Raw genomic sequence first — 111,112 nt, 5'->3', positions numbered from 1 at the left:
GGCGGGCGCGAACGCGGTTCTGGTCGTGACGCCCTACTACAACAAGCCGACCCAGGAAGGCATGTACCAGCACTTCAAGGCGATCAACGACGCGATCGGGATTCCGATCATCATCTACAACATCCCGCCGCGCTCGGTGATCGACATGTCGGTCGACACCATGGCGCGGCTGTGGGAGCTGAAGAACATCGCCGGCGTCAAGGACGCCACCGCCAGCATGGTCCGCGTCTCGCAGCAGCGCGCGGCGATGGGCGAGGATTTCAACCAGCTCTCGGGCGAGGATGCGACCATCCTCGGTTACATGGCGCATGGCGGCCATGGCTGCATCTCGGTGACCTCGAACGTCGCGCCGCGGCTGTGCTCGGAGTTCCAGGCCGCCTGGGCGAAGGGCGATCATGCCACCGCACTGAAGCTGCACGACAAGCTGATGCCGCTGCACAACAACCTCTTCATCGAGAGCAATCCGGCGCCGATCAAGTACGCGCTGTCGCTGCTCGGCAAGCTGGACGAGACGTTGCGGCTGCCGATGGTGCCGGTCACCGAGCCGACCCGCGTTGCCGTGCGCAGCGCGATGGTTCATGCCGGCCTCATCAACTGACGCGCTAGCCGATCGGGGAGCTTTCATGGCGATCGAGGAAAGAGGCACGCGGATGCTCACGGAGTTCCGCGAGTTCGCCATGAAGGGCAACGTCGTCGACCTCGCGGTCGGCGTCATCATCGGCGCGGCCTTCGGCGCCATCGTGACGTCGCTGGTCGGCGACGTGATCATGCCGATCATCGGCGCGGCCACCGGCGGTCTCGACTTCTCGAACTACTTCACGCCGCTTTCGAGCAAGGTCACCGCCGCAAATCTCGCGGACGCGAAAAAGCAGGGCGCCGTCTTGGCTTGGGGCAACTTCCTCACGCTGACGATCAACTTCATCATCATTGCCTTCGTGCTGTTCCTGGTGATCCGTGCCATGAACAAGTTGAAGCGCAAGGACGAAGCGGAGCCCGCCGCTCCGCCGAAGCCGTCCGCCGAGGTCGAGCTGCTGACCGAGATCCGCGATCTCCTCAAGAAGTCTTGACGCGCTCGCTTCATCCAAACTGCTAGCGTCCTCGCGCATCTCGATCAGGTTTGTCTCCCATGGCCGACAAGAACGAACGTCCGATCAAGGTCATGGCGGAAAATCGCAAGGCCCGCTTCAACTATGCCATCGAGGATACGATCGAGGTCGGCATTGCGCTGACCGGCACCGAGGTCAAGTCGATCCGCAACGGCAAGAGCACGATCGCGGAATCCTACGCCGATTCCAAGGACGGCGAGATCTGGCTGATCAACGCCACCATTCCGGAATATCTTCAGGGCAACCGCTTCAACCACGAGCCCAAGCGGCCGCGAAAACTGCTGCTGCATCGCAAGCAGATCAACAAGCTGATGGGCGCGGTCGACCGCGAAGGCATGACGCTGATCCCGCTCAAGCTTTACTTCAACGAGCGTGGTCGCGCCAAATTGCAGCTCGCGGTTGCAAAGGGCAAGAAGCTGCACGACAAGCGCGAGTCCGAGAAGAAGCGCGACTGGAGCCGGGAGAAGGGCCGCCTGATGCGGGCGAGGGGATAGCGGGATGACTCAGAGAAACCTGCTCGAGGTCGATTGGACCCGGATTCCCGCACCCGCGGACGACGGCGGCGCCGCGCACCTGAAAGGCATGACGCTGCCGCCGGTCAGCCTGCTCGCCACTGACGACACCTCAGTCGCGCTGTCGGCACTGCGTGGCCGGACCGTGGTGTTCGCCTATCCGCGCACCGGCGAGCCCGGCAAGATCGCGCTGGTCGATGATTGGGACATGATCCCGGGCGCGCGCGGCTGCACGCCGCAGAATTGCGCGTTTCGCGATCTGTTCGCCGAGCTGAAGGCCGCCGGCGCCGCGCAGGTGTACGGTCTCTCGACCCAAAGCAACGCATACCAGACCGAGATGGCCTCGCGGCTGCATCTGCCGTTCCCGGTGCTCTCGGACGAAAAGCTGGCGCTGACGCGCGCCCTGAATTTGCCGACGATGGAGGTCGCGGGCCTGACGTTGATCAAGCGCCTCGCGCTGATCATCGACGACGCCAGGATCACGCATGTGTTCTATCCGGTGTTTCCGCCCGACCGGAACGCCGGCGATGTCCTGGACTGGCTGAAGGCCAATCCGGCCAAGGGCTTGTCTAAGGATTAGTCGAGGTCGGCCTTCACCTTCGCGAACACGGAGCGGAACATGTCCGGCGTCAGCACGCGGGTGTTCGTGTTGTAGCGGGAGCAGTGATAGCTGTCGTAGAGCCTGAAAGCGCCGGCCTGATGCACGGCGCCGTGGCCGAAGGGAGCTTGCGATCCCTTCAGGTTCAGCGGCTTGAGCACGGTGTCGTGCGCAATGCGCCCGAGGGCGACGATCGCGCGCAGGTTCGGCATCGTTGCGAGATTCGCCGCGAGGAACTGCCGGCAGGTGTTGATCTCGACCGGCAGCGGCTTGTTCTGCGGCGGCACGCAATGCACCGCATTGGCGATCCGACAGTCGACCAGCTTCAAGCCGTCGTCGGGACGCGCCTGATATTGGCCCTTGGCGAAGCCGTATTCGAGCAGCGTGGCGTAGAGCAGGTCGCCGGCATAATCGCCGGTGAAGGGACGGCCGGTGCGGTTGGCGCCCTGCATCCCCGGCGCAAGGCCGACGATCAGCAGGCGCGCCTTGATGTCGCCGAAGGGCGCAACCGGTGCATTGTGCCACAACGGCTCGCGCGCGCGGTTCGCCTCGCGAAAGGCGACCAGGCGCGGACAGAGCGGACAGTCACGGTCGGGGACGAGGCTGAGAGGCAGGCGGCTTGACCGGGCCGGCTCACTCCTCGAAGTCGTCATCGCCCCTCGCCGGCGCCATCGTGGTCGCGCGCTGGAGGAACTGCGGAGCGTGGTGGCGCGCCTCGCGGTCGCCGCGGTCACGCGGGGCGGGGCGTTCGGACGGGTCGCGACCGAGCTTGGATTGCAGCTCGACGAGGTCGGTGAAGACGTCGGCCTGGCGGCGCAACTCGTCCGCGATCATCGGCGGCTGGCTGGCGATCGTGGAAATCACGGTGACCCGCACGCCGCGGCGCTGAACGGCCTCGACCAGAGAGCGGAAGTCGCCGTCGCCCGAGAACAGCACCATCTGGTCGATGTGCTCGGCGAGCTCCATGGCGTTCACGGCGAGCTCGATGTCCATGTTGCCCTTGACCTTGCGGCGGCCGGAGGCGTCGATGAACTCCTTGGTCGCCTTGGTGACGACGGTGTAGCCGTTGTAGTCGAGCCAGTCGATCAGCGGCCGGATCGAGGAGTACTCCTGATCCTCGATGATCGCGGTGTAGTAGAACGCCCTAAGCAGCGTCCCGCGGCTCTGAAACTCCTTCAGCAGGCGCTTGTAATCGATGTCGAAGCCCAGAGTTTTCGCCGTCGCGTAGAGATTGGCTCCATCGATGAAGAGCGCGATCTTGTCGGTAGAGGAAGGTGACATTCAGTTTGCTCGCGTAGAGTTCGTGATTGATCGTTTATTGTTGGCGCGGCGACAGCAAGCCGCGCACTTCTAAAGTCCCGCCGAAACCCGTCGAAACCGCAAATCCGGAGAAGTCGGGGCAATCAAGGTATAGTTATGGCCAACTTGCACACTCCCGGCGCTGCCGTCGCCGGCAGCCCGGGAAATCACCCGTCCCAGCCCCAATGTGGGGGTAGCAGAGCCGTTTGGCGAGGCCAAATCACAAATTGGCCTTGCGAAACCCTCCCGGCCCCTATAACTACCGGCATTCATCCACATATTTCGTCCCACCCACAACGGAGCGACAGTCGATGGCTCGCGTCACCGTAGAAGATTGTATCGACAAGGTCGACAACCGGTTTGACCTGGTCCTGCTGGCCGCCCACCGGGCCCGCATGATTTCGTCTGGTTCACAACTAACGGTTGACCGCGATAACGACAAGAACCCTGTTGTGTCTTTGCGCGAAATTGCAGAGACCACCATTTCGCCGGAAGACCTCCGCGAGGAGCTGGTGCACTCGCTGCAGAAGTTCGTCGAGGTCGACGAGCCCGAGCCGGACACTGTGCCGCTGATCGGTTCCGCCGGTGCAAGCGTGGATGCAGACGATACCGAAGTCGCGGTTGAGCGCATGACGGAAGAAGAGCTCCTGAAGGGTCTCGAAGGCCTCGCACCGCCCGAGGAGCAGCCCGAGGAAGACGAGTAAATCGTCCCGTCGCTCTCATCGACTTCTTTGTGATCTGATCAAAGGCCCGAACCGTCGTTCGGGCCTTTGCTTTTGTTGGCGTTTTCGTGGTTACCATAGCGTCGTCGGTTCGCGCCTGTCCCTGTCACTGAATTGATCGGACACGCGCGCGATCGGAGCTAAGATGTATACAACGGGCCGTGTCGTGGTCCGTTTGAAGGCAGGACGGCATGGTATATCGACGCCGCACACCAACGCAGATGCAGGCCGCGACCGAATCGGTTGCCGTGGCCCCGACTGCGCCGGTCGCGCGCCCCGCGAAGCCTCGCGCCCGCATGATGCGTCAATATGACCTCGTCGAGCGCGTCAGGTCCTACAATCCCAACACCGACGAAGATCTGCTGAACCGCGCCTATGTCTACGCCATGAAGGCGCACGGCTCGCAGACCCGCGCCTCGGGCGACCCGTACTTCTCCCATCCGCTCGAAGTGGCGGCGATTCTCACCGACCTGAAGCTCGACGACGCCACCATCGTGGCTGCGCTGCTCCACGACACGATCGAGGACACGGAAGCGACGCGGGCCGAGATCGACCAGATCTTCGGGCCCGAGATCGGCGCGCTCGTCGAGGGCCTGACCAAGCTGAAGCGGCTGGAGCTGGTGTCGCGGGAGGCCAAGCAGGCCGAGAATCTGCGCAAATTGTTGCTGGCCATTGCCGACGACGTCCGCGTGCTCCTGGTGAAGCTCGCCGACCGCCTGCACAACATGCGCACGCTGGATTTCGTGCCGACGGAATCGCGACGGCGCATTGCCGAGGAGACGCTCGATATCTATGCGCCGCTGGCCGGGCGCATGGGCATGCAGGAAATGCGCGAGGAGCTGGAGGACCTGTCGTTCCGGACGCTCGACCCGGAAGCCTATTCGGTGGTGATGCAGCGGCTCGATGCGCTGGCCGAGCGCAACCGCAATCTGATCGGCGAAATCGAGGACCAGCTCTCCAACAATCTGCGACACCGGGGTCTTGGGGCGCGGGTCTATGGCCGGCGCAAGAAGCCATTCTCGATCTGGACCAAGATGGAGCGCAAGTCGGTCGGCTTCGAGCAATTGTCCGACATCTTCGGCTTCCGCGTCGTCGTCAACGACATCGAGGCCTGCTACCGCGCGCTCGGCATCGTCCACACAAATTGGCCGGTCGTGCCCGGGCGATTCAAGGACTACATCTCGACGCCGAAGCAGAACGACTACCGCTCGATCCACACCACCGTGATCGGCCCCGGCAACCAGCGGGTCGAGTTGCAAATCCGCACCGAGGCGATGGACCAGATCGCCGAGCGCGGCATCGCCGCGCACGTGTTCTACAAGGAAGGCGTGGGCTCGCCGACCGAATTCCTCAAGCGCGAGTCCAATGCGTTCGCCTGGTTGCGCCACACCATCGGCATCCTCTCGGAGAGCGCCAACCCCGAGGAATTCCTCGAGCACACCAAGCTCGAGCTGTTCCACGACCAGGTGTTCTGCTTCACCCCGAAGGGCAAGCTGATCGCGCTGCCGCGCCATGCCAACGTGATCGACTTCGCCTATGCCGTGCATACCGACGTCGGCAACAGCGCCGTAGGCTGCAAGATCAACGGCCAGTTTGCGCCGCTGTCCTCGGAGCTCCAGAACGGCGACGAGGTCGAGGTGCTGACCTCGGAAGCGCAAGCGGCGCCGCCGTCCGCCTGGGAAACGCTCGCGGTCACCGGCAAGGCGCGCGCCGCGATCCGCCGCGCCACCAGGACTGCGGTGCGCGATCAATATGTCGGCCTCGGCCGGCGCATCGTCGAGCGCCTGTTCGAGCGAGCCAAGATCGAATACGCCGACGACAAGCTCAAGGGCGCGCTGCCGCGACTGGCACGAACCTCGATCGAGGACGTCATGGCGGCTGTGGGACGCGGCGAGATCAAGGCCTCCCACGTCGCGCGTGCGATGTATCCCGACTACAAGGAGGAGCGCATCGCGCGCTACGGCGTCAAGAAGGGGCTTGCCGCCAAGCTCAAGGAGAAGTCGTCCGAACCACCGCGCAGCCCGGTCGCGATCCCGATCCGCGGCATCAATTCCGACCTGCCGGTGAAGTTCGCGCCGAACGGCGGCGCTGTGCCCGGTGACCGCATCGTCGGCATCGTCACGCCGGGCGAGGGCATCACCATCTACCCGATCCAGGCGCCGGCCCTGAAGGATTTCGAGGAAGAGCCGGAGCGCTGGCTCGACGTGCGCTGGGACATCGAGGACTCCGCGCCGCAGCGCTTCCCGGCCCGTATCAAGGTCGAGAACGTCAACGAGCCCGGTGCGTTGGCGCAGATCGCGACCGTGATCGCCGAGCACGACGGCAACATCGACAACATCAGCATGCAGCGCCGCTCACCGGATTTCACGGAGACGACGATCGATCTCGAAGTCTACGATCTCAAGCATTTGAGCGCGATCCTGGCCCAGCTGCGCGCGAAGGCGGTCGTCGCCCGCGCCGAACGTGTTAATGGATAGACGCCTTCCGTCTTGTCTATTCCTATGATTCCGTGAGTCCTGAAATGCCTGCACCTCCGCTCCGCCTCGGCGTCAATGTCGACCATGTCGCGACCCTGCGTAACGCGCGCGGCGGCCGCAATCCCGATCCGGTGCGCGCGGCGCTGCTGGCGATCGAGGCCGGCGCCGACGGCATCACCGCTCATTTGCGCGAGGATCGCCGGCACATCCGCGACGAGGACATGGCGCGGCTGAAAGCCGAGATCTCCAAGCCGCTCAATTTCGAGATGGCGGCGACCGAGGACATGATGCGGATTTCGCTCGCCACCAGGCCGCACGCGGTGTGCCTCGTGCCGGAGCGGCGCCAGGAGGTGACGACCGAAGGCGGGCTCGACGTCGTCGGCCAGCACAATGCGCTGGCGCCTTATATCGCGCGGCTGAACGATGCTGGCATCCGGGTGTCGCTGTTCATCGCGGCCGATCCCGCCCAGATCGAGATGGCAGCGCGGCTGCGCGCGCCTGTGATCGAGATCCACACCGGCGCCTGGTGCGACGCCGTCGTCGACGGTCACGCCGACAAGGCCGAGGCCGAATGGCGGCGGATCGTGGCAGGGGCGAAGCTGGCGAGGGAAGCGGGGCTGGAGGTTCACGCCGGACACGGGTTGGACTACGCGACGGCGGAGACGATCGCCGGCTTGCCGGAGATCATGGAGCTCAACATCGGCTACTACATGATCGGCGAAGCCCTGTTCGTCGGTCTCGCCGAGACGGTTCGCAGCATGCGCGCGGCGATGGACCGCGGCCGGAGCCGGGCATGATCATCGGCATCGGCTCCGATCTGATCGACATCACCCGGGTCGGCAAGGTGATCGATCGCCATGGCGAGCGCTTCCTCGACCGCATCTTCACCGCGGCGGAGCGGGCCAAGGCGGAGCGGCGCGCCAAGAACGAGAAGATGGTGGTGGCAACCTACGCCAAGCGCTTCGCCGCCAAGGAGGCCTGTTCCAAGGCGCTCGGCACCGGCATCAGGCGCGGCGTGTGGTGGCGCGACATGGGGGTGGTCAACCTGCCGGGAGGGCGGCCAACCATGCAATTGACGGGCGGGGCGCTGGCCCGGCTCCAGGCCCTGACGCCGGAAGGGTTCGCGGCGCAGATCGACCTGTCGATCACCGATGACTGGCCGTTGGCACAGGCCTTCGTCATCATTTCCGCCGTGCCGCTGGCCAAACCCTGACGCCACTCCGATCATTTTATAATTCGCATTCAAAATCAAACGCTTATGCAGTTTTGATGCGATCCTTGATTGCGTGGCCTCCGACAACCGTCTAAAAGTCCGCGGACGCAAATCAGGCTGGGCGAATTCGGCTTTACGCCGGAATTGGCCCTCATTATCAGAATCAGGACAATCTCCTTGGGCCGCGAGCGATGGGCTGCTCGCGCGAGGAGGGCGCGCTGTGACCGCCCGCCGGAATTGAGAGAGCAATGAGCGTGACTTCAGGAACGAAAACTGAGAGCGGCGTCGGCGAAACGATCCGGGTCGTGATCCACGCTCTCCTGATTGCGCTGGTGATCCGCACCTTCCTGTTCCAGCCGTTCAACATCCCATCCGGCTCGATGAAGGCGACGCTGCTGGTCGGCGACTATCTGTTCGTCTCGAAATATTCCTACGGCTACAGCCACTACTCGATCCCGTTCTCGCCGCCGCTGTTCTCGGGGCGGATCTGGGGCTCGGACCCGAACCGCGGCGACATCGTCGTGTTCCGCCTGCCGAAGGACGATTCCACCGACTACATCAAGCGCGTGATCGGCCTTCCCGGCGACCGCATCCAGATGCGGGACGGGCTGCTCTACATCAACGACACGCCGGTCGAGCGGCAGCGCATGAGCGAATTTGTCGGCGAGGACCCCTGCGGCGCCGAAGGCAGCGGCGTCTCCCGGGTGAAGCGCTGGAAGGAAACGCTGCCGAACGGCGTGTCCTACGAGACGCTGGACTGTGCCGACAACGGCTACGTGGACAACACCAACGTCTACACTGTGCCGACCGGCCATTTCTTCATGATGGGCGACAACCGCGACAACTCGACCGACAGCCGCTTCCTTGGTCAGGTCGGCTACGTGCCGAAGGAGAATTTGATCGGGCGCGCCCAGATGATCTTCTTCTCGATCGCCGAAGGCGAGCATGCCTGGATGTTCTGGCGCTGGCCGTGGGCGGTGCGCTGGAATCGCTTCTTCAAAATCGTCCGATGAAAGACGAAGCCAAGGACATCGCGACCCTGCCGACCGAGGCGCAAGCGGGCCCCGACGGCGAAGCTGCGACCAAGAGCCTTGAAAGCAAGACGCCTGAAAACAAGACGCCTGCGAAGAAGAAGCGGGTGCGGAGCAGCAAGGTCAGGGGCTCGGATGCGAATGCGGGGCTCGAGGCACGCATCGGCTACAGCTTTGCCGATCCGAACCTCTTGATGCAAGGCATCACGCATGTCTCCGCGCTGAAGTCCGGGCGCAAGCGCGGCGACAGCTATCAGCGGCTGGAATTCCTCGGCGACCACGTGCTCGGGCTCGTCGTCTCCGACATGCTCTATCACACCTTCCCGAACGCCGACGAAGGCGAGCTGTCCAAGCGACTTGCCGAACTGGTGCGCAAGGAGAGCTGCGCCGATGTCGCCAAGTCGCTCGGTCTGCTCGACGACATCAAGCTCGGCTCGGTCGGCTCCAGCGCCGACGCACGCCTGCGCAAGAGCGTGCTAGGCGACATCTGCGAGGCCGTGATCGGCGCCGTCTTCCTCGACGGCGGCTACGCGGCGGCGGCCGATTTCGTCAAGCGCAACTGGACCGAGCGCATGCACAAGCCGCGACGTCCCTTGCGCGATCCCAAGACCGTTCTCCAGGAATGGGCGCAAGGCAAGGGATTGCCGACGCCCGTATATCGCGAAGTCGAGCGCACCGGCCCGCATCATGATCCGCAATTCCGCGTCGCGGTCGATCTTCCGGGACTCGCTCCGGCGGAAGGCATCGGCGGCAGCAAGCGCGCGGCAGAGAAGGTGGCAGCTTCAGTGATGATCGAACGTGAAGGCGTTGGCGGCGGCAATGACGGTTAAAGCAAGCGGCGAGGCGCCCACTGCTACGCGCTGCGGCTTCGTCGCGCTGATCGGCGCGCCCAACGTCGGCAAATCCACGCTGGTCAATGCGCTGGTCGGGGCCAAGGTCACGATCGTCTCGCGCAAGGTGCAGACCACGCGCGCGCTGATCCGCGGCATCGTGATCGAGAACAACGCTCAGATCATCCTGGTCGATACGCCCGGCATCTTCCTGCCCAAGCGCCGGCTCGACCGCGCCATGGTCTCGACCGCCTGGAGCGGCGCGCATGATGCCGATCTCGTCTGCGTGCTACTGGATGCCAAGGCCGGCATCGACGAGGAAGCCGAGGCGATCCTCACCAAGGTCGCCAGCGTCAAGCACGAAAAGATTTTGGTCATCAACAAGGTCGACCTGGTCCAGCGCGAGAAGCTGCTGGCGCTGGCGCAGGCCGCCAACGAGCGCATGGCCTTCGCAAAGACGTTCATGATTGCGGCGATCTCCGGCGACGGCGTCGACGACCTCAGGCATACGCTGGCCGAGATCGTGCCGCCGGGGCCGTTCCTCTATCCCGAAGACCAGATGTCGGACGCGCCGATGCGGCAGCTTGCTGCCGAGATCACCCGCGAGAAGATCTTTCGCAAGCTGCACCAGGAATTGCCCTACCAGTCCACCGTCGAGACCGACAAGTGGGAGGAGCGCAAGGACAAGTCGGTGCGCATCGAGCAGACGATTTTCGTCGAGCGCGAGAGCCAGCGGAAGATCGTGCTCGGCGCGGGCGGCGCCACCATCAAGTCGATCGGCGCGGACTCGCGCAAGGAGATCGGCGAGATCCTGGGCGTGCCGGTGCACCTGTTCCTGTTCGTCAAGGTGCGCGAGAACTGGAGCGACGATCCCGATCGCTACCGCGAGATGGGCCTGGAATTTCCCAAAGAATAACCAAGAAAAGATCGGTTGGCGATGAGCGTACCCAGCAACGTACGGCGCTTCGAAGCGTTGCTCTATGCATCGTTGATGCTGGATGCCTTGTCGATGGCGGTGCAGGACCGCACGCCGAATGCCGAGATGACCGAACAGATGATCATGACGTCGACGCTGCTTGCCGGCGGCATGATCCTGCTGCTGGTCTATTTCGTCCGGCTGGCCGCGCGCGGGCGCAAGAACTGGCCGCGCTGGGTACTGGCTGCAGCACTCGTGCTGTCGGTGATCTCGCTCGGCCAGATCATCGGCCAGAAGGGCATGGAACTCGACAGCGCCATCGAGATCGTCTCCTGCGTGCTGACGGCGATGGGATTGTATTTCTCGTTCCGCGGCGACGCGCAGGGCTGGTTCAACGCGTGAGGCCGTGTCGGGTGGATTGGCGGCGCGCAATTCACCTTCCAGGAGTGCATCCGCGATTGGCCGATTAGGCCTTCGGCCAATCCGCCCTACGATTGAAGACCGGAATCCGCTAGACTTCACCCATGGAATGGACCGACGAAGGCATCGTGCTGGGGGTGCGGCGGCATGGCGAGAGCAGCGCCATCGTCGAGCTGCTGACCCGCGCGCACGGCCGCCATCTCGGTCTCGTCCGCGGCGGCGCCGGCTCGCGGATGCGGCCGCTGCTGCAGCCCGGCAACAGCCTCAGCGTGGTGTGGCGGGCGCGGCTCGATGAGCATCTCGGCACCTATGCCATCGAGGGCCTCAAGCTGCGGGCGGCGACGCTGCTGGGATCATCCCACGGCGTCTACGGCATCACCCATCTCGCCTCGATCGCGCGGTTGCTGCCGGAGCGCGATCCGCACGAAAACCTCCTGGCGCTGCTCGAACATTCGCTGGACGATTTCGACGACATCGGCAGCGCGGCCGTGCACGTGATCCATTTCGAACTGGCAATGCTCACCGAACTCGGCTTCGGGCTGGCGCTGGAAAACTGCGCCGTGACCGGAGAAACGAACGACCTGATCTACGTCTCGCCCAAATCCGGCGGCGCGGTGTCGCGCGGGGCGGGCGAACCGTGGCGCGACCGCCTGTTGCGGCTGCCGCCGTTCCTGCGCCAGGGCGAGGTGCAGGGCGACCTCACCGATCAGGATCTCCAGGACGGCTTTCGACTGACCGGCCTGTTCCTGCTGCGCCACGTGCTGGAGCCGCGCGGGCAGGGCCATTCCGACGCGCGGGCAGGCTTTATCAACGCGCTAATTCGACAGCAGGCAAAGGCCGCCATTCCCGCGCCATGAGCCTGGCGCGGCCCTGCGTTGCCTCAGCGGGCCAGCCATTTGCTGGAACAAAACTGGGTTCCCCGGACTTGCCAATTTGGGTTCCAATCGGGGATAGGCTCATGCTGATCAAGGGACTTGTGATATCGGCAGCGCTGATCGCGCTGGCGCCGGACGCCCTCGCGGGTGAGCAGCCGGGCGTTTTTCGCCGTGCCTCCTGCACCGTCGTCAGGTTCTATGTGGCCAAGTATTCGGCTGCGGCAGCCGAGGCTTGGGCCCGCTCAAAAGGCGCAACGGAGGCCGAGATCGAGACGGCCCGGCGGTGTCTGACCAATGCCCCAGCCACCACCCAGGCCAAAAGCGCCCAACCCACCCAGACCTTCACCGCAGGCTGGGCCGGCCAGTAGGCCGCCCCCGGGGAACCAATCGATCCTTGCCCGATTCGCTTCCACGGTTTAACCGGGCGGCATGGGAAAACGATTGATTCCGCCGGAGGAACCGGCCGAAATTCACGAGGTGCCGCTGCGTGAGGCGCTGGAAGAGCGCTATCTTGCCTACGCGCTCTCCACCATCATGCACCGCGCGCTGCCGGATGCGCGCGACGGCCTGAAGCCGGTGCACCGCCGCATTCTCTATGGCATGCGCCTGCTCCGGCTCGACCCGGGCACGGCGTTCAAGAAATCCGCCAAAATCGTCGGCGATGTGATGGGCTCGTTCCATCCGCACGGCGACCAGGCGATCTACGACGCCATGGTGCGTCTCGCCCAGGATTTCTCCTCGCGCTACCCTCTGGTCGACGGCCAGGGCAATTTCGGCAATATCGACGGCGATAATCCCGCCGCCTACCGCTACACCGAAGCGCGCATGACCGACGTCGCGCGGCTTCTGCTCGACGGCATCGACGAGGACGGGGTCGAATTCCGTCCCAATTACGATGGTCAGTCGAAAGAGCCGATCGTGCTGCCCGGCGGCTTCCCGAACCTGCTCGCCAACGGCGCGCAGGGTATCGCGGTCGGCATGGCGACCTCGATCCCGCCGCACAACGCGGCCGAGCTCTGCGACGCCGCGCTGCATCTGATCGAGAAGCCCGACGCGAAATCCAAGGCGCTGCTGAAATGGGTCAAGGGTCCGGATTTTCCCACCGGCGGCATCTGCGTCGATTCCAAGCAGGCGATCGCTGAAGCCTACACCACCGGCCGCGGCTCGTTCCGCGTCCGCTCCCGATGGGAGCAGGAAGAGGGCGCGCGCGGCACCTGGGTCGTCGTCGTCACCGAGATTCCCTTTCTGGTGCAGAAATCGCGGCTGATCGAGAAGATCGCCGAGCTGCTGGACCAGAAGAAGCTGCCGCTGGTCGGCGATATCAGGGACGAGTCGGCCGAAGACGTCCGCATCGTGATCGAGCCGAAGTCGAAGAACGTCGATCCCGCGCTGATGATGGAATCGCTATTCCGGCTGACCGAGCTCGAAAACAAGATTCCGCTGAACCTCAACGTGCTGATCAAGGGCCGCATTCCCAAGGTCGTGGGGCTGGCGGAATGCTTGCGCGAATGGCTCGACCATCTGCGCGACGTGCTGATCCGTCGCACCAACCATCGCAAGGCCGAGATCGAGCGCCGGCTGGAGATTCTCGGCGGCTTGCTGATTGCCTATCTGAACATCGACGAGGTGATCAGGATCATCCGCAATGAGGACGAGCCGAAGCCGGCGCTGATCAAGGCGTTCAAGCTCACCGAGGTGCAGGCCGAAGCCATCCTCAACATGCGGCTGCGAAGCCTGCGCAAGCTCGAGGAGATGGAGATCCGCAGCGAGGACAAGGATCTTCGCAAGGAGCTGAAGGGCATCGAGGGATTGCTGGCGTCCGAGCCCGAGCAGTGGAAGAAGGTCGGCGAGCAGGTTGGCAAGGTCCGCGACATGTTCGGACCGAAGACCCCGCTCGGCAAGCGCCGCACCACCTTTGCGGACGCGCCCGAGCATGATCTCGCTGCGATCGAGGAGGCCCTGGTCGAGCGCGAGCCAGTGACGGTGGTCGTCTCCGACAAGGGCTGGATCCGCACCCTCAAGGGCCATGTCGAGGATCTCTCGGGGCTGGCCTTCAAGCAGGACGACAAGCTCGGGTTCGCGTTCTTCGCGGAGACGACCTCGAAGCTGCTGCTGTTCGCCACCAACGGCAAGTTCTACTCGCTCGATGTCGCAAAACTTCCGGGCGGCCGCGGTCATGGCGAGCCGATCCGCCAGTTCATCGATCTCGAGCCGGAGGCCGCGCCGGTCACGCTGTTCGTCAACAAGGGCGGGCGCAAATTCCTGGTCGCGAGCCACGAGGGCCAGGGCTTCGTCGTCAACGAGGACGATTGCGTCGGCACCACCAAGAAGGGCAAGCAGGTTCTCAACGTCGACATGCCGAATGAGGCGCGCACGGTCACCGAGGTGCTCGGCGACACCGTCGCGGTCATCGGCGAGAACCGCAAGATGCTGGTGTTCCCGCTCGACCAGGTGCCGGAGATGGCCCGCGGTCGCGGTGTGCGTCTGCAGAAGTACAAGGACGGCGGCCTCTCCGACGTTGCCGTGTTCGACGCCAAGACGGGCCTGACCTGGAAGGACTCCGCCGGCCGCGAATTCTCTGCGACCATGAAGGAGCTCGCCGAGTGGAAAGGCTCCCGCGCCGACGCCGGCCGTCTACCGCCGAAGGGATTCCCGAAGTCCAACAAGTTCGGCAGGGTGATCGGGTAGTCGGGCGACAGTCTGGTTCCGCCGGTGCGCGCGGTCTGATACCGTCCGGCATCCCGGTGTTCTGGAATGTTGAGAAGTAGCCCGATGTACGATGTCATTGTTGTCGGCGGCGGCTCCGCCGGCGCCGCTGTTGCGGCTCGGCTCTCGGAGGATCCCGCACGGCGCGTCCTGCTGCTCGAAGCCGGTCTGGACTGGCGCGCCGACGAGGCGCCTTGGGAAGTGAGGACGCCGAACCCGATCCCGATCATCCACAAGCGCGAGTACCAGCAGAAATGGCAGTGGCCTGATCTTCTGACGCGCCGTGTGGCGGGGCAGGAGCCGCGCTTCTACTGGCGCGGCAAGGGGCTCGGCGGCTCGTCGATGATGAACGGCCAGATCGCCATCCGCGGCGTTGCCGATGCGTTCGACGAATGGGCCGCCAATGGCTGCACCGGCTGGTCCGCCAAGGACGTCATGCCGTTGTTCTCGGTGATCGAGGATGATCTGGAATTCGGCGACGCCGCCGGCCACGGACGCGGTGGACCGCTGCCGGTCTATCGGGCGCCGCCGGACAAATGGGGCCCGATCGATCGCGGCTTGCGCGATGCGGCGCTGGGGAGCGGCTATCCCTGGTGCGCCGACGTCAACGGCCCCGACGGTGAGGGCGTCGCCTGCTATCCCATCAACAGCCGCGACAGCCGCCGCATCACCACCAACGAGGGATATCTGGAGCCCGCGCGCGGCCGCGCCAATCTGGAAATTCGCGGGCATGCGCTGGTCGACCGCGTGCTGATCAGCGACGGCCGGGCGACCGGCCTCCGCGTTCACATCGAGGGGCAGGGCACCAGCGAGATCAGCGCGCGCCAGATCGTGCTGTGCGCCGGCGCCATCCACAGTCCGGCGATCCTGCTGCGCTCGGGCATCGGACCTGCGGATGAGCTGAAGGCGATGGGGATCGCGGTCGAGCGCGACCTGCCGGTCGGCCGTCACTTCTTCGACCACCCGCTGTTTCGCGCCACGATCCAGCTCCACGAAAATCTGCGGCCCACCGATCCGGACACGCGTCATACCAATTGCTGCGTGACCTATTCCTCGGGCCTCGCCGACGGCGGCAAGCGCGACATGATCCTGATCGCCTTCAACCACCGCGGCATCGGTGTGCCGGGCGCGATCGGCGCCGGGCTGTTCAACGCGTATTCTCGTGGCACGCTCAAGCTGACCTCGACCGACCCCGCGATCGATCCGGTCGTCGAGGAAAACATGCTGGCCGATCCCCGCGACATGCTGCGCATGATGGATGCGGTGAGGCGGCTGGCCGTGATCACCTCCCAGCCGGCGCTATCAGGCATCGCCGACTGGATCCGGCTCGCCGACACCGATCTGAGGCTGCAGCAAGCCGCTGCGCTGCCGGAGCATGAACTGGATGCGCTGCTGCGGCGTGAGACCGGCGACATCCAGCATGCCGCCGGTAGTTGCCGGATGACCGGCATCAACGACGCCGACGGCGTGGTCAATCCTGATGGTACGGTGAAGGGCATCGCGGGCCTGCGCGTCGCCGACGCCTCGATCATGCCGTCGGATTGCCGGGCCAACACCCACTTCACGACGGTGGTGATTGGGGAAGCGATTGCGCGGATGATGATGAGGTAGAGCGACAACGACGGTTTCATGCCTCGGCTCGACCGGGGCATCCAGTACGCCGCGGCCTCTCTTCTCGATCGCGACTGTCTCGGAGTACTGGATCGCCCGCCTTCGCGGGCGATGACAGTGAGAATAGGGCTAGGACCTACTGTCGCGCCGATCCACACTTCAAACAGCGGACGAGAGTTCGCGATCTCGCGGCTGCTTCCGCCCGAGTTTTGCGTCGTCGCATTGCCCTTGTTGAGACAAGGGCGCAGGGAAGGCCGGGCGCCGGCTGGCACCCGCAGGTCCGTGCGCAATAGAAATGCACACGGGGTGGACCACAGGTTCGCCGGATCGCCCGGCCTTCCCTGCGCGATGGTTTTAACGTGTCCTTCGTGCTCTCCTCGGGGAGCGATGCACTATTGCCCCCGTCGTCCTGCAGATGACTGATGCGCGCGCCCGGTTGGGCCGCCACATCACTGCAGGACTTGACGCACAGACCCCGGGCGTCAGGACCACACGACTTGTTCGTCCGCGCACGTCTTCGCATGTCGCTTCGAGTGCTGGCGTGTGCTCACACCCGAAGCCATGCCAAGACGCTTTCGGCATCGTGTCGTAGGCACGAAGGCCTTGCTCACAGCCGAAGCCGCCCTGCAATGCCTGTTATGCCCGACGCCGTCGCGTCCATCGCTGCCCAGCCCGCGGTTCGTGACGATCGCGATCCGCCCCTTGTCTCGGGCCAGGGTGTGTCGCTTGTACGTAAAATCCGAATTTCGGTAAAGTGGAATATTTTGCGAGGTGGGCTTGACAGGCGATGTGGCGGAAGTGATCGCGGCTGTTTTGCCCGACGGGCACGGGGAGGTGCTCAAGGACAAATTCCAGATAAGCTCCGTCAAGGCGAATGCAGAGGCAGTCGCCTCGATGCGTTCACATCGCCTTCGCGAGCGCGAACAGCCGGAAATCCTCGAGCGCCGCGTGCCGATGCGGGGCGGCTTCGCGCCGGTAAATCTCGGTGTCGACGATCGAGCGGAAGGTGGCGAAATCGCCGTATTCATTGATCGCCGCTTCGTCCCAGCGTTCGCCTGGCGAGCCGACGAGGCTCGTTAGGACCGGCCCGGAAAACATCCGCACGAGCGGCTTACCGGCCGCGAGACGCCGGAATGCCGGCCTGTAGCGTTCGTGGAAGGCTTCGCGGCCCGAGCAGGGCGCGGCGTCGAATCCGTCCTCGTAACGCGCATACGCGCGGTAGCGCAGCAGATTGAGCATATAAACCGGCTGGCCGGGTGGAATCGCGCGCTCGGCGGCGTCAAGGGCTTGCAGGGTGATTTCGATGGGGTTCATGGGACTTCCCGCGTTTCCAGCGCCGCAGAATGCGGGCTGACGCTTCCTGTCTAGCCGTTCGGGAAGGGCTCTTGTAGTGACCACGCAGCCATGACTATGTGGACTGCATGTCCACAACGACTTTACCTCCCGACCTCTCTCGTCTCCTCGCCTTCGTCCGCGTCGTCGAGGCGGGCTCCTTTGCCGAAGCCGCGCGGCGCGCGGGGACGACCACCTCGGCAATGTCCAAGGCGGTCGCCCGCTTTGAAAAGGCTCGCGGGTTGCGGCTTTTGCATCGCTCCACCCATTCGTTGGCGCTGACCGAAGAAGGCGACAGGCTGATGGCGGCGGGACGCGCGTTGGTCGAAAGTCTCGCCCATGTCCAATCCGCGCTCGGCGAAGTCGCGGGCGACGATGGCGGACGGGTGCGCGTGACCGCCCCCGCCTCGTTCGCGCGCGCCTGCATCCTGCCGCGACTGCCCGCGTTCCTGCGGGAACGGCCGGAAATCGAGATCGAGGTCAAATTCCGCAACGAGATTCTCGATCTCGCGGCGGAAGGCGTCGACGTCGCGATCCGCTCAGGGCCCCTCGACCGCGCGCCCGGCCATCAGGCGCGGCGGCTGTGCACGTTCTCGTGGATCGCTTGCGCCTCGCCTGCCTATCTGAACGCGCGCGGCGCGCCGGCGACTCCATACGAGCTTTCCGCGCACGACCACGTCGGCTTCCGGAATCCCGCGAGCGGTCAGATCCTGACCTGGCGCTTCGCCGACCCGCGCGGCAAAGGACCCATTCGCATCACGCCCAAGCCCAAGCACATTTGCGACGACGCGCACGCTTCGCTCGCCTTGATCGCGAATGGGTTTGGGGTCGGCTGGGGGCCAGCATGGCTCGTCGACGAAGATCTTCGTGCCGGCCGGCTGGTCGAAGTGCTTGCGCCCTGGCGCGCGTCCGGGGAACCCCTATGGATGCTGCGCACCTCCGACCGCCGCCCGCCGCTGCGCACACAGCGCGTCATGTCGTTCCTCGCCACGCTTCCCGCCGCGTTCAGCGACAAGAGGGTGTGAAGCATCGGTCGTCACCGAAATTCAGACGCCAAGAAACTGAGCTCAAGGTCCTGGGGATTCGTAGGGAAGCCCCCCTTGGCCTATAGCCGCCATGCAAACCTGACGGCTTAGTGACGCCTTCCATTGGCAAACCGGGACGCAACGAACCACTGAGTTCGCGTCCTAGATCACCCCCGCCAGCCGCAGCGCCACGCCAGCGGTACACGAGCCGGCGAGCACCGTCAGCATGCCGAGCTTGAAGCGGAAGATCGCGGTTGCGGCAGCGATCGACAGCGCGAGCGCGGGGATATCGACGCTGGTCAGGACCGGCATGTCGAAGGCAAACGGAAACGCGTGCACCGGCACGGTCTCGCGGAACAGCGTGTGCAGCGCAAACCAGATCGAGAGGTTGAGGATCACGCCGACGACGGCAGCGGTGATCGCACTGAGCGCACCGCCAAGGCCCTTGTTGCCGCGCAACCGTTCGACGTAAGGGGCGCCTACGAAAATCCAGAGGAAGCAGGGCGTGAAGGTGACCCAGGTTGCGAGCAATCCGCCGAGCGTAGCCGCGAGCATCGGCGACAGCCCGCTGGCGTCGCGGTAGGCGGCCATGAAGCCCACGAACTGAAGCACCATGATCAAAGGACCGGGCGTGGTCTCGGCCATGCCGAGGCCGTCGAGCATCTCGTGCGGCTTCAGCCAGTGATAGTGCTCGACCGCCTGCTGGGCGACATAGGCCAGCACTGCGTAGGCGCCGCCGAAGGTGACCAGCGCCATTTTTGAGAAGAACAGCGCGATGTGACTGAAGACATTGTCCTGTCCAACAGCGAGCAACAGCGCGATCACCGGCACCAGCCACAGCGCCAGCCACAACGCGCCGACGCGAATCGTGCGCGCGGTGTTGGGGCGGACATGCTCGGGCACAGCGTCGCCGAGCATGCTGTCGATCACGGCGCTGCTGCCGCCAGGGCCGTGACCGGCCGGCGCGAATTCCGGACGGCCCTGTTTGGCGCCGATATATCCAATGACGCCGGCGGCGATGATGATGACCGGGAAGGGGATCGCGAAGAAGAAAATCGCGACAAAGGCGATCGCGGCAAGCGCGATCATGATGCGGTTCTTCAGCGCGCGCTTGCCGACGCGCACCACGGCCTCGACGACGATGGCGAGCACGGCGGCCTTCAGCCCGTAGAACAGCGCCTCGACGAAGCTGACATTACCGAAGGCGGCGTAGACGTAGCTCAGGCCCATGATGGCGATGATGCCGGGCAGGATGAACAGTCCGCCCGCCATCAGCCCGCCGGCGGTGCGGTGCATCAGCCAGCCGATATAGGTCGCCAGCTGCTGCGCCTCCGGGCCCGGCAGCAGCATGCAGTAATTGAGCGCGTGGAGGAAACGGGCTTCCGAGATCCAGTTCTTCTCCTCGACCAGGATGCGATGCATCACCGCAATTTGGCCCGCGGGCCCGCCAAAACTCAGGCAGGCGACACGGAGCCAGACGCGAAAGGCTTCACTGAAGCTGACGCCGTGACCGGCATCAGCTCCTGTTTCGGTCGTACGGGTATCCATCAAGCCTTCGCCTTGTTGGTCGGCCAGTTATGCGTCTCAGACGTCGCGTCGCGGCACCAGCGGTAGAACGCGTCGTAGAGCAACATGCCGGCTTCGAGCTGTTCGAGGTCGTCATCGTACATCCGCGACAGCCCGAGCGAAGCCGCGAGCAGACCGGGGGCCTCCGGCGCCAGGTCAGGCCGCGCGGTGTCGGCGCCGCGCACCAGCGTTGCGAGCCGGAGCAGCGCAGGCGCGGCAATCCCGAACTCCTCGATCATTACATCGAAGGTGCAGAGCTCGCCACGGTGGCTCCAGAACACGTTCTCGATGTCGAACGGGGCTGCGTTGAAGCGTTGCCCGACCGCCACCACTTCCGAAGGCGCCACGAACAGGAAGACGGCCGTGGGATCGACGAAGCGTCGGATCAGCCAGGGGCAGGCGATGCGGTCGACCTTTGGCCGCGCCCGCGTCACCCAGACGGTCCGTCCCTTGGCGTCGCGCGGCGGCAGCTTGCGGGTATCGAGCAGCGGCAGTTTTGCCGCCTTCCAGCCCTCGAAACCGCCCTCCAGCGTCTCGGCTTGCACGCCGAGCTGCCTGAGCCAGGCGGCGGTGCCCTGCGCGAGCTTTTCGCCGCGCAAGCACGAGACGATCGCGGAACGGCCGGCGAATTGGCCGCCCCATTCCGGAACATTGTCGTGGCTGAGCTTGATCGAACCCGGGATCAGTCGCCGGTCGGCGGCAAAATCCTCGTCGGTGCGCACGTCGATCAGGACAGGCGCATTCGCCGTGCCGATCAGTCGTGCCATTTTTTCAGATGATATCGTCGTGTAGGAAGACATGATGCGCCCTCGTAAGAACAAACGGGACGCGATACTTGGGCATGTCGCCTCGTGGGGAGATCGCTCAAATCCCCATGACCTTTATTACATCGAAACGGCACCCGCCTGTCAATCGGCTCGTTTCGCCGATTTTGTCCGAGGACCCCGCAGGTCTATATTGCGGGTCAACGGACCAGACCTTCCGGAGAATTTTCGATGCATTCCCATTCCATCGAACAATGGACCCATGACCACGCCTTTCTGGGCGACAAGCACGACGAGAACGAGCGGCGCACCTGGCTCGTCGTCATCCTGACGCTGGTCATGATGGTCGGCGAGATCGTCGCCGGCTCGCTGTTCGGGTCGATGGCACTGCTCGCCGACGGCTGGCACATGGGCACGCATGCGGCGGCGCTGGGGATTGCGGCGTTCGCGTATCGCTTTGCGCGGCGGCACCTGGGGAGCTCGCATTTCAGCTTCGGCACCGGCAAATTCGGCGATCTCGCCGCCTTCGCCAGCGCGATCATCCTCGGCCTGATCGCGGTCGAGATCGCCTATGAGAGCGTGCTGCGGCTGATCAATCCGGTGCCGATCGTCTATGGCGAGGCCATCGTGGTGGCCGCCCTCGGTCTGTGCGTCAATCTCGCCAGCGCCTGGCTGCTCCGCGGCAGCCACGATCACCACCACCACGGTCATGCGCATGATGATCACGATGATCATGAGCATGATCATCATCACCATCATCACGACAACAATCTCCGCGCCGCCTATGTCCACGTCATGGCGGACGCGGCGACCTCGGTTCTGGCGATCGCCGCGCTGGTGGTCGCCATGTATTCGGGATGGGCCTGGGCCGATCCGGCGGTCGGCCTGATCGGCAGTGCCGTGATCGCGAGCTGGGCGTTCGGCCTGATCAAGACATCGGGCGCGGTGTTGCTCGACGTGCGCGCCGACGAGAAGCTCGAGCGTGTGATCCGGGCGCGTATGGAGACCGGTGATGACCGCGTCACCGATCTGCATCTGTGGCAGGTCGGCCCCGGCCATTGCGCCGTGTTGGTGTCGGTGGTGTCGGACAAGCCGAAGCAGCCGGCCGTCTACAAGAGGCGGCTCGCCGGGTTGAAGGGGCTGAGCCACGTCACCGTCGAGGTCGAGACCTGCCCGCATTGAAGCGGGTTGCGGGAATTCTGCGAACGGACCGGGGTTGATCCTCGGTCACAGCCGACAATGGCTGCAAGGGAGGAACGAATGACGCCAAGGATCACGCCAAGGATCACGCTCGCTCTCGCCGTCGCTGCCCTCGTTCTGTCCTGTCATGCGGCGCTGGCACAGTCCAAAAAGACCGGTGTCGAAAGGCTCTACGTCCTCAATTGCGGCGAGGGCACCGCCGGCGACATCTCGCGCTGGACGCCCGGCCTCAACGAGGGCAAGACGATGGACTTCGTCGACAGCTGCTATCTCATCAAGCACGCCAAGGGCTGGTTCCTGTGGGACACCGGCATCGCCGACGCAGTCGCCGCGATGCCGAACGGCCTCGCGCCCGCCGATCCCAAGGCGGTGAGCTGGCGCCGGCCGAAGACGCTTGCCGCCCAGCTCGAACAGCTCGGCCTCAAGCCCGGTGACGTCAAGATGATGGCCGTCTCGCACACCCATCCCGACCACACCGGCAATGTCGAGCTGTTCCCGCAGGCCATGCTCTACGTGCAGAAGGCCGAGTATGACTGGCCCGGCGCCAACAACGAGCCGCGATTCAAGCCGTCACATCCGGTCGAGCTGCTTGCGGGCGACAAGGACGTGTTCGGCGACGGCAGCGTGACCATCCTGTCGACGCCCGGCCATACGCCGGGACACCAATCGCTGCTGGTGAAGCTGCCGAAGACCGGCGCGGTCGTGCTGTCGGGCGATGCAGTGCACTTCAAGGATAATTGGGACAACCGCCGCGTGCCCAGCATGAACGCCAACAAGGACCAGAGCACGGCCTCGATGCAGAAGATCGCCGACACGCTCGGCAAGGAGAAGGCGCAGCTCTGGATCAACCACGACAAGTCCCAGCGCGACAGCCAGAAGATGTCGCCGGAGTTTTACGACTAGCTTCCCGCAACACCCCTGTTGCCACTATGGTGGCAACAGGGACGTGCTAGCGCCCTCGACAAGCTCCGCAACGGGAGACGATTGTGGGTGAGTGGGCCGGGGTTGCGATCGCACTGGCATCGAGCAGCCTTGGCGGCACTGCCGCGGCGATCACCCGCTATCTGGTCGGCGGCGCCGATCCGATCCTGCTCGCGATCCTGCGCTGGGGGATCGGCTCTCTCTGCCTCCTGCCGTGTGCCCTGATGCTCGGCGTGCGCTGGCCGCAGCGGTCCGACTGGCCGGCCGTGGCGCTGCTCGGCATCTGCTTTTTCGGCCTATTCTTCATCCTCTACAACATCGCGGTGTCCTACACGACCGCCGCGCGCGCCAGTCTCGCGCTTGCGACGCTGCCGCTCCACACCATGGTGGTCGGCGCCATCCTCGGCGTCGAGCGGCTGACGTCGCGCAAGGTCATTGGCGTCGGCATCGCGGTGCTCGGCGTGGCGGCGGCGCTGGCCGCGGGCCTGGCGCAAAGCCCGCCCGGCGCCTGGCGCGGCGAGCTGATCATGACCGGTGCCGTGTTCTGCATGGCGTTCTACAACGTGCTGTCGCGGCCGCTGATGCAGCGCTCCAGCCCGCTCGGCTTTCTCACGGTCGGCATGGGTGCGGGCGCCGCCGTGCTGGTGCTCGCGGGTCTGGTGAAAGGCAGTTTCGCAGCGCTCGGGCAGTTCACGACGGCGCATTGGATTGCCGGGATTTATCTGGGCATCGGCGGCGGTGCGCTCGCCTTCATCCTCTGGGTCATGGCGCTGGCGCGCGCGACGCCGACCCGGGTCGCCAATACGATGACGGTCAACCCGATCGCCGCGACCTTGCTCGCCGCGCTGCTGATCGGCGAGCCGATCACGCCAAATCTCCTGATCGGGCTGGTCGCCGTGTTCGCCGGCATCTGGATCGCTACCAGCGAGACGAAGCCGGCTTAGCTGCGCGGCGCCGTGACCGGCGGCGGGCTCGCGTCCGGCATCTTCTTCGGCTTCAGCGAGCCGGCGTAGAAGGAGATCAGCCAGACCAGGATGATGGCGAGGAGATAGACACCCCAGGCCTGAGGCGGCGTGGTCGCCCAGCGCAGGAGGCCTTTGAATGTGCGGGGTGGGCGCGTGTCTTCGGTCATGCTCCGCTTGTGCGCGAAAGCTCCCGCCCGGTCAATCCGGCCGCGGTTGCGCGCGGATCATGAACAGCGCGGCCAGCGCCGAGAGGCTGAGCGCCGAGGAGACGATCAGCACCTTGGCCCCCATGACGTCGATGAGCAGGCCGAAGGCCAGCGGCGCCACCGCCTGCGCCATCCGTGCCGGCGCGCCGATGATGCCGAGGCGATAGCCGAAATCCTTGGGGCCGAAGATCGACAGCGGCAGCGTGCCGCGCGCGATGGTCAGGATGCCGTTGCCGGAGCCGTGGAACAGCGCAAACGCACTGGCCGCGGCGCCGCCGAAGATGGCCACGACCACCGCGCCGATGGGGTGGGTGAGGCAGGCGAGCCGCGTCGACCATAGCGGATGAAAGCGACTGAGGAAGCCTGCTTCCAGAACCCGCGCGGCGACTTGCGCGGGGCCGATCAGCGCTCCGGCCGCGATCGCCTCGACCGGCGTCGCGCCTGTGGTCTCCAGGATGCGCGGAAAATGCGCGGCCATCGCGCCAGTGACAGTCCAGACCGCTGCGAAGACGAACGCGAGCAGGATCATGGTGCGGTCGAGCGGCAGATGCGGCTTCTCTGCTGTCGCCGCGGCCTGCCTGGCGCCCTTGATGGTCGGCAGCAAGAAGAAGTTGAGCGGCAGGCCGATCAGGATATTGGCGGCGGCCCAGGCGAAGCAGGTCTCGCGCCAGCCGATATGGGCAAGGCCCCAGGCGGTGAGCGGCCAGCCGACGGTCGATGCAAAGCCCGCCATCAGCGTGATGCCGGTGATCGGCCTGCGCGCTTCGGTGCCGTAGATGCGGCCGAGCGCGGCGAAGGCAGCGTCGTAAAGCCCCATCGCCATGCCGATGCCGAGCACGAGCCAGGCCATCGCCATCACCGCCACCGATTGCGAGAGGCCGAGCAGAACGAGGCCGGCGGCGATCGTCAGGTTCGACACCGAGAGGACCTGCCGGCCGCCGACCAGATCGATCTGTCGCCCGATGCGCGGGCCGAGCAGCGCCGAGATCACCAGCGAAGCCGAGAACGCGCCAAACACCCAGTTGGAGGAAATGCCGAGATCGCGCGCCATGGGATCGGCGAGCAGGGCCGGCAGATAGTAGCTCGAGGCCCAGGCCAGGGTCTGCGTGGTACCGAGCGCCAGAATGATCGGAAGCTGGCGCTGGCTCATATCCCCGTATTTCTGATCGGCGGTGTCATCATTCGCATTTGCGGCCCGAGGCAGGAGCGCGTCAACAGCGTCCGGGACATATGCGACCTGCCGCGGGTGGGAGCCTTGGCCGCTGGCGGGAGCCTTGGCCGCGAGCTCCGCGCCACGCCTTTCGCTCGTCACGAATGCACGGCATAATGGCGCATGCAATTGACCTCGCGACTTGCGCTGATGAACTGGTTGGCCGGCCAGGGGCTCACCGGCCTGTCCGAACCCGAACTGCTGCGCGGCTTCTGCGAGCGCTGCCGCGCCGAGGGGCTGGAACTCTCGCGTGGGCTTGTCGTGATCGATACGCTGCACCCGATCTACGAGGGACGCGCCTTCCGCTGGAGCGATACGCCGACCAACGAGAGCGACGTGGTCGAATACGGCTCGACGGCCGAGGGCGACGCGGCCAACAATTGGCGCCGGTCGGTGTTCTATCATTTGCTCGAGCATGGTCACGACGAGATGGTGATCGACCTCGCCGACGCGCCTTCGCTCGATTTCTCGCAGATCGGCGAACTCGCCGAAACGGGGCACCGCCATTTCCTGGCCTTTGTGCACCGCTTCGGGGAGACCGGAGCGCTCGGGCAGATGGACTGCCTCTACTCCTCCTGGACAACGCGACGCGACTGCGGCTTCGCCGACGCCGAGCTCGCAGCGCTGCGCGACCTCGTGCCGGTGCTGGGGCTCGCGATCAAGTCGGCGCAGCAGGTCGACATCGCGCGCACGCTCGGCCGCGTCTATCTCGGACGCGACGCGTCAGAGCAGGTCTTGAGCGGACGTATCTCGCGCGGCGTCACCGAGCGCATCAACGCCGTGCTCTGGTATTCGGATCTGCGCGGCTCGACCGGAATCAGCGAGAGCATCGGCCCGGACGAGATCATCCCGTTCCTCAACGACTATGCGCAGGCCGTGATCGATGCGATCCACGACGCCGGCGGCGACGTGCTGAAGCTGATCGGCGACGGCGTGCTCGCGATGTTCACCGGTGAAGACATGGCGCATGCCCGGCGCGCGGCGCTGCGCGCCGAGCATCTATTCCGCAAGAACGTTGCAGCGCTCAATCTGCGGCGGGGCGCCGAGGGCCGTCCCACCACGTCCGCCTATATCGGCCTGCATGTCGGCGAAGTCTTCTACGGCAATATCGGCAGCGAGGACCGGCTTGATTTCACTGTGGTCGGTCCGACCGTGAACGAGGTCAGTCGCATTGCCTCAATGAGCCGTTCGGTCGATCGCGAGCTGCTGGCCTCGGCGGAATTCTACAAGGGCCTCGATGCCGCCGGCCGCCGCTACCTCGTCTCCACCGGCCGCTACGCGCTGCGCGGCATCGGCCGCGCACAGGATCTCTACACGCTCGATCCGGAGGTGGACGCGAGCGAGCCGGTGACGGGGAGCTACGAGCGGTATCTGGCGAGTTAGGTGCCGCTGCTCCCTCAATGTCGTCCTGGCGAAAGCCAGGACCCATAACCACCGACTGTAGTTTTGCGAAGACTCGTAGTTGGCGATTTTTGCCAAACTGCTCCCTGGGGTGATGGGTCCTGGCTTTCGCCAGGACGACGCCACCTAACACCGCGCCGCCGCCTCATCGCCCACCATGTCGGGCTGCCGGTCCAGCGCCACCGCGGGCGAGAGCCAAATGACCAGCGCCTGCACGCCGAACACGGCGGCGGCGAGATAGAGGCACGCTTCCGCGCTCCAGAGGCCGCCGACGATCGCACCCAGTGCCGAGCCGACCGGGCGAGCGCCGTAGCTCATGATGTTGATGGCGGAGACGCGGCCCAAGAGGCGAGGCGGCGTCACTGACTGGCGCAGCGTCGTGGTCGAGATCACCCACAGGATCGGCCCGACGCCGAGCAGGAAGAAGCTCAAGGCCGCAAGCAAGGGCGAGGGGACCAGCACCGTCAGCGCCATCACCATTGCGGCGACGAAGCCGGTGACGGGGCCGAGGCCCACGACCGTGCCGAACGCGATGCGCTTCATCACCCGCGTGGCGAACAGCGCGCCGATCACCATGCCGACGCCGTACATCGTCAGCACGGTGCCGACGCCGACCGCGTTCAGGCCGAGGTGACGTACGGCGTAGGGCACGAACACGGCGATCTGCAGGAACCATCCGGTGTTGAAGATGAACTGGGTGATGAAGACCGGCCGCAGCAGCGGATGATGAAACACGAAGGCCGCGCCCTCGCGGATGTCCTGAAGCGGATGCCGCCGTGGTGCCGACGTGCGGGCGGGCTCGTAGATACCGGAGAGCAGCACGACGGCGATGGCGGAGAGCGCAGCCGCAAAGCCGAAGGCCGGGCTCGCGCCCCACCACCCGACCAGCGCGCCGCCGAGCGCAGGGCCGCTGGCGAAGGCGATGGTGCGTGCGAGCTCGATCCGCGCATTGGCCGCCGGCAACAGGTCCGAACTCACCAGCGAGGGCACCAGCGCCGGCGCGGCCACGCTGTAGACGACGGTGCCGCACACGGCGGCAAAGCCGAGCAGCGCCAGCAGCGGCAGATTGAGCGCGCCGAGCGCGAGCAGCAGCACGATCGCCGCAAGGGCCGCGGCCCGCAGCGCCTCGGCGCCCGCCATCAGCGAACGGCGGGAGATGCGGTCGGCCAGCAAACCGGCCGGGATGGCGAAGAGGACGAAGGGCAGGGTCAGCGCGGTCTGGAGCAGGCCGGTCTGGCCCTCGGCAACGCCGAGCGTCAGCACCGCGACGATGGGGGCCGCGGCCAGCGCGATCTGTTCGGCCGACTGTGCCGCCAGGTTGGACCAGGCGAGGCGGTTGAATGTCTCGGGGAGGTGCGGGGGAATTGACATGGCTCATTTCCTGCAAAGTCGGTTTGGCGCCACTATCCGCCTCCGATGACCGCCAAACCCACCCGCTTCCCGACAGGGGCCGACCGCCGAGGGACCGATGCGGCTAGATGCAGTTGCAAATGAGTTGCAATAAGGCTCGACTTCGGTATTCTCGCCGCATGGATGCTCGCTCTCCCGATCTGACCCGAGACGCCGCCGGTTGGCGCAATAATGCGCCTGCGACCAAGAGCCTTGCCGAGGTGAATGCCTCGGTCGCCCTCCCCATCGCGGGGGTGTGGTGGCGGCGCCTGCTCGCCTTCGTCGGCCCGGGCTATCTGGTCTCGGTGGGGTACATGGACCCCGGCAATTGGGCGACCGATCTCGCCGGAGGGTCCAAGTTCGGCTACACGCTGCTCTCCGTCATCCTGCTCTCGAATTTGATGGCAATCCTGCTGCAATCGCTGGCGGCACGGCTCGGCATCGTCACCGACCGCGATCTCGCGCAGGCCTGCCGCGCGACCTATTCGCCGGCGGTGAACTTCACGCTGTGGCTCGCCTGCGAGGCGGCGATCATCGCCTGCGATCTCGCCGAGGTCATCGGCACGGCGATTGCGCTCAAGCTCCTCTTCGGCATTCCCCTGATCGGCGGCGCGCTGATCGCTGCGCTGGATGCCTTTTTGCTGCTCATCCTGATGAACCGTGGCTTCCGCTTCCTCGAAGCCTTCGTCATCGCATTGCTCGTCGTGATCGCAGTCTGCTTCACGGTCCAGCTTGCCGCGGCAGCACCGCCGGTGGCCGAGATGCTGAAGGGATTTGTGCCGAAGACCGAGATCTTCACCAACCCCGAGATGCTCTACATCGCGATCGGCATCATCGGCGCAACCGTGATGCCGCATAATCTCTATCTGCATTCCTCGATCGTGCAGACGCGCGCCTATGAGCGCAACGACACCGGCCGGCGCGAGGCGATCAAATGGGCGACGACGGACTCGACCATCGCCCTGATGCTGGCGCTGTTCATCAACGCGGCGATCCTCGTCGTCGCTGCCGCAACCTTCCACAAGAGCGGCCATTCCGACGTCGCCGAGATCGGCCAGGCCTTCGAGCTGCTGTCTCCGCTGCTCGGTCTCGGCATCGCCTCGACGCTGTTCGCGGTGGCGCTGCTCGCCTCGGGCCTGAATTCAACGGTGACGGCGACGCTCGCCGGACAGATCGTGATGGAAGGCTTTCTCGACCTGCGCCTGCCGAGCTGGGCGCGCCGGTTGCTGACGCGCGGCATCGCGATCGTTCCCGTGATCGTCGTCACCGCGATCTATGGCGAGCGGGGCACGGCCGATCTGCTGGTGTTCAGCCAGGTGGTGCTGTCGATGCAGCTGCCCTTCGCGGTCATCCCGCTGGTCCGCTTCGTCTCCGACCGCCGCAAGATGGGCAAGTTCGTCATACCGGTGTGGGTCGCGGCGATCGCGTGGATCGTCGCGGGCATCATTGTGATTTTGAACTTGAAGCTGCTCGCAGATACGCTGTTCGGGTGAACACGGCTGTCGTCGTCCGGCTCGACCGGACGACCCAGTATTCCAGAGACAGTTGTGAATGACCCGAGGCGTCGCGGCGTACTGGATACCCGCTTTCGCGTGGCATGACGGAGAGCTAATCCTGCGGCTCGGACGCGGCATCGCCTTGCGCGTCGATGCGCAGCCAGCCTGAGGGCGCGAGGCGCTGCTGCGGCAGGAAGCGGGCCTTGTAGTCCATCTTCTTCGAGCCTTCGATCCAATAGCCGAGATAGACGTAGGGCAATCCCTGCCGGCGGGCGCGGGCAATGTGGTCGAGAATCATGAAGGTGCCCATCGAGCGGCTGACTTCGCCGGGCTCGAAGAACGAATAAACCATCGACAGGCCGTCGCTGAGCACGTCGGTCAGCGCGACCGCGATCAGCTGCTCGCCACGACCGGTGATGCCACTGTCGGGACCACGCTTGCGGTACTCGATGATGCGGGTTTCGACATGGCTGTCCTCGACCATCATGGCGTAGTCGAGCACGGTCATGTCGGCCATGCCGCCATGGCGGTGACGGGAATCGAGATAGGCGCGGAACACCGAATATTGCTCGGAGGTCGGCACTGCGCTGCGCTGCTCGCCGATGATGTCGGCGTTGCGCGAAATCACCTTGCGGAAGTTGCGGGACGGACGGAACTCGTTGGCGATCACCCGGACCGAGACGCAGGCGCGACACTGGTCGCAGGCGGGACGGTAGGCGATCGATTGGCTGCGACGGAAGCCGCCATGGGTCAGGAGGTCGTTGAGATCACCGGCGCGCTCACCTACGAGGTGCGTAAACACCTTGCGCTCGTGCCGGCCCGGCAGATAGGGGCAGGGGGACGGCGCCGTGAGGTAAAATTGTGGGGTGTCGCGCGAGTGCTGGGTCAAGGGACGTCGTGGGCCTCCAAAATGTGCATCAGCATCGCGCTACGAAAGCCGCCGGTCAATCGGTCTACTCGGCAGGTCAGATCGGTCAGCATAGCGGGTCCAGGTTGATAGGTCCTTGATCCGGGTTCGTTGATCAGTAGGTCGTTGATCAATAGGTCCTGGCGCCCTGCGGCACCGGCGCACGAACGGAATTGTTGATCACGACCGTTCCCAGCACGAAATCCTGCAGCAAGCGCCTGCGCCCGTTGAACAGCCCGACCAGCACCACGAAGGGCGACAGGAACGAAACGGTCACCCAGAACAGCACGGCGTGGGTGGCGCCGAGCACGAAATAGCCGGGCGCGCCGTACCAAGTGCGCAACTCAAGATCCATCACGCGCATGCCGATGGTCGCGGACGACGGACCGCCGATGCAGGCGCCGTAATAGACGATGGCCCAGATCACGGAGGCCGGCCACGCCAGCCAGAACAGCGCCCAGCCGATGCCGAGCGTGACCACGCCGAACACCGCGATGAAGAGGTAGCCGAGGATCACCGGCACCGAGATCACGACCATGTCGATCAGGAAGGCGAACACCCGCCGCGTCGCAACGCCGCGGAACAGTTCCGGGTGCAGATAGGGATCGTAAGCATGCGGCTGCGCCCCACCGTCATTGCGCCAGGCATTGCCCGAGTCCGAATACGACATGACCGTTCTCCCGAGGGAAACTCCCGTGGCAGGACTCCCGTGGAAGGACATGGGAACAGGCCGTCCGCGTGCCAAGGGCGCCGACATTAACAAGCCGAAATATTCCGGCGATTCGGGGGCGGGGGAGGTGGGGAGGAACGGTGTCGGCGTGCCAAACCCTCCGTGTCGTCCTGGCGAAAGCCAGGACCCATCACCCCAGGGAGAAATTTGGCGAATACTGGGAGTTGATCCCTTCGCCGGTATCGATACCGCGTGCTCTCAATAGATCACGCGGTATGGGTCCTGGCTTTCGCCAGGACGACGGTGGGGAAGCAGGGTGCCAACCTTCGCCGGGACGATATTCGGGAGGTAGCGTACCTTACCCCTGAGCGCGCAGCTTCTCCGCTGCCTTCGGTGCGAAATAGCTCAGCACACCGTCGGCGCCGGCGCGCTTGAACGCCAGCAGGCTCTCCATCATGGCGCGGTCGCCGTCGAGCCAGCCGTTGTTGGCGGCTGCCGCGATCATCGCGTATTCGCCGGACACCTGGTAGGCGAAGGTCGGCATCGCGAATGTGTCCTTCACGCGACGGACGACGTCGAGATAGGGCATGCCGGGCTTGACCATCACCATGTCGGCGCCCTCGGAAATGTCGAGCTCGACCTCGCGGAGCGCCTCGTCGGTGTTGGCGCTGTCCATCTGGTAGGTGCGCTTGTCGCCGGTGAGCGTCTTGGCCGAGCCGATGGCGTCGCGGAACGGGCCGTAGAAGGCGGAGGCGTATTTTGCGGCATAGGCCATGATCTGCACGTCGAGCAGGCCGGTGCGATCCAGGCCCTCGCGGATCGCGGCGACGCGGCCGTCCATCATGTCGGAGGGCGCGATGATGTCGCAGCCGGCTTCGGCCTGCACCAGCGCCTGACGCACCAGCACGGCGACCGTCTCGTCGTTCAGGATCTTGCCGTCGGAGATCAGGCCGTCATGGCCGTGGCTGGTGAAGGGATCGAGCGCGACGTCGCAGAGAATGCCGATCTCCGGAAACTCCTTCTTGATCGCGCGCACCGCCTGGCAGACCAGGTTGTTCGGGTTGGTGGCTTCCGAGCCCTCCTCGTCGCGCAGGGAGGGGTCGGTGTAGGGAAACAGCGCGAGGCAGGGGATGGTGAGCTTCATCGCGCGCTCGGCGTCGCGCACGGCCTGGTCGACGCTGAGACGCTCAACGCCCGGCATCGAGGCGATCTGCTCGCGCTTGTTGTTGCCATCGATCAGGAACAGCGGCCAGATCAGATCGTCCGTCGTGAGCACGTTCTCGCGCACCATGCGCCGGGCCCATTCGGCCTTGCGGTTGCGGCGCGGGCGGACGGTCAGATCGAGGGCAGGGGAGGCCCCAGTGCCATCCCGGCGCGAGACCTCGCGCAATTCGATCGGACGTCCGTATTTGATCGCCATCACTCTTCCTCCGGCTGGAATTATTCTTATACCAGCTCGCATGGTTCCCGTCACCGCGGCTTGACGTGCCGCAAAAGATGGCAGCCGATTGATTTTGCGGGGCAAAGCAGCCAGAAGGGGGCATGTCCGAGATTTCCACCCGCGATGCGGCCCGCGACAGCACCAGGGACGCCGTCCGAGACAATGCCCGAGACAGTGCAATGTCGGTGGCGGCGATCTCGTCGGAGCGAGCCGAGTCCGACGACAATGTCTGGACGCGCCGGCTCGTGCTGTTCCTGCGAGTCATGGCGCTGCTCTCGATCTTCAAGGGCCTTTATCATTGGGCTCAGGTCACCGGTTTCGTCGGCGGCGAGGACGAGGCCTTCGAGAACCAGTCGATGGCCTGGCAGGCCTCGACCATCTACTTCGCCGTGATCGAACTCGTTGCCGCGGTTGGGCTGTGGCTGGCCACGCCTTGGGGCGCCGTGGTGTGGCTGACGACCGTAGTGTCGATGGCGGTGATCGAGCTGATGTTCCCGGGCATCTACGGCGGCAGCCTGGTCGTGGTCGGGGTCGAAGCCTTCATGCTGGCCGCCTATCTCGCACTCGCCTGGATGGCCGCACGCGAACGGCCGCCATAGGCGAAGTCATTTCAACGTTCTCTCTCTCTCTCTCTCTCTTGCCCCGGACGCTGCGCAGCACGCAGTGATGCGCTGCTGAGCCGGGGCCCATCTCTCCACAAGCGCGTTTGTGGCCCCTCGTGTCCCGGATCTTCGCTGCGCTCGTCCGGGACACGAGGGCGCAGTTGTGCCCGCTTGGTTGACGGTTGGTTGCGTAAAATTCGACGTAAGTTTTCGCTAACCAGCGTGTTCCGCCACAGCTCTTACGCGGCCGTTTCGAAACGGGGCGGGGCTGTTCTGGAATGCGACAATCGGGGCGGACGGAGGGTGAACAGGACCTTGCGAGAGTCAACAGAGAGTTGCGAAAAGTGCTTGTGGCACAGGCTTAATCCGCAATTCACTGTCTTAAATTCATGATCTCTTTATTCTCTTATTTAAGCCGATCTTCAAACGAGCCCCCTTAAGTTGCACCTATCAGACGGGACACAAGTTTCGTCGAATGAGTGTCGATAAAAACGACAACAGGGGAAGTGTCATGATGAAAGCCGTCGCAACTGCGGCAGATACCGCAGAGCGCGTCTCCGGCCAGCAGGGTTCGGTGCAGACGCTCTATCTGGAAGCTTTGACTCTGGTGGAGCGGCTGCATCGCCGGCTGCTCGACGTCATCAAGGACGAGTTCGATCGCCGCGGCCGTGCGGACATCAACTCGGTGCAGGCGCTGCTGCTCTACAACATCGGCGACAAGGAGCTGACCGCGGGCGAACTGCGCACGCGCGGTTATTACCTCGGCTCCAACGTCTCCTACAATCTGAAGAAGCTCGTCGAACTGGGCTTCCTCGATCATCAGCGCTCGCGCGTCGATCGCCGCTCGGTGCGCATCCGCCTGACGCCGCAGGGCCAGGAAGTCCGCCGCATCGTCGACTCGCTCTACCAGAAGCACGTCAAGACGGTCGAGCAGGTCGGTGGCATCTCGGGCGAGGAGTTCTCGACCCTGAACAAGTCGCTGCACCGCCTCGAGCGGTTCTGGACCGACCAGATCCTGTATCGTCTCTGAGTTCTTTTCGACGGGACAAGGCCAAGCCGGCCCACAACAAGACCGGCAAGCCTCCCGAACGTGCCTGAGCTTCCCCAAGCGCGCCGGCCCGGCTCTGCCCGGACCGGTGCGTTTTTCCATTTCGCGGTTGCGAAAAAAATCCCCAACCGCAGGGAACGAGTTCCCGGTTCGGCGCTTATCCTCTTCGATCGGAGGGCGGACGATGCTGGTCGAGCGTGGCGTGGGGGTGATGAACGTGGAACTCGTGAGCGAGGCCTACGCCATCGCCGCGAACTATCTTCGCCGCTCCGGCGCGATCCGGGACACCCTCGTCACCGACGAACGCCTGCTCGAAATCGTCATCAAGCTGCTCCAGCGCGGCGAACTCAACAAGATCAGGCTGGCCAACAAGGCCATCGTCAGGTTCGAGGCGCAGTCCGAGGCCAAAGCGGTTGCCTGATCTCAACTCCCAAACGCGGCAAGAACCAGAGGGTGCCATGGAAGCTGCCATCGACCGGATCATGCATACCTACGATTTGCTCGCCAACCGCACGTCTGCGGCGAGCGCGGAGGCGCGGGAAAAGGTGACGAACTACCTCAACACCTTGATGGAAGCCGGCGAGAAGGACACCCACAGGTTGACGGTTTGCGGCCTCACCTATCTGCGGCAGCTCGACGGCAGTGTGGATCCCGTGAAGGCGGGGTATACCGGGCTTTAGAGGCCGGCCGGACGTCAGCCGGTCGCACCGCGGCGTTTCGAGCGCAAAGCGGACCCTCCCGGGCATGGACGACTGGATGCCGGCCGGTCGTCCAATTTTCCAATCCCACCATATCTTGCATAAATCACAGGTCCGACCCGCAAACCCTTGGCCTGTTGCGGGCGATGTGGTAGATCGCGCTCGCCGCTTCCGATCGCCACACCAGACCCGCCCGTAGCCCACCAAACGGCTGCGGCGGTGGAGATATTCGCAAGATGACCTTCGCCAAAACCGCCTCCGCGCCCGATTCGTTTTTCACCGCCTCGCTCGAGCAGGCTGACCCGGAAATCGCAGCCGCCATCAAGGGCGAGCTCGGCCGCCAGCGTCACGAGGTCGAGCTGATCGCCTCCGAGAACATCGTCAGCCGTGCCGTGCTGGAAGCGCAGGGTTCGGTGATGACCAACAAATATGCGGAAGGCTATCCGGGCGCGCGCTACTACGGCGGTTGTGAGTGGGTCGACGTCGCCGAGAACCTCGCGATCGATCGCGCCAAGAAGCTGTTCGGCGCCAACTTCGCCAATGTGCAGCCGAACTCCGGCAGCCAGATGAACCAGGCAGTGTTTCTGGCGCTGCTTCAGCCCGGCGACACCTTCATGGGCCTCGATCTTGCGGCCGGCGGCCATCTCACCCACGGCTCCCCCGTCAACATGAGCGGCAAGTGGTTCAAGGCCGCGCACTACACCGTGCGCCGCGAGGACCAGATCATCGACATGGACGCCGTCGCCAAGCAGGCCGCGGAGGTCAAGCCGAAGCTGATCGTGGCCGGCGGCTCGGCCTATTCGCGCGCCTGGGACTTCAAGCGCTTCCGCGAGATCGCGGACAGCGTCGGCGCGTACCTGCTGGTCGACATGGCGCACTTCGCCGGTCTCGTCGCCGGCGGCGTGCATGCCTCGCCCGTGCCGTATGCGCACATCACCACCACGACGACGCACAAGTCGCTGCGCGGACCCCGCGGCGGCCTGATGCTATGGAATGACGAGGCGCTGACCAAGAAATTCAACTCGGCGATCTTCCCGGGATTGCAGGGCGGACCCTTGATGCATGTGATCGCGGCGAAGGCGGTCGCCTTTGCCGAGGCGCTGCGGCCGGACTTCAAGGTCTATGCCAAGAACGTCGTCGAGAACGCCAAGGCGCTGGCCGAGGCGATGAAGGGCCACGGCTTCGACATTGTCTCCGGCGGCACCGATAATCATCTGATGCTGGTTGACCTCCGGCCGAAGGGCCTGAAGGGCAACGCCTCGGAGAAGGCGCTGGTTCGCGCCGCCATCACCTGCAACAAGAACGGCATTCCGTTCGACCCCGAGTCACCGTTTGTCACCTCCGGTATTCGTCTGGGCACGCCGGCGGCGACCACCCGCGGGTTCGGCGTTGCCGAATTCCAGCAGGTCGGCGGCATGATCGCCGAAGTCCTCAACGCGATCGCACAATCTTCCGACGGCAAGGCGCCGCTGGTCGAAGCCGCGATCAAGGAACGGGTCAAGGCGCTCACCGACCGTTTCCCGATCTATCAGTAAGGCTCAAGACAACCGGTCAAGGTCAACGGATGCGCTGCCCGAACTGCAACAGTCTCGATACGCAGGTGAAGGACTCGCGTCCGACCGAAGACTCTTCCGTGATCCGCAGGCGGCGCGTGTGCGTCGCCTGCAATTTCCGCTTCACCACCTTCGAGCGGGTGCAGCTGCGCGAGCTCACCGTGATCAAGCGCAACGGCCGCCGCGTGCCGTTCGACCGCGACAAGCTGATGCGCTCGGTGTCGATCAGCTTGCGCAAGCGGCAGGTCGAGCCTGAAAGGGTGGAGAAGATGGTCTCCACCATCGTGCGCGAGCTCGAGACCGGGGGCGAGGCCGAAATCTCCTCGGAGGTGATCGGCGAGACCGTGATGGAGCATCTGCGCACGCTCGACGACGTCGCCTATGTCCGCTTCGCCTCGGTCTACCGCAATTTCCGCGAGGCCAAGGATTTCGCCGACGTGCTTGGCGAGCTCTCCGGTGAGGAGGAAGCGCGGCTCGCCGCGATCCGCAAATGATCTTCCGCATCCTGGAAGATCAATTCGCGCAAAAGGCGCGCGAGTCCAGGGATGCCGACCGGCGCTTCATGGAGCTTGCGCTGGCGCTCGGCAGGCGCGGGCAGGGACGTACCTGGCCCAATCCCGCCGTCGGCGCCGTCATCGTCAAGGACGGCGTGATCGTCGGCCGCGGCTGGACCCAACCAGGCGGACGGCCGCATGGCGAGCCCGAAGCGCTACGGCGTGCGGGCGAGGCCGCGCGCGGCGCCACGCTCTACGTCACGCTGGAGCCGTGCTCGCATGTCGGCAAGTCGCCGCCGTGCGCCGACGCCGTGATCGCCGCCGGCATCACGCGGGTGGTGGCCGCGATCGAGGATCCCAATCCGGAAGTCGCGGGTCAGGGCCATGCGCGCCTGCGCGCCGCCGGAATCACGGTGGATGTGGGTCTGTGCGCGCGCGAAGCCGCCTTTGATCATGCCGGGCATTTCCGTCGCATCAGGGATCACCGCCCGCATGTGATCCTGAAGCTCGCGGTCTCGCCCGACGGCAAGATCGGCGCAGCCGGCGGCAAGCCGGTCGCGATCACCGGCGAGGCGGCGCGCGACCGGGTGCATCTTCTGCGCGCCTCGAGCGACGCCATCCTGGTCGGCATCGGCACGGTGCTGGCGGACGATCCGCAGCTCGACTGCCGCCTGCCGGGCATGGCGGCGCGCTCACCGGTGCGCGTGGTGCTCGATCAGAGCCTGCGCATTCCCGGCGCGAGCAAGCTCGTTGGCTCCGCGCGCGAGATTCCGCTGTGGGTGGTGGGTTCTGAACTCGCGGAGGCCGCGGCCGCCACGCGGCTCGGTGCCGCCGGCGCGCAGGTGATCCGGGTGCCGCCCGGCAACGCCTCGGGTCTCGATCTTGCGGCCGTGCTGCATGCCTTGGCCGGGAAGGGCATCACGCGGCTGATGGTCGAGGGCGGCAGCCGCGTCGCGGCGTCCTTCATCGCCGCCGACCTCGTTGACGAGATCTGGCTGTTCCGCGGCGCGGAGGCGGTGGGCGCCGACGGGGTGGATGCGCTCGCTGCATTGCCGCTGTCGAAAATCACGCAGTCGCAGGCCTACAAGGTTCATGCTAGCGAGACCTTCGATCAGGATACTCTCACCATCTACGAGCGCGCGTAATGTTCACCGGCATTGTCACCGATATCGGCGAGATCGTCGGCTTCACACCGAGGGCGCAGGGCCAGTTGCATCGGCTGCGCATCGCCTGCCGCTACGACCAGACCAGCATTGCCGACGGCGCCTCGATCGCCTGCAATGGCGTCTGCCTGACGGTGGTTGCTTCCGGTGTCGAAGGCGGCAAGGACTCTGCTCAAAGGACCTGGTTCGACGTCGATGCCGCGGCCGAGACGCTGGCGCTGACGACGGCCAAGCACTGGAGGGTCGGCACCAGGCTCAATCTCGAGCGTGCGCTCAAGATCGGCGACGAGCTTGGCGGGCATATCGTCGCCGGCCATGCCGATGGCATCGCGACCCTCGTCAGCCGCGAGGATCTGCCCGACATGGCGCGGTTCGAGCTCTCCACGACGCGGGAGCTGGCGCGGTTCATCGCGACCAAGGGCTCGATCACGCTCGATGGCGTGTCGCTGACGGTTAATACGGTGAAGGACGTGACCTTTTCGGTGCTGATCATCCCGCACACCCTCACGGTCACGACGATCGGCGGCTGGAAGGCGGGGGATGACGTCAATATCGAGGTCGATCTGATGGCCCGCTATGCGGCGCGGCTGACGGAAATGAAGTGACGGCGTCTTTAAACTTGGCTTACCCGCTGGTGGCGACTACATAGCGCCAACCCCTGTGGAACGGATTTGACGATGGCAGACGCGCGGCGCGCACCCCTGAAGGACCAGACCGACATCTCCGGCGCACGCGCGCTGATTGTCGAGGCGCGGTTCTATGACGATCTCCAGGACGCGATGCTCGAAGGCGCGGTGGCAGAGCTGAAGGCGGCCGGTCTGACCCACGATGTCATCACGGTTCCCGGCGCACTGGAGATTCCTGCGGCGATCGCCATCGCGGTTGATGCCGCGGCCGCCAATGGCAAGCCCTATGACGCCGCGATTGCGCTCGGCTGCGTGATCCGTGGCGACACCATCCATTTCGAGATCGTCTCGCAGGAATCCTCGCGCGCGCTGATGGACCTGGCGGTGGCGCGCAAGCTGCCGCTCGGCAACGGCATTCTCACTGTCAACACCGAGGCGCAGGCCTGGGCGCGGGCGCGCGCCAGCGAGCTGAACAAGGGCGGCGATGCCGCGCGGGCCGCGATTGCGATGCTGCGCATAAAGCGCCGGCTGGCGCGGGCTTGATCATGGCCGATAACAACAAGAAGCCGCCGGCTGGCACGGAGAAGAAAGCGAACCGGCGCGGTGCGGCGCGGCTCGCGGCCGTGCAGGCGCTGTATCAGATGGATATCGGCGGCGCCGGCATCAACGACATTTTTGCAGAGTTCGAAAGCCACTGGCTCGGCAACGAGGTCGAGGGCGACACATATCTCCCGGCGGAAGCGGCGTTCTTCCGCGACGTCGTCTCCGGCGTCGTGCGCGACCAGAAGAAGCTCGATCCGCTGATCGACGAGGCGCTGTCGAAGGGCTGGCCGTTGAAGCGCATCGAAGCGATCCTGCGCGCGGTGCTGCGGGCAGGGGCGTACGAATTGGAACACCGCAAGGACGTGCCGGGCCGCGTCGTCGTATCCGAATATGTCGACGTCGCCAATGCCTTCGTCGACCGCGAGGAGACCGGCATGGTCAACGCGGTGCTCGACCAGATTGGCCGCCAGTTTCGCGGTGACGAGTTCGGGCGGGGGTAGACGGCGCGAGGGCGGTGATTTGATGCGATGCGGCTGCCCCATATTCTGCTGTCATCACCCGCGAAGGCGGGTGATCCAGTACGCCGCGGCCTATCGATGTCACACGATCGTCTCTGGAATACTGGATCGCCCGGTCAAGCCGGGCGATGACAGCGATGTGTGTGGCTGACGCTAATGACCAGCCCGCACAACCCCTCCGCCGAAGACTCCCTCATCGCGCGCTATTTCAAGCCGCTGGCGACTGATCCCGGCGCGCTGGGGCTGGTGGACGATGCCGCCATCCTGCAGGCGCTCGGCAGCGACATCGTCGTCACCACCGACGCGGTGGTCGAGGGCGTGCATTATCTTGCCGCCGATCCGCCCGATACCATCGCGCGCAAGGCGCTGCGGGTGAACCTGTCCGATCTCGCCGCCAAGGGGGCCGCGCCGGCCGGCTTCGTGCTGACACTGGCGCTGCGTAGCAAGGAAGACGCCTGGCTCAGGCCGTTCGCGGACGCGCTCGGCGAGGATGCGAAAACCTTCGCCTGTCCGCTGCTCGGCGGCGACACGGTGTCGACGCCGGGGCCGCAGATGATCTCGATTACCGCCTTTGGCCGCGTGCCGCAGGGGCGGATGGTCGGCCGCACCGGCGCGAAGCCGGGCGACCGTATCCTGGTCACGGGAACGATCGGCGACGCCGCGCTTGGCCTCGACGTGCTCAAGGGCGGCGCGGTAGCGGCTGCGCTGGCCTCCGATCCGCACGCGCGCGAGACGCTGATCTCGCGCTATCGCGTGCCGCAGCCGCGCAACGCTCTCGCGCAGGCCGTGCGTGACCATGCGACGGCTGCGATGGATGTCTCCGACGGCCTGGCCGGAGACCTGACCAAGCTCTGTGCGGCGTCAGGCGTCTCGGCCACGATCGACGTGACGAGCGTGCCGCTCTCGGCCGCTGCGGCCGGCCTGATCGCGGGCAACGTCGTTTCCGTCGAGACGCTGCTTGCCGGGGGTGACGATTACGAGGTGCTGTGCACCGTTCCGCCGGCGCAAAGCGACACCCTGATTGCCTTGGGGCGGGCGGCAGGCCTTGCCGTCACGGCCATCGGCACGATCGTCGCGGGCCATGAGCGGCCGCGCTTCCTGGACGGGCAGGGCCAGGAGCTGGTCTTGAAGCGGCTGTCCTACAGCCACTTCTAGGAATTGCTCCAAACCCGCGTCCGGGCTCCCAAGACCGGCTAAATACCTGCCGAGATCGGCTTTTCGGCCTTATCTGGCGTTGCACCCTCAATTTGATTTTGGCAAGGTCGTGACCGACTAGGGCCGCGCCTTCGGGCAAGGGGCGGCCCTTTTCAAATCAAGGCGCCGCACCGCACGACGGAAAAACAAAAGGCGCCGGGGGTACGTTCATCAAGGATCTGAGGCAAAAAATCACATGACAGCATTATGGTTGATTGTGCTCTGCGGAGTGCTTTCCGTCGTCTACGCGATCTGGGCGACGTCTTCGGTTTTGAGCGCGGATGCGGGGTCTCCGCGAATGCAGGAAATCGCGGCAGCGGTGCGCGAAGGCGCACAGGCCTACCTGCGGCGTCAATACACCACGATCGGCATGGTCGGCATCGTCATCTTCGTGCTGCTCGCCTATTTCCTGGGGCTCTATGTCGCGATCGGTTTTGCCATCGGCGCGATCCTGTCGGGGGCGGCCGGCTTCATCGGCATGAACGTCTCGGTCCGCGCCAATGTGCGCACCGCGCAGGCGGCGACGACGTCGCTCGCGGGTGGTCTCGAGCTTGCCTTCAAGGCGGGCGCCATCACCGGCATGCTGGTGGCGGGCCTCGCGCTGCTCGGCGTGACCCTCTATTTCGGCTTCCTGGTCCATTCGCTGAAGCTTGCGCCTGACAGCCGCGTCGTCATCGACGCCATGGTGGCGCTCGGCTTCGGCGCCTCGCTGATCTCGATCTTCGCCCGTCTCGGCGGCGGCATCTTCACGAAGGGTGCGGACGTCGGCGGCGACCTCGTCGGCAAGGTCGAGGCCGGCATTCCCGAGGACGATCCGCGCAACCCGGCCACCATCGCCGACAATGTCGGCGACAATGTCGGCGACTGCGCCGGCATGGCCGCCGACCTGTTCGAGACCTATGCGGTGACCGCGGTTGCCACCATGGTCCTGGCGGCGATCTTCTTCGCCAAGACGCCGATCCTGGCCGACATGATGACGTTGCCGCTCGCCATCGGCGGCATCTGCATCATCACCTCGATCATCGGCACCTTCTTCGTGAAGCTCGGGCCGAGCCAGTCGATCATGGGCGCCCTGTACAAGGGTCTGATCGCAACCGGCGTCCTGTCGCTGGTCGGCATCGCCGGCGTGATCTATTACCTGATCGGCTTCGGCAAGCTCGCCGGCGTCGATTACACCGGCATGGCGCTGTTCGAATGCGGCGTGGTCGGCCTCGCCGTCACCGCGCTGATCATCTGGATCACCGAATACTACACCGGCACCGACTATCGTCCCGTCAAGTCGATCGCCCAGGCCTCGGTGACCGGCCACGGCACCAACGTGATCCAGGGCCTCGCCATCTCGATGGAGTCGACTGCGCTGCCCGCGATCGTCATCATCGCCGGCATCCTGGTCACCCACAGCCTCGCCGGCCTGTTCGGCATCGCGATCGCGACCGCCACGATGCTGGCGCTCGCCGGGATGGTCGTCGCGCTCGACGCGTTCGGTCCGGTGACCGACAACGCCGGCGGCATTGCCGAGATGGCCGGCCTGCCGAAGGAGGTTCGCAAGTCGACCGACGCGCTCGATGCGGTCGGCAACACCACCAAGGCGGTGACCAAGGGCTACGCGATCGGCTCCGCCGGTCTCGGCGCCCTGGTGCTGTTCGCGGCCTACAACGAGGATCTCAAGTTCTTCATTGCGGACTCCGCGCACCACGCCTACTTCGCCGGCGTCAAACCGGACTTCTCGCTCAACAACCCCTACGTCGTGGTGGGCCTGTTGTTCGGCGGTCTCTTGCCCTACCTGTTCGGCGCGATGGGCATGACCGCCGTGGGCCGCGCGGCGAGCGCGATCGTCGAGGAGGTCCGCCGACAATTCCGCGAGAAGCCGGGCATCATGCAAGGCACCGACAAGCCGGATTACGGTAAGGCAGTCGATCTTTTGACGAAGGCGGCGATCAAGGAAATGATCATCCCCTCGCTGCTTCCGGTGCTGTCACCGATCTTCGTCTACTTCGTGATCTATGCAATCGCGGGGGGCGGGGCGGCCGGCAAGTCGGCGGCGTTCTCGGCCGTCGGCGCGATGCTGCTCGGCGTGATCGTGACGGGCCTGTTCGTCGCGATCTCCATGACCTCGGGCGGCGGCGCCTGGGACAACGCCAAGAAGTACATCGAAGACGGTCATTTCGGCGGCAAGGGCAGTGACGCGCACAAGGCGGCCGTCACCGGTGACACCGTCGGCGATCCTTACAAGGACACGGCCGGCCCGGCGGTGAACCCGATGATCAAGATCACCAACATCGTGGCCTTGCTGCTGCTGGCGATCCTGGCGCACTGAGGTAGACGTTGCTGAACGAAGACCCCGCGGCGCAGGCCTGCGGGGTCTTTCTTTGCGTGCGTGGTGCCAGGGGGCGGTGCATCATCTGAACATGAAACCCGCCCGGCGGGACGTGAAACTGCAACAATCCGATCATCAGAGCGATCCATCGATGCCGAGGGCGTAAGCGGCGCGGAAATGTGCATCCTAGGCGTGCGCGCATTTAGGGTTGCTTAACCGGCCGAGCTCTAGAAATACGCGAGATTGTCGGCGGCGTTTTAGCGAGTTCCGCAGCACGCGTCGGGATGCTCCGCGCGAGGCGGCCTCTCGATATGTTCAGGGGTTCGCTGCTTGCCGCCCGCACGAGGGAGGTTTCCGTTGCCTGCACGGCCTGTGAACGAGATTGAGCGGGCATTGATGGCGCATCCGGGCGTGGCGGATGCTTTCTTCAGCGCCGAGCCTGGCCACGGTGGTCAGTCCGAGGTCGCTTTCGTCGCAATTGCCCCCGATCGTCTGAGCGCCGGCAAGGCGAAGCGTCTCCAGGCCGAGACGGATCGCAGAGTTGCGCAATGGCGTCGGGCTTTCGATCAAGCGTATCGCCGTGACGCCGACGGTGTTGTGCCGTCATTCGTCGGTTGGACCAGCAACTTCACCAACAGGCCCATTCCCGAACCCGACATGGTCGATTGGCTGGATCATACGGTCCTGCAAATTCGTGCTCTTGGTGCAAGGCGGGTATTGGAGATCGGATGCGGCGTCGGCTTGCTTGTCGAAAAGCTCGCGCCTGGCTGCGAGGTATATTGCGGGACCGACCTCTCGCCGGTAGCCGTTCAGCGGCTGCGTGCGTTCGCGCAGTCGGAGCCCGAGCTTCGGCATGTCGAATTTCTAGAGCGGGAAGCCGCCGATTTGAGCGGCTTGCCGCTGAATTCGTTCGATGCAGTGGTGCTCAATTCGGTCGTGCAATACTTTCCCGGCATCGAATACCTGCACACAGTCTTGGAGCATGCCGCATGCCTGGTAGCTCCTGGGGGGCACATCTTCGTCGGCGACGTTCGTAACCTCGAGCTCCTGCCGGTCTTCCATCGCGAAGTTCAATCCGCGAAAGTTTCGGGAGCCAGGGATGCCGGGCTCGCGCGAAAGATCTTCCTGTCGATCGCCCAGGAGCGCGAGTTGGTGATCGACCCCCGCTATTTTCACGGCATTTCCGGATCCATCCCGCGGATATCGGGTGCGGAAATCCTGCTCAAGCGCGGATCAAGCTACGAGCTGACCCGCTATCGCTATGACGTGGTGCTGCGTGTCGATCCCGAAGCTGCTTCAGCTGGCAGCGAGAACAGCAGCCTCGTGCCGGACATGAAGCACGGGGCAAGTGAGGGCAGGCCGCTGGCGACCGATCCGATGGCCGCCGCGTTCCTTCAGCATCTCGGCATGGAGCTCGGGGACATGTTGCAGGCCCAGGTTCCGGAGGCGAAATTGCCCGCGGCCGTGATCGCGCTCAACCAGCGAGATTTTGCCGAGATCGTGCAGGCCTCGTCGAGCGCGCCGGGCGATCCCGGCGACAATGAAATGATCGAGGCGTCGGTATGACCGCCCATAATCTGGCGCTGCGTTTCGAAGAGGCCGTTGCGTCCTCGCCGGACGCTGTCGCTCTGTTCTGCGAAGGCGACAGGTTTGCCTTTTCGGAGCTCAACCGGTTGGCAAACCGGTTGGCGCGCTGGTTGGCATCGCGGGGCGTCAACAAGGGCGCCGTGGTGTGCCTCGAATTGCCGAAAATCGTCGAGGCCTATGCGCTCGCGATCGCCTGCATCAAGATCGGAGCACCCTATGCGTTCCTCGATCCTGCGGCTCCCGACGAACGTGCCTGGCTGATGCTGGAGCGATGCCGGCCCGCGCTGATCGTCAGCGTGCGCGATGGATCTGGACCGCGGACATTGATCGGCGATGCGAGTGCCCGAGCTGCCTTGCATCATGCCGCGTCGCAGTTTGAAGATGACAATTTACAGCTGACATCCCTGATCACCGGGGCCGATCCGGCCTATGTCATGTTCACCTCGGGATCGACTGGCGAACCGAAGGGGGTGGTCATCCCCCATCAAGGGGTGCTTCACCTGATCGCCTGGGCGAAGAACGATCTTGGAATTGGACCCGGTGACCGGCTGACGAATGTCAACCCGATCTATTTCGACAATTCGGTCTTTGACATCTATGCCGGCTTGCTGAACGGAGCGGCGGTTGTCGCGCTGGACGCGCTGAAGGGGCGGCCCCCCGCAGAGCTGGTGTCGGAGATCACCAAGCATCAGTGCACATTCTTCTTCGCCGTGCCGACCCTCTTCATGTTCCTGGACTCCATGCATCTTCTGAGCCCGGATTGGCTGCCGAGCATCAGCCGGTTCATGTTCGGCGGTGAGGGGTTTCCGCTGGCCCGGCTTCGCCGCTTCCACGACGCGTTTGCTGGCAAGGCGAAGCTGATCAATTGCTACGGTCCGACCGAGACGAGCTGCATTTGTAGCGGTTTCGAGATCGTCGAATCCGTTTTTGAGACCAAGGACGGATTGGCCCCCCTGGGGCGGCTCAACCCCAATTTCAGCTACCGGATCCTGGATGAAGAGATGAAGCCGGTGCCCGCGGGCACCGCCGGCGAGTTGTGGCTGGGAGGCCCTGGGGTAGGGCTCGGCTACATCAACAACCCGCAAGAGACGGCCCGCCGTTTCTGTCAGGATCCTCTGATCGACGGCTATCGGTCGATCCTCTATCGGAGCGGCGACCTCGTGGAGGCCGACCTTGAAACTGGCGTCCTGCGTTTTCGCGGTCGCGCGGATAATCAGGTCAAGCTTCGGGGGTATCGGGTCGAGCTGGAGGAGATCGACCACGCACTGATGGCGTGCAGGGGAATAACCCGTGCGCTTGCCGTGGTGCAGCACGACGCCAGTGGTGCCAGTCGGCTGCTGGCCGCGTATTCGGGTGCGAGAATGGCAGAGACCGATCTGCGCCTGCACTGCGCGGCGCACCTTCCCGCCTACATGGTGCCGGGCCGGTTCATCTGGATGGAAGACATTCCCATCAATCCCAATGGCAAGGCGGACCGCCGCTCGGTGGCGTCGCTGCTTGGCGAAGCTGTTGCAAGGGCCTCGTAGATGCAACAGCTCGTCGTGATCGCGCGCGTTGTCCGATGAGTGTTGAAAGCCAGTCCTACGGCTACGCGCCATCGGGTCCTCTTGAGAAGCCGTCGTGGCGGTTGATCCCCAGGATCGATCAGGACCCGAGGCTCGTGGCGGGGGTCCAGGACATCGGTGGCCGCGTGCTGCTCTGCTGCGCGGTCGGATTGCTCGCAGTTCTGTTTCGGCAGATAGGTATCGATTTTACAGCGGCGGGACTCGCGCTGATATGCGCCTATGCCGGCCGGTACCGGCGCGTCCTGATCCTGCTCGCAACCTTGCTGCTGCTCTATCGCAGCGGGTTCCTGATCGACCGCGGTTTTCTCGAACGGCTGGCGGTCGACGAAGGCGTCGGCGACCGGATCCATCAGCCGCTGCTGGAAGCGGCAATGCTGGTCGTCGTGGTTGCGCTGTTCGCGGGCCTGCTGATCATGCAAGGAGCAGGGACGATCGTTTTCCGGCGCCCGACGCTCAGCCTGTTGCTGGCGTTCCTGGCACTCGTCGCGCTGACGCAGGCCACGGTGATGGCCGGCCTGCCGCGCGTCTTACTGTGGTCGTTCCTGATGACGGTCCAACCCTATTTGTGGTTCCTTGCCTATGGTCTGGCCGATGCGGGCAGGAAGCGATCTCCGGTGTGGCGGCATCTGAGCGTTTTCCACCCATTCTGGGGATCGTCGCTGACGCCGTTCGGGAAGGGGCTGTCTTATCTCGACCGCTTCGAGGCCAAGACACCCGAGGAGCTTGCTGAAACGCAGCTCAAGGGCGTCAAGCTTGCGGTCTGGATCCTTGTGCTCGCCATCGTCAGGATCTGTCTCGTCGAGCTGGTCCACGCGCGTTTGCAGCTTCCAATGTTCGACGACAACCTGCTGCAATATCTCGCGGGCCATCCCTGGTCGCGTTTCGTCGGATGGGCGAGCCTCGTCAGCTTCTTCGCCGAGGACCTGCTGAGCATGACGGTGTTCGGCGGCGTCATCATTGCCACGGCGCGGCTTGCCGGCTTTCGCCTGCTGCGCAACACCTACCGGCCTCTGGAGTCAACGACGCTCGCGGAATTCTGGAACCGCTACTACTTCTATTACAAGGAACTGCTCGTCGATCATTTCTTCTACCCGACCTTTGTTCGCTGCCTCCGCAGCCATCGCCGCCTTCGCATGTTCTTCGCCACCTTTGCCGCGGCTTGTGTCGGCAACCTGCTGTTTCACTTCATCCGCGATATTCATTTCGTCGGCGAAATGGGCCTTTGGCGGGCCGTGGTCGGTCAGCAATCGCACGCGTTCTACACGTTTGTCCTTGCCATCAGCGTCGGGCTCTCGCAGATGCGCCGCGCCCCACGGGCGCCGCAAGGATGGCTGCGTGGCCGCTTGCTGCCTTGCGTGTGGGTGTCGAGCTTCTTTTGTCTCATTCACGTCTTCGATGCGCCGCTCGACCGCGAGCATTCGCTCGGGCAACGCGCCGAATTCCTGTTCTATCTCCTGGGAGTCTCGACATGACCACGAAAGCCGGCCCTGAAGTCAGATCGCAGATGCGACGCTACATCGTGCAGCGGCTGCTGATGAAGGGCGACAGCGCGCCGCTTGGTGACGATGATCTGTTGTTCACCAGCGGCCGCCTCGATTCGCTCGACGCGGTCGAGCTGATCATGAGCATTGAGACCGACCACGGGATCAATTTCTCCGACATCGGCTTCGATTTGACGCGCCTGGACTCGATTTCGGCGATTGCTGCTTTGGTAGGACAGCCGTCGGCCGAGCTTGCATAGCAACCGATGTGTCGCCACGCGCTCAACCCGAAAGCGCGTCGCGGCGATGCATGTTGGGCCGCCTCCGCGGATGCGAAGGCTACTGCACGTCCATCTGCAGCCCTTCCTTCTGGATGATGCCGGCGAACTTCTTCGTCTCGGCGTCCACGAAGGCGGCAAACTGGTCGGGCGTGCCGTAGTCGGCGCGGGCGCCCATGGCGGTGATGTTCTTCTTGATGTCGTCGCGCTCGAGCATCGCCTTGACCTGGAGATTGAGCGCGTTGAGCACCTCGGGTGAGACGCCTTTCGGCAGGAACACGGAAAACCAGGATGACACGTCGAAAGCCGCAAGCTCCGGCGCGCTCTCACGCATGGTCGGCAGGTTCGGCGCCAGGTCGCTGCGCTCCGTCGTGGTGACGCAGAGGCCGGTGAGGGTGCCGTTCTGCACCTGGGGAAGGCTCGGATAGAGATTGTCGAACAGGATCTGGATGTCGCCGGCGAGCGCCGCCTGGAGCGCGGGACCGGCGCCGCGGAACGGGATGTGCGTCATCTTCAGGCCGGTGAGCTGCAGGAACCAGGCGCCGGTGAGGTGAGGGCTCTGGCCGACGCCGGAGGAGGCGTAGCTGAGCTTGTCCGGATTGGCCTTGAGATAGGCGACCAGCTCGGCGATCGACTTGATGCCGGTCTTGGGATGCGCCGAGACGATGTTCGGGATCCGGATCATGTTGGAGACCGGTTGGAGCTGGTCCGGCTTGTAGGTGAGGTTCTTGAAAATGCTGTAGGCGATCGCGTTCGGACCGGGATTGCCGATCAGGATGGTGTGGCCGTCCGGCTTGGCGCGGACCACCTCGGCCGTGCCGATCGTGCCGCCGCCGCCGGAGCGGTTTTCCACCACGGCCGATTGGCCCCAGGCGGTCTGCAGATGCGCGGCCAGAAGCCGACCCATTACATCGGTCGAACCGCCGGCGGCCGCCGGCACGACGAGGCGGACGTTTTCGGTGGGCTTCCAGTCCGCCAGACTCGATCGCGGCAGGATCGCTGCGGCTGAGATAGCGGCAGCACCGGTGAGCACGCGACGGCGGGACAGCAATTTATTGGGCACGAATCCACTCCCTGCATCTTGTTTTGCAGAGAGCGTATGGAACAGGACGCGCAACGGCAAGCCGCACGAAGCCGCAGGCTGAAGGCTCAGTTAAAGCTGAGCAGCTTGAAGATCGGCGCGAGGTAGCTCATCTCCTGGCCCGACGTCGGCGTGGTCCGGCTGATGAAGTCGAAGATCTTGCCGTCCTGCAGGCCGTAATTCGCAAGGCGGCGCACGCGCCGGTTCTTGTCGAAATAGACCGCGATGACGCGCTGATCGACCACCTTCTGGTTCATGAAGGCGACCATGCGCTCCGAGCGCTGCGAGATGTAATAGAACACTTCGCCGTCCAGGGTTGCCACGGTGGAGGGGGTGCCCATCACGATCAGCACCTGGTCCTGGCTCGCGCCGATCGGAATCTGCTCCAGCGCGCCGGGCGGCAGGATATAACCCTTCTGGAACTGCTCGCCGGTACAGCCCGCAAGCGCAGCGCCAACCAGGGCCGCGGCCGCGAACAGGCGCAAACCGCGCCAACGTGCATGAAGGCCGCGCCGCTTGTCTGCACGCAGGCTGGTCTGGTTCGTTATCGTCATAGCGGAACTGATTCCGTCCCCTTGCGTCGCGCGAGGCGCTGAAGTACCGGGCGGAGGCTCTGAATGCAACACGCGCGCGCCCGCTTGCGGAAACCACAATGCTTTGGCCGTTCAATCACTTCAGGAAACCCCGCCTAGCCTCGCCGGGCACCATTGAAGCCATCTATGGCATGATCGTGACGCAGGCGCGAGAACCCATATTTTACCGCGACTTGGGCGTGCCGGATACCGTTAACGGGCGTTTCGATCTGTTGCTGCTTCACCTCTGGCTGCTGCTGCGCCGCCTGCGCACGGTCCAGAGCGCCACCGAGCTGTCGCAGGCGCTGTTCGACCGCTTCTGCGAGGACATGGACGACAATCTGCGCGAGATGGGGATAGGGGACCAGACCGTGCCGAAGCGGATGCGGGCCTTCGGCGAGGCCTTTTACGGGCGGGTCCAAGCCTACGATCAGGGTATGGACGGCAGCGGCGAGGCGCTGGCATCGGCGATCTGCAAGAATATCTTGAACGGGGCCGGCATGGACCAGGCGCAGCGGCTCGCGGCCTATGCCAGGGCCGCCGAGGCCGACCTCGCCCGGACCGGCGAGGCCGCATTGTTGGCCGCGTCCTTCAAGTTTCCTCCAGCGCTTCCTGAGGATGTCACGCCATGACCCGACCGATACCAGCATCCGGGCCCGATCCCTGGCGGGTGCCCGTCATCGTTGCACAGATCCCGGATACCGGCCTGCATCGCAAGCTCGAGGCCTCGGCCGCCGAGCGGCAGGCCATGGCTGAGACGGCAGGCTTGCGCGAGGTTGTCTCGGTCCAGGCCGATTTCGATGTCGTGCCGAAAAGCGGCAACCGGATCCAGGTCACGGGGCACGTCCGCGCCCGGATCGGCCAGACCTGTGTGGTCACGCTTGACCCGATGGAGAGCGACATCGACGAGGAGGTGGACCTGATATTTGCCCCCGAGGCCGAGGTCCGCCGCCTGGCCGAGCTGATGGAGGAGGGGCACGACGATCAGGAGCAGGTCGCCGACCCGCCGGAGGCGATCGTCAATGGCATTATCGACCTCGGCCGGCTCGCCACCGACGCCCTGTTCCTGGCGGTCGACCCCTATCCGCGGAAGCCGGGGGTCGTGTTTGAGCCCGAGGTCACCGCCCCCGATCCGGAGGACCATCCCTTTGCGGTCCTGAAGGCACTCCAGGACAAGAAGAAAGACCAATAGCTGCCGTCCTACCCGGAGGACCGCTTTGCTACGGGGCGCGAGGTGTTTGCGGTGGTGGTTTGAAAGTTCGAATTATCTGTTTGATTTTGATGTGTTTCTCGTGAATTAGTCCGTCCGCGGCCCGATGCTCCCGAATGCAAAAGGCTGGGGGCAAGAGGTTGTTTCGGGATAACAAAACGCTATTGTCGCGCCCCGGTCCGGGTGCGGCGTGGCGCTTGACCGACCGCCATGTTCGTGGCGAACCCATTTGCGGCCCCGCTCGTTCAAGACCGCACCAGACCAGGTTTCCAGGACTTTTATGCCAAGCAAGGTTCGCATCGCGCTTGACGCCATGGGGGGCGACGCCGGCGCCGCCGTGGTCATTCCAGGCGCCGCCATCTCGCTCGCTAGGCATCGCGAGATCGAATTCCTGCTGATCGGGGACCGCGCCAAGATCGAGCCCGAGCTCGACCGCCACCCCGCGCTGAAGGCGGCCTCGAAGATCGTCCATACCGATGTCGCGGTCAGCGGGGAGGACAAGCCGAGCCAGGCGCTGCGGCGCGGCCGCAGGACCTCCTCCATGTGGCTTGCCATCGATGCGGTGAAAAAGGGCGAGGCGGATGTTGCGGTCTCCGCCGGGAATACCGGCGCGCTGATGGCGATGTCGCGCTTCCACCTGCGCACGCTGCCGGGCGTCGACCGTCCGGCCATTGCCGGCATGTGGCCGACCAGGCGCGGCGATTCCGTCGTCCTCGACCTCGGCGCCAGCATCGGCGGCGATACGCATCATCTGGTGTCGCTCGCCATCATGGGCGCAGCGATGGCCAGCGTGCTGTTCAACAAGAAGCGTCCCACGGTCGGCCTGCTCAATATCGGGGTCGAGGAGATCAAGGGGCACGAGGAGATTCGCGAGGCCGGCGAAATCCTGCGCGCCAGGAACCTGCCCGAGCTCGACTATCTCGGGTTCGTGGAGGGCGACGGCATCGGCAAGGGGGTGGCGGACGTCATCGTCACCGAGGGCTACAGCGGCAACATCGCGCTGAAGGCCGCGGAGGGAACCGCACGGCAGATGGCGGAATTGCTCCGGGACGAGATGAAGCGGAGCTGGCTCTCAAAGCTCGGCTATCTCTTTGCGCGCAACGCCTTCCAGGCCCTGCGCAACAAGATGGATCCGAACAAATCCAACGGCGGCGTGTTGCTGGGGTTGAACGGAATCGTGGTCAAGAGCCATGGCGGAATCGCTGCCGAAGGCTTTGCCTATGCGATCGATGTTGGCTATGAGATGGTCAAATTCGATCTCCTCAACAAGATCAATCAGATGCTCAATCGCGAAGGTGGTGCACTCAGTTCCGTGCAGGCCGCGCAGGAGGCTGTTTCGTGACTCAAATTCGTTCGGTCGTGCTGGGCTGCGGCTCTTATTTGCCGGAGCAGGTGGTGACCAACGCCCAACTGGCGGCGCGCATTGACACGTCCGATGAGTGGATCGTGCAGCGCACCGGCATTCGCGAGCGGCACATCGCGGCCGAGGGCGAGTTCACATCGCATCTGGCGCTCAAGGCGGCGCAGGCTGCGCTCGCCGATGCCGGCGTGGACGCGCAGTCGATCGACCTGATCGTGCTCGCGACCTCGACCCCGGACAACACCTTCCCCGCGAGCGCGGTCGCCGTGCAGCACGGGCTCGGCATCAACCATGGCGCCGCCTTCGACCTTCAGGCGGTGTGCTCGGGGTTCGTGTTCGGGCTCGCCACCGCCGATAATTTCCTGCGCACGGGCGCCTTCAAGCGCGCGCTGGTGATCGGCGCGGAAACCTTCTCGCGCATCCTCGACTGGACCGATCGCGGCACCTGCGTGCTGTTCGGCGACGGCGCCGGCGCCGTGGTGCTGGAGGCGCAGGAGCAGCCGGGCAATGCCGCAACCGACCGCGGGATCGTGACCACGCATCTGCGCTCGGACGGCCGCCACAAGGCGAAGCTGTTCGTCGACGGCGGCCCGTCCTCGACCCAGACCGTCGGCCATCTGCGCATGGAGGGCCGCGAGGTCTTCAAGCACGCGGTCGGCATGATCACCGACGTGATCGTCGACGCCTTCAAGGCGACCGGGCTCAATGCCGACAGCATCGACTGGTTCGTGCCGCACCAGGCCAACAAGCGAATCATCGACGCGTCCGCGCACAAGCTCCATATCGCGCCGGAGAAGGTGGTGCTGACGGTGGACCGTCACGGCAACACCTCGGCGGCCTCGATCCCGCTGGCGCTGTCGGTGGCGCGCAAGGACGGCCGCATCAAGCGTGGTGACCTGGTTCTGCTCGAAGCCATGGGCGGCGGCTTCACCTGGGGCTCCGCGCTGGTGCGCTGGTAAGCCACAGTCGATAAAATTTTGCCCGAATCAGATCGGATTATCGATGCGCCTGCATTGATGAGCGCTGTTGACCGCCGTATCGTAAGCTCATAATTTCAGACAACAATTGTTCGCCGTGATGTGGGGCAGGGCGATGACCGATCAAAGTAAAACCGTAACGCGTGTCGATCTGTGCGAGGCCGTCTACCAGAAGGTGGGGCTATCGCGCACGGAATCGTCCGCCTTCGTGGAACTCGTGCTGAAGGAGATCACCGATTGCCTTGAGAAAGGCGAGACGGTGAAACTGTCCTCGTTCGGCTCCTTCATGGTCCGCAAGAAGGGTCAGCGCATCGGTCGCAATCCCAAGACCGGCACCGAGGTGCCGATCTCGCCGCGCCGGGTCATGGTGTTCAAGCCGTCCGCGATCCTGAAGCAGCGGATCAACGGCCAGCACCGCACCAATGGCGACGCCAGCAAGGCGCAACCCGAGGCGTAATCCGCCCTCCGGATAAGGATTTGGCATTTGGACAAGGCGCCGGATGCGTTCCGAACCATCAGCGAAGTAGCGCAGGAACTCGACATTCCGCAGCACGTGCTGCGGTTCTGGGAGACGCGATTCTCCCAGATCAAGCCGATGAAGCGCAGCGGCGGCCGCCGCTATTACCGCCCGGACGACGTCGACCTGCTCAAGGGCATCCGCCGTCTGCTCTATGGGGAGGGCTACACCATCCGCGGGGTGCAGCGGATCCTGAAAGAACACGGCGTCAAATCAGTGCAGGGCCTCGCCGACAGCGCGGCCGCGGTCTCGTTCGGCGCCATCGAGGACGCCGTCGGTGCGAGCCTGATGGAGCCCGAGGAGGAGACCGGCGTCCGCGGCGCCCGCGACAGCGACGATGACGACTACCAGGGCGAGGAGGAGGAGGGCATCGACTTCCGCTTCTCCGAGACCGACGACGAGGAAATCCTCACCACCTTCCGCAAGGGCGGCACCCCCGCGCCCGCCGGCCCCAGCGCCATCGACCGGGAGCGCCTCGGACGGGTGCTCGCCGAACTGATCGCCTGCCGCGAGATGCTGGATCAGGCGCTGAAGGACGCCTGACACCGCATCTCCTCGGCTTTGGGGCAGTTCCGGTGCCTTTCAACGGTGACACCAAAATGGTGTGACCTCGCCTTGCGCAAACCGGCGATCCTAGCTAATGGAACGACGTTCGGAGCGTGGCGCAGCCCGGTTAGCGCACTAGTCTGGGAGACTAGGGGTCGGAGGTTCAAATCCTCTCGCTCCGACCATTTTTCTCAATAGTATCGGTGCCTCATATGTAGCCCCGCTTGGCGTCTGACGGGTCGAAGGATCATGTAGGCACCAGGTAGGCACTGGACGTCCATCAGATATGACCGTGCCCCCTCAACCAAAAATCTATCACATTCTGCATGAGGATCGACTGCCCAGTATTTTGAGCAGCGGCCAGATTCTTTGCCACGCGAATGTCATAGCATCCGGTTTGGCCGGCACGAATATCGGAATGAACGGGATCAAGCAGCGTAGATTGACGCTTCCTCTCACCTCTCGTCCCGGATTGATGGTGGGCGCTTGCGTGCCTTTTTACTTTTGTCCGCGATCAGTCATGCTGTACTTAATTCACAAAGGGAACCACCCGGAGTTGACGTACGCGGGCGGGCAGGGTCCAATCGTTCATCTTGAAGCAGACCTCCTCAATGTCGTTTCTTGGGCGAACGGAAATAGCGCACGATGGGCATTCGCGCTGTCGAATGCCGGGTCTCACTACTTTGAGGACCGCGCCGATTTGAGTAAGCTCAGTGATATCGACTGGAGTGCTGTTACCGCGCGGCAATGGGCCGGAAGCAGTGTCCCGGCGTCCGTGAAAGAAGGCAAGCAGGCGGAGTTCTTGCTTGAAACATACTTCCCATGGTCCCTAATCGAGAGGATCGGCGTTTTGTCTCAACCGATCGCGCAACGCGTCTCAAATAGTATGCGTAACGCATCTCACCGACCACCCGTGGTGATTCTGCCAGACTGGTACTACTAAGAGACACCGAAATGTTAAGGTTCACGACAGGCGACATCCTAACGGCCCCTGCCGAGGCGCTGGTGAATACTGTCAATTGCGTTGGGGTCATGGGGCGAGGCATCGCTCTACAGTTTAAAAAGGCATATCCGAAGAATTTCCAGCTCTATGAGGCCGCGTGTAACCGTGGAGAAGTCCAGCCAGGGCGGATGTTCGTCACTGAGACGGGAAAATTTTCGCCAAAGTACATCATCAACTTTCCAACGAAACGGCACTGGCGGAGCAGGAGCAGGATCGAAGATATCGAAAGTGGATTGGAGGCGTTGACGACAGAAATTCGCGAACGAAATATTCATTCGATTGCTGTGCCTCCGCTTGGTAGCGGACTTGGCGGTCTAGATTGGGCAGATGTCCGTCCCAAGATCGAAAAAGCGTTACAAGCAATTCCAAACACTGAGGTTATCGTTTTCGAACCGAGTGGTGCTCCCGAGGGTCAAAGAATCGTCTCGTCGAAGGACGTGCCCAACATGACGGCCGGGCGAGCGGCCCTTGTTGTACTGATGCATAGGTATCTTGCGGGACTTTTGGATCCCTTCGTGACATTATTAGAGCTGCACAAGCTGATGTTTTTTATGCAGGAGGCCGGACAGCCTCTGCGTCTGCGCTATACTAAGGCCGCGCGCGGTCCTTACGCAGAAAATCTAAGGCATGTTCTGAACGCAGTTGAAGGCCATTTGCTGGTTGGCTATGCGGACGGTGGTGATGCTCCTGATAAGCAACTGGAGCTTGTTCCCGGCGCCATTGAAGATGCGACCGCATTCCTCGCTGACGACAGGACAACGCGACAACGGTTTGATCGTGTTGCTGCGCTGGTCGACGGGTTTGAAAGTCCATTTGGTTTGGAGCTACTTGCCACGATTTATTGGGTTGTGAAACAGGAGGCTGCCTCGACGGCTTCTGAGGTCATCGAAAAGGTGTACTCTTGGAATGAAAGAAAACGCCGTTTCTCTCCGCGGCAAATTGAGTTGGCTTTGAATGCCCTCAGCAAAAACGGTTGGTTGCCGAAGCCGATACGATAATAGCGCGATATGCTCAGGGCATCTCTATTCTTTCTTGCCACTCCGTGAGACCGCGATCACCTAGGGCATCGCATAGCCATCCCACCGGTCAGTCAGTGCTTCGCGCGGCGGGGAGAGTGTTTAGCCAAGAAGCGATCTGCTGAAAGTGCTCATCTCCGCGGGTGTCTTTCTCTGCCGGGATTCATCTTCCGATTAGCGTTATATGACTGATCTTTTCTTTGGTGCATACGACCTCAAATACCCCACCACCATCCTTGTCGTCTCGTCCACCAGCGTCCTCACGATCTTCTCCGACAGCGTCTCGGCTTGGTTCAGCACCGTGTTGTGCGCGACGGCTTCGATTGCGCTGACGCAGATGAAGGTGGCCGCACTGATGCCGAAGCCGAAGGGGGACGCGCGTGCGATCATTCTGCGAGCGGTGGCTTAAGAGGAAGATGTGATCGTTGTCACAAAGAGCGCCGCCGCAATGGGGTCTGGCGCTGTCGATGCCCGCGCGGAAAGACCATGCGGCCTCCGGGGCGTTTCCTCGTTTTAGTCTTGGTTCGTCGTCTTGGTATCCGTAGTCTTGCGGGGCCTTAGGCGTGGCCCTTGATCTCGTAGTGACCCGGAACGCATTTGTAGCGATCGAGCCGCCAGTTGGCGTGGTAGATCGGATGCTCGCCCATCCATTTCGCCAGGGGTGCCTGTGCGCCGATCGCACACTGCATCATCGACATCTCGGGCGTCATGTTGCTGTCGGTCACGATTTCCTCGATGCAACTGCCTGAGCTGGCTGCACTCAGCCGGCAGAGCACGGCAACGACGGTCACGAACATTCCAGTCACCTCATCGGTAGTTTCTGACCACGAAGAGGATGCAAGCGGAGTGCCAGAGCCTGTGACGCAAACAACACGCTGGCCTGGCCGACTCGACCCAGCGTCCGGACTCCATTTGACAATTCGGATTGTGAAAAAATTGCCCCTAAACCGAAGCCGGGCAAATACGGGGAACCGGCTGGGGTGAGTCGCAGGGATGTCGAATTCCGGGGGCAGCGCCGCGCCGGGGGCGCTTCACAGGCCGCGCGCAGCCGGTAGGCTCGGAAGGACGTGGCCACCCGCCAAAAGAGTGGGGCCGCCACAAGGGATATGGAAACGCGAGGGCAGACCATGAAGGCACGACCGACCGGCGTGATTCCGCCGATGACGACGCCGTTCCGCAAGGATGGCGAGATCGACTACACGCTTGTGGCGCCCCAGGTCGACTGGATGATAGGCGCCGGCGCGCATGGCGTCGCGGCCGGCGGCTCGACCGGCGAGGGGCACACGCTGGATCACGAGGAATATCGCGACCTGATGGAAGCGACGGTCGCGGCGGTGAAGGGGCGCATTCCCGTGATCGCCGGCATCATCGTCGATTCCACGCGCGATGCGATCCGCCGCGGCAAGCTCGTGCGCGACATGAATGTCGCCGCGCTCCAGGTCACGCCGGTGCATTATCTGTTCAAGCCGGACGACGAGGCGATGGTCGCGCATTTCCGCGCCATGGCTGATGAGACCGGCATGCCCATCATCATCTACAACGTGGTGCCGTGGTCGTATCTGTCGCCGGCGCTGCTGACGCGGATCATGACCGAGGTGCCGCTGGTGGTCGGCGTCAAGCAGAGCGCAGGGGACCTGAAGCTGTTCGCGGACCTCATGATGATGGCGCCTGACAAGCTGATCTACAGCGCGGTCGATGCCCTGATGTATCCGTCCTACACATTGGGGGCCCATGGCTCGATCGCCGCGATCCTGACCGCGGCGCCGCACGCCTCGGTCGCGCTGTGGAATGCGGTGAAGGCGGGTGACCATCCGCGCGCGCTCGACCTGCACAAGAAGCTGCTGACGCTGTGGAACGCCGTCATCGCCGACAATCTGCCGGCCTGCACGCGCTATGCGCAGACGCTGCAGGGCCTGCCCAGGACTTATCCGCGCGCACCGATGCCGGAGGCATCGCCCGTGCAGCAGGCGGCGATCCGCAAGGCGTTGGATGGGCTCGGCGCGTTGAACGGGCGGCGCGTCGAGGCGGCCGAATAGTCCACGCCCCGAAATTCCTGATGAGCATGGCAGCGCCGATCCGCTTTTACCTGCGGATGCGGCGCTGCTACATTTTGCGCGCGCTCAGATGCGCGCGGCGCGAGCTGTGAAGAAACATACCGACAAGGGAGGGGCCGAAAGTCCCATGAAGGATTTTGCAGGAAAGATCGCCGTCATCACCGGCGGCGGCACGGGAATGGGACGTGAGCTCGCGCGGCAGCTCGTCGCCGAGGGCTGCAATGTCGCGATGTGCGACGTCTCGGAAGGCGCGATGGCCGAGACCAGGCGGCTGTGCGAGGTCGAGAAGCTGCCGCAGGGCCTGCGCGTCACGACCCATGTCGCCGACGTCTCGATCGAGGATCATCTGAAGCGATTCCGCGACGAGCTCGCCGAGCAGCAGAAGACCGACCGGATCCATCTTCTGTTCAACAACGCCGGCATCGGCGGCGGCGGCAGCCTGTTCACCAATACGCGCGAGCAGTGGGAGCGCACCTTCAACATCTGCTGGGGTGGCGTCTATCTCGGCGTCCGCACCTTCCTGCCGATGCTGGTCGCAGCCGACGAGGCCCACATCGTCAACACCGCGAGCGTCAACGGCTTCTGGGCCTCGATCGGCATGAACCAGTCCCACACCGCCTACAGCTCGGCGAAGTTCGCCGTGAAGGGATTTACCGAAGCGCTGATCAACGACCTCCGCCTGCACGCGCCGCACGTCAAATGCTCGGTGGTGATGCCCGGCCATATCGGCACCTCGATCGTCTCCAATTCGCGCAAGGTGCAGAGCGCCGACGGTTCGGAGCGGCTCAATGCCGACGAGGTCGCGCTGACCCGCAAGCGCATGGTGGCGGCCGGCGTGCCGGATGCCGACAAGATGTCGGACGAGGACATCCAGGCGGCGTTCACCGAGCGCGCCCGCAGCTTCCTCGAGGACGCGCCGACGACGGCGGCGCAGGCCGCCAGGATCATCCTCGACGGGGTCAAGGCGGAGCAATGGCGCATTCTCGTGGGCGAGGACGCAAAGCGCCTCGACGAGCGCGTGCGCGCCACGCCGGAGCAGGCCTACGACCGCGCCTTCTACGAAAGTTTCACGCAGGAGGTCGGCTGGCGGCTCGGCTGAGGCGGCCGCCGAGCGCGCGCCGATATAGGTATGATGCTCATCATGGCAAGAGGTGCGCAGGCAATTTCGCGTGCCACCTCTTGCCAGTTCGCGGTCGGCGTTTCCCGCCAGAGTTGGCCACTCATGACGAATTGGAGTGTCACGCATGCGACACATTCGTTCAAGCGATGGTGATGTCGAACGGCTCTCATTCGGCGCACGGCTGCTTGGTCAGGGAACCAAAATAGTTTAGTCAGTCATGTGTAAGGTGATGACCAGAGCGTAGCTCCCGATGATACCCGCATGCCTCTCCGACGACTGGACCCTTTGCCCGGAGCGAGAGGACATCTCCGCTGAGTTCACGCGGCTCCTGACCGCGGCCCAGGAGGGCGGCGCCACGATCGCGGAATGCCTGATGATCGCGCGGCAGCTGAAGCGGGGCGACGACCAGTCCTGGCATCGCGAGTGGAAGAACCTGGCGCAGGCCAATCGGCTTCGTGCCGAGGCCGCGTTCGCGGAAGGTCACAGGGCGACCGCGCAGCGCAACTGGCTCCGCGCCATGAATTACTACAGCGCGGCGGCGATGCCGCTCGATCAGGCGGACGAGCGCCGCTGGGTCGCAGTCCTCGCGATGCAGGATTGCGCCCGCCGCTTCCTCGCCGCGCGCGATCCGGCCGGCGAAATCATGACGATACCCTGGCTCGACGGCCATTCATTGCAGGGCTATTTCCTGCCCGCGCCGTCGGGACGCGTGCGAGCGCCGACCGTGATCTGCATCGGCGAGCCCGGCCACCGCAAGGAAGAGTTTCTGTTCAAGCTTGCGCCGCATGCGCGCGAGCGTGGCTTCTCGCTGCTGGCGCTGGACCTGTTCGGCGACCAGCGCGACGATTATCTCGACGCGCTGTTGCGGCGCCGGGACCTCGAGAGTGCAATTCCGTGCGTCATGGACTATCTGGAGACGTGCAGCGAGGTCGATTTCGAGCGCGTCGCGATCGTCGCCGATGGCTGGGGGTCGTCCTTCGTGGCGCGCGCGGTGTTGCAGGAGCCGCGGCTCGCCGCCGCCGTCTGTGATGGCGGCCTGTGGGACCTGCACGAGCGAGCCTTCTTTGCCAGCCGATTCGCGATGAGCGACGTCTCCATCGTTCCGGTGCCGCATGCTCCGCTGATGGCCTCCAGCGCCGACTGTCCGGTGCTGATCACGCTCGGTGAGGACGGCTGGCTCAAGGCCGATCGGGCGCGTCAGATCGTGCAGACGTCCCGGCTCGGCAGTTCGGATGTCATGTTGAAGGTATTCACCGCGGCCGAAACCGGCGCGGCGCAGGGCCATGCGGACAATCCGAGCCTTGCCAATGAATACATCTTCGATTGGCTCGAATCCCGGCTTGGCGCCGCGCGGCGCACCTGAGGACGTCGCCTCAGAAGTCGAGGGTCAGGCGGACGCAGGCCTTTTCGAGACGGGTCTTCAGCATCGCGAGCTTGGTGGTGAATTCCGTCAGCTCTTTCTCGTCGAACTCCTGGAAGACGAATTCCTTGATCGTCTTGTACTGCTCGTTGAGGCTCGCCAGGTGCTTCTGCGTCTTCTCGGTCAGGGACAGCCGCACCACCCGTGCGTCGGTCGGCGAGGGACGACGGCGCAACAGGCCCTTCTTCTCGAGCAGCTTGGACTGGGTGGTGACGAACGACGGGTCGACGTGGAGCAGTTTCGAGACGACGTTCACCGGAATGCCGTCGTCCTTGTCGAGGTCGGAGATCGCCATCAGGATCAGCCATTGCGGGCCGCTGATGCCGAGCGTTCTCGCCCAGAACTGACGCAGCTCCTCCAGATACATGTTGATCGACGATATCTCCCAGGTGAAGCGCCTGATGATATCCAGATTGCCGATGGTGCGGAGGCGCGCCCCTTCTTTCCTCGTCGCTGACACAGCGTCACTCCCGTGATCTGATTTGTATGCGGCCGGTGTCGTGCAAGCCATAGTCCACGCAAGCCTGCTCTGACGCAAGTGCAGAGCAGGGTAATTTTGTCACTAAAACTACAAAGATGATCAGCTCACGGAATCGCTTTGCCGGGGTGTTGCGCACGGGGCACAGGTTTAGTGAAACCACAAAGCTTATCAAATAAGGTATTTTGATTAGTGAACGGCGCAGGCATATTGCGTCGTGACGGTGGGGGGTACTCGATCGTCCCGTTGCAGCTGGTTCGCCCACGTCCCTCGCATCGAAAGCGGGTGTGTGCGCAAAGCGGCCGAGCGGATTTGAAAGACGGGGATCTGGGGGGCCTGACGGTCCGGTCTTCGTAACATGAGCAACTTGGAGGTTTTAATATGAAAGTGGTGAAGAGCCTTTTGCTCGGCACTGCGGCGGGTCTGATCGCCGTCAGTGGAGCCCAGGCGGCCGATCTTCCGGTCAAGGCCAAGGCGGTCGAGTACGTCAAGATCTGCTCCCTGTATGGAGCTGGATTCTACTACATGCCGGGCACCGATACCTGCATCAAGCTGGGCGGCTATCTGCGCGCTGACGCGATCCTCGGCGGTGCAGGCGACTATAACTTCCAGCAAGGCGCGAACGCGGGCTCGAACAACCGTCTGACCAACTACTATACCGGCCGCGCTCGTTTCGACTTCAACGTCGACACCCGCACAGCGACCGAGTATGGCGTGGTGCGAACCTACGCCGACGCGGTCTTCACCTACGATTCCGCGACGGTCACCGGCAGCAATCCCTCGACGTTCGCGACTGGCGGCGCCGCCTCGCTCGGCCTCTACCATGCGTTCATCCAGTTCGCTGGCTTCACGTTCGGCCGCACGGTCTCGATCTTCGACGCCCCGTGGCAGAGCTATCCGGCTGGCGGTCCCGACACCATTCCGGGCGGCAGCAACCATACCAACGGTGTGAACCAAGTTGCCTACACGGCCGACTTCGGCCAGGGCATCACCGCTTCGGTCGCGTTGCAGGATGAGACGTCTGCGAACAACGGTCAGTCGAACCTCTGGAACGTGTCCTCGGGTACGGCCGCTCAGTTCGTGACGGGCGTCTACGGTGCCAACTCCTGGGGTGGCACGCGTTCTCCTGACATCATCGGTCAGGTCCGCGTCGACCAGGCCTGGGGTCTGGCCCAGCTCTCGGTTGCCGCGCATGATCTCCATGCCGGCTACTACGGCGCCACGGAAGTTACCGGTCATCCCTCCGACAAGTGGGGTTGGGCTGTGCAGGGCGCTTTGTCGATCAAGAACATCCCGACCGGCGCGGGCGACAACATCAACCTGCAGGCCGTCTACACCGACGGTGCGACCCGTTACAACTTCCAGAGCCTGTTTCCGCAGAGCTTCTTCATGTTCAGCGGTAGCGACACCGCGTATCAGAGCACCGGTTTCGCCGGTCTTTCCGACGGTGTCTTCGGTGCCGGTACCGGCATCGATACCGTCAAGACCTGGGGCTTGCGTGGTGGCTATACCCACAACTGGAGCCCGAACTGGGCGAGCGCCGTCTACGGTGGCTATGCCCAGCTGAAGTACGGCACTGCCGGCAAGGGCCTGATCTGCGGCAACTTCGCTGCAATCGCGCTCGCGGGTGCGACCTGTAATCCGGACTTCAACTTCGCGGTCGTCGGTGTCAACACCGTGTGGACTCCGGTCAAGAACCTGGCGTTCACTGCCGACCTGAGCTGGTCGCGTCTGGACCAGAAGTACTCCGGCTCCATTGCGAGCCCGGGCATTGCCACCGCTGCGAAACCGGCGGCCGTGTACGAGCTGAAGGACCAGAACTCGGTCAGCATGCTGCTGCGCGCCCAGCGCAACTTCTAACATCGGTCTCGCGGATCGATCAGAGAACCCCGGCGGGAAACCGCCGGGGCTTTTTTACAAGAGGGGCGTTCGGAAAATCCGGCAGCCCGTGCGGGCAGCGAAGACGAGCCATGCGATTCGATCTGGCTCAAACTTATTTACTTACCTGAGTTACTAAGCTATATAACTCCCAGCCGATGACGAAAGTTGCGGCTCTGACTTGATGCTAAACCTCCAGAAACCTCCGGCAATGCCCTGCCGGAGGTTTTTCGTTTTGGGACATGGCTCTAGGACATGGCTCCAGGCTATCACTCTAGCCGCGCATGACGCGCGCGCGCGAGTTCGGCCGGTAGGCGAGGCGGCTGTGGCCGGCGCAATAGGACTGGCCGTCGGGTGCGGAGTTGCCGCAGAAGCAGAAATCGTCCGCGCCAGGCGTCGAGATCGGCCAGCGGCAGCGGTTCTCGGCAAGCTCCAGCAGCGAGCAGCGATTGGCGTCGTCGATCGGACCGGCGACCATCGGCGCACCGGTCTCGCCATAGATCGTGGCGAGCATTTCGTATTGCAGCCGCGGCACCGTCCGCGACGTGCGCGAAGGCGCGGAGCCCCTGTCCTGAACCTTGCGGTCGTCGATGGTCCGGCCGCGCGTCAGATTGAGGCGGGACAGCTTGCCGATCACGGCATTGCGGCTGACGCCGATGTCGGCGGCGATCTCGCGGCAGGAGAGGCCGGCCTCGAAGTGCTGCCTCAGCAGTTCGATGCGTTCGTCGGTCCAGGTGGGTGAGAGAACAGGCATGTGTAACGGTCCCAGGTTGCAGATGTCGGCCATCCGCCTCTCGAGATCCGTCCGCCTCACGTTCGGCGCGCGCTCACGTCCTGCCATTGTCGCGAATCGACAAAAGTCCGTCCTTGATGGCGAGACGGATACCTTCCTCGATCAAGGTACGTGCGACGCCGGGAACGCTGGTGCCGTGGGTGCCCTGTCTCACCAGCTTCTCCAGATAGGTGATGGTCGAGAGCGCCAAGGTTACGGGAATGCGGTCAGTCTCGGCTTTTTCGGTGGCCATGCCTAAACGCTAGCCTCATACGCAGGTACATAAAAGTTACGATTAAGACTCTATTTAGGTTTGGAGGCAGAAGTCAAATGCATGCTGCGGCGCTTGTTCAGCCCGTTGGAATCGCGAGGGAAATTAGGCATGACCGGACAAGCCGCGCGGCAGGCAGGCGGCGTGGCTTCGACCGGTCAGGCTTGGGCAGGTCGCCTCAGCCGTGCACGATCGCCTTTTCGATCATGCAATGGATGCCCTTGGAGCCGTTCACGGTCTGGGTCACCCGCAGATCGGCCGCCAGGCTGCACAGCGTATAGGCGTCCTCGCGCGACAAATTGCGCCTCTCGCCGAGCAGCACGATCATGTCGCGCAGCGCCCGCACCACGCACTGGTCGAGATCGGGGTCCATCGCCATGGTCATGTAGTGCGTCGCCGTCTCGCCGCGGGGATAGTCGAGCCTGAGGTCCTTGCGCAGCGTCAGGCGAAAGCGGCCCTGGAGCGCGGTCTCGATCGCGGTGACGCAGACCTCGCCGTCGCCCTGCACGCCATGGCCGTCGCCGCAGGAGAACAGCGCGCCCGGGACGAACACCGGCAGGTACAGCGTCGCACCCGCGCCAAGCTCCTTGTTGTCGAGATTGCCGCCCATGGCGCGCGGGACCAGCGAGGAGATGCGGCCCCAGGCGGGAGGCGGCGAAACTCCCATCACGCCGAAGAACGGCTTGAGCGGCAGGTCGAGCCCCCACGGCATGCGGGCGACCATCCGCGACCGGTCGAGCGGGATGTTCAGGATGCGCGTCTCGTGGAAATCGTCGGGCAGCGTGCCGGACAGCGGCTTGATCATGTTCCAGCCCCAATCCTGCCGGAGCTGGACGTCCAAGATCTCGACCGCGAGCACGTCGCCGGGCTCGGCCCCCTCGACCGCGATCGGGCCGGTGAGGATATGGCCCGGCAGCATGCGCTCGTTCCTGGCGTGAACCTCGTGCATCTCGGGCGGGATGTGAAACTTGCTGGGGTCGGGCAGCATGTCCGGACCGCCGCTGATGGTGTCGATCGTGACCTCGTCACCGCTCGCGATCGTGAGAACGGGCTTGAGCGCAGCCTCGAAGAAGCCCCAATGACAGGTCTCGGGGCTGGAATGCAGGTGGTGATGGGTCATTGGCCGCCTCTGGTCGGTTGTTTCTGAGCTTCCCATGAGCGACGGCCGGGCTTGACCAGGCAATCGATCCTCTTCCAAGAAGCTTTCTGAAGATCGACGGGCGGGTCAAGCCCGCGCGCACCAGGCACGATCATTCCAGCGAGGCTCCCCTGCTTTTTGTCCTGTCCAAGACCCTCGGCGCCGCGGTGCTGCCGATCAACTTGATGATCGAGCTCGGGATCGTCTCGGTTGTCCTGATGGCGACGCGCTTTGCCGCATTCGGTCGCAAGCTCGCCGCGGCCACGCTGATCATGCTGGCACTCGCCGCGTTCTCGCCGCTCGGCAACCTTTTGCTCTATCCGCTGGAGTCGCGTTTTCCGCCGTGGGATCCGTCGCGCGGTGCGCCCGATGGCATCATCGTGCTCGGCGGCTCGATCGACACCGATCTGTCGGCGGCGCACCGCACGCCGATCGTCGCGCACGCGGCCGATCGCCTGTTTGCGCCGGCCGAGCTCGCGCGCCGCTATCCGAACACGCGGGTTGTTTTCACCGGGGGCACCGCGAACCTGGTTTCGACGGACTCCCGCGAGGCCGACTACTCCGCGCCGATCCTGGAGAATCTGGGCATCGCGAAGCAGCGCCTGACCCTCGAGCGGGACTCCCGCAACACCTACGAGAATGCCATCTTCACCAGGCAATTGGTGGCACCCAAACCGGGCGAACGCTGGCTTCTGGTCACCTCGGCCTTTCACATGCCGCGTTCGATGGGGATCTTTCGCAAGGCGGGATTTGAGGTCGAAGCCTATCCGGTGGACTGGCGAATGGGCGGGCGTGACGATCTCTTCTCGTTCACCAATGTCGGCGCGGACGGGCTCGGCCGAACCGAGGTCGCCATGCGCGAATGGATCGGGCTGGTCGCCTACCGCCTGATGGGCCGGACTGGCGAGTTGCTCCCGGGACCGGCCAAGGACTAGAACCGTTCAAGAAACAATAACAACGCCGGCGCGCGACTGCCGGCCGGGAGGACGCCATGCAACAGCAGAGTGCAGACAGCATCGATCTTGCCGGGCTCGTCGCCGATCTCAACGGCCTGCTGCGGCTGAAGACCACGGTGATCGGCATGAAGCTGTTCGCGCGCACCGCGGACATGGAGGCAATCCCGAAAATCCGGCGGCCGAACGCGGTCCACACCACCGACCAGATCGTCAGCATGGCGGCGCGTCTGGGCTGGACCGTCGGCATCACGGCCGACGATCTCGTCGGCGCGCAATGCCGCGCGGTGATCGGCCTTGCACCGCAGGACGAGAAATGGCTCGCCGGCGAAAACTATGTCGGGGTCTGGCACGGCACGGCAGAGGACGCACGCAAGCGCCAGGAGGCGCTGGACGTGGTTCCGTTCGGGCAATATCAGGCGCTCGCGGTCAGTCCGCTGTCGAGCGGCCGGCTCGATCCGCCGGACATCTGTCTCGTCTACGCGACGCCGGGGCAGATGATCATCCTGATCAACGGGCTGCAATACACCGGCTATAAGAAGTTCGAATGGGGCGTGGTCGGCGAGACCGCTTGCGCCGATTCCTGGGGCAGGGCGCTCAAGAGCGGCGAGCCCAGCCTGTCCTTGCCATGCTATGCCGAACGGCGCTATGGCGGCGTGCCGGACGAGGAGATGCTGATGGCCCTGAAGCCGGAACATCTCGCCAAGGCGGTTCTGGGCATGAAGGCGCTGGCGAAGAACGGCCTGCGCTATCCGATCCCGCCCTATGGGATTCAAAGTGACGTCCGTGCCGGCATGGGCGTGAGCTACGCGAAGAAGTAAAGCAAAGGCCGACCATGAGCTCTGCGAAATTCGACATCGTCGTCTATGGCGCGACCGGTTTTACCGGCCAGCTCGTCGCCGAATACCTGACCCAGCATTACAAGAGCGACCATTCGCTCAAATGGGCGATGGCAGGCCGCAGCCTCGGCAAGCTGAAATCGGTGCGCGATGCGATCGGCGCGCCCGGGAATACGGCGCTGATTGTCGCGGATGCGTCGGATGCTGCTTCGCTGAAGGCGATGGCGGAGCAGACGATGTCGGTGATCACCACTGTCGGGCCGTACCAGCTCTACGGCGAGGAATTGCTCGCGGCCTGCGTCGCCACTGGCACGGATTATTTCGATCTCTGCGGCGAGCCGATCTGGATGCGCCAGATGATCGACAAGTACGAGGCGGCTGCAAAAGAGAGCGGCGCGCGGATCGTGTTTTCGTGCGGCTATGATTCCGTGCCGTTCGAGCTCGGTACGTTCTTCGTCCAGGAAGAGGCCAAAAATGTCTTCGGCGCGCCGGCCCCGCGGGTGAAGGGCCGCGTGCGCGACATGCGCGGCACGCTCTCGGGCGGCACCGCCGCGAGCGCGAAGGCGACCTTCGACGCCGTGGCGAAGGATCTCAGCCTTGTCGCCATTCTCAACGATCATTTTGCGCTGACGCCCGGCTTCAGCGGCCCAAAGCAGCCGAAAGGCAACAGGGCCGCCTTCGAGGAGGACCTGCAATCCTGGACGGCGCCGTTCATGATGGCGCTGATCAACACGCGCAACGTTCACCGCTCCAACATGCTGATGGGATTTCCCTACGGCCAGGACTTCGTCTACGACGAGATGGTCCTGACCGGTCCCGGCGAGAAGGGGGAGGCCAACGCCAAGCTCGTGATGGCTGCCAATGCGGGCAAGACCGGCCCCGACGCACCGAAGCCGGGCGAGGGGCCGTCGAAGGAAGAGCGCGAGAACGGTCTATTCGATCTGCTCTATATCGCGATCGCACCTGATGGCCGCATGGTTCGCGCCGGCGTCACCGGCGACCGCGATCCCGGCTACGGCTCGACCTCGAAGATGATCTCCGAATGCGCCATCTGCATGCTGCGTGACACGACCGACGTCGCAGCCGGCTTCTGGACGCCGGGCGCGGCGATGCGGCACAAGCTGATCAAGCGGCTGGTCGAGAACGCGGGGCTGACGTTCGCTGTGGAGGAGTAGCTGTCACCTTCGCCTCTCCCGGGCGGCGAAACCGACCTTTCATCCTCAAGCCGTCTCGCGTGTTGAGCACGAGCAAGGTGATGTTCACAGCTCCTGCGGCAAGCTCGACAGCCTGCACTGCATTGAAGACTGCATCGAGCTCGGCGGCGCTCGCCTTGTGTGCGAGGAACAGTGCGGCCGGGACCAGGACCAGGATGCCATTGCCGGCGATCAGCGGCATTCGCTTGATCTTCGCGCCGACCAGGCCGGCTCGCCGACCCCGTGCCAGCGTAAGGCCCATGCCGCCCGCCGCCGCCAGCGCCGGGACCAGCAAAAGAAAGCCCCATGGTATGGCCGTCTTGACGGTGGTGATGACGGCTTGGGATGCGAAAAGCTCGCTGAGCGCGGTCGACAGCCAAAACGTCGAGATGGTCAGAAGCGCGATGGCGCCAGCGATGGGATGAATCACCCTGATCATAATTGGGTTCCCTTGACCGAGGACGGCTAGCTTGTTCAATGTGACATGATGGTGTCGATATTGATGATGCAAAGAACCATATTGACATGATGGTGTCAATAAATTCATGGTGACAATATGCGCGCTACGAAGCGATCTCCGGCCGGTGATGTCTTGACCGACCTCATTCTCGATCTGTTCAGGGTCAACAACCTGACCGTGACGTGGGGAGACCGACTGGTCGCTCCGCTCGGTCTGACCAGCGCCCGCTGGCAAATTCTGGGGGCGATCGTAACCGCGGACCGCGCCCAGCCGGTCGCGTGGCTCGCCCGCGATCTCGGAGCGAACCGCCAGAACGTTCAGCGCATCGTCAATGACTTGGCGCAGGAAGGGCTCGTTACGTTTGAGCCCAATCCACATCACCGTCGCGCCCACCTTGTGGTGCTGACGGACAAGGGACGGAAGACTTACGATGCTGCCATCCGCCTGTATGACCCCAGGATCAACTCTCTCGTGCAAGGTCTGCCGATGGAAGACCTCAGGACCGCCGGTCGCCTCATGAAGGTGCTGCGCAAGAGGCTTGAAGACCAAGAGAGTGCTACAGAGGCTTGATCAATCGTCGTGCCGACATCGACTATGTGGTGACGCTCTGCGTCCTTCTAGCGCCGCCCGTGCCGAGGCCGAGTACGATTCGACCTGATGCGCTTACACCGCCCGCGCATCGTACGCGTACATGAAATCCATGCCCTTTGCGCCGAGCGGCAGCAGCCATTTCATCATCTGATTGCGGATCCACGCGCCGGTGGCGCTGAACTCGCGCTTGCTGTTGCCGTTGCGGCGGGCCATGGCGACGATCTTTTCCGCGCGCGGGCGCCGCTCGGCCTCGAAGGCCTGGAAGGTGGCGCCGAGCTCCTGGCCTTGCTGCATCAACCGGGCGAGGCGCATCGCATCCTCCAGCGCGAGCGAGGCGCCCTGGCCGGCATGCGGGCTGGTCGCATGGGCGGCATCGCCGATCAGCAGCGAGCGCTTGCGCGACCAGGTCGGCAGGGTGGCGACGTCGAGCGTGTCGGTGACCACGATGTTCCCGGCTGCCTCGATGATGCCAGGGATCGGATCGTGCCAGCCGCGGTGGAAGCCGCGCAGATGCTGCTTCAGCGTTGCATGGTCGAGCGCGCGAAACATCGCCGCGTCCATGCCGTGCGCCGGCTGCGTGCTCCACCACATCACGCCGTCGTCCGGATCGGGGCTGCAATAGCCGTAGCCGAAGAAGCCGCTCTGCCCGAACGTGGTCTCGACGTTCCGGCCGATGGGCCGGCAGTCGAGGACGGCGTGCGGCACGAAGCCGCCGAAGCCGATCAATCCGGTGTCGAACGGCTGCGGCCCGTCCGGCACCACCTGGCGGCGCGCGACCGAGTGTACGCCGTCGGCGCCGATCAGGAAGTCGCCTTCGGCCGTGGTGCCGTCGGCGAAGTAGGCGATGATCGGCTGGTCGCCGCGATCCTCGATCTTGATCAGGCGCTTCTCGAAATAAAGCGAAACGCATGCGCACCAGGCCTTGTCGATCAGCATCTCGTTCAGCGTGGCGCGGCAGACATTGACCGCGGGCTGGCCGAAGCGCCGCGCCATGTCGCGGTTGATCGAGCCGAGCCTCTCTCCGGCTTGCGAATAGAAGTCGAACGATTCCGCGATCGAGCCGCGGCTGATCAGCTCGTTCGAAAGGCCGATCTCGTCCATGACCTGCATGCCGTTCGGCGCGATCTGAAGGCCGCCGCCGATGCCTTTCGAATAGGGCCAGGCCTCGTAGATCGCGGACTCGATGCCGGCGCGGCGCAGCAGGATCGCCGCGACGGGGCCGGCGATGCCGGCGCCGATGATCAGGGCCTTGCGGGGACGATAGGACATCGCTTGCTCCCGACGTTTCCGTGGTGCTAGGAGAATTATGGTCGCTAAATATCTTAGTGACTAAGATATATATCGACTAAGAGATGAGGTCGGCCTTGTCAAGGACGAAGGCGCGCGCTGCGCTGCTGCAGGAGCTCGAGGAGGCGATGCGCAGGTCGTCCGCGCAGGGCGTGCTCTATGGCCAGACCGTTGCGAACGTTGCCGGAATTGCCAATTCCGACCTCGAATGCATGGACATCCTGTATCTCGAAGGCCGCGTCACCGCCGGCCGGCTCGCCGAAGTGACGGGGCTCACGACCGGCGCCATCACCGGGGTGATCGACCGACTCGAAAAGGCAGGCCTGGTGCGTCGTGAGCGCGACGATGCCGATCGTCGCAAGGTTTTCATTGCCGTCGTGCCGGAGGCGATAGAAAGGCTGGGCCAGTTCTACGTGCCGATGCAGCGGGCGATGGAGAAGGTTCTTGGCGGCTATTCCGACCAGGAATTGCGTCTGCTGCTGCGCTTCGCCAATGAGGGCTACAAGGGTGTGCTTGCGGCAACCGCGGCGCTGAAGGGCCTGCTCGACACGCCGCCGGAGAAACGCCCCGATCTCAAGCTGAAGAAACTTCGTCGCCAGCCCTAGACTTGTAGATCTGCGCCGCCGCGATCATGCCCCACATCGCGCCCAGCATCATCCAGAAGTGCCGCCAGTGGTCGGTATCGATCACGAAGCTTTCGCCGACGGTGCCGACGAAGGCGGAGAACACCGCGAGATAAGCGCGCTGCCAGGGCACAGGCACGAAGATGTGCCTGACACCCATGATGACGGTCGTGAAGACCAGCGCGGGATAGCAGATGCCGGACAGCCAGCCGCCCGACATGAAGGCGTTGAGATAGGAGTTGTGGGTGTCCTCGGGAAAGAAGCGGTGGAATTGCAGAGGGCCGATGCCGAACGGCAGGTCGAGTGCCATCTCCGCTCCCAGGATGTGCCGGCCGAACCGGCCGAACCTGCCTTCGTCATAGCTCTGGTCGAAGCTCGCGCGCTGCTTGAACATCTCGGCGGTGGAATCGAACGACATCAACACTGCGATCAGCGCGAGGCCCAGCACCGCCGCCAGGATCGCCATGACGATGATGCGCGAGCGCTGCGCGTTGGTCCGGCTGGTCAGCACCATCAGCGCCAGCATGAAGGCGGATGTCAGCACCAGCCCGCCCCAGGCGGCGCGGGAGAACGCGAGCAGGATCGCCAGCGACATGATGCCGAAGGCGATGACGTTGCGGAACGCCTTGCCGGCCTTGTCGGAGACGACGCTCTGCAGCGAGAACAGCGCCGGCAGGATCAGGAAGGCCCCGAGCACGTTCGGGTCCTTGAAGGTGCCGCGCGCGCGTCCGTACAGCGTGAGGAGGTCGTCGCCGCCGGGAATAAGGTGGAAGTAGCCGGCGACCGCCGAGAGCGAGGCGACCATCGCGCCGACAACGAGCCCGCGGCGGAGCATGTCGAGCCGGGCCGCGGTGTCCTCCGACGTGACCATGGCGAAGAACACGACTGTCACCGCCATGTACCAGGAGGTCGCAATCCAGCTCACGACCTCGGACTGCTCGAACAACGGGATCGCACTGATGGTGTAGCCGATGTTGAGCAGGACCAGCATCAGCACCAGTGGCATCAAAGCGAGCCGCAGACGCAGGCCGGTGGCGAAGAAGGTGACGGTGGCCAGCAGCGTCACGATCTCGTAGGGGCTCGGCTCGATGAAGACGATCGCGCCAGAGGCGCCGACCAGCCATACCAGCGCGCGCTGGAGGGCCAGCACGCCGGGCGCAGCGCGAACCGCTGCATTCATCTCCCCGGCTGTTGCCGCATACGCCATCACACGCTCATTCGTTTACGCAACTGCTACGCGCACAAATACCTCTGTCATCGCCCGGCTTGACCGGGCGATCCAGTATTCCGCGGCAGCGCGGCTGAATCTCAGCGCCGCGGCGTACTGGATGCCCCGCCCCAGTGCGCAACTGCGCACAAGGCGGGGCATGACCACAACTCAATACGCATTCTCGTTTTTGGTCAGCAGCGAGATCGGCGTCTTCAGCAGAATGACGAGATCGAACAGCACCGACCAGTTCTCGATGTAATAGAGGTCGAACTCGACGCGTTTCTGGATCTTCTCTTCATTGTCGATCTCGCCGCGCCAGCCGTTGATCTGGGCCCAGCCGGTGATGCCGGGCTTGACCCGGTGGCGGGCGAAATAGCCGTCGACGGCTTCGTCGAACAGGCGGCTTTGCAGCTTGCCCTGCACCGCATGTGGACGCGGGCCGACCAAAGAGAGATCGCCGGAGAAGACCACGTTGAAGAGCTGCGGCAGCTCGTCGAGGCTGGTCTTGCGGATGAAGCGGCCGACGCGGGTGACGCGCGAGTCGTTCTTGGTCACGACCTTCGAGGCCGTCGGATCGGCTTGATGATGGTACATCGAGCGGAACTTGTAGACGTCGATGCGCTCGTTGTTGAAGCCGAAGCGCTTTTGGCGGAACAGCACGGGGCCGGGGCTGTCGAGCTTCACGGCCAGCGCCACCAATCCCATCACCGGCAAGGCCACGAGCAGCGCGAGGGTGCCGACGACGCGGTCGAACAGCCATTTCATCACCAGGTCCCAGTCGGTGATCGGCGCCTCGAACACGTCCAGCGTCGGCACCTCGCCGATATAGGAATAGGAGCGGGGGCGGAAGCGCAGCTTGTTGGTATGTGCGGAGAGGCGGATGTCCACCGGCAGCACCCAGAGTTTCTTCAGCATCTCCAGGATGCGCGTCTCGGCGGAGATCGGCAGAGCGAACAGCACGAGATCGACGCGGGTGCGGCGGGCGAACTCGACGATGTCGTCGACCTTGCCGAGCTTGCGCGCGCCGGCACAGGTATCGAGCGCGCGGCTGTCGTTGCGGTCGTCGAATACGCCGAGCACGTGGATGTCGGAATCCTCCTGCTCCTTCAGCGCCTCGACCAATTGCTCGCCGTTGCGGTCGGAGCCGACGATGATGGTGCGGCGGTCGAGCCGGCCCTCGCGCCCCCAGGCGCGCACCAGCGAGCGCAGCACCAGACGCTCGCAGAGGAGCGCGCCGAGCCCGAGGACGTAAAAGGCGGCAAGCCACAGCCGCGATATTTCGCTGCCGAATTTGGCGAAGAAGGAGATGCCGGTGAACAGCAGGAAGACGAACGACCAGGACGAGATCATCCGCGTCATCTGCCGGAGCTGACCGCGGAACAGCTGCACCTGATAGATGTCGGCGGCCTGGAAGCAGACCACGGCGGACACCGCGACGGCGATGATCTGCGCGGGATAGATCCAGCTGAAAGAGCCGGCGTGCGGCATCACGTAGCCGAGATAGAGTACGATGCCGACGAGGCTCAGCAGTGCGAAATCGGCGAGGCGTACGAAGCCGGTGATCACGATCGGTGAATAGGCGCGGGCGACCTTCTGGTTGACGACGTCGAGCGCGGCGGGCGAGAGCCGCTGGCGGCGCTCCACAAAGGGCCGGTCAGCCGGCTTCGCCGCGGCGCTGGTCGCGGCATCGAGCATCGAGCGTGCGTTGAGCGGTTCCACGGGCGTCCACGTCCATTCCAAAAACCCGCGGGCCGCGTCCTTGCTGCCCGGGCGAGCATCCCCTGGCCCTCGGATTATCGGACAAATCGGAAGATTCTCTAAAGCGGGTCTTAAGAATGGTTAGTGATTGGTAAATGCGTCGCGATAGCCCGCGAGCACGCCCTCGACCATCGCCTGCTGGGAGAAATGCGCCGAGATGCGCTCGCGAAGGGACGAGGCGCGCTGCGCTGTTCCCAGCGGATTGTCGAGCGCAGCGGCAATCGCCTCGGCCATGGCTTCCGCGTTGCTCGGCGCGAACAGCGCCGGGTTCTCCGCGCCGAAAATCTCGGGAATGCCGCCGATCTTGGACGCAATCATCGGAATGCCGGCGGCGCCGGCCTCGATCACGACGTAGGGCATGGAATCGCCACGCGAGGGAACGACCAGTAGCCGCCCCTTGGAGAAGCCGTAGCGTGCCTTGACGTGACCGATGAAGCGGATGGCGCCGGAGAGGCCGAGCCTCTCGACTTGCGCTTTCAGCGCCGCGGTCTCCTCGCCGTCGCCGCCGAGCGTCAGCGTGACCTTCTTGCCGCCCTCGTGCAGGCGCGCCACCGCTTCGACCAGCAGATCGGCGCCCTTGATGTGCCTGAACTCACCGACATAAGCGAGGTCGGTGGCGTCGTCGGCCATGACGACAGGTTCGAATTCCTCCGGCGTCACGCCGTTGAAGACGCAATGCACCACGCCCTTCGGCTTGCCGACGATGCGTTGATAGGTGTCGCGGGCAAACGCGCTTTCGAACAGGAACAGGTCGGTCGCGTCCATCAGCGCACGCTCGAGCCGCGCGTAAAACTCGCCCTTGAGGGTGTTGAGGGGATAATGCAGCGAGCCGCCATGCGGGGTGTAGATGCGGATGGTGTCGTCGGATCGCCGCCGCATGCGGATGAAGGCGCCGGCCTTGGCGCCGTGGCCATGCATGACGTCGGGCTTGAGCGTGGCGATCAGGCGCCGCAAGCGGAACCAGACCAGAACATCGTCAGGCGACGGTTCGCGGCGGATCGCCATCCGGTGCACGCCAAGCTTCAGCCGCGGTGCGAGCTCGGCAAGGGCCTTGTCGGCGCGCTCACCGCCGGTGAGACTGTCGGCGAGGATGCCGACATGATGGCCACGATCGACCTGGCCGTTGGCGACGTCGAGGATGTGGCGGAAAATGCCGCCGACCGGAGCGCGCACGGCGTGTAGGATACGAAGCGGCTGGTCGGGAGAGGGGGGCATGATCAAAACCAGCGCTCGACGGCGAATGCTCGAACAAACTCACGAAATATCGAGACGGATTAAGAGCCCTCGTGGTTAACAAACGGTGACGGGCGTGCCCGCGCGAGCTGCGGCACGCCACGATTAACCCAGCGGCAACCTTAATGGAGTGTAATCGCCCTGGTTGAGGTAGGTTCGTGGCGTTGCGCCTGCGGGAGTGTTCGATGCGTTTAGCGTTCTGGCGTGCCGGCAAGGACAAGGCGGTGGTCGAGCGGGCTGTCTCGAAGGCCGCAGCCAAGCGGGCCGAACTCGAGCCCCGGGTTGAAGCGAAGCCCGCACCCATTGCTCCGAGGCCGGCGCCAGTCGAATCCGGCGACATCGACCTGCACGCACTCGGCGCGGCATTGGCGCGCAAGCGCGGCTGGATCATCGTGCCGACGGTGCTGGCGCTCGTCGCGTCCGTCGCGATCGTCAATCTGATCACGCCGCGCTACAAGTCTGAATCCCGCATCCTGATCGACGGCCGCGAGAACGTGTTTCTGCGCCCCAACAGCGATCGCGCCGAGGAACGGCAGGCGCTCGACGCCGAAGCCGTCACCAGCCAGGTGCAGCTCGTGCTGTCGCGCGATCTCGCGCGCGAGATCATCAAGAAGAACAAGCTTGCGGAACGGCCCGAGTTTGATCCTGTGCTGCAAGGCATTTCGCCGCTGAAGTCGCTTGCGGCGCTGGTCGGCATCGGCCGCGATCCGTTCTCGATGACGCCGGAAGAGCGGGTGCTGGACGCCTATTACGAGCGCCTCCAGGCCTACGCCGTCGACAAGTCGCGCGTCATCGTCATCGAATTCCAGTCTGCCGATCCCGATCTCGCCGTGCGCGTCGCCAATTCGATCGCCGACGGCTATCTCGTGCTCCAGCAGGATGCGCGCCAGGATCAGGCCCGAAACGCCAGCCAGTGGTATGCCGGCAGGATCGACGAGCTGCGACGGAATGTCTCCGAGGCCGAAGCGAAGGCCGAGGATTTCCGCTCCAAGTCGAGCCTGTTCGTCGGCACCAACAACACGACGCTGTCGAACCAGCAGATGGGCGAGGTCAACACCCAGCTCAACAATGCGCGCGCGCTCAAGGCCGACGCCGAGGCCAAGGCGCGCCTGATCCGCGAGATGATCCAGAGCGGCAAGCCGATCGAATCGTCGGAAGTGCTGAATTCGGAATCGATGCGCACGCCCTCCCAGCAACGCGTGGCGTTGCGGGCGCAGCTGGCCGAGCAATCGTCAACGTTGCTCGGCAACCATCCGCGCATCAAGGAATTGAAGGCGCAGCTCGCCGACCTCGACAGCCAGATCCGCGACGAGGCCGCCAAGCTCGCCCGCACGCTCGAAAACGACGCGCGTGCCGCCAGTGGGCGTGTCCAGGAATTGTCGGCGAGCCTCGAGCAGCTCAAGAAGCAGGCGACGGCCACCAACGGCCAGGACGTACAGCTCCGCGCCCTCGAGCGTGAGGCCAAGGCCCAGCGCGACCTGCTCGAAACCTATCTCGCGAAGTACCGCGAAGCCAACACCCGCGAGACCATCGACACCGCGCCGACGGATGGCCGCATCATCTCGCGCGCCGTGGTCTCGAACACGCCGGCCTATCCGAAGAAGCTGCCGATCGTGCTGATCGCGACGATCGCGACACTGCTGCTCTCGTCCGGCGTCGTCGTCACCGGAGAGTTGTTGCGCCAGACTGCGCCCCGTGCGGTGGCGGTATTCGCGCCAGCGCTGACGCGGGCGTCGGCTCGCCAGGAACAGATCGTCCAACCGGTGGTAGTCGAGCCCTTCGTCGATCCGGTCATCGATCCAGTCATGGCAGAACCCGCGCCGCTGCAGCCGGAGATGACGGCCGATGCCGATGTCACCGAATTCGCGGAGATCGAGCGTCTGGCCGACAGCCTGCGCGCCGCCGGGGCCTTGGCGAAGAAGGTCACGGTGCTCGGCACCGCGAGCGGCGAAGCCATCACGCTGTCGACGCTGACATTGGCCCGGCATCTCGCGCGCGACGCGCGGGTCGTCGTGGTCGATCTCGCCGCGTCCTCGCCGACCATCGCCGCCGTGTCCGTCGATGCCTCGGCGCCCGGCCTTGCCGAACTGATGCAGGGCGAGGCGTCGTTCGCGCAGATCATCACCCGGGACAAGCTCTCGCGGCTGCATCTCGTCATGGCCGGCCGTCCCGGCTTCGATCGCAGCCTGTTGCAGTCGCCCCGCGTGACGCTCGCGATCGACGCGCTGCTGCGCGCCTACGACCACGTGCTGCTCGATGCCGGCACTGCCTCCGACCTTCCCGCCGAGCTCCTGACGGCGAATGCCCGCGCCGTCGTGGTGCCCGACGCGTCGATGACGCCGGATGCACGCGCGCTGATGTGCGAACAGCTCAGCGCCGTCGGCTTCAGCGACGTGACGATGCTGCGCAGGTCCGTGCAGCCGTCGGGTGCAAGGGACGCGCCGCGCGTCGTGGCGGCGTAATGTCCTTGCCATCTCTGTGGGGCCCGAGCGAGCGCCTCGTCCTTCGAGACGACCGCTTCGCGGTCTCCTCAGGATGAGGCTTGGCTAAATCGGAATCCGTTGAAGGTGCTGCCGCGAATTCTCCCCTCATCCTGAGGGCCCGCCAGAGGCGGGCGTCTCGAAGGATGCGCCGCAAGGGAGCGTTTCCCAACCGGGAAATTCTTACCCGAACGCTCGCCGCAGCCGCTGCGCGAGGTCGAACAGCATCTGGTTCTGTTTCACCAGCCGCTTGCCGTGGCTCAGCGAGGACATCGCCATTGCCGCGAATTTCCCGCGTGACGTTAGCGGAACAAAACTGTCGAAGATGTCCTGGTCGTCCTTGCAAAACATCCGCTTGTACTCGTCCGAGCCGATGCCGAGGTCGAGCGAGCGGTAGCCGCGCTCGGCGCAGCGGTCGATGATGTAGCGCATCAGGATCAGCCCGGGGCTGTAGCGGGCGTGCTCGGACATCGTGTAGGTGTTGAACATCATCGAGAAGCGCTGGCCGTCGGCGACGCCGGCGAAGATCGCGATCACCTCGTCGTCGCATTCGAGCGCGTGGATGTCGATGACGCGGCCGTCACCACGTGGCGCAAGGCAGGCGCTGCGGACGAATGGCTCGACGCCGGGCTCGGCGAAGACGTTGGGAAGCTTCTGTTCGGCCATCCGCGCCGGCTTGACGCGGAAGAACCAGTCGAGCAGGCGGGTGATGTCGGCGTCGGTCGTCGCCAGATGATAGCGATAGCCGGCGAGCGCCTGGAGCTTCTTCTCCTTGCTCTTGAGGCGGCGGCGGAAGGAGTTGCTGATCCGCGATGCCGGCGGGCCGCCCGGTTCCATCGTGAGCAGCGGGCAGCCGTTGATCGCGCTCTGGCGTGGCAGGTGCGCGAACGGGTTTTGCTGGTCGTTCCAGTGCAGCGGCTGCTGCGTCAGTGCGAGCACGTCGGCATGTTCGCTAAGCGGTGCAAACAGCGCGTCGAGATCGGCGCTGGCGACCTGCGCCGCAAACCCAGCGTTCCACAAGCCCATGTTGAAGGTCGTATGCTTGCCGCCCATGAAGCAGGCGGTGCGCACGCCATGGTTCTGACGCAGCGAGAGCGGCAGCAGCAGCAGCGGCTGATGCTCGGCGTCGCGGCCAACGACGATGAAAGGGCGGGCGCGTTCGTGCTCGCCGACCAGACGCTGCCAGGGACTGAGCAGATCAAATCGCTGATAGGGCGTGAAGAGGTGACCGGGCTGCTCGAAGCCACGCCAGACGGCCTCGGCCGCGCCGAGATCTGTGACGATATCGACATGCGCGATGCGGCCCGCTTTCGACCCCGCTGGCAATTCTGCCGTCCGGCTTTGCATCGCCGCAGCCATGGTCATTCGCGAACCTGTCGAGAAATCAAAATATGCGTAATTCGGCCTGTGGCCGACCTTTGCAAAGAAATGTCAACAAAGGGTAATGACTATAGGGGGGGAACGGCCGCCGACGGGCGCGAGGTGGGATAGTGGCATCCGACGACAGATGGCTGGAACGGCTGCGCCTTGAGCTGACCTGGCTCACGGGCCAGGCAGCGCTGCGCAGTCGTGGTGCCGGCGCGATCCTGCGCTTTGCGCATGTGCGGCCGCGGCGCGGCGGGTTTCAGCCGCTGCGCGAAAACGAGATCACGCCGCATTTCCTCGATCGCGCCATTCGCGCGCTGAAGCGGTGGAAGTATGATTTTCTCGGCATGGACGAGGTCTGCCGGCGCGCGGTGACGCTGTCCGAACACCGGCGCTTCGTGGCCCTCACCTTCGACGGTGCCGGCAAGGATCTGATCGACTTTGCCTATCCGGTGCTGGCGCGTCACGCCGTGCCCTTCACGATCTACGTGCCCACGGCGTTTCCCGACGGCGTCGGTGAGGCCTGGTGGCTCGGACTCGAACAGGTGATCGCGCGCGAGAGCCGTGTCAGCCTGATGATGGGCGACAAGGAGCAGCGCTTCACGGTTACTGATAACGCCGAGAAGCAGGCGCTGTTTTCGTTCCTCGAGGCCTGGCTGCGCTCGCTGCCGCCGGCGGATGTGTCGGCTGCGATCGCAGACCTCTGCACGCGCTACCGGGTCGACCTTGCCGCGCTCTCGCGCGAGGCATCGATGAAGTGGGAGGATCTGGCGAGGCTTGCGGCCGATCCGCTGGTGACGATCGGCAGTGCGACCGTGAACTATCCCGTTCTCGCCAACATGAAGGATGCGGCGGCGCTGCGCGAGATGACGATGGGCAAGGCGGTGGCGGAAGCGGCCTTCGATCGCGATATCCGGCATCTCGCCTTTCCGTTCGGCGATCGCGCCTCGTTCCGGCGCAGCCATGTCATCATGGCGGAGGAGGCCGGCTTTGCCAGCGCGGTGACGACGATCCCGGGCGTCGTGGATGCGGAAGGGCGCACCAATCTGCGCGCGCTGCCGCGCATTTCCTGGGATGGCCGGGTGCGCTCGCTGCGCATCATGCGGGTGCTGGTGTCGGGGGTTGCTTTTGCGCCGGTGAAACCGACGGGCGGAACTACGAACTAGTTTTCGCCCGGTCCGGCCGCTGCATCCAGCTCACGATCGGCATCGCCGGCAGCACCCAGCCCATGCCGACCACCACGTAATAGATCGCCTGCCGCCAGCCGGATTCGGCGATCCACGGCATCTGCGCCAGCGCCATGCCGAGCAGGGCCCAGACGGTGGCGAGCACCAGGAGCAGGAGGGTGCCGAGGAACTTGCGGGTGCGGATCGTCATGACGGAATATCGCGGCTTTCGCGTAACTTGCGCTGCGGGAGCGGGGGACTATAAGGGGCACGCAGTCCGGTTCAAGCTCTGGTTTTGCCTCGAATGACGACGATTTCCGCCCCGTCCGAACCGCATCGCGCCGTGCGCCGGTGGCTGATCTCAGTGGCTGCGCTGATCGCTCTGATGGTGCTGGTCGGCGGCGCGACGCGGCTGACTGAATCCGGGCTCTCGATCGTCGAATGGAAGCCGGTCACGGGCAGCGTGCCGCCACTCTCGGAAGCGCAGTGGACGGCGGCCTTCGAGGCCTACAAGACGATCCCGCAATATCGCGAACTCAACGCCGGCATGAGTCTGTCCGAGTTCAAGGAGATCTTCTGGTGGGAATGGAGCCATCGGCTACTCGGCCGTTTCATCGGCGTCGCCTATCTGCTGCCGTTCCTGTTCTTCCTCTGGCGCGGCGGCCTGTCCGGTGAGTTGAAGCGGCGGCTATGGCTGTTGTTCGGGCTCGGCGGGCTCCAGGGCGCGGTGGGCTGGTGGATGGTGGCCTCAGGCCTGTCGGGACGCGTCGAGGTCTCGCAATATCGGCTGGCGACGCATCTTGTGCTCGCGCTGTTGATCTTCGCCGGCATCGTCTGGACGGTGCGGCGGCTCGCCGAACGGCCGCAGATCGCAGCATCGTCGCGGCTGCGCTTCACCAGCGCCTTGCTCCTCGTCGTGACCTTTATCCAGATCTATTTCGGTGCGCTGGTTGCGGGTCTGCGCGCCGGTCGCGCCTACAACACCTGGCCGCAGATCGACGGCGCGTTCATTCCCTCAATGGAGCGGCTGTGGTTCGAAACGCCGTGGTGGCGCAACATGTTCGACAATGTGCTGACGGTGCAGTTTGAGCACCGCATGACGGCCTATGCGCTGTTCGCGCTGGCGGCGTTGCACGCGTTGGATGCGGTCCGTTCGCGCGCGGGGGCCGCGGCAAGCGGGGCGCTTTTGCTGTTGGGCGGGGTGAGCCTGCAAGCATTGCTCGGCATCCTCACGCTGCTCAACCAGGTGCCGATCGATCTGGCGCTCGCGCATCAGGCGGTCGCCATCGTGGTGCTGACGCTTGCGGTGATGCAGACAGAGCGGCTCGCTCCACGGCATTCGACCGAGGTGCAGCCACGCGCGGTTCCCGTCGGTCAGCCCGGCTGATCGGATCAGCTCTTCAGCAATAGCCGTAGATGCCGCACGAGTAGGGCAGGCGCCAGAAATAATCGACCTGCGCCCCGCCGTAATACGCGCCCTGATAATCATAGTCCCATGGGCGGCCATAATAGCCCGGCAGCGTGTGGGAGCCGGGCAGCAGCGGCGTACCTGGCAAGTTGCTGACGTAGCTGCCGATGCCGTAGGCCGGCGAGATCAACGCATCCGGATCCTTCTCGACATAGACATGCGGCGGAGCGGCGGCCTGCCGCTTCGGCCTGGCCGGCAAATCGGCGGCCATCGCCGCCGTGACCATCAGCATTGCCGCAAGGGCAGGCACTATCCAGCGCAGCATCTTCGGCTCCGAATCAAAGAGGGCGATCCAGTGACGATGTATGCGGCAGATATGGTTAACGACTGTTAACTGGAGCCGCACTCCGGGGCACACCAAAGCGCCCCGGAATGACGTTGATGCTACGCGCCCAGCGCCTGTTCCAAATCGGCGATCAAGTCTTCCTTGTCCTCGATGCCGATCGAGAGCCGCACCACGTCGGGGCCGGCGCCGGACTTGATCTTGGCGGCGTCGTCGAGCTGGCTGTGCGTGGTCGAGGCCGGATGGATGACGAGCGAGCGGGTGTCGCCGACATTGGCCAGATGCGAGAACAGCTGCAATTTCGACACCAGGCTGACGCCGGCATCGTAGCCGCCCTTCAGGCTGAAGGTGAACACGGCGCCGGCACCCTTCGGCGCGTATTTGCGTGCGAGCTGGTTGTACTTGTCGCTTGCAAGGCCCGCATAATTCACCGCGGCCACCGCCGGATGGCCGGCGAGGAATTCGGCGACCGCCTTCGCATTGTCGCAGTGCTTCTGCATGCGCAGCGGCAATGTCTCGATGCCGGTGAGGATCATGAAGGCGTTGAACGGCGACAGCGCCGGTCCGAGGTCGCGCAGGCCGAGCACGCGGCAGGCGATCGCGAAGGCGAAATTGCCAAACGTCTCCTGGAGCCGGATGCCGTGATATTCGGGCCGCGGCTCGGAGAGCATCGGATATTTGCCGCCGGTCGACCAGTCGAAGGTGCCGGCATCGACGATGATGCCGCCGATCGAATTGCCGTGGCCGCCGAGAAATTTCGTCAGCGAGTGCACGACGATGTCGGCACCGTGATCGATGGGACGGATCAGATAGGGCGAGGCCAGCGTGTTGTCGACGATCAGCGGGACGCCCGCCTTGCGCGCCACCGTCGAGATCGCCTCGATGTCGGTGATGCTGCCGGCCGGATTGGCGATGGACTCGATGAAGATCGCTTTCGTGCGCGGCGTCACCGCGCGCTCGAAGCTCGCAATGTCATCGGGATCGGCCCACACCACGTTCCAGCCGAAGCTCTTGAACGCGTGCGTGAACTGGTTGATCGAGCCGCCATAGAGCTTTCGCGCGGCGATGAACTCGTCGCCGGGCTGGAGCAATTGCTGCAGCACCACGACCTGCGCGGCATGGCCCGAAGCCACCGCAAGCGCGGCCGTACCGCCTTCGAGGGCTGCGACGCGCTCTTCCAGCACCCCGTTGGTGGGATTGCCGATGCGGGTATAGATGTTGCCGAACGCCTGCAGGCCGAACAGAGAGGCGGCATGGTCGGCGTCGTTGAAGACGAACGACGTCGTTTGATAGATCGGAGTCGCGCGCGCACCGGTGGTGGGATCGGGCTGTGCACCGGCATGCACGGCGAGGGTCGAAAATCCCGGAAGGCGATCGCTCATGGAGGGCGTCCTGTTCTCGTGGCCTGAAATCGCGCGGCATGCTGATTGGCGCCGCGGCTGCCGTCAAGGCGCGGCTTCACATCGGAACGATCGTGCTACGCATTGTCGCGTTCGCGAAATGAAACCTTCGCAACTGCGTCAGCTTTGCTCGCTCTTGTTCTTGGCGGCGCGGTCCGATGCCGCGGTGTCGCCGCCGCCGACACTCATCCGATTGAGGGATAAGCGCATGCCCTGCGTCGGCACCGGGGCGCGTTTGGAGCTCAGCGTGCGTGAATTGACGCCCATCCAGGAGATCTCCGACGACAGGCGGCCATATTCGATCTTGGGGCAGCGGTTCATCACCACCTTGATACCGACCGATTCCGCCTTCAGCGCCGCCGCATCGTCGCGCGCCCCCAGCTGCATCCAGATCACCATCGGCAGCGGATCGAGCGTGAGGGCTTCCTCGACCACCGGCATGATGTGACTGGAGTTGCGGAAAATGTCGATCATGTCGACGGGACGGCCGATGTCGGACAGCGAGGCGACGAAGGGGTTTCCGAGCAGCTCCTTGCCGACATGGCCGGGATTGACCGGAATCATGTCGTAGCCGCGCTGGGCCAGATATTTGAACGCGAAATAGCTCGGCCGCACGTTGGCAGGCGAGGCGCCGACCATGGCGATCGTTTTCACGTTGTTGAGAATGCCCCGGATGTAATTGTCGGGATAGGCGTCGTGGTTCATTTTTTTCTTTCGTTCGTCATTCCGGGGCGATGCGCAGCATCGAACCCGGAATCTCGAGATTCCGGGTTCGGCTCTGCGAGCCGCCCCGGAATGACGGTGTAACAAATACAGTCACTCGTCCCGCCATGTCGGCGTGCGTTTCTCGATGAAAGCGCCGATGCCTTCCTCGGCGTCTCGCGCCATCATGTTCTCGGTCATCACCTCTGCCGCATAGCGATAGGCGTCTGCAAGGCTCATCTCGGCCTGGCGATAGAACGCCTCCTTGCCGAGCTTGACGGTATAGGCGGATTTCAGCGCGACCTGTTCGGCCAGCGCAATGGCGGCGTCGCGCTCGGTGCCGGCGGCGACGACACGATTGACGAGCCCGATCTCGCGGGCGCGCGCGGCCGGGATCGGCTCGCCCGTCAGCAGCATCTCCATCGCCTGCTTGCGCGGGACGTTGCGCGATAGCGCCACCATCGGCGTCGAGCAGAACAGGCCGATGTCGACACCGGGAGTGGCGAAGTGTGCTGCTTCCGAGGCGATCGCCAGATCGCAGCTTGCCACGAGCTGGCAGCCCGCGGCGGTGGCGATGCCCTGGACGGATGCGACCACGGGCTTGGGCAGGCGCACGATCGCCTGCATCATCGCGCTGCAGGCGGTCATCATCTCGGCGAAGAAGGCGCGGCCGCGATCCGGGTCGGTGCGGCGCGCGGTCAGCTCCTTCATGTCGTGGCCGGCGGAGAAGGCGGGGCCGTTGGCCGCGATCACGACACCGCGGACGGACTTGTCGTCGCGGATCTCGTTGAGCTCGGCATGCAGGCTTGCGATCATCGTCGCCGACAGGCTGTTGCGGGCGGCCGGGCGGTTGAGGGTGAGGACCGCGATGGGGCCCACGGTCTCGCGCAGCAGGATCGGCGGTTGCGGGGAGGGGACGCGGGCGGCCTGGACGGACATCGAAGCGTTTCCGGTTGGATTATTGCGATTGGATGACGCAGATAACTTAATGTAACAGGGGACGTGAAGCGAGGGTGAGGGGTAGCATGGCGTTAGCGAAAATGAGCGTGGCGGAGCTCGAGCAGTTCCTTCGCAACGAGTTTCCCCAGGCCTTCAGTGGCGACGACATCACCATCGAGAGCGCGGACGGTCAGGCCTGCCTTTTGCGTCAGCGCTACAGCGAAAGGATGCTGCGGCCGGGCGGAACCGTGTCTGGCCCGACCCTGATGGCGCTCGCCGATTTCGCGATGTACGTGGTGCTGTTGTCCGCGATCGGGCCGATCGGGCTCGCCGTGACCACCAATCTCAACATCAACTTCCTGCGCAAGGGGCAACCCGGGCAGGACGTGCTGGCGGAGGCGCGGCTGCTCAAGCTCGGAAAGCGCCTCGCCGTCGGCGAGGTGAAGCTATTGTCCGGTACCTCCCCCGATCCGATTGCGCATGTCACCTCGACCTATTCCATTCCAAACGTTTGATCTTTTTGCAGGTATCTTAATACCATAATTCTAAGCCATTGATCTTGAACGTGTAAATTCCGCCTTTGGGCATTGACCGCAGCGCCGCTGTTCTCTAGAAAACCGCCCAGTCCGGTGCGGTGTTCGCGCCGATGCTCCCCGTCCACGGAAACTCTGACATGAAAACCTTTTCGGCAAAGCCGGCTGAGGTGACGAAGAAGTGGGTACTGATCGACGCCAAGGGTCTGGTCGTCGGCCGTCTCGCCACCATCGTTGCCATGCGCCTGCGCGGCAAGCACCTCCCGACCTACACCCCGCATGTTGATTGCGGCGACAACATCATCATCATCAACGCGCAGTATGCGGTTCTCACCGGCCGCAAGCGCGAGCAGAAGACCTATTACAAGCACACCGGTTATGTCGGCCACGTCAAGGAGCGCACCGCGCGCCAGATCCTCGAGGGCAAGCATCCCGAGCGCGTGCTCGAGAAGGCCGTCGAGCGCATGATCCCGCGTGGCCCGCTCGGTCGCGTCCAGATGGGCAACCTCCGCGTCTATGGCGGCGCCGATCATCCGCACGAGGCCCAGACGCCCGAGAAGATCGACATCGCCAAGTTGAACCGCAAGAACACGAGGGCCGCATAACATGGCCGAATCCATCCAGTCGCTCGACCAGCTCTCGCAGCTCAAGACGGCGGCCGCGCCCGACGCGCCCAAGCACGAGAAGAAGGTCGACAAGTTCAACCGCGCCTACGCCACCGGCAAGCGCAAGGACGCGGTCGCCCGCGTCTGGATCAAGCCCGGCGCCGGCAAGGTCACGGTCAACTCGCGCGAGGTCGAGGTCTATTTCGCCCGTCCCGTGCTGCGCATGATGATCGAGCAGCCGTTCTCCGTGGCCGCGCGGTCCGGCCAGTATGACGTGATCTGCACCGTCGCCGGCGGCGGTCTGTCCGGCCAGGCCGGTGCCGTCCGTCACGGCATCTCCAAGGCGCTGACCTATTTCGAGCCGGAGCTGCGCACCGTGCTCAAGAAGGGTGGCTTCCTCACCCGCGACTCCCGCGTGGTCGAGCGCAAGAAGTACGGCAAGGCCAAGGCCCGCCGGTCCTTCCAGTTCTCGAAGCGTTAATCGCTTCGGTCGCATTCGCCGCGAAAGCGGCTTCAATGAGATGCAAAAGGGCGCTGATTTCAGCGCCCTTTTTGCTGTTCGTTTGTATGCAAATTGATGGCGTGTTTCCTGAAAACTTGGCCCCGCATGAAAACCTGAATGGAACCCGCGGGACATAGCGTCGCATTTGGAAGGGCGCGCAAATCGGTTGAGCCGGTCGCGTAACTGCTATGTCTAGAAGGGGGCCGACATGATGTCGCTCGATAGCATCACGCTCTATTTGGTCGCCACCATGGTCGCCGCATTGCTCGGCGCCATGATGGTGTTTTTCGGAAGGCAGGAGAACAGCGCTGCGCTGAAATGGTGGGGCACTGCCTATCTGCTCGGCGCCGCATCGGTTGCGCTCTGGACGGCGGCGGGCGACAGGCTGGGGCCGCATCTTTACCTTGCGCTGAACGCGGTCGGCTTCGTCGCCTGCGGCATGGTGTGGAACGCGGCGCGCGTCTTCCACGGCCGCAAGCCGAATTGGCCGGGTCTCCTGGTCGGCGCGCTCGCCTGGGCCGCTGCCGCCACGCTGCTCGATCCCACCGCGTCCATGCTGCGCATGATCGTCGGCGCCGGCATCGTCTCGGTCTATGCGGCGCTGACCGCGAGCGAGCTCTGGGTCGAGCGGCGCAAGAGTCTGCAACGGCGCTGGCCGGCCTTCGTGGTCCCGGTGATGCATGGCTGCGTCTTGATGCTGCCGATCCTGCTCGGCAGCTTCCTGCGCCCGAACGATGCCGGCTTCTCCACCAGCATCTGGGTCACCGTGTTCGCGGTCGAACTCGTGCTTTATGCCGTCGGCACGGTGTTCGTGATCTTCATGCTGGTGTCCGAGCGCACCGTCACCGCGCACCGGACCGCCGCGTCCACCGATCCCCTGACCGGCATGCTCAACCGCCGCGGCTTCTCGGAAGCCTGCGGACGCGTGATCGAGCGCGAGGCCAAGGCCGGCCGTCCCGTGACCGCGATGATCTTCGACATCGATCATTTCAAGTCGATCAACGATCGCTTCGGCCATCCCGCCGGCGACGAGATGCTGAAACTGTTCGCGACCGTCGTCGTCAGCAATCTGCGCATCAGCGACATGTCGGGTCGCATCGGCGGCGAGGAGTTCGCCGCCCTCCTGCCGTGTTCGCTCGAGGAGGGCGTGCTGGTCGCCGAGCGCGTGCGCGAAGCCTTCGAGACCTCCGGCGTCGTTGTCGATGACGGCCCGGTCGACACCACCGTCAGCATCGGCGTCGCCGGCGGTCCGGCCGGCACCGAGCTTGAAGTGCTGCTGGCCTCGGCCGACACCGCGCTCTACCAGGCCAAGCGCGGCGGCCGTAACCGCGTCGAGGCGGCGGAGGAGCTGCCATTGTCGCTGGAGAACTGGCGCCGCCAGAGCGCCGCGCGGATCGGTGGGCCCAACACGCCGTCCAAGGCGCAGACGGCGACCGCCTAGGCATAGGAGGCCTTGCGGTAATCCCCTGTTTACCATTCGATCCCTACCATTGCGGTCATGGAATCGATCCGTCGACAGAATCCGCAGGCTGCCCTGATGTCGCTCGAAGCCGCGGCGACTTCGGCACGCGGCGGCTTCGCCTGCTTGTTCTCGACCGCGGACGAATACGAGAGCGCGCTGATCACCGAGCGCCGCGCCCAGGGGCGTTACACGCAAGGCCGCAATTACTGGCCGCTCGCGCTGTTCGCCGGTTGTGCGCTGATGGTGGCGGGCACCGTTGTCCTGCTTGCCTGAGTGATCTGCATTTCTGGACCGGGCAGGGCGCCGTTTCGGCGCCTTTTTCTTTGTCGCGGTCTGCGGTAGACACGCCCATCGAACAAAAATGGGTGGAAACAGATGATCACCGAGATCGCGCAAATCGACGTCAAGCCGGGCAGCGAGAAGGATTTTGAGGCCGCCGTCGCCAAGGCCAAGGCCGCTTTCGGCCGCGCCAACGGTTTTCACGGTTTCGAGCTGCACAAGTCGATCGAGAAGCCGCAGCGCTATCGTCTGATGGTGAAGTGGGAAACGCTCGAGAACCACACCGTCGATTTCCGCGGCTCCGAGAATTTCGCCGAATGGCGCGGCCTCGTCGGCCAGTATTTTGCGGCACCCCCTGAGGTCGAGCACACCGAAACCGTGCTCACCACCTGAGGCGGCTCAGGCCGCCTCCGCCAGAGGCGGTGCTTCATACGTCTTGAAGTGGTCGATCATGACTTTGGCGATGGCGACCAGTGGTAGCGCCAGCGCCAGGCCCCAGATTCCGAACACGACGCCGAGCAGGATCTGGAACGCGAACAGCGTGGCCGGCGGAATGTCCAGTGCCTGCCGCTGGAGGATCGGCGTCAGCACATAGCTCTCCATGGCGTGCACGCCCATGAAGAGGAGAAAGGCCGACAGCGCCGGAATCCATCCCGAGGCGAGGCTCGCCAGCACGACCACGACGCCGGCGATGATGGCGCCGACGGTCGGGATGAAGGCGAGCAGGCCCGCCTGTATCCCCAGGATGAACGAGCCGGGAATGCCGATGAGGACGAGTCCGATCCAGGTCACCACGCCGACCGCAAGCATCACGACGATCTGCGCGATCAGCCAGCGCTCCAGCGTCTCGCCGATGCCGTCGATGATGAGGGTGATGCGGGCCCGATGCCTGGCCGGCGCGAGAAACAACAGGCCGTCATGATAGACGGTGGGCTGCGCGGCGAAGGCAAGCCCCAGGAACAGCACGATGAAGATGTTGCCGACCGCGCTGATGGTGCCGAGCAGCAGCTTGAAGGTCTGGCTCACGATCGCCCCACCGCTCGAGGCCAGCGCGCCAGCGCCCGGCAATCCGCCGTGCGAGCCCGAGTTCGGGGCCGGCGCCGGCGTCACATCGGTGGAGGCAGCGGGTGCGGCGTTGCCGAGATCGAAGAAGCTGGTGTCGATCCCATGGTTTTCGAGGAAGGACCGGACGTTGGTGATCTGCGACCTGATCGTCTTGCTCAGCAGCGAGGCCTGCTCGGCGATGGTGGCGCCGCCGAGATAGGCCACGCCGGCGAGCATCACGGCCAGCGCGGCACAGACGATGGCGAGCCGGACCGCGTGGGGCAGGTGCACGCGGCGGCCAAGCGCGTTGGTCAGCGCATTGAGGCCGACGCCGAGCAGCATTCCGGTGAAGATCAGGAGCAGGGTCGCCGCAAAATACCAGGTGAAGACCAGCATTGCCGTGAACAGCACGATGCCGATGCCCCCGACCGAGATCGCCCAGGCCAGATCGGTGCGGGTCCGGGGTCGTTCATCTGCGGGAATGGTCACATCGGGTCCTTTTCAGCGCGGTGCGCACCGCACTCTTTCGATAAACGCGATCCGGATCAAGACCGCGTCAACGCGCTGGTTTGACGCTGGTGCGTGAACGGTGCAGAGCGATGAGGAAAGAACAGGTGAGGGCGCTTGAGTTTCATCAGCAAGTGGGCCGGTCTGCTCGGCCTTCTCGCCGTGCTCGTGATAGGCGACCAGATCCGGATCAACCGGCCCGGTCACAAATATCGCCTCACGGTCGAGGTGACGACGCCTGACGGGATCAAGACCGGCTCGGGCATTCTGTCCGTCGTGCCCGATCGCGGCTATAGCCGGGGCGGCCGCACCACGATGCGCGGCGAGGCTGTGTTCGTCGACCTTGGCCGGGGAAAGAATGTGGTGGCATTGCTCGCGCATCAGCAGGGCGCGAAGCTCGATCTCGACGACATCAACTATGTCGCGCTCCGCGCTTATGGCGCCGCGCGCGGCAACCGCGTCTCGTTCAACGAGCTCAACCGGCAGACCGGCGTCGTCGCGGTGCAGGGGGACCTAATGCCCGTGCTCGTGAGCTTTGGCGATCCCCTCGACCCTGCAACCGCGCGGCTTGTCACCGGCGACCATGCGGAGGCGGTCCTGGGCGACGGCTATGCACTCCGTGGCCTTACCGCCGAAATCGTGCCCAACGGGCTTTGGCCGATTGATTTCGGTGGCGTGCTCGGGGAGTCCGTGACGCGCGGAATCGAGGCGAAACTGCCCTGGCTGGCCGCGCCGGGCGACGCGGCGGCGACCGCGCTGAAGGCCGCCGGCCTGCCCCTCGGCGGCGCGATCGAGCCCCGGGAGGCATTTGCGCGAAAATAGCATTGCCGTCCCGCGTACCCTTCTGTTGAATTTGTTCCATCCCAGGGGCATGTTTAGAGAATCTTCTTACGGGAGAGGTCTGAACGGGAGATGAGAAAGCCGGTCGTCGGCGTGATCGGGAACGCCCATCGCGTTGAAAATCGATTTCAGGTCCAGATGGTCGGCGAGCGCAATCTGCGCGCGGTGGCCGAGGTGTCCGGCGGCCTGCCGGTGATGTTCGCGGGCTCGCCCGACATCACCGATATCGGCGCGCTGCTCGATACCGTCGATGGCATCGTGCTCACCGGCGCCCGCGCCAACGTGCACCCGACCCGTTTCAACGTCGATCCGTGTGAGGCGCACGAGCCCTACGACATCCACCGCGACGAGGTGGCGCTGGCGCTCTCGGTCGCCTGCGTTGCCCGCGGTATCCCGCTGTTCGGCATCTGCCGGGGCCTCCAGGAGATGAACGTCGCCTTCGGCGGCTCGCTGCATCCCGAGATCCGCGAAATCCCGGGCCGCATGAACCATCGCATGCCGAGGCTCGAGAACGGCGAGATCCATCCCGATCCGACCGTGGTGTTCGCCGATCGCCACGACGTCGATCTGACGCCGGGCGGCGCGTTCGCAGAATTGCTCGGCTGTAACAAGATCAGGGTCAATTCGCTGCACGGCCAGGGCATCCTCGATCCCGGCAAGCGCGTGCTGATCGAGGGCATTGCCGAGGACGGCACCATCGAGGCGATCCGCATCGCGGACGCCAAGGCCTTTGCGCTCGGGGTGCAATGGCACGCCGAATACGACCCGCAGCACAATCCGATCAATCGAAAACTGTTCGAGGCTTTCGGTCAGGCCATGGTGGCGAAGCAGCGCGCGGCGGCGTAGCTGCAGGGCGCGCCGAGGCCTATAACCATCGTCATCGTGAGCGCAGCGAAGCAAATCCAGTCGCTGTCGCGTGACGGCGTGAAGGCGGCCGCGATCTCTCGGGCACAATAAACCAGATATCAAGAATTGGTGCGCGCCGGTTTTCTCGATTCCGATTCGTTCCTTGAGAACGAAGTGGAGTCAGACGCAGAACGAAACGCGAGGACCACAAAAAAAGCGCCCCGAGGGGCGCCTTTCGTGCGTCGTGGTCGGGCCGCTCAGCCCGAATAGTACATTTCGAACTCGACCGGATGCGGGGTCATTTCGAAGCGGGCGACTTCGGTCATCTTCAGCTCGATGTAAGCGTCGATGAAGTCGTCGTCGAACACGCCGCCGTTCTTGAGGAAGCCGCGGTCCTTATCGAGATTTTCCAGCGCCTCGCGCAAGCTGCCGCACACGGTCGGGATCTGCTTCAGCTCTTCCTTCGGCAGATCGTAGAGGTCCTTGTCCATCGCCGGACCCGGATCGATCTTGTTCTTGATGCCGTCGAGGCCGGCCATCAGCATCGCGGCGAAGCCGAGATAGGGATTGGCGAGCGGATCGGGGAAACGCACCTCGACGCGCTTGGCCTTCGGCGAAGCGGTGTAGGGGATGCGGCAGGAGGCCGAGCGGTTGCGCGCGGAATAGGCGAGCAGCACAGGGGCCTCGTAGCCCGGGACCAGACGCTTGTAGGAGTTGGTCGACGGGTTGGTGAAGGCGTTGATCGCCTTGGCGTGCTTGATGATGCCGCCGATGTAATGGAGGCAGGTCTCCGACAGGTCGGCGTATTTGTTGCCGGCGAACACCGGCTTGCCGTCCTTCCAGATCGACTGGTGCACGTGCATGCCCGAGCCGTTGTCGCCGAAGACCGGCTTCGGCATGAAGGTGGCGGTCTTGCCGTAGATGTGCGCGACCTGGTGGATGCAGTATTTGTAGATCTGCATGTGGTCGGCCATCAAGGTCAGCGTGTCGAACTTCATGCCGAGTTCGTGCTGGGCGGAGGCGACTTCGTGATGGTGCTTCTCGACCTTGACGCCCATCTTGGCCATGGCGCCGAGCATCTCCGAGCGCATGTCCTGCACGGAATCCTGCGGCGGCACCGGGAAGTAGCCGCCCTTGGTGCGGACACGATGGCCGAGATTGCCGCCCTCGTATTCGGTGTCGGAGTTGGTCGGCAGCTCCGAAGAGTCGAGGCGGAAGCCGGTGCTGTAGGGGTTGGCGGAGAAGCGCACGTCGTCGAACACGAAGAACTCGGCTTCGGGGCCGACGAACACGGTGTCGCCGACGCCCATCGACTTCACCATCGCCTCGGCCTTCTTGGCGATGCCGCGGGGATCGCGGTTGTAGGGCTCGCCGGTGGTCGGCTCGAGCACGTCGCAGGTGATGACCATGGTGGTCTCGGCGAAGAACGGATCGATCGTCGCGGTCACCGGATCGGGCATCAGGCACATGTCGGACTCGTTGATCGCCTTCCAGCCGGCGATCGAGGAGCCGTCGAACATCGTTCCTTCGGCGAAAATGTCTTCATCGATCATGCTGATGTCGAAGGTGACGTGCTGCCACTTGCCGCGCGGATCGGTGAAGCGCAGGTCGACGTATTTGACGTCGTTGTCCTTGATCGATTTCAGGACGTCTTTGGCGGTCTTCATGCATACCCCTTTTGGCTCTGCGGGTCGGTTTCCAAGCTTCAAGCGACCGTGTTCACGCTTCTTGAGGCGCGCGAGGCACAAACAAAATGAGGCCGCCGAAGCAGCCTATTTCTTGTCAGAATGTCGCAAAATGCGGGATAGCACCCGGCTCAGATAGCGTCCAGCCCGGATTCGCCGGTTCGGATGCGGATCGCCTCTTCGATGTTGGAGACGAAGATCTTGCCGTCACCGATGCGCCCGGTTTGCGCGGCGCGGCGGATTGCGTCGATGGCGCGCTCGACCAGATCGTCGCCGATCACGATCTCGATCTTCACCTTGGGCAGGAAGTCGACGATGTATTCTGCGCCGCGGTACAATTCGGCGTGACCCTTCTGCCGGCCGAAGCCCTTGGCTTCGGTGACGGTGATGCCCTGAAGGCCGACTTCCTGAAGCGCTTCCTTCACCTCGTCGAGCTTGAATGGCTTGATGATGGCTTCGATTTTCTTCACTGCGCGCCTCCCGGCCTTTCGAACAAATAGCAACGTCTTCGTCAGGATGCGCTTTGTTAACGCACGATCTTGTCTTCGCTATGCCGGGATCCCTGACCAGTCCGGCAACAACGGCCGGCCACACCCTGATAAATGCCAGTGAGCACGACGAACCGAAGCGACTTCCGCGAAAGCAGGGTCTATGCCAAGTTGCAAATGCCCTGATTATTGGAGCGTTATCAGCCTTTTAACGTGCAGCTCTGATAGGTGGCGCCGACCCGCACAAAATACCGCAGACTACGAAATAGGCAAACGGTTCAATATCTGTGCAGATCGCTGTTCCGTCGGATGGCCCGGCGCGGAACGTGCCTCTTGAAAAGGCTTTTGGACAGGGAAGTGGCATGGAAGTTCTGACCACCGCCGAAATGCAGCGCGCCGACCAGCTCAGCATTGCGGCAGGCACCCCCGGCTTCAAGCTGATGCTCAGTGCCGGCCAGGCCATCGCCGAGGCCGCCCACGCGCTGGTGGAGGAGGGGCCGATCCTGATCGTGGCCGGCCCGGGCAACAACGGCGGGGACGGTTTTGTCGCAGCCGCCGAGCTCGCCGCGCAAGGCCGCGAGGTCTCGGTGATCCTGATGTGCGAGCGGGACCAGCTCCAGGGCGATGCGGCCTCGGCCGCGCGGGGCTGGAAGCACCCGGTGCTCCCGTTCAACCCGCAGGCGATCGGACGACCGGCGCTGATCATCGATGCGCTGTTCGGCGCGGGCCTCAGCCGTCCGGTCGAGGGCGAGGCGCGTGAGATGATCGAGGCGATCAACGGCAACGGTGCCCCGGTGCTCGCGGTCGACCTGCCGAGCGGCATCAACGGCACCAGCGCGGCCATGCTGGGCGTGGCGGTCAACGCCACCGAGACCGTCACCTTCTTCCGCAAGAAGCCGGCGCATCTGCTGCTGCCGGGGCGCATGCATTGCGGCCACGTGCGTGTCGCCGACATCGGTATCGAGGCACAGGTGCTGGACGAGATCGCGCCGAAGATATTCGAGAACGATCCGGACTTCTGGGGCGCCGCCTTTCCGGTGCCGCGCATCGACGGCCATAAATACGTGCGGGGCCATGTGCTGGCGGTCTCGGGCGATGCGGCCGCGACCGGTGCGGCGCGGCTCGCCGCGCGCGGGGCGCTGCGCGCCGGCGCGGGCCTGGTGACTCTGGCCACACCGCGTGATGCGCTGGCAATCAATGCGGCTGCGCTCACCGCGGTGATGGTTCGCCCCGTCGATACCGCCATCGAGTTCGGCGAGCTGCTCGGCGACAAGCGTTACAACACCTGCATCATCGGTCCCGGCGCGGGTGTCGGCGAGCGCACCTGCGATCTCGTCCACACGGCGCTTAACGCCCAGCGGCGCCTGGTGCTCGATGCGGATGCGCTGACGAGCTTTGCCGCCAATCCCGAACGCCTGTTCGAATCGATCAAGACGTCGCAGGACAAGGCGGTGGTGCTGACACCGCACGAGGGCGAGTTCCCGCGGCTGTTCTCCGACCTTAGCAATAAACATCCGGGGCGCTCGAAGATCGAGCGCGTGCGCGCCGCCGCCGAGCGCTGCGGTGCGGTCGTGCTGCTGAAGGGCCCGGACACTACGATCGCCGCACCCGACGGCCGCGCCACCATCGCCGCCAACGCACCGCCCTGGCTCGCCACCGCGGGCGCCGGCGACGTGCTCGCCGGCATCATCGCAGGCCTCCTTGCGCAAGGCGTCCCGACGTTCGAAGCCGCCAGCATCGCCGTGTGGATGCATGGCGAAGCGGCGAGCGAGGCGGGGCCGGGCCTGATCGCAGAGGATCTCACCGAGACGCTGCCCGCCGTGCACCGACGGATCTATGGTGCGCTGGGGATCGAGTACTAATGCTCAGGCAGCTCGCGCTCACCGAGATGGGCGCGGCGGCGCAGGTTCACCGGGCTGCATTCGACCATGCGATGGCCTGGCTCGTTGGGCTGCATACGCCGGACGAGGACCGCTGGTTCTACCGCGAGCATGTGTTCGCGACGTGCCGCGTGTGGGGCCGCTTCGATGCCGATGTACTGAGCGGGATCATCGCTTTCCGTGACGGCTGGATCGAGCAGCTTTACGTGCTTCCTGCGGTTCAAGGGCGCGGCGTCGGCACCGAACTGCTCGATGTCGCCAAAGGCGCCTGCGAACGTTTGGAGCTCTGGACCTTCCAGCGCAACGCGTTGGCGCGGCACTTCTATGAAGCGCGCGGGTTCACGCTGATCGAGCAGACCAACGGAGCGCGAAACAGCACCAACGGTAATCCGACGCTGAAAACGACTATCGCGGTGATGAAGGCGCTCGGAATCGAACTCACGGCCAAGCCGCACGTCTGATCGGCGCACCTCACTCCACCCCGTACCAGCGCACCAGCCGCGGCGCGGCCCAATCGGTGACGACGGATTCGATCAGCCATCGGCCGGGGCCTCTGGCCTCGAACGCGATGCGCTGGGTCTGGCCGGGTTCGATCGCGAGCGTGTCGAGCCAATAGGGCTTCCAGCCGTCGTCGAGCTTGTCGAGCAGGCGGAAATGGTGGCCGTGGAGATGGAAGACGGTGGCGACGGGGGCGAGGTTCTTGAGGGCCAACACGATGGTGCGGCCGGCCTTGGTGCGAAAGGCGGGGGCGAAGGACGTCGAGAAATTTGCGGACCGTACCCAGCCGGCGTCGGCTGCCCCGAGCGCGACATCGAATCGCAGGGCGCCCCTCAGATCGAGCCGGTCGGGCAGGTCATTCGGAGGAAGCGGCTGCGGCGGCAACAGTGGCGCGCGCCGCTCAAGCTTGCCCGAGACCGTCAGGCGGCCGACCTGGCGCGCCTCCTTGCCGTCATGCAGCAGGAACGGGGCCGATGTGGCCGCATCCACGAAGGCGTCGGCGCGTGCGCCGGGAGCCAGCACCAGCGCGCCGTTGCGAGCCGGGAACGGCTCGGCCGGCTGTCCGTCCAGGGCCATCACCTGGACCTCGTGACTTTCCAATTTGATCGCCAGAACAGAACGTTGGGAGCCGTTGATAAAGCGCAGCCGCAGCCGCTCATTCGCCGCAGCTGAGAGTTCGAATGAAGTCGTTCCGTTGATTGTGTAGAGCGGGGACGTGTCCTTCGAGTCCCGGCCCGGGGCAAGCGCGGTCCCATCCGGCCGCAGCCGCCATTCCTCGATCAAGAGGACCACGTCGCGATCGGCGGCGACCGAGTTGGTTTCGGCGGCGATGATCGGAAGTGGGCGCGCGGGCTGCTTCAGGCCGTCCTCGAACAGCCGGAAGTCGGCCAGCAGGGTTCCCGCGTTTGGCACTGAAACGATTGATGTTTCCGTCGCGTCCGGGGCCGTCGGAGCGCGACCCCGAAGCGGGTCGGCCGCGGCCGGGCCATTGAGGCCGTACCAGACTGGTGCAAGCGGGACAGGCAGGCCGTTGCGGAAGACCACCTCGCAGCGATCGCCACGTTTGAGACGGACATCCCCGAGGTGGCTTACGGCGGCGAGCTCCCAGATGGGTGTAGCCGGCCGCCCGGGCCTCAGAGCCAGCGTTGCCGGCCTTGCCTGAAGGGCGAGCTGGGCGGTCATGGCCGGGACTGCGCCGCCCGCCATCAGCCCGGCCGCAGAGGCTCCAAGTCCGGCGCCAAGTCCGGCTCCAAGTCCGGCCAAAACCTCGCGCCTCGTCGGGTCGAAGATCCGCGTTTTCATCGCCGATCCGGACCACGCCGTGCTGGATAAGTCCAGCCGTCGTGCCTAGTTGAAGCCTGCCTCTATCGGTCCATTTTTTTGCTGCGAACAGGCGGGCACATGCTATAAGCCCGCCGCCCGCGGCATCGCGGCCGGTCTTGATGCAAATTTACGCGGGCGTGGCGGAACTGGTAGACGCGCTGGATTTAGGTTCCAGTGACGAAAGTTGTGGGGGTTCGAGTCCCTCCGCCCGCACCAAGCGCTTTCAGCGTTTGCACGGATTACGCGATCTGCTCCCGCGCGGATGTTTGTCCGCCGGAAGCCGGTCCGATGAACCACCGGCGTTGAGGCGTTCGCCTCGCGCCGGATCGATTAATGACAGCGTCCCGACGCATGCGCGCCGGGACCGAACGAGAAGAAGATTGGACACCATGCAGGTCACAGAAACCCTCTCGGAAGGTTTGAAGCGCGAGTTCAAGATCAGCGTTCCCGCGTCTGATCTCGACGCCAAGGCCGGTGCCAAACTCGTCGACCTCAAGGACAAGGTCCGCATCAACGGCTTCCGACCCGGCAAGGTGCCGGTCACGCACCTCAAGAAGGTCTATGGCCGCTCGGTGATGGCCGAGACCATCGACCAGACGATCCGCGACACCAACACGCAGCTGTTCTCCGAGCGCGGCTTCCGCCTTGCGACCGAACCGAAGATCACCATGCCGACCGAGCAGGCCGAGGTCGAGGAGCTGCTCAACGGCAAGACCGATCTGACCTACACGGTTGCGATCGAGGTGGTGCCGTCGATCGCGCTCGCCGACTTCAAGACCTTCGAGGTCGAGAAGCCCGTCGCCGAAGTCACCGACGCGGACGTCGACGAGGCGATCAAGCGCATCGCCGATTCGAACCGCGGCTATGCCGCGAAAGACGAGGGCGCCAAGGCCGAACCGGGCGATCGCGTCACCGTCGCCTTCAAGGGCACCATCAACGGCGAAGCCTTCGAGGGCGGCACCGGCGAGGGCATCCAGGTCGTGATCGGATCCAACACCTTCATCCCCGGCTTCGAAGAGCAGCTCATCGGCATCGGCGCGGGCGAGACCCGCACGCTGAAGGTGGCGTTCCCCAAGAACTACATGAACGACAAGCTCGCCGGCCAGCCGGCCGAGTTCGAGACCACCGCGACGCTGATCGAGGCGCCGCAGGATCTCGCGATCGACGACGAGTTCGCCAAGACGCTCGGCCTCGAATCGCTGGACAAGCTGAAGGAAGCTGCGCGCGAGCGGCTGGTCGCCGAGTTCGCGACCGCGACGCGCCAGCGCGTCAAGCGCGCGCTGCTCGACCGCCTCGACGAGGCCCATCGCTTCGAGGCTCCGCCCTCGCTGGTCGACGAGGAGTTCAATCTGATGTGGAACTCGGTGAAGGCCGAGATGGACTCCGCCGGCAAGACCTTCGCCGACGAGGACACCACTGAAGACGCCGCCAAGGAAGAGTACCGCAAGATCGCCGACCGCCGCGTGCGGCTCGGCCTCGTGCTCTCCGAGATCGGCGAGAAGAACAAGATCTCCGTGACCGACGACGAGGTCGGCCGCGCCGTGATCGAGCGGGCGCGCTCGATGCCGGGCCGCGAGAAGGAGGTCTGGGACTATTACCGCAGCAACGCCCAAGCGTTGGCCCAGCTTCGTGCACCGATCTATGAGGACAAGGTCGTCGACTTCATCCTCGAGCTCGCCAAGGTGACCGAGAAGAAGGTCTCGCGCGACGATCTCTACAAGGACGACGAGGCGGAAAAGACCGCCGCCTGAGGGCTCCAGAAGACCCTTTAGGAGAGCCTTTGGGATAGGCTTGCATTAAGGATGATCAGCGAAGAGGTCGAGTTAGCCAGGTGGCCGGCTGGGCCTCTTTGTACGAATCAGCTTCAACTCCCTCACGGATTAAGCCTTAATTCGCTCCGCACTTGTCAGGCGCGAATTGGGCTATATCTGTCGCTACGCCTTATGCTTCTACCAAGTTCTTCTACTAAGTTCCTGCATCACGGGACGTCCATCGGCCTTCCGGCAGATCCAGCCCCGACTGGCAGCCGGGCCTGGCGATGTCCGCCTCTTCAAAACCCTAGGTGACTCATGCGCGATCCGGTTGAAACCTACATGAACCTCGTGCCCATGGTGGTCGAGCAGACCAACCGTGGCGAGCGCGCCTACGACATTTTCTCGCGCCTTCTGAAAGAGCGCATCATCTTCCTGACCGGGCCGGTCGAGGACGGCATGTCGACGCTGATCGTCGCGCAGCTGTTGTTCCTCGAGGCGGAAAATCCGAAGAAGGAAATCTCGATGTACATCAACTCGCCGGGCGGCGTGGTGACATCGGGTCTCGCGATCTACGACACCATGCAATTCATTCGCCCGCCGGTCTCGACGCTGTGCACGGGCCAGGCCGCCTCGATGGGCTCGCTGCTGCTCTGCGCCGGCGAGAAGGACATGCGCTTCTCGCTGCCGAACGCGCGCATCATGGTGCATCAGCCGTCCGGCGGCTTCCAGGGCCAGGCCACCGACATCATGCTGCACGCGCAGGAAATCCTGAACCTGAAGAAGCGGCTCAACGAGATCTACGTGAAGCACACCGGCCAGACCTACAAGGCGATCGAGGACGCGCTGGAACGCGACAAGTTCCTCACCGCGAGCGACGCCAAGGAGTTCGGCCTGGTCGATAGGGTCATAGACAAGCGCGCCGAGGAAACCGCGTCGCCGAAGACCCCGTAGCACTACTGCCGGCGATGCCTCTGGGATCGCCGGCACCATCAGGGAGCGTTCACGTTAAGGACACGTGCGCGCGCCGCAAAACGCAGTTTTGCGCCCTGCGACAGGCAGAAAGTTCCGCTTTCGTGCTTGTTTTTCGTGGTAATCCAGCAACGCCGGGGTGATTTCGATCACTTCGCCCGTGCCAAGACCGGAAATCACGGTATTGTCACGGGTAGCCGGCGCCCCCCGATTAGCGAATTCTTGATAGTCGGGTGACAGCATGGTTCGCTACGACTGATCGGCTATGATCGCGGAGAATCGAGTGACCGTGATTCGCACGGCATGCAACGCGTAGGGTCTTTTTTGGTACGGAATTTGCTCTATTTGAAGGACTGTACCGGCTGTCGTGCCGGAATAGGGCGATCGAGCGGACGGGATCGAACCGCGGACGGAGACATGAATGAGTAAGGTCGGCACGAGCGACTCCAAGAACACGCTGTATTGCTCGTTCTGCGGCAAGAGCCAGCACGAAGTTCGCAAACTGATCGCGGGTCCCACGGTCTTCATTTGCGACGAGTGCGTCGAGCTCTGCATGGACATCATTCGCGAGGAGAACAAATCCTCGCTGGTGAAGTCGCGCGACGGGATTCCGACGCCGAAGGAAATCTGCAAGGTGCTGGACGATTACGTGATCGGCCAGAACCATGCGAAGAAGGTCCTCTCGGTCGCGGTGCACAATCACTACAAGCGCCTCAACCACCAGACCAAGCACAACGACGTCGAGCTTGCGAAGTCGAACATCCTGCTGATTGGTCCGACCGGCTCGGGCAAGACGCTGCTCGCGCAGACGCTCGCCCGTATCCTGGACGTGCCGTTCACGATGGCGGATGCGACGACGCTGACCGAAGCCGGCTATGTCGGCGAGGACGTTGAGAACATCATCCTGAAGCTGCTCCAGGCCGCCGACTACAATGTCGAGCGTGCCCAGCGCGGCATCGTCTATATCGACGAAATCGACAAGATCAGCCGCAAGTCCGACAATCCCTCGATCACGCGCGACGTGTCGGGTGAGGGCGTGCAGCAGGCGCTGCTCAAGATCATGGAAGGCACGGTGGCTTCGGTCCCGCCGCAAGGCGGCCGCAAGCATCCTCAGCAGGAATTCCTGCAGGTGGACACCACCAATATCCTGTTCATCTGCGGTGGTGCGTTCTCGGGCCTCGAAAAGATCATCTCGGCACGCGGACGTTCGACCTCGATCGGTTTCGCCGCTCAGGTGCTCGCGCCGGAAGACCGCCGTACCGGCGAAATCTTCCGTCATGTCGAGCCGGAGGATCTCCTGAAGTACGGCTTGATCCCGGAATTCGTCGGCCGTCTGCCCGTCGTGGCGACGCTGGAGGATCTGGACGAGGCTTCGCTCAAGAAGATCCTGGTCGAGCCGAAGAACGCGCTGGTGAAGCAGTACCAGCGGCTGTTCGAGATGGAGAACATCGAGCTGACCTTCGCCGACGAGGCGCTTGGCGCGGTGGCCCGCAGGGCGATCGAGCGCAAGACCGGAGCGCGCGGGCTGCGTTCGATCCTCGAGGCGATCCTGCTCGAGACCATGTTCGACCTGCCGGGCCTCGAAGGTGTGGAAGAAGTCGTGATTTCCCGCGAAGTCGTGGAAGGAACGGCGCGTCCGCTCTACATCTACGCCGATCGGTCCGATCGCGCCGTCGAGAACGCCAGCGCCTGATTTCGGCGCTGGAACGCTCCAATCGTCTCCTCAAGCAAGGGCTGCGGAAAGTATCTCCGCAGCCGGTGTTGCGTCGCTTATTTGCGTGCGTAAGCGCCTGATGGCGCGCGTCTTCAATGACTTGACACCCCCCGGGTCGATAGCCACCTAATGTCGGCGGCGAGCAAAAATTCTCTTCAAGATTCGCCTCAGTTCCGATCCGGCAGGCCGGTCCAACCTCAAAAGGACCGACCGGTTTTGTGGATCACCTCGGCACCTTGTGGCGGTTGCGCATGAGCATGGCGGGCTGCGTGCAAGGGGGCAAAGCAAAAGGAAAAGGCCATGACCAATCCAAAACCCAGGCCAACCATCGTCCATGGCGAAACGCACGCCTATCCCGTGCTGCCCCTGCGCGACATCGTCGTCTTCCCGCACATGATCGTTCCGCTCTTCGTCGGCCGCGAGAAGTCGATCCGCGCGCTCGAAGAGGTGATGAAGAACGACGCGCTGATCATGCTCGCGACCCAGAAGAACGCGTCCGACGATGATCCGGCACCCGATTCCATTTACGAGACCGGTACGCTTGCCAGCGTGCTCCAGCTCTTGAAGCTTCCCGACGGCACCGTGAAGGTGCTGGTCGAAGGGCTCGAGCGGGCGCGCGTGCAGAAGTACACCGATCGCGCCGACTATTACGAAGCAACCGCGATTGCGCTCGCCGACACCGATGCGAAGTCGGTCGAGGCCGAGGCCATGGCGCGCTCGGTCGTGTCCGACTTCGAGAGCTATGTGAAGCTCAACAAGAAGATCTCGGCCGAGGTCGTCGGCGTCGTGCAGGCGATCACCGATTTCGCCAAGCTCGCCGACACCGTCGCCTCGCATCTCGCCGTCAAGATCGCGGATCGCCAGGGCATCCTGGAGACGCTGTCGGTCACGCAGCGCCTGGAGAAGGTGCTGGGCCTGATGGAGAGCGAGATCTCGGTGCTCCAGGTCGAGAAGCGCATCCGCTCGCGCGTCAAGCGCCAGATGGAGAAGACCCAGCGCGAGTACTATCTCAACGAGCAGATGAAGGCGATCCAGAAGGAGCTCGGCGACGACGACGGTCGCGACGAGCTCGCCGATCTCGAAGAGAAGATCTCCAAGACCAAGCTCTCCAAGGAAGCGCGCGAGAAGGCGCAGCATGAATTGAAGAAGCTGCGCCAGATGTCGCCGATGTCCGCGGAAGCGACCGTCGTGCGCAACTATCTGGATTGGCTGCTGTCGATCCCGTGGAACAAGAAGTCCAAGGTGAAGAAGGATCTGGAAGCCGCGCAGGCGGTTCTGGACGCCGATCACTACGGGCTGGAAAAGGTCAAGGACCGCATCGTCGAGTATCTGGCCGTGCAGTCGCGCGCCAACAAGCTCACGGGCCCGATCCTGTGCCTCGTCGGCCCCCCCGGTGTCGGCAAGACCTCGCTCGGCAAGTCGATCGCGAAGGCGACGGGGCGCGAATTCGTGCGCGTCTCGCTCGGTGGCGTGCGTGACGAGGCCGAGATCCGCGGTCATCGCCGCACCTATATCGGCTCGATGCCCGGCAAGATCATCCAGTCAATGCGGAAGGCGAAGTCGTCCAATCCGCTGTTCCTGCTGGACGAGATCGACAAGATGGGCGCCGATTTCCGCGGCGATCCGTCCTCGGCGCTGCTCGAGGTCCTCGACCCCGAGCAGAACGCGACCTTCAACGACCACTATCTCGAAGTCGACTACGATCTCTCCAACGTGATGTTCATCACGACCGCGAATACGCTCAATATTCCCGGGCCGCTGATGGACCGCATGGAGATCATCCGGATCGCGGGCTACACCGAGAACGAGAAGGTCGAGATCGCGCGCAAGCACCTGATCCCGAACGCGGTGTCCAAGCACGGCCTGGATTCCAAGGAGTTCTCGATCGACGACGACGCGCTGCTGCTTCTGATCCGCCGCTACACCCGCGAAGCGGGCGTGCGCAATTTGGAGCGTGAGCTCTCCACACTCGCCCGCAAGGCGGTGAAGGAGCTGATGATCTCCAAGAAGAAGTCGGTCAAGGTCACCGAGAAGACTCTGGAAGAGCTGCTCGGCGTGCCGAAGTACCGCTACGGCGAGATCGAGAGCGAGCCGCAGGTCGGTATCGTCACCGGCCTTGCCTGGACCGATGTCGGCGGCGAACTGCTGACGATCGAAGGCGTCATGATGCCCGGCAAGGGCAAGATGACGGTCACGGGCAATCTGCGTGACGTGATGAAGGAATCGATCTCGGCGGCGGCGTCCTACGTCCGCTCGCGCGCGATCGTCTACGGCATCGAGCCGCCGCTGTTCGACCGCCGCGACATCCATGTGCACGTGCCGGAAGGCGCGACGCCGAAGGACGGTCCGTCGGCGGGCGTGGCGATGGCCACCGCGATCATCTCGGTCATGACCGGCATCCCGGTCCGCCACGATGTCGCGATGACCGGCGAAATCACGCTGCGCGGCCGCGTGCTGCCGATCGGCGGCCTGAAGGAGAAGCTGCTGGCTGCTGCCCGCGGCGGTATCAAGACGGTGCTGATCCCCGAGGACAACGCCAAGGATCTCACGGAGATTTCCGATGCGATCAAGGGCGGCATGGAGATCATCCCGGTCTCGCGCCTCGACGACGTCGTCGCCAAGGCGCTGGTCAAGAAGCCGGTGCCGATCGTCTGGGAAGAGGACACCAAGGTGACGGTGAAGCCGGACGGCGACGAAGCTGCCGGCGGCCTGACCGCTCACTGAGATCGCAGCTCGAAAAGATGATAAAACGGCGCCTTCGGGCGCCGTTTTTGTTGTGGGGCAGCGGATGACGACAATGCACATCGACGGGCAATGCCATTGCGGCGCGATCACCTTTGAAGCGGAGATCGATCCCGAGACGGTGTCGGTCTGCCATTGCCGGGACTGCCAGACCCTAACGGGATCGCCGTTCCGGGTGACGGCGATCTGCACCAAGACCGACGTCAAGCTGACCGCCGGCACGCCCAGGATCTACGGCAAGCGCGGCGACAACGGTCGGATGCGCTTCCAGCATTTTTGCGCCGACTGCGGTTCCCCGCTGTTCACGAGCGGCGAGGGCGACCAGGAGGACGATTGGGGCATTCGCTGGGGCAGCATCCGCCAGCGCGACAAATTGCGGCCCCTCAGGCAGATCTGGTGCCAGTCGGCGGCGGTGTGGATCGACGCGGTGCCGCTGCTGCCGGGGCGGCCGGGGGATTGAGGCCCAGGAATTGGCGTTCCGCGCTTGCCCGTTCGGGGCAGGTGGGGATAAAGAAGCGGCGAGGGGCGGTTAGCTCAGCTGGTTAGAGCATCTCGTTTACACCGAGAGGGTCGGGAGTTCGAATCTCTCACCGCCCACCAGCCTTTGCTCGCTTCGCGAGCTTCGGCTCGGCGAGCCAGCCTCACACGTTATTAGCGCGAAGCGAACGAAGGCTGCCGCGCCGAAGCCGATAGGCGCAGGCGGGCGATACCGAGCCACAGAGGCCTTGATGCAACACCCGAGCGGACACGAATCCAACGCCGATCAGATCGCTTACTGGAATGGCCCCAGCGGGCAGCGCTGGGCCGATCGCCATGCGGCGCAGGACAGGCTGCTTGGACCCATTGCCGATGTGCTGATCGACCGCGCCAGGCTGACGCCGGGAGAGCGCGTCCTCGACGTCGGCTGCGGCTCCGGCGCGACGACGTTCGCGTTCGCGAAGGCTGTCGCGCCTGATGGTTTCGCGCTCGGGCTTGACGTCTCCGAGCCGATGCTGTCGCAGGCGCGTGCGTTTGCGCCAAAAGGCCTGCCGCTCGATTTCGTGCTGGCGGATGCGACGGTCCATCCGTTCGAGCCGACGAGCTTTGACCTGCTGGCCTCGCGGTTCGGCGTGATGTTCTTCGCCGATCCCATCGCGTCCTTCACCAATCTCCGCCGCGCGCTGAAGCCGACGGGCCGACTGGCGTTTGCCTGCTGGCGCGAGCCGAAGGAAAATCCCTGGATGATGGCGCCGCTGATGGCGGTCTACAAACATGTGCCCAAGATGCCGCCGGTCGGGCCGGAAGAGCCGGGCCCGTTTGCCTTTGCATCAGAGGAGCGCGTGACGCGCATCCTGAAAGGCGCGGGCTTTGTCGATGTCGCGATGGAGCCGCACAATCTCGCGATGGATGTTGCGATCGGCGGCGGCCTCGATGCCGCGGTCGAGGGCTCGCTCCAGATCGGCCCGGCCAGCCGCGCGCTGCAGGGCCATCCTCCGGAAACATATGCCGCGGCAAAAGCCTCGATCCGCGAGATTCTGGAGCCGTTCCTGAAGGGTCAGTCGGTGGCGTTGCAGGGCGCGATCTGGATCGTGACGGCGAAGGCGGCGTAGGCACGCCTCTCTCCACCGTCATTGCGAGGAGCTCTTGCGACGAAGCAATCCAGACCGTGTCCGCGGAGGCAGTCTGGATTGCTTCGCTGCGCTCGCAATGACGAGTGTTGGACTGGCGAATCCTACACCACATCATCCGGCGCCAGCGCGCAGCCGTTGTCCGGATGGGTCTCGACCTGAAGGGTGGTGTGGCCGATGCGGTGGGAGCGCTTCAGCATCTGCGCCGTCTCCATCAGGAATGCATCGCCGGCGCCGGTGGGCATGACGAGGTGGCAGGTCAGCGCCGTCTCGGTGGTCGAGATCGGCCAGACGTGGAGATCGTGGATCGCGGACACACCGGGACGTGCCAGCAGGAACACCCTGATCGCAGCAATGTCGGTGCCCCTGGGCGCAGCCGCCATCGACATGTCGATGGAGCCGCGCAGCAGGCTGGTGGTGCTCCAGAGAATGGTGGCGCAGATGACGAGGCTGGTGACGGGATCGAGCCAGAGCCAGCCGGTCCAGATGATCAGCGCCGCCGAAACCACGACGCCGAGCGAGACCGCGGCGTCGGCCGCCATGTGCAGATAGGCCCCTTCGATGTTGATGTCGTCCTTGCGTCCGCGCGCGAACAGCATGGCGGTAAAACCGTTGACGAGGATGCCGATGCCGGCGACCACCATCACGGTGATGCCGGCGACCGGCTCCGGCTCGCGCAGGCGCAAAAACGCTTCCCAGCCGATCGCGCCGGTTGCGACCAGCAGGAACACCGCGTTCGCCAGCGCTGCCAGAATCGTGGAGGCACGCAGGCCATAGGTGAAGCGGCCGCTGGGCGCGCGCCGCGCGGCGATCGATGCGCACCAGGCCACGACCAGGCCGAGCACGTCGCTAAGATTATGGCCCGCGTCCGCGAGCAGGGCGGTGGAGTTGCCGATATAGCCGTAGACGGCCTCGGCCACGACCAGCGCGGTGTTGAGCGCGATGCCGATCGCGAACGCCTTGCCGAAACTGGCGGGCGCATGGACATGCGCGTGGCCAGGACCATGATCATGGCCGTGGCTATGATCATCGTGGTGATGGCCGTGATGTTCGTGGCTGCCCACCTCTAGCGCTCCCCGGAAGCTGCCAAATCAGGCGCCATTGTAGGCGTTTCGGCGGCCCCGTCACGGCGGAACAGCACGTAGAGCGCCGGCAGCACCAGCAGCGTCAGCACGGTCGAGGAGATGATGCCGCCGATTACCACGGTCGCAAGTGGCCGCTGCACCTCGGCCCCGGCGCCGGTGGCAAGGGCCATCGGCACGAAGCCGAGCGAGGCGACGAGGGCCGTCATCAGTACCGGACGCAGGCGTGTCAGCGCGCCCTCGCGCACCGCGTCGGCAACGGGATGGCCCTCGCTGCGCAGCCGCTCGATGAACGCGATGACCACGAGCCCGTTGAGCACGGCCACGCCCGACAGCGCGATGAAGCCGACGCCGGCGCTGATGGACAAGGGAATGCCGCGCAGCAGCAGCGCCATGACGCCGCCGGTCAGTGCCAGAGGCACGCCGGAGAACACGAGCGCCGCATCCCCCGCCGATCCCATGCCCATGAACAGCAGCAAGAACACCAGCAGCAGCGCCACCGGCACCACAAGCGTCAGCCGCTTGGTGGCGGAGACCAATTGCTCGAACTGCCCGCCCCAGCCGATCCAGTAGCCCGGCGGCAGCTTGACCTTCTCTGTGACGGCCGCCTCCGCCTCGGTGACGAAGGAGCCGAGATCGCGCGCGCGAACATTGGCGGTGACGACGATGCGCCGCTTGCCGTTCTCGCGGCTGATCTGGTTGGGGCCGGGAGTTGCATCGACGGTGGCAACCGACGACAGCGGCACATAGCGCATCTGGGCGAGAGGGGAGCCGGACAGTGCCGTCCGGATCGGCACGCCGGATGTGGCTTCCTCACCCGGTGGCAGCGGGATCGGGATCGCCCTGATGGCTTCGAGATTGCCGCGCAGATGTTCCGGCAGGCGCACGACGATGTCGAAGCGGCGATCGCCCTCGAACAGCTTGCCGGCCGACTTGCCGCCCACCGCGGTCTCGACGATGCCCTGCACCTCGCTGATGCTGAGCCCGTACCGGGCGAGTGCCTGGCGGTCGAGCCGAACGGTGAGGATCGGCAGGCCCGAGACCTGCTCGATCTTGACGTCGCTGGCGCCGCGGATGCCGCGGATCGCGGCCTCGACCTGTTTTGCCGCGCCTTGCAGGATATCGAGGTCGTCGCCGAAGATCTTGACGCCGACATCGCTGCGGACGCCGGAGATCAGCTCGTTGACACGGAACTGGATCGGCTGGGAGATTTCATAGGCGCTGCCGGGGATGTCGTCGGCGGCACGGTCGATCGCCTCGATCACGTCCGACTTGGACCTGCCCGGGTCGGGCCATTCGGCGCGCGGCTTCAGCATGATGTAGCCGTCGGTCTGTGCCGGCGACATCGGATCGGTTGCGATCTCCGCGGTGCCGATGCGGGTGAAGAACTCCTTCACCTCCGGAATCTGCTTGATGCGCTTTTCGAGCGCCTTTTGCAGGTCCAGCGACTGGGTCAGGCTGGTGCCGGGAATCCGGATCGAGGCCAGCGCGACGTCGCCTTCGTCCAGGCTCGGAATGAACTCACCGCCCATGCGCGCGGCGGCAACGCAGCTTGCGACCACGATGATGGCGGCCATGATTGCGACGCCGAGGCGATGGTCGATCGCAAGCCGGAGCAGGGGCAGGTAGGCGCGCTTCGCCAGCCGCATGAACAGGTTTTCGTGTTCCGACACCTTGCCGGTGACGAAGATCGCGACCGCCGCCGGCACGAAGGTGATGGAGAACAGCACCGCGGCGCCCAGCGCCATCAGCACCGTCAGCGCCATCGGCGTGAACATCTTGCCTTCGACCCCGGTCAGCGTCAGTACCGGCAGGTAGACCACCGCGATGATCAGCGTTCCGAACAGGCTCGGCTTGATCACCTCGCGCGACCCGCGCCGGATCGCGCGCAGCCGTTCAGAGATCGTGAGCAGCCCGCCTTTCTCGCGCTGGGCCTCGGCCAGCATGCGCAGGCAGTTCTCGACGATGATCACGGCGCCGTCGACGATGATGCCGAAATCGATCGCGCCCAGGCTCATCAGGTTTGCGCTGACCTTGGTCTCGACCATGCCGGTGACCGTCATGGCCATGGACAGCGGAATGACGCAGGCCACCACGAGCGCGGCGCGAATGTTGCCGAGGATCAGGAACAGCACCGCGACGACCAGGGCCGCGCCTTCCAGCAGGTTATTCTCGACCGTGCGGATGGTGGCTTCGACCAGATCGGTGCGGTCGTAGACGGTCCGCGTCACGACGCCGTCGGGCAGCGATTTGGCGATCTCCTCGAGGCGGGCCGCGACACGGCGCGCCACGGTGCGGCTGTTCTCGCCCATCAGCAGCATGGCGGTGCCGAGCACGGTTTCCTCGCCATCGCGCGTCGCAGCTCCCGTGCGCAGGTCGCGGCCTTCGGTGACGGTCGCGATATCCCTGATCCTGACGGGATTGCCGCCGCGCGAGCCGATGACGATGTCCCTGATTTCGCCGACATTGCCGACCTGGCCCGGCGAGCGAACCAGATATTGCTCGCCGTTGCGCTCGATATAGCCGGCGCCGACATTGGCATTGTTGGCGGCGAGCGCCGTCATGACGTCGCGAAAGCCGAGCCGGTAGGCCATCAGCTTGCCGGGATCGGGCAGCACGTGGAATTGCCGCTCGAAGCCGCCGATGGTGTTGACCTCGATCACCCCCGGCACGTTGCGAAGCTGCGGCTTGATGATCCAGTCCTGCACGGTGCGCAAATCGGTCAGTGAATAGTCATGGCCGCCTTGGGTCTTCGCTCCCGCCTTGGCCTCGACGGTGTACATGAAGATCTCGCCGAGCCCGGTCGAGACCGGTCCCATCGCGACCTCGACGCCGGCCGGAAGCTGGTCCTTCACTTGGCTGATCCGTTCGCCGACGAGCTGGCGGGCAAAATAGATGTCGGTGCCGTCCTTG

The 111,112-nt window shown here is 64.4% G+C and carries 110 protein-coding genes and 3 tRNA genes (2 of these 113 running past the window's edge); 78 read left to right on the top strand and 35 right to left on the bottom strand.

Annotated features, from left to right (window positions below):
• The 4 genes in view from dapA to AC0L2F_RS07735 are tightly spaced (at most 59 nt apart) and all read left to right on the top strand, a layout consistent with a single transcriptional unit that may run on beyond the window.
• On the top strand, positions 1 to 598 hold the 3' portion of the coding sequence (gene dapA, locus AC0L2F_RS07750; protein WP_007603384.1) for a 4-hydroxy-tetrahydrodipicolinate synthase. The gene continues 293 nt to the left of window position 1, outside the view; 598 of the gene's 891 nt are visible here — the last part of the coding sequence; its start codon lies beyond the left edge, outside the window; its stop codon occupies positions 596 to 598.
• Between the two features lie 52 nt (positions 599 to 650).
• Entirely contained in the window at positions 651 to 1,067 is a 417-nt protein-coding gene (gene mscL / locus AC0L2F_RS07745) for a large conductance mechanosensitive channel protein MscL (protein ID WP_035975062.1), read from the top strand.
• Positions 1,068 to 1,126: 59 nt separating this feature from the next.
• Entirely contained in the window at positions 1,127 to 1,600 is a 474-nt protein-coding gene (smpB, locus tag AC0L2F_RS07740) for an SsrA-binding protein SmpB (protein WP_007603387.1), read from the top strand.
• Positions 1,601 to 1,604: 4 nt separating this feature from the next.
• Positions 1,605 to 2,198: a peroxiredoxin gene (locus AC0L2F_RS07735; protein ID WP_473248006.1), complete on the top strand. Its 594-nt coding sequence runs from the start codon at positions 1,605 to 1,607 to the stop codon at positions 2,196 to 2,198.
• On the opposite strand, the gene AC0L2F_RS07730 is transcribed toward AC0L2F_RS07735, so the two are convergent.
• Positions 2,195 to 2,869: a uracil-DNA glycosylase gene (locus AC0L2F_RS07730; protein WP_473248005.1), complete on the bottom strand. Its 675-nt coding sequence runs from the start codon at positions 2,867 to 2,869 to the stop codon at positions 2,195 to 2,197. The genes AC0L2F_RS07735 and AC0L2F_RS07730 overlap by 4 nt on opposite strands.
• Positions 2,850 to 3,497 (bottom strand): LabA-like NYN domain-containing protein, encoded by a 648-nt coding sequence (locus AC0L2F_RS07725; protein ID WP_007603390.1) that lies wholly within the window; start codon positions 3,495 to 3,497, stop codon positions 2,850 to 2,852. Before AC0L2F_RS07725 ends, AC0L2F_RS07730 begins: the two co-directional genes overlap by 20 nt.
• A 329-nt stretch (positions 3,498 to 3,826) precedes the next feature.
• Between AC0L2F_RS07725 and rpoZ the strand changes: the two genes are divergently transcribed.
• The 12 genes from rpoZ to AC0L2F_RS07665 all read left to right on the top strand — a co-directional run bounded on the left by rpoZ (position 3,827) and on the right by AC0L2F_RS07665 (position 16,316).
• Complete coding sequence (gene rpoZ, locus AC0L2F_RS07720) at positions 3,827 to 4,219, top strand: DNA-directed RNA polymerase subunit omega (protein WP_007603391.1); 393 nt, start codon at positions 3,827 to 3,829, stop codon at positions 4,217 to 4,219.
• A 209-nt stretch (positions 4,220 to 4,428) separates the two neighbouring features.
• The gene (locus AC0L2F_RS07715) at positions 4,429 to 6,714 is read left to right on the top strand and encodes a RelA/SpoT family protein (protein ID WP_007611189.1); all 2,286 of its coding nucleotides are present in this window, start codon (positions 4,429 to 4,431) and stop codon (positions 6,712 to 6,714) included.
• A 44-nt stretch (positions 6,715 to 6,758) separates the two neighbouring features.
• Positions 6,759 to 7,511, top strand: coding sequence for a pyridoxine 5'-phosphate synthase (locus tag AC0L2F_RS07710; protein WP_007611186.1), 753 nt, complete (start codon positions 6,759 to 6,761; stop codon positions 7,509 to 7,511).
• Positions 7,508 to 7,927, top strand: a complete 420-nt coding sequence (gene acpS, locus AC0L2F_RS07705; protein WP_007611179.1) for a holo-ACP synthase — start codon at positions 7,508 to 7,510, stop codon at positions 7,925 to 7,927. Before AC0L2F_RS07710 ends, acpS begins: the two co-directional genes overlap by 4 nt.
• Before the next feature lie 248 nt (positions 7,928 to 8,175).
• Positions 8,176 to 8,940, top strand: coding sequence for a signal peptidase I (gene lepB, locus AC0L2F_RS07700; RefSeq protein WP_007611177.1), 765 nt, complete (start codon positions 8,176 to 8,178; stop codon positions 8,938 to 8,940).
• Positions 8,937 to 9,788, top strand: coding sequence for a ribonuclease III (gene rnc, locus AC0L2F_RS07695; RefSeq protein WP_007611172.1), 852 nt, complete (start codon positions 8,937 to 8,939; stop codon positions 9,786 to 9,788). The genes lepB and rnc overlap by 4 nt, the downstream gene beginning before the upstream one ends.
• Entirely contained in the window at positions 9,778 to 10,704 is a 927-nt protein-coding gene (era, locus tag AC0L2F_RS07690; protein WP_473248004.1) for a GTPase Era, read from the top strand. Before rnc ends, era begins: the two co-directional genes overlap by 11 nt.
• A gap of 21 nt (positions 10,705 to 10,725) precedes the next feature.
• Complete coding sequence (locus AC0L2F_RS07685; protein WP_007611164.1) at positions 10,726 to 11,106, top strand: hypothetical protein; 381 nt, start codon at positions 10,726 to 10,728, stop codon at positions 11,104 to 11,106.
• 122 nt (positions 11,107 to 11,228) lie between these two features.
• Complete coding sequence (gene recO, locus AC0L2F_RS07680; RefSeq protein WP_007611162.1) at positions 11,229 to 11,981, top strand: DNA repair protein RecO; 753 nt, start codon at positions 11,229 to 11,231, stop codon at positions 11,979 to 11,981.
• Between the two features lie 101 nt (positions 11,982 to 12,082).
• Positions 12,083 to 12,367, top strand: a complete 285-nt coding sequence (locus AC0L2F_RS07675) for a hypothetical protein (RefSeq protein WP_473248003.1) — start codon at positions 12,083 to 12,085, stop codon at positions 12,365 to 12,367.
• 61 nt (positions 12,368 to 12,428) lie between these two features.
• Entirely contained in the window at positions 12,429 to 14,687 is a 2,259-nt protein-coding gene (parC, locus tag AC0L2F_RS07670) for a DNA topoisomerase IV subunit A (protein WP_473248002.1), read from the top strand.
• Positions 14,688 to 14,771: 84 nt separating this feature from the next.
• Positions 14,772 to 16,316: a GMC family oxidoreductase gene (locus tag AC0L2F_RS07665; RefSeq protein WP_473248001.1), complete on the top strand. Its 1,545-nt coding sequence runs from the start codon at positions 14,772 to 14,774 to the stop codon at positions 16,314 to 16,316.
• Positions 16,317 to 17,216: 900 nt separating this feature from the next.
• Here AC0L2F_RS07665 and AC0L2F_RS07660 read toward each other — a convergent pair.
• Complete coding sequence (locus tag AC0L2F_RS07660; RefSeq protein WP_473248000.1) at positions 17,217 to 17,630, bottom strand: hypothetical protein; 414 nt, start codon at positions 17,628 to 17,630, stop codon at positions 17,217 to 17,219.
• A gap of 107 nt (positions 17,631 to 17,737) precedes the next feature.
• Between AC0L2F_RS07660 and AC0L2F_RS07655 the strand changes: the two genes are divergently transcribed.
• Complete coding sequence (locus AC0L2F_RS07655; RefSeq protein WP_007611146.1) at positions 17,738 to 18,673, top strand: LysR family transcriptional regulator; 936 nt, start codon at positions 17,738 to 17,740, stop codon at positions 18,671 to 18,673.
• Between the two features lie 162 nt (positions 18,674 to 18,835).
• Here AC0L2F_RS07655 and chrA read toward each other — a convergent pair whose 3' ends face one another.
• Entirely contained in the window at positions 18,836 to 20,221 is a 1,386-nt protein-coding gene (chrA, locus tag AC0L2F_RS07650; RefSeq protein WP_473247999.1) for a chromate efflux transporter, read from the bottom strand.
• Positions 20,221 to 21,039: a chromate resistance protein ChrB domain-containing protein gene (locus tag AC0L2F_RS07645; protein ID WP_473247998.1), complete on the bottom strand. Its 819-nt coding sequence runs from the start codon at positions 21,037 to 21,039 to the stop codon at positions 20,221 to 20,223. Before AC0L2F_RS07645 ends, chrA begins: the two co-directional genes overlap by 1 nt.
• Positions 21,040 to 21,234: 195 nt before the next feature.
• On the opposite strand from AC0L2F_RS07645, the gene dmeF reads away from it, so the two are divergent.
• The 3 genes from dmeF (at position 21,235) to AC0L2F_RS07630 (ending at position 24,068) form a co-directional block, all read left to right on the top strand.
• Complete coding sequence (dmeF, locus tag AC0L2F_RS07640; protein WP_473247997.1) at positions 21,235 to 22,185, top strand: CDF family Co(II)/Ni(II) efflux transporter DmeF; 951 nt, start codon at positions 21,235 to 21,237, stop codon at positions 22,183 to 22,185.
• A gap of 90 nt (positions 22,186 to 22,275) precedes the next feature.
• Entirely contained in the window at positions 22,276 to 23,106 is an 831-nt protein-coding gene (locus AC0L2F_RS07635) for an N-acyl homoserine lactonase family protein (RefSeq protein WP_063996935.1), read from the top strand.
• Positions 23,107 to 23,189: 83 nt separating this feature from the next.
• Positions 23,190 to 24,068 (top strand): DMT family transporter, encoded by an 879-nt coding sequence (locus AC0L2F_RS07630; protein WP_063996079.1) that lies wholly within the window; start codon positions 23,190 to 23,192, stop codon positions 24,066 to 24,068.
• Here AC0L2F_RS07630 and AC0L2F_RS07625 read toward each other — a convergent pair.
• Complete coding sequence (locus AC0L2F_RS07625) at positions 24,065 to 24,256, bottom strand: hypothetical protein (RefSeq protein WP_007611138.1); 192 nt, start codon at positions 24,254 to 24,256, stop codon at positions 24,065 to 24,067. The two genes, AC0L2F_RS07630 and AC0L2F_RS07625, sit on opposite strands and share 4 nt — an antisense overlap.
• A 31-nt stretch (positions 24,257 to 24,287) precedes the next feature.
• Positions 24,288 to 25,445 carry an MFS transporter gene (locus tag AC0L2F_RS07620; RefSeq protein ID WP_473247996.1) on the bottom strand — a complete coding sequence of 386 codons (1,158 nt, stop codon included), beginning with the start codon at positions 25,443 to 25,445 and terminating at the stop codon, positions 24,288 to 24,290.
• A gap of 183 nt (positions 25,446 to 25,628) precedes the next feature.
• Here AC0L2F_RS07620 and AC0L2F_RS07615 point away from each other — a divergent pair, with 183 nt between their 5' ends.
• Complete coding sequence (locus AC0L2F_RS07615) at positions 25,629 to 26,888, top strand: adenylate/guanylate cyclase domain-containing protein (protein WP_473247995.1); 1,260 nt, start codon at positions 25,629 to 25,631, stop codon at positions 26,886 to 26,888.
• 144 nt (positions 26,889 to 27,032) lie between these two features.
• On the opposite strand, the gene AC0L2F_RS07610 is transcribed toward AC0L2F_RS07615, so the two are convergent.
• Positions 27,033 to 28,277, bottom strand: a complete 1,245-nt coding sequence (locus AC0L2F_RS07610; protein ID WP_007611135.1) for an MFS transporter — start codon at positions 28,275 to 28,277, stop codon at positions 27,033 to 27,035.
• 158 nt (positions 28,278 to 28,435) lie between these two features.
• Here AC0L2F_RS07610 and AC0L2F_RS07605 point away from each other — a divergent pair, with 158 nt between their 5' ends.
• A complete protein-coding gene (locus AC0L2F_RS07605) occupies positions 28,436 to 29,788 on the top strand; it encodes an Nramp family divalent metal transporter (RefSeq protein ID WP_473247994.1) in 1,353 nt (450 codons plus the stop codon).
• A 115-nt stretch (positions 29,789 to 29,903) separates the two neighbouring features.
• Here the strand turns inward: AC0L2F_RS07605 and AC0L2F_RS07600 are convergent, their stop codons facing one another.
• The 3 genes from AC0L2F_RS07600 to hemB form a co-directional block, all read right to left on the bottom strand.
• Entirely contained in the window at positions 29,904 to 30,680 is a 777-nt protein-coding gene (locus AC0L2F_RS07600; RefSeq protein WP_007611125.1) for an arginyltransferase, read from the bottom strand.
• A 148-nt stretch (positions 30,681 to 30,828) separates the two neighbouring features.
• Complete coding sequence (locus AC0L2F_RS07595; protein ID WP_007611123.1) at positions 30,829 to 31,368, bottom strand: RDD family protein; 540 nt, start codon at positions 31,366 to 31,368, stop codon at positions 30,829 to 30,831.
• 358 nt (positions 31,369 to 31,726) lie between these two features.
• Positions 31,727 to 32,788 carry a porphobilinogen synthase gene (gene hemB, locus AC0L2F_RS07590; RefSeq protein WP_007611121.1) on the bottom strand — a complete coding sequence of 354 codons (1,062 nt, stop codon included), beginning with the start codon at positions 32,786 to 32,788 and terminating at the stop codon, positions 31,727 to 31,729.
• Positions 32,789 to 32,910: 122 nt separating this feature from the next.
• Here hemB and AC0L2F_RS07585 point away from each other — a divergent pair, with 122 nt between their 5' ends.
• The 16 genes from AC0L2F_RS07585 (at position 32,911) to AC0L2F_RS07510 (ending at position 48,458) form a co-directional block, all read left to right on the top strand.
• The gene (locus tag AC0L2F_RS07585) at positions 32,911 to 33,408 is read left to right on the top strand and encodes a DUF6163 family protein (protein WP_063996087.1); all 498 of its coding nucleotides are present in this window, start codon (positions 32,911 to 32,913) and stop codon (positions 33,406 to 33,408) included.
• Positions 33,409 to 33,922: 514 nt separating this feature from the next.
• Positions 33,923 to 34,441, top strand: a complete 519-nt coding sequence (gene ldtR, locus AC0L2F_RS07580; protein ID WP_007603420.1) for a transcriptional regulator LdtR — start codon at positions 33,923 to 33,925, stop codon at positions 34,439 to 34,441.
• 202 nt (positions 34,442 to 34,643) lie between these two features.
• Complete coding sequence (locus AC0L2F_RS07575; protein ID WP_007611117.1) at positions 34,644 to 34,880, top strand: hypothetical protein; 237 nt, start codon at positions 34,644 to 34,646, stop codon at positions 34,878 to 34,880.
• A gap of 37 nt (positions 34,881 to 34,917) precedes the next feature.
• Positions 34,918 to 35,139 carry a hypothetical protein gene (locus tag AC0L2F_RS07570; RefSeq protein ID WP_007603423.1) on the top strand — a complete coding sequence of 74 codons (222 nt, stop codon included), beginning with the start codon at positions 34,918 to 34,920 and terminating at the stop codon, positions 35,137 to 35,139.
• A 254-nt stretch (positions 35,140 to 35,393) separates the two neighbouring features.
• Entirely contained in the window at positions 35,394 to 36,692 is a 1,299-nt protein-coding gene (glyA, locus tag AC0L2F_RS07565; protein ID WP_007611109.1) for a serine hydroxymethyltransferase, read from the top strand.
• Positions 36,693 to 36,721: 29 nt separating this feature from the next.
• A complete protein-coding gene (nrdR, locus tag AC0L2F_RS07560; protein WP_007603426.1) occupies positions 36,722 to 37,204 on the top strand; it encodes a transcriptional regulator NrdR in 483 nt (160 codons plus the stop codon).
• Positions 37,201 to 38,349: a bifunctional diaminohydroxyphosphoribosylaminopyrimidine deaminase/5-amino-6-(5-phosphoribosylamino)uracil reductase RibD gene (gene ribD / locus AC0L2F_RS07555; protein ID WP_007611104.1), complete on the top strand. Its 1,149-nt coding sequence runs from the start codon at positions 37,201 to 37,203 to the stop codon at positions 38,347 to 38,349. The genes nrdR and ribD overlap by 4 nt, the downstream gene beginning before the upstream one ends.
• Complete coding sequence (locus tag AC0L2F_RS07550) at positions 38,349 to 38,972, top strand: riboflavin synthase (RefSeq protein ID WP_007611102.1); 624 nt, start codon at positions 38,349 to 38,351, stop codon at positions 38,970 to 38,972. The genes ribD and AC0L2F_RS07550 overlap by 1 nt, the downstream gene beginning before the upstream one ends.
• 72 nt (positions 38,973 to 39,044) lie before the next feature.
• The gene (gene ribH / locus AC0L2F_RS07545) at positions 39,045 to 39,536 is read left to right on the top strand and encodes a 6,7-dimethyl-8-ribityllumazine synthase (RefSeq protein WP_007611095.1); all 492 of its coding nucleotides are present in this window, start codon (positions 39,045 to 39,047) and stop codon (positions 39,534 to 39,536) included.
• 2 nt (positions 39,537 to 39,538) lie between these two features.
• A complete protein-coding gene (gene nusB, locus AC0L2F_RS07540; RefSeq protein ID WP_007611091.1) occupies positions 39,539 to 40,036 on the top strand; it encodes a transcription antitermination factor NusB in 498 nt (165 codons plus the stop codon).
• A gap of 174 nt (positions 40,037 to 40,210) precedes the next feature.
• Complete coding sequence (thiL, locus tag AC0L2F_RS07535) at positions 40,211 to 41,209, top strand: thiamine-phosphate kinase (RefSeq protein ID WP_473247993.1); 999 nt, start codon at positions 40,211 to 40,213, stop codon at positions 41,207 to 41,209.
• A 235-nt stretch (positions 41,210 to 41,444) separates the two neighbouring features.
• Positions 41,445 to 43,565, top strand: a complete 2,121-nt coding sequence (locus AC0L2F_RS07530) for a sodium-translocating pyrophosphatase (RefSeq protein WP_007611089.1) — start codon at positions 41,445 to 41,447, stop codon at positions 43,563 to 43,565.
• Positions 43,566 to 43,922: 357 nt separating this feature from the next.
• Positions 43,923 to 45,131, top strand: a complete 1,209-nt coding sequence (locus AC0L2F_RS07525; RefSeq protein WP_473247992.1) for a class I SAM-dependent methyltransferase — start codon at positions 43,923 to 43,925, stop codon at positions 45,129 to 45,131.
• Positions 45,128 to 46,678, top strand: coding sequence for an amino acid adenylation domain-containing protein (locus tag AC0L2F_RS07520; RefSeq protein WP_473247991.1), 1,551 nt, complete (start codon positions 45,128 to 45,130; stop codon positions 46,676 to 46,678). The genes AC0L2F_RS07525 and AC0L2F_RS07520 overlap by 4 nt, the downstream gene beginning before the upstream one ends.
• Before the next feature lie 35 nt (positions 46,679 to 46,713).
• Positions 46,714 to 48,189 carry a hypothetical protein gene (locus AC0L2F_RS07515; RefSeq protein ID WP_473247990.1) on the top strand — a complete coding sequence of 492 codons (1,476 nt, stop codon included), beginning with the start codon at positions 46,714 to 46,716 and terminating at the stop codon, positions 48,187 to 48,189.
• The gene (locus AC0L2F_RS07510) at positions 48,186 to 48,458 is read left to right on the top strand and encodes an acyl carrier protein (protein ID WP_007603436.1); all 273 of its coding nucleotides are present in this window, start codon (positions 48,186 to 48,188) and stop codon (positions 48,456 to 48,458) included. The genes AC0L2F_RS07515 and AC0L2F_RS07510 overlap by 4 nt, the downstream gene beginning before the upstream one ends.
• Before the next feature lie 79 nt (positions 48,459 to 48,537).
• Here the strand turns inward: AC0L2F_RS07510 and AC0L2F_RS07505 are convergent, their stop codons facing one another.
• Both AC0L2F_RS07505 and AC0L2F_RS07500 read right to left on the bottom strand, forming a co-directional pair.
• On the bottom strand, positions 48,538 to 49,539 hold the full coding sequence (locus AC0L2F_RS07505; RefSeq protein ID WP_007611084.1) for a Bug family tripartite tricarboxylate transporter substrate binding protein: 1,002 nt from the start codon (positions 49,537 to 49,539) through the stop codon (positions 48,538 to 48,540).
• Positions 49,540 to 49,625: 86 nt separating this feature from the next.
• Positions 49,626 to 50,111: an outer membrane protein assembly factor BamE gene (locus tag AC0L2F_RS07500; protein ID WP_007611081.1), complete on the bottom strand. Its 486-nt coding sequence runs from the start codon at positions 50,109 to 50,111 to the stop codon at positions 49,626 to 49,628.
• Between the two features lie 98 nt (positions 50,112 to 50,209).
• On the opposite strand from AC0L2F_RS07500, the gene AC0L2F_RS07495 reads away from it, so the two are divergent.
• The 10 genes from AC0L2F_RS07495 to AC0L2F_RS07450 all read left to right on the top strand — a co-directional run bounded on the left by AC0L2F_RS07495 (position 50,210) and on the right by AC0L2F_RS07450 (position 57,167).
• Positions 50,210 to 50,761, top strand: a complete 552-nt coding sequence (locus AC0L2F_RS07495; RefSeq protein ID WP_007611080.1) for a ubiquinol-cytochrome C chaperone family protein — start codon at positions 50,210 to 50,212, stop codon at positions 50,759 to 50,761.
• Positions 50,758 to 51,321: a YceD family protein gene (locus AC0L2F_RS07490; RefSeq protein ID WP_007611079.1), complete on the top strand. Its 564-nt coding sequence runs from the start codon at positions 50,758 to 50,760 to the stop codon at positions 51,319 to 51,321. Before AC0L2F_RS07495 ends, AC0L2F_RS07490 begins: the two co-directional genes overlap by 4 nt.
• A 298-nt stretch (positions 51,322 to 51,619) precedes the next feature.
• Positions 51,620 to 52,681 (top strand): phosphate acyltransferase PlsX, encoded by a 1,062-nt coding sequence (gene plsX / locus AC0L2F_RS07485; RefSeq protein ID WP_473247989.1) that lies wholly within the window; start codon positions 51,620 to 51,622, stop codon positions 52,679 to 52,681.
• Positions 52,678 to 53,658 carry a beta-ketoacyl-ACP synthase III gene (locus tag AC0L2F_RS07480; RefSeq protein ID WP_473247988.1) on the top strand — a complete coding sequence of 327 codons (981 nt, stop codon included), beginning with the start codon at positions 52,678 to 52,680 and terminating at the stop codon, positions 53,656 to 53,658. Before plsX ends, AC0L2F_RS07480 begins: the two co-directional genes overlap by 4 nt.
• 133 nt (positions 53,659 to 53,791) lie before the next feature.
• Positions 53,792 to 54,133 carry an integration host factor subunit alpha gene (locus tag AC0L2F_RS07475; protein ID WP_179950105.1) on the top strand — a complete coding sequence of 114 codons (342 nt, stop codon included), beginning with the start codon at positions 53,792 to 53,794 and terminating at the stop codon, positions 54,131 to 54,133.
• 27 nt (positions 54,134 to 54,160) lie between these two features.
• Positions 54,161 to 54,736 (top strand): MerR family transcriptional regulator, encoded by a 576-nt coding sequence (locus AC0L2F_RS07470; protein WP_063996100.1) that lies wholly within the window; start codon positions 54,161 to 54,163, stop codon positions 54,734 to 54,736.
• A 110-nt stretch (positions 54,737 to 54,846) separates the two neighbouring features.
• Positions 54,847 to 54,924, top strand: a tRNA-Pro gene (locus AC0L2F_RS07465).
• Positions 54,925 to 55,025: 101 nt separating this feature from the next.
• A complete protein-coding gene (gene darT, locus AC0L2F_RS07460) occupies positions 55,026 to 55,682 on the top strand; it encodes a type II toxin-antitoxin system toxin DNA ADP-ribosyl transferase DarT (RefSeq protein ID WP_473247987.1) in 657 nt (218 codons plus the stop codon).
• Positions 55,683 to 55,693: 11 nt separating this feature from the next.
• Complete coding sequence (gene darG / locus AC0L2F_RS07455; protein WP_473247986.1) at positions 55,694 to 56,740, top strand: type II toxin-antitoxin system antitoxin DNA ADP-ribosyl glycohydrolase DarG; 1,047 nt, start codon at positions 55,694 to 55,696, stop codon at positions 56,738 to 56,740.
• 202 nt (positions 56,741 to 56,942) lie between these two features.
• Positions 56,943 to 57,167 (top strand): hypothetical protein, encoded by a 225-nt coding sequence (locus AC0L2F_RS07450; RefSeq protein ID WP_473247985.1) that lies wholly within the window; start codon positions 56,943 to 56,945, stop codon positions 57,165 to 57,167.
• A 148-nt stretch (positions 57,168 to 57,315) separates the two neighbouring features.
• On the opposite strand, the gene AC0L2F_RS07445 is transcribed toward AC0L2F_RS07450, so the two are convergent.
• Positions 57,316 to 57,555 carry a hypothetical protein gene (locus tag AC0L2F_RS07445; protein ID WP_007611067.1) on the bottom strand — a complete coding sequence of 80 codons (240 nt, stop codon included), beginning with the start codon at positions 57,553 to 57,555 and terminating at the stop codon, positions 57,316 to 57,318.
• A 330-nt stretch (positions 57,556 to 57,885) separates the two neighbouring features.
• Between AC0L2F_RS07445 and AC0L2F_RS07440 the strand changes: the two genes are divergently transcribed.
• From AC0L2F_RS07440 to AC0L2F_RS07430, 3 genes are all read left to right on the top strand, one after another.
• The gene (locus tag AC0L2F_RS07440) at positions 57,886 to 58,794 is read left to right on the top strand and encodes a dihydrodipicolinate synthase family protein (protein WP_473247984.1); all 909 of its coding nucleotides are present in this window, start codon (positions 57,886 to 57,888) and stop codon (positions 58,792 to 58,794) included.
• A 145-nt stretch (positions 58,795 to 58,939) separates the two neighbouring features.
• Complete coding sequence (locus AC0L2F_RS07435) at positions 58,940 to 59,911, top strand: SDR family NAD(P)-dependent oxidoreductase (protein WP_473247983.1); 972 nt, start codon at positions 58,940 to 58,942, stop codon at positions 59,909 to 59,911.
• Positions 59,912 to 60,182: 271 nt separating this feature from the next.
• Positions 60,183 to 61,295 (top strand): alpha/beta hydrolase family protein, encoded by a 1,113-nt coding sequence (locus AC0L2F_RS07430; protein ID WP_473247982.1) that lies wholly within the window; start codon positions 60,183 to 60,185, stop codon positions 61,293 to 61,295.
• Between the two features lie 10 nt (positions 61,296 to 61,305).
• Here the strand turns inward: AC0L2F_RS07430 and AC0L2F_RS07425 are convergent, their stop codons facing one another.
• Positions 61,306 to 61,812 (bottom strand): MarR family winged helix-turn-helix transcriptional regulator, encoded by a 507-nt coding sequence (locus tag AC0L2F_RS07425; RefSeq protein ID WP_007611061.1) that lies wholly within the window; start codon positions 61,810 to 61,812, stop codon positions 61,306 to 61,308.
• A gap of 399 nt (positions 61,813 to 62,211) precedes the next feature.
• On the opposite strand from AC0L2F_RS07425, the gene AC0L2F_RS07420 reads away from it, so the two are divergent.
• Complete coding sequence (locus tag AC0L2F_RS07420; RefSeq protein WP_007611060.1) at positions 62,212 to 63,690, top strand: porin; 1,479 nt, start codon at positions 62,212 to 62,214, stop codon at positions 63,688 to 63,690.
• A 292-nt stretch (positions 63,691 to 63,982) separates the two neighbouring features.
• Here AC0L2F_RS07420 and AC0L2F_RS07415 read toward each other — a convergent pair whose 3' ends face one another.
• From AC0L2F_RS07415 to AC0L2F_RS07405, 3 genes are all read right to left on the bottom strand, one after another.
• Positions 63,983 to 64,462 carry a GcrA family cell cycle regulator gene (locus tag AC0L2F_RS07415; protein WP_035974168.1) on the bottom strand — a complete coding sequence of 160 codons (480 nt, stop codon included), beginning with the start codon at positions 64,460 to 64,462 and terminating at the stop codon, positions 63,983 to 63,985.
• A gap of 73 nt (positions 64,463 to 64,535) precedes the next feature.
• Complete coding sequence (locus AC0L2F_RS07410) at positions 64,536 to 64,733, bottom strand: hypothetical protein (RefSeq protein WP_007603456.1); 198 nt, start codon at positions 64,731 to 64,733, stop codon at positions 64,536 to 64,538.
• Positions 64,734 to 64,929: 196 nt separating this feature from the next.
• Positions 64,930 to 65,871: an acetamidase/formamidase family protein gene (locus AC0L2F_RS07405; protein WP_063996106.1), complete on the bottom strand. Its 942-nt coding sequence runs from the start codon at positions 65,869 to 65,871 to the stop codon at positions 64,930 to 64,932.
• Positions 65,872 to 66,056: 185 nt separating this feature from the next.
• On the opposite strand from AC0L2F_RS07405, the gene AC0L2F_RS07400 reads away from it, so the two are divergent.
• Genes AC0L2F_RS07400 through AC0L2F_RS07390 form a run of 3 tightly spaced genes read left to right on the top strand, consistent with a single transcriptional unit; the run spans position 66,057 to position 68,856 of the window.
• Positions 66,057 to 66,824 (top strand): YdcF family protein, encoded by a 768-nt coding sequence (locus AC0L2F_RS07400; protein ID WP_473247981.1) that lies wholly within the window; start codon positions 66,057 to 66,059, stop codon positions 66,822 to 66,824.
• 56 nt (positions 66,825 to 66,880) lie between these two features.
• Positions 66,881 to 67,663: a DUF169 domain-containing protein gene (locus AC0L2F_RS07395; protein WP_473247980.1), complete on the top strand. Its 783-nt coding sequence runs from the start codon at positions 66,881 to 66,883 to the stop codon at positions 67,661 to 67,663.
• Between the two features lie 14 nt (positions 67,664 to 67,677).
• The gene (locus AC0L2F_RS07390; protein ID WP_473247979.1) at positions 67,678 to 68,856 is read left to right on the top strand and encodes a saccharopine dehydrogenase family protein; all 1,179 of its coding nucleotides are present in this window, start codon (positions 67,678 to 67,680) and stop codon (positions 68,854 to 68,856) included.
• On the opposite strand, the gene AC0L2F_RS07385 is transcribed toward AC0L2F_RS07390, so the two are convergent.
• A complete protein-coding gene (locus AC0L2F_RS07385; protein ID WP_473247978.1) occupies positions 68,807 to 69,313 on the bottom strand; it encodes a hypothetical protein in 507 nt (168 codons plus the stop codon). The two genes, AC0L2F_RS07390 and AC0L2F_RS07385, sit on opposite strands and share 50 nt — an antisense overlap.
• A gap of 117 nt (positions 69,314 to 69,430) precedes the next feature.
• On the opposite strand from AC0L2F_RS07385, the gene AC0L2F_RS07380 reads away from it, so the two are divergent.
• Complete coding sequence (locus AC0L2F_RS07380; RefSeq protein ID WP_473247977.1) at positions 69,431 to 69,904, top strand: MarR family winged helix-turn-helix transcriptional regulator; 474 nt, start codon at positions 69,431 to 69,433, stop codon at positions 69,902 to 69,904.
• A 93-nt stretch (positions 69,905 to 69,997) separates the two neighbouring features.
• On the opposite strand, the gene AC0L2F_RS07375 is transcribed toward AC0L2F_RS07380, so the two are convergent.
• On the bottom strand, positions 69,998 to 71,194 hold the full coding sequence (locus AC0L2F_RS07375) for an FAD-dependent monooxygenase (RefSeq protein ID WP_473247976.1): 1,197 nt from the start codon (positions 71,192 to 71,194) through the stop codon (positions 69,998 to 70,000).
• A gap of 146 nt (positions 71,195 to 71,340) precedes the next feature.
• Between AC0L2F_RS07375 and AC0L2F_RS07370 the strand changes: the two genes are divergently transcribed.
• On the top strand, positions 71,341 to 71,817 hold the full coding sequence (locus tag AC0L2F_RS07370) for a MarR family transcriptional regulator (RefSeq protein WP_050992708.1): 477 nt from the start codon (positions 71,341 to 71,343) through the stop codon (positions 71,815 to 71,817).
• Here the strand turns inward: AC0L2F_RS07370 and AC0L2F_RS07365 are convergent.
• The 3 genes from AC0L2F_RS07365 to AC0L2F_RS07355 form a co-directional block, all read right to left on the bottom strand.
• A complete protein-coding gene (locus AC0L2F_RS07365) occupies positions 71,786 to 73,042 on the bottom strand; it encodes an O-antigen ligase family protein (protein ID WP_473247975.1) in 1,257 nt (418 codons plus the stop codon). The genes AC0L2F_RS07370 and AC0L2F_RS07365 overlap by 32 nt on opposite strands.
• A gap of 171 nt (positions 73,043 to 73,213) precedes the next feature.
• Positions 73,214 to 74,764, bottom strand: coding sequence for an undecaprenyl-phosphate glucose phosphotransferase (locus AC0L2F_RS07360; protein WP_473247974.1), 1,551 nt, complete (start codon positions 74,762 to 74,764; stop codon positions 73,214 to 73,216).
• 120 nt (positions 74,765 to 74,884) lie between these two features.
• A complete protein-coding gene (locus tag AC0L2F_RS07355; RefSeq protein ID WP_007611043.1) occupies positions 74,885 to 76,018 on the bottom strand; it encodes a glycosyltransferase family 4 protein in 1,134 nt (377 codons plus the stop codon).
• A gap of 203 nt (positions 76,019 to 76,221) precedes the next feature.
• Between AC0L2F_RS07355 and AC0L2F_RS07350 the strand changes: the two genes are divergently transcribed.
• Complete coding sequence (locus AC0L2F_RS07350; RefSeq protein WP_473247973.1) at positions 76,222 to 78,498, top strand: GumC family protein; 2,277 nt, start codon at positions 76,222 to 76,224, stop codon at positions 78,496 to 78,498.
• A gap of 201 nt (positions 78,499 to 78,699) precedes the next feature.
• Here the strand turns inward: AC0L2F_RS07350 and AC0L2F_RS07345 are convergent, their stop codons facing one another.
• Complete coding sequence (locus AC0L2F_RS07345; protein ID WP_473247972.1) at positions 78,700 to 79,881, bottom strand: GNAT family N-acetyltransferase; 1,182 nt, start codon at positions 79,879 to 79,881, stop codon at positions 78,700 to 78,702.
• Positions 79,882 to 80,006: 125 nt separating this feature from the next.
• On the opposite strand from AC0L2F_RS07345, the gene AC0L2F_RS07340 reads away from it, so the two are divergent.
• Entirely contained in the window at positions 80,007 to 81,047 is a 1,041-nt protein-coding gene (locus AC0L2F_RS07340) for a polysaccharide deacetylase family protein (RefSeq protein WP_473247971.1), read from the top strand.
• On the opposite strand, the gene AC0L2F_RS07335 is transcribed toward AC0L2F_RS07340, so the two are convergent.
• Positions 81,037 to 81,258 (bottom strand): DUF2842 domain-containing protein, encoded by a 222-nt coding sequence (locus tag AC0L2F_RS07335; RefSeq protein ID WP_473247970.1) that lies wholly within the window; start codon positions 81,256 to 81,258, stop codon positions 81,037 to 81,039. The two genes, AC0L2F_RS07340 and AC0L2F_RS07335, sit on opposite strands and share 11 nt — an antisense overlap.
• 93 nt (positions 81,259 to 81,351) lie before the next feature.
• Between AC0L2F_RS07335 and AC0L2F_RS07330 the strand changes: the two genes are divergently transcribed.
• Positions 81,352 to 82,434, top strand: coding sequence for a COX15/CtaA family protein (locus tag AC0L2F_RS07330; protein ID WP_473247969.1), 1,083 nt, complete (start codon positions 81,352 to 81,354; stop codon positions 82,432 to 82,434).
• Positions 82,435 to 82,447: 13 nt separating this feature from the next.
• On the opposite strand, the gene AC0L2F_RS07325 is transcribed toward AC0L2F_RS07330, so the two are convergent.
• The 4 genes from AC0L2F_RS07325 to AC0L2F_RS07310 all read right to left on the bottom strand — a co-directional run bounded on the left by AC0L2F_RS07325 (position 82,448) and on the right by AC0L2F_RS07310 (position 85,839).
• Complete coding sequence (locus AC0L2F_RS07325) at positions 82,448 to 82,780, bottom strand: hypothetical protein (RefSeq protein WP_473247968.1); 333 nt, start codon at positions 82,778 to 82,780, stop codon at positions 82,448 to 82,450.
• A gap of 119 nt (positions 82,781 to 82,899) precedes the next feature.
• Entirely contained in the window at positions 82,900 to 84,180 is a 1,281-nt protein-coding gene (locus AC0L2F_RS07320) for an O-acetylhomoserine aminocarboxypropyltransferase (RefSeq protein ID WP_473247967.1), read from the bottom strand.
• A 138-nt stretch (positions 84,181 to 84,318) separates the two neighbouring features.
• Positions 84,319 to 84,903 (bottom strand): CoA-binding protein, encoded by a 585-nt coding sequence (locus AC0L2F_RS07315; protein ID WP_473247966.1) that lies wholly within the window; start codon positions 84,901 to 84,903, stop codon positions 84,319 to 84,321.
• 111 nt (positions 84,904 to 85,014) lie between these two features.
• Positions 85,015 to 85,839, bottom strand: a complete 825-nt coding sequence (locus AC0L2F_RS07310) for an enoyl-CoA hydratase (RefSeq protein WP_473247965.1) — start codon at positions 85,837 to 85,839, stop codon at positions 85,015 to 85,017.
• Between the two features lie 86 nt (positions 85,840 to 85,925).
• Between AC0L2F_RS07310 and AC0L2F_RS07305 the strand changes: the two genes are divergently transcribed.
• The 6 genes from AC0L2F_RS07305 (at position 85,926) to AC0L2F_RS07280 (ending at position 89,613) form a co-directional block, all read left to right on the top strand.
• Positions 85,926 to 86,354 (top strand): PaaI family thioesterase, encoded by a 429-nt coding sequence (locus AC0L2F_RS07305; protein ID WP_007611026.1) that lies wholly within the window; start codon positions 85,926 to 85,928, stop codon positions 86,352 to 86,354.
• A gap of 158 nt (positions 86,355 to 86,512) precedes the next feature.
• Positions 86,513 to 86,977 carry a 50S ribosomal protein L13 gene (gene rplM, locus AC0L2F_RS07300; RefSeq protein ID WP_007611024.1) on the top strand — a complete coding sequence of 155 codons (465 nt, stop codon included), beginning with the start codon at positions 86,513 to 86,515 and terminating at the stop codon, positions 86,975 to 86,977.
• A gap of 1 nt (position 86,978) precedes the next feature.
• Entirely contained in the window at positions 86,979 to 87,458 is a 480-nt protein-coding gene (gene rpsI / locus AC0L2F_RS07295) for a 30S ribosomal protein S9 (RefSeq protein WP_007611021.1), read from the top strand.
• Between the two features lie 229 nt (positions 87,459 to 87,687).
• The gene (locus AC0L2F_RS07290) at positions 87,688 to 88,920 is read left to right on the top strand and encodes a GGDEF domain-containing protein (protein WP_473247964.1); all 1,233 of its coding nucleotides are present in this window, start codon (positions 87,688 to 87,690) and stop codon (positions 88,918 to 88,920) included.
• A 57-nt stretch (positions 88,921 to 88,977) separates the two neighbouring features.
• Positions 88,978 to 89,214, top strand: coding sequence for a hypothetical protein (locus AC0L2F_RS07285; protein WP_063996120.1), 237 nt, complete (start codon positions 88,978 to 88,980; stop codon positions 89,212 to 89,214).
• Positions 89,215 to 89,316: 102 nt separating this feature from the next.
• Positions 89,317 to 89,613, top strand: a complete 297-nt coding sequence (locus AC0L2F_RS07280) for an antibiotic biosynthesis monooxygenase family protein (protein WP_473247963.1) — start codon at positions 89,317 to 89,319, stop codon at positions 89,611 to 89,613.
• 6 nt (positions 89,614 to 89,619) lie between these two features.
• Here the strand turns inward: AC0L2F_RS07280 and AC0L2F_RS07275 are convergent, their stop codons facing one another.
• Positions 89,620 to 90,753 carry an AI-2E family transporter gene (locus tag AC0L2F_RS07275; protein ID WP_473247962.1) on the bottom strand — a complete coding sequence of 378 codons (1,134 nt, stop codon included), beginning with the start codon at positions 90,751 to 90,753 and terminating at the stop codon, positions 89,620 to 89,622.
• Positions 90,754 to 90,888: 135 nt separating this feature from the next.
• Here AC0L2F_RS07275 and AC0L2F_RS07270 point away from each other — a divergent pair, with 135 nt between their 5' ends.
• A complete protein-coding gene (locus AC0L2F_RS07270) occupies positions 90,889 to 91,593 on the top strand; it encodes a hypothetical protein (RefSeq protein WP_473247961.1) in 705 nt (234 codons plus the stop codon).
• Between the two features lie 90 nt (positions 91,594 to 91,683).
• Positions 91,684 to 92,457 (top strand): gamma-glutamyl-gamma-aminobutyrate hydrolase family protein, encoded by a 774-nt coding sequence (locus AC0L2F_RS07265; RefSeq protein ID WP_473247960.1) that lies wholly within the window; start codon positions 91,684 to 91,686, stop codon positions 92,455 to 92,457.
• A 257-nt stretch (positions 92,458 to 92,714) separates the two neighbouring features.
• On the opposite strand, the gene glnA is transcribed toward AC0L2F_RS07265, so the two are convergent.
• Both glnA and AC0L2F_RS07255 read right to left on the bottom strand, forming a co-directional pair.
• Positions 92,715 to 94,124, bottom strand: coding sequence for a type I glutamate--ammonia ligase (gene glnA / locus AC0L2F_RS07260; protein WP_007603494.1), 1,410 nt, complete (start codon positions 94,122 to 94,124; stop codon positions 92,715 to 92,717).
• Positions 94,125 to 94,273: 149 nt separating this feature from the next.
• Complete coding sequence (locus tag AC0L2F_RS07255; protein ID WP_007603495.1) at positions 94,274 to 94,612, bottom strand: P-II family nitrogen regulator; 339 nt, start codon at positions 94,610 to 94,612, stop codon at positions 94,274 to 94,276.
• A gap of 380 nt (positions 94,613 to 94,992) precedes the next feature.
• Here AC0L2F_RS07255 and AC0L2F_RS07250 point away from each other — a divergent pair, with 380 nt between their 5' ends.
• Positions 94,993 to 96,492: an NAD(P)H-hydrate dehydratase gene (locus AC0L2F_RS07250; protein WP_473247959.1), complete on the top strand. Its 1,500-nt coding sequence runs from the start codon at positions 94,993 to 94,995 to the stop codon at positions 96,490 to 96,492.
• Positions 96,492 to 96,971: a GNAT family N-acetyltransferase gene (locus AC0L2F_RS07245; protein ID WP_473247958.1), complete on the top strand. Its 480-nt coding sequence runs from the start codon at positions 96,492 to 96,494 to the stop codon at positions 96,969 to 96,971. Before AC0L2F_RS07250 ends, AC0L2F_RS07245 begins: the two co-directional genes overlap by 1 nt.
• A 10-nt stretch (positions 96,972 to 96,981) precedes the next feature.
• On the opposite strand, the gene AC0L2F_RS07240 is transcribed toward AC0L2F_RS07245, so the two are convergent.
• The gene (locus tag AC0L2F_RS07240; RefSeq protein ID WP_473247957.1) at positions 96,982 to 98,310 is read right to left on the bottom strand and encodes a multicopper oxidase family protein; all 1,329 of its coding nucleotides are present in this window, start codon (positions 98,308 to 98,310) and stop codon (positions 96,982 to 96,984) included.
• A gap of 152 nt (positions 98,311 to 98,462) precedes the next feature.
• Here AC0L2F_RS07240 and AC0L2F_RS07235 point away from each other — a divergent pair.
• The 8 genes from AC0L2F_RS07235 to AC0L2F_RS07200 all read left to right on the top strand — a co-directional run bounded on the left by AC0L2F_RS07235 (position 98,463) and on the right by AC0L2F_RS07200 (position 107,099).
• Positions 98,463 to 98,547: transfer RNA gene (locus AC0L2F_RS07235), tRNA-Leu, on the top strand.
• 173 nt (positions 98,548 to 98,720) lie between these two features.
• Positions 98,721 to 100,082: a trigger factor gene (gene tig / locus AC0L2F_RS07230; protein WP_473247956.1), complete on the top strand. Its 1,362-nt coding sequence runs from the start codon at positions 98,721 to 98,723 to the stop codon at positions 100,080 to 100,082.
• A gap of 318 nt (positions 100,083 to 100,400) precedes the next feature.
• A complete protein-coding gene (locus AC0L2F_RS07225; RefSeq protein ID WP_007611005.1) occupies positions 100,401 to 101,036 on the top strand; it encodes an ATP-dependent Clp protease proteolytic subunit in 636 nt (211 codons plus the stop codon).
• Between the two features lie 439 nt (positions 101,037 to 101,475).
• Positions 101,476 to 102,747, top strand: a complete 1,272-nt coding sequence (clpX, locus tag AC0L2F_RS07220) for an ATP-dependent Clp protease ATP-binding subunit ClpX (RefSeq protein ID WP_007603503.1) — start codon at positions 101,476 to 101,478, stop codon at positions 102,745 to 102,747.
• A 321-nt stretch (positions 102,748 to 103,068) separates the two neighbouring features.
• A complete protein-coding gene (gene lon, locus AC0L2F_RS07215; protein WP_007603504.1) occupies positions 103,069 to 105,492 on the top strand; it encodes an endopeptidase La in 2,424 nt (807 codons plus the stop codon).
• A gap of 73 nt (positions 105,493 to 105,565) precedes the next feature.
• On the top strand, positions 105,566 to 105,970 hold the full coding sequence (locus AC0L2F_RS07210; RefSeq protein ID WP_473248064.1) for a GFA family protein: 405 nt from the start codon (positions 105,566 to 105,568) through the stop codon (positions 105,968 to 105,970).
• 63 nt (positions 105,971 to 106,033) lie between these two features.
• Positions 106,034 to 106,110: transfer RNA gene (locus tag AC0L2F_RS07205), tRNA-Val, on the top strand.
• Positions 106,111 to 106,238: 128 nt separating this feature from the next.
• Positions 106,239 to 107,099: a class I SAM-dependent methyltransferase gene (locus tag AC0L2F_RS07200; RefSeq protein ID WP_473247955.1), complete on the top strand. Its 861-nt coding sequence runs from the start codon at positions 106,239 to 106,241 to the stop codon at positions 107,097 to 107,099.
• A gap of 122 nt (positions 107,100 to 107,221) precedes the next feature.
• Here the strand turns inward: AC0L2F_RS07200 and AC0L2F_RS07195 are convergent, their stop codons facing one another.
• Positions 107,222 to 108,181 carry a cation diffusion facilitator family transporter gene (locus AC0L2F_RS07195; RefSeq protein ID WP_473247954.1) on the bottom strand — a complete coding sequence of 320 codons (960 nt, stop codon included), beginning with the start codon at positions 108,179 to 108,181 and terminating at the stop codon, positions 107,222 to 107,224.
• 2 nt (positions 108,182 to 108,183) lie between these two features.
• A protein-coding gene (locus AC0L2F_RS07190) for an efflux RND transporter permease subunit (protein ID WP_473247953.1) crosses the window boundary here: on the bottom strand, positions 108,184 to 111,112 show its 3' portion. It continues 290 nt past the right edge of the window; only the last 2,929 of its 3,219 coding nucleotides appear in the window; the start codon falls outside the window, past its right edge — the gene reads right to left on this strand; it ends in the stop codon at positions 108,184 to 108,186.

The organism is Bradyrhizobium sp. Ken64 (genome assembly GCF_055807555.1).
The sequence above is the reverse complement of the archived record's forward strand: the minus strand, read 5'-3'. Positions and strand labels throughout refer to the sequence as shown.

What these genes read in the sequence shown, in the direction of transcription:
- AC0L2F_RS07510 (WP_007603436.1), top strand. Translation starts at nt 48,186, where the DNA reads ATGACCACGAAAGCCGGCCCTGAAGTCAGATCGCAGATGCGACGCTAC.
- AC0L2F_RS07250 (WP_473247959.1), top strand. Translation starts at nt 94,993, where the DNA reads ATGGAAGTTCTGACCACCGCCGAAATGCAGCGCGCCGACCAGCTCAGC.
- AC0L2F_RS07420 (WP_007611060.1), top strand. Translation starts at nt 62,212, where the DNA reads ATGAAAGTGGTGAAGAGCCTTTTGCTCGGCACTGCGGCGGGTCTGATC.
- AC0L2F_RS07500 (WP_007611081.1), bottom strand. Translation starts at nt 50,111, where the DNA reads ATGACGATAACGAACCAGACCAGCCTGCGTGCAGACAAGCGGCGCGGC.
- AC0L2F_RS07710 (WP_007611186.1), top strand. Translation starts at nt 6,759, where the DNA reads ATGCCTGCACCTCCGCTCCGCCTCGGCGTCAATGTCGACCATGTCGCG.
- AC0L2F_RS07725 (WP_007603390.1), bottom strand. Translation starts at nt 3,497, where the DNA reads ATGTCACCTTCCTCTACCGACAAGATCGCGCTCTTCATCGATGGAGCC.
- lon (WP_007603504.1), top strand. Translation starts at nt 103,069, where the DNA reads ATGACCAATCCAAAACCCAGGCCAACCATCGTCCATGGCGAAACGCAC.
- dmeF (WP_473247997.1), top strand. Translation starts at nt 21,235, where the DNA reads ATGCATTCCCATTCCATCGAACAATGGACCCATGACCACGCCTTTCTG.
- AC0L2F_RS07685 (WP_007611164.1), top strand. Translation starts at nt 10,726, where the DNA reads ATGAGCGTACCCAGCAACGTACGGCGCTTCGAAGCGTTGCTCTATGCA.
- AC0L2F_RS07265 (WP_473247960.1), top strand. Translation starts at nt 91,684, where the DNA reads ATGAGAAAGCCGGTCGTCGGCGTGATCGGGAACGCCCATCGCGTTGAA.
- lepB (WP_007611177.1), top strand. Translation starts at nt 8,176, where the DNA reads ATGAGCGTGACTTCAGGAACGAAAACTGAGAGCGGCGTCGGCGAAACG.
- rpsI (WP_007611021.1), top strand. Translation starts at nt 86,979, where the DNA reads ATGGCCGAATCCATCCAGTCGCTCGACCAGCTCTCGCAGCTCAAGACG.
- AC0L2F_RS07335 (WP_473247970.1), bottom strand. Translation starts at nt 81,258, where the DNA reads ATGACGATCCGCACCCGCAAGTTCCTCGGCACCCTCCTGCTCCTGGTG.
- era (WP_473248004.1), top strand. Translation starts at nt 9,778, where the DNA reads ATGACGGTTAAAGCAAGCGGCGAGGCGCCCACTGCTACGCGCTGCGGC.
- clpX (WP_007603503.1), top strand. Translation starts at nt 101,476, where the DNA reads ATGAGTAAGGTCGGCACGAGCGACTCCAAGAACACGCTGTATTGCTCG.
- AC0L2F_RS07585 (WP_063996087.1), top strand. Translation starts at nt 32,911, where the DNA reads ATGTCCGAGATTTCCACCCGCGATGCGGCCCGCGACAGCACCAGGGAC.
- AC0L2F_RS07570 (WP_007603423.1), top strand. Translation starts at nt 34,918, where the DNA reads ATGGAAGCTGCCATCGACCGGATCATGCATACCTACGATTTGCTCGCC.
- AC0L2F_RS07365 (WP_473247975.1), bottom strand. Translation starts at nt 73,042, where the DNA reads ATGGCGTATGCGGCAACAGCCGGGGAGATGAATGCAGCGGTTCGCGCT.
- AC0L2F_RS07515 (WP_473247990.1), top strand. Translation starts at nt 46,714, where the DNA reads ATGAGTGTTGAAAGCCAGTCCTACGGCTACGCGCCATCGGGTCCTCTT.
- AC0L2F_RS07410 (WP_007603456.1), bottom strand. Translation starts at nt 64,733, where the DNA reads ATGGCCACCGAAAAAGCCGAGACTGACCGCATTCCCGTAACCTTGGCG.
- AC0L2F_RS07315 (WP_473247966.1), bottom strand. Translation starts at nt 84,903, where the DNA reads ATGAACCACGACGCCTATCCCGACAATTACATCCGGGGCATTCTCAAC.
- AC0L2F_RS07320 (WP_473247967.1), bottom strand. Translation starts at nt 84,180, where the DNA reads ATGAGCGATCGCCTTCCGGGATTTTCGACCCTCGCCGTGCATGCCGGT.
- AC0L2F_RS07285 (WP_063996120.1), top strand. Translation starts at nt 88,978, where the DNA reads ATGGAATCGATCCGTCGACAGAATCCGCAGGCTGCCCTGATGTCGCTC.
- AC0L2F_RS07440 (WP_473247984.1), top strand. Translation starts at nt 57,886, where the DNA reads ATGAAGGCACGACCGACCGGCGTGATTCCGCCGATGACGACGCCGTTC.
- AC0L2F_RS07730 (WP_473248005.1), bottom strand. Translation starts at nt 2,869, where the DNA reads ATGACGACTTCGAGGAGTGAGCCGGCCCGGTCAAGCCGCCTGCCTCTC.
- AC0L2F_RS07660 (WP_473248000.1), bottom strand. Translation starts at nt 17,630, where the DNA reads ATGAACCCCATCGAAATCACCCTGCAAGCCCTTGACGCCGCCGAGCGC.
- AC0L2F_RS07520 (WP_473247991.1), top strand. Translation starts at nt 45,128, where the DNA reads ATGACCGCCCATAATCTGGCGCTGCGTTTCGAAGAGGCCGTTGCGTCC.
- AC0L2F_RS07210 (WP_473248064.1), top strand. Translation starts at nt 105,566, where the DNA reads ATGCACATCGACGGGCAATGCCATTGCGGCGCGATCACCTTTGAAGCG.
- AC0L2F_RS07350 (WP_473247973.1), top strand. Translation starts at nt 76,222, where the DNA reads ATGCGTTTAGCGTTCTGGCGTGCCGGCAAGGACAAGGCGGTGGTCGAG.
- rnc (WP_007611172.1), top strand. Translation starts at nt 8,937, where the DNA reads ATGAAAGACGAAGCCAAGGACATCGCGACCCTGCCGACCGAGGCGCAA.
- AC0L2F_RS07405 (WP_063996106.1), bottom strand. Translation starts at nt 65,871, where the DNA reads ATGACCCATCACCACCTGCATTCCAGCCCCGAGACCTGTCATTGGGGC.
- darT (WP_473247987.1), top strand. Translation starts at nt 55,026, where the DNA reads ATGACCGTGCCCCCTCAACCAAAAATCTATCACATTCTGCATGAGGAT.
- AC0L2F_RS07495 (WP_007611080.1), top strand. Translation starts at nt 50,210, where the DNA reads ATGCTTTGGCCGTTCAATCACTTCAGGAAACCCCGCCTAGCCTCGCCG.
- AC0L2F_RS07610 (WP_007611135.1), bottom strand. Translation starts at nt 28,277, where the DNA reads ATGTCAATTCCCCCGCACCTCCCCGAGACATTCAACCGCCTCGCCTGG.
- nrdR (WP_007603426.1), top strand. Translation starts at nt 36,722, where the DNA reads ATGCGCTGCCCGAACTGCAACAGTCTCGATACGCAGGTGAAGGACTCG.
- AC0L2F_RS07430 (WP_473247982.1), top strand. Translation starts at nt 60,183, where the DNA reads ATGATACCCGCATGCCTCTCCGACGACTGGACCCTTTGCCCGGAGCGA.
- mscL (WP_035975062.1), top strand. Translation starts at nt 651, where the DNA reads ATGCTCACGGAGTTCCGCGAGTTCGCCATGAAGGGCAACGTCGTCGAC.
- AC0L2F_RS07375 (WP_473247976.1), bottom strand. Translation starts at nt 71,194, where the DNA reads ATGTCCTATCGTCCCCGCAAGGCCCTGATCATCGGCGCCGGCATCGCC.
- AC0L2F_RS07385 (WP_473247978.1), bottom strand. Translation starts at nt 69,313, where the DNA reads ATGATCAGGGTGATTCATCCCATCGCTGGCGCCATCGCGCTTCTGACC.
- glyA (WP_007611109.1), top strand. Translation starts at nt 35,394, where the DNA reads ATGACCTTCGCCAAAACCGCCTCCGCGCCCGATTCGTTTTTCACCGCC.
- acpS (WP_007611179.1), top strand. Translation starts at nt 7,508, where the DNA reads ATGATCATCGGCATCGGCTCCGATCTGATCGACATCACCCGGGTCGGC.
- AC0L2F_RS07330 (WP_473247969.1), top strand. Translation starts at nt 81,352, where the DNA reads ATGACGACGATTTCCGCCCCGTCCGAACCGCATCGCGCCGTGCGCCGG.
- AC0L2F_RS07415 (WP_035974168.1), bottom strand. Translation starts at nt 64,462, where the DNA reads ATGCCTGTTCTCTCACCCACCTGGACCGACGAACGCATCGAACTGCTG.
- AC0L2F_RS07280 (WP_473247963.1), top strand. Translation starts at nt 89,317, where the DNA reads ATGATCACCGAGATCGCGCAAATCGACGTCAAGCCGGGCAGCGAGAAG.
- AC0L2F_RS07445 (WP_007611067.1), bottom strand. Translation starts at nt 57,555, where the DNA reads ATGTTCGTGACCGTCGTTGCCGTGCTCTGCCGGCTGAGTGCAGCCAGC.
- AC0L2F_RS07305 (WP_007611026.1), top strand. Translation starts at nt 85,926, where the DNA reads ATGGCGTTAGCGAAAATGAGCGTGGCGGAGCTCGAGCAGTTCCTTCGC.
- AC0L2F_RS07310 (WP_473247965.1), bottom strand. Translation starts at nt 85,839, where the DNA reads ATGTCCGTCCAGGCCGCCCGCGTCCCCTCCCCGCAACCGCCGATCCTG.
- tig (WP_473247956.1), top strand. Translation starts at nt 98,721, where the DNA reads ATGCAGGTCACAGAAACCCTCTCGGAAGGTTTGAAGCGCGAGTTCAAG.
- ldtR (WP_007603420.1), top strand. Translation starts at nt 33,923, where the DNA reads ATGATGAAAGCCGTCGCAACTGCGGCAGATACCGCAGAGCGCGTCTCC.
- AC0L2F_RS07245 (WP_473247958.1), top strand. Translation starts at nt 96,492, where the DNA reads ATGCTCAGGCAGCTCGCGCTCACCGAGATGGGCGCGGCGGCGCAGGTT.
- AC0L2F_RS07345 (WP_473247972.1), bottom strand. Translation starts at nt 79,881, where the DNA reads ATGACCATGGCTGCGGCGATGCAAAGCCGGACGGCAGAATTGCCAGCG.
- AC0L2F_RS07715 (WP_007611189.1), top strand. Translation starts at nt 4,429, where the DNA reads ATGGTATATCGACGCCGCACACCAACGCAGATGCAGGCCGCGACCGAA.
- thiL (WP_473247993.1), top strand. Translation starts at nt 40,211, where the DNA reads ATGACCAGCCCGCACAACCCCTCCGCCGAAGACTCCCTCATCGCGCGC.
- AC0L2F_RS07675 (WP_473248003.1), top strand. Translation starts at nt 12,083, where the DNA reads ATGCTGATCAAGGGACTTGTGATATCGGCAGCGCTGATCGCGCTGGCG.
- AC0L2F_RS07615 (WP_473247995.1), top strand. Translation starts at nt 25,629, where the DNA reads ATGCAATTGACCTCGCGACTTGCGCTGATGAACTGGTTGGCCGGCCAG.
- recO (WP_007611162.1), top strand. Translation starts at nt 11,229, where the DNA reads ATGGAATGGACCGACGAAGGCATCGTGCTGGGGGTGCGGCGGCATGGC.
- AC0L2F_RS07550 (WP_007611102.1), top strand. Translation starts at nt 38,349, where the DNA reads ATGTTCACCGGCATTGTCACCGATATCGGCGAGATCGTCGGCTTCACA.
- ribH (WP_007611095.1), top strand. Translation starts at nt 39,045, where the DNA reads ATGGCAGACGCGCGGCGCGCACCCCTGAAGGACCAGACCGACATCTCC.
- AC0L2F_RS07625 (WP_007611138.1), bottom strand. Translation starts at nt 24,256, where the DNA reads ATGACCGAAGACACGCGCCCACCCCGCACATTCAAAGGCCTCCTGCGC.
- AC0L2F_RS07655 (WP_007611146.1), top strand. Translation starts at nt 17,738, where the DNA reads ATGTCCACAACGACTTTACCTCCCGACCTCTCTCGTCTCCTCGCCTTC.
- AC0L2F_RS07490 (WP_007611079.1), top strand. Translation starts at nt 50,758, where the DNA reads ATGACCCGACCGATACCAGCATCCGGGCCCGATCCCTGGCGGGTGCCC.
- smpB (WP_007603387.1), top strand. Translation starts at nt 1,127, where the DNA reads ATGGCCGACAAGAACGAACGTCCGATCAAGGTCATGGCGGAAAATCGC.
- parC (WP_473248002.1), top strand. Translation starts at nt 12,429, where the DNA reads ATGGGAAAACGATTGATTCCGCCGGAGGAACCGGCCGAAATTCACGAG.
- AC0L2F_RS07325 (WP_473247968.1), bottom strand. Translation starts at nt 82,780, where the DNA reads ATGCTGCGCTGGATAGTGCCTGCCCTTGCGGCAATGCTGATGGTCACG.
- AC0L2F_RS07450 (WP_473247985.1), top strand. Translation starts at nt 56,943, where the DNA reads ATGACTGATCTTTTCTTTGGTGCATACGACCTCAAATACCCCACCACC.
- AC0L2F_RS07395 (WP_473247980.1), top strand. Translation starts at nt 66,881, where the DNA reads ATGCAACAGCAGAGTGCAGACAGCATCGATCTTGCCGGGCTCGTCGCC.
- nusB (WP_007611091.1), top strand. Translation starts at nt 39,539, where the DNA reads ATGGCCGATAACAACAAGAAGCCGCCGGCTGGCACGGAGAAGAAAGCG.
- AC0L2F_RS07240 (WP_473247957.1), bottom strand. Translation starts at nt 98,310, where the DNA reads ATGAAAACGCGGATCTTCGACCCGACGAGGCGCGAGGTTTTGGCCGGA.
- AC0L2F_RS07645 (WP_473247998.1), bottom strand. Translation starts at nt 21,039, where the DNA reads ATGTCTTCCTACACGACGATATCATCTGAAAAAATGGCACGACTGATC.
- AC0L2F_RS07435 (WP_473247983.1), top strand. Translation starts at nt 58,940, where the DNA reads ATGAAGGATTTTGCAGGAAAGATCGCCGTCATCACCGGCGGCGGCACG.
- hemB (WP_007611121.1), bottom strand. Translation starts at nt 32,788, where the DNA reads ATGGCGATCAAATACGGACGTCCGATCGAATTGCGCGAGGTCTCGCGC.
- AC0L2F_RS07200 (WP_473247955.1), top strand. Translation starts at nt 106,239, where the DNA reads ATGCAACACCCGAGCGGACACGAATCCAACGCCGATCAGATCGCTTAC.
- ribD (WP_007611104.1), top strand. Translation starts at nt 37,201, where the DNA reads ATGATCTTCCGCATCCTGGAAGATCAATTCGCGCAAAAGGCGCGCGAG.
- rplM (WP_007611024.1), top strand. Translation starts at nt 86,513, where the DNA reads ATGAAAACCTTTTCGGCAAAGCCGGCTGAGGTGACGAAGAAGTGGGTA.
- AC0L2F_RS07665 (WP_473248001.1), top strand. Translation starts at nt 14,772, where the DNA reads ATGTACGATGTCATTGTTGTCGGCGGCGGCTCCGCCGGCGCCGCTGTT.
- AC0L2F_RS07355 (WP_007611043.1), bottom strand. Translation starts at nt 76,018, where the DNA reads ATGCCCCCCTCTCCCGACCAGCCGCTTCGTATCCTACACGCCGTGCGC.
- AC0L2F_RS07290 (WP_473247964.1), top strand. Translation starts at nt 87,688, where the DNA reads ATGATGTCGCTCGATAGCATCACGCTCTATTTGGTCGCCACCATGGTC.
- chrA (WP_473247999.1), bottom strand. Translation starts at nt 20,221, where the DNA reads ATGGATACCCGTACGACCGAAACAGGAGCTGATGCCGGTCACGGCGTC.
- AC0L2F_RS07595 (WP_007611123.1), bottom strand. Translation starts at nt 31,368, where the DNA reads ATGTCGTATTCGGACTCGGGCAATGCCTGGCGCAATGACGGTGGGGCG.
- AC0L2F_RS07605 (WP_473247994.1), top strand. Translation starts at nt 28,436, where the DNA reads ATGGATGCTCGCTCTCCCGATCTGACCCGAGACGCCGCCGGTTGGCGC.
- AC0L2F_RS07475 (WP_179950105.1), top strand. Translation starts at nt 53,792, where the DNA reads ATGACCGATCAAAGTAAAACCGTAACGCGTGTCGATCTGTGCGAGGCC.
- AC0L2F_RS07225 (WP_007611005.1), top strand. Translation starts at nt 100,401, where the DNA reads ATGCGCGATCCGGTTGAAACCTACATGAACCTCGTGCCCATGGTGGTC.
- AC0L2F_RS07370 (WP_050992708.1), top strand. Translation starts at nt 71,341, where the DNA reads ATGCGCAGGTCGTCCGCGCAGGGCGTGCTCTATGGCCAGACCGTTGCG.
- glnA (WP_007603494.1), bottom strand. Translation starts at nt 94,124, where the DNA reads ATGAAGACCGCCAAAGACGTCCTGAAATCGATCAAGGACAACGACGTC.
- AC0L2F_RS07530 (WP_007611089.1), top strand. Translation starts at nt 41,445, where the DNA reads ATGACAGCATTATGGTTGATTGTGCTCTGCGGAGTGCTTTCCGTCGTC.
- AC0L2F_RS07735 (WP_473248006.1), top strand. Translation starts at nt 1,605, where the DNA reads ATGACTCAGAGAAACCTGCTCGAGGTCGATTGGACCCGGATTCCCGCA.
- plsX (WP_473247989.1), top strand. Translation starts at nt 51,620, where the DNA reads ATGCCAAGCAAGGTTCGCATCGCGCTTGACGCCATGGGGGGCGACGCC.
- AC0L2F_RS07380 (WP_473247977.1), top strand. Translation starts at nt 69,431, where the DNA reads ATGCGCGCTACGAAGCGATCTCCGGCCGGTGATGTCTTGACCGACCTC.
- AC0L2F_RS07575 (WP_007611117.1), top strand. Translation starts at nt 34,644, where the DNA reads ATGCTGGTCGAGCGTGGCGTGGGGGTGATGAACGTGGAACTCGTGAGC.
- rpoZ (WP_007603391.1), top strand. Translation starts at nt 3,827, where the DNA reads ATGGCTCGCGTCACCGTAGAAGATTGTATCGACAAGGTCGACAACCGG.
- darG (WP_473247986.1), top strand. Translation starts at nt 55,694, where the DNA reads ATGTTAAGGTTCACGACAGGCGACATCCTAACGGCCCCTGCCGAGGCG.
- AC0L2F_RS07620 (WP_473247996.1), bottom strand. Translation starts at nt 25,445, where the DNA reads ATGAGCCAGCGCCAGCTTCCGATCATTCTGGCGCTCGGTACCACGCAG.
- AC0L2F_RS07390 (WP_473247979.1), top strand. Translation starts at nt 67,678, where the DNA reads ATGAGCTCTGCGAAATTCGACATCGTCGTCTATGGCGCGACCGGTTTT.